This is a genomic window from Fodinicola acaciae, assembly GCF_010993745.1.
GTDB classification, from domain to species: domain Bacteria; phylum Actinomycetota; class Actinomycetes; order Mycobacteriales; family HKI-0501; genus Fodinicola; species Fodinicola acaciae.
Map to the genome: position 1 here is coordinate 1,376,778 of NZ_WOTN01000003.1, position 110,360 is coordinate 1,487,137.

The following is a 110,360-nucleotide window of genomic DNA, read 5'->3' on the forward strand; positions in this document are numbered from 1 at the left end:
ATCCGCTGTAGACAACGCCGTTTTGCACGGCGACCGTCGTGGTCGCGCCGAGACACGTGTCTTTCCACAGCAGATTGCCGGTGTTCGTGTCGACCGCCAGCCGGCCGTCGAAGACACCGCCGCCTTCGCCATACGCTCCGGCGTACACGGTCGGCCCGGAGACCGCCAGGCTGGTGACACCGGAATAGCGCGTGCCGACGCGCGCCGGAATCGGCCGGCTGTTCCACTGCGTCAGCGCTCCGTTTCCGGTCGCGCTCACCGCGCCGATGGCGTTTTCGGTGCTGCCGTTGAGATGATCGAAGTCGCCGCCGACGATGACGCGAGTGCCGTCGGAGCTGAGCGCCAACGAGCGTACGGGACCGCCGCGGAAATCGGCTCCAGCGCGCCTGTCGACAGATTCACACCGGCGAACCTGCTCCGCGACTGGCCGTCCACCGCGGTGAAATCGCCACCGAAATAGACGACGTTGCCGTCAGGCGACGCACCGACACCGAAAACCGCCTCACAGAGCCAGCGGTTGGTGCCGACCGACTCGCATTCCGCACCTGGATTGGAGGTCGAGGTGTACGTCGTACCCGTGACGGTGTGGTGGAAGGACGTCGGCGCGCCGGTCGCGATGTTCAGCGCGGCGAGATTTTTGTGCGCCTGCTGGCCAGAGCCACCCGGTGCGGCGCCCGGCGGTCGCAGGTTGTTGAAGTTTCCACCGGCCACGATGGTGTCGCCGGCACGCGCGAGAGACCACACGATGCCGTCGGCCTGCCAGGTGGACAGCGGATCGGCGGTGACCGTCGCCGGCTGGCCGGCCGGTGGCGCGGTGTCGGCGACGGCCGGCGCGGCGACCGCGATCCCCGCCAAAAGCACCGAAACAGCGACAAGGCGACCCAGCGTACGCGACATTCGTGGCTTTCTGCCTGGAAAAGTTCGCCGACCGCGTCACGCTAACCGGCGCGCCGATCTGGACGAATAGGCTGTTCGTCCAGATCGGCCTCGACCCCGCGGCCGGTCATCGGCATATCGCGTAGAATGCGGCGGATGACGACGAGGACGGCGCGGGCCAGGAGCTGGGCTCTTGCCGTGCTGCTCGCCGTCGTCGCCTCCTTCGCCGTTGGCGGCTTCCAGGCTTCACGTACGGTGCCGGCGGCGGTGTCCGTGGCGGCGAGCCACGCGACATACGAGGCGACCGCGCCGCAACGCGCGATCGGGCCGGTGCACACACCGCCGGCGCACGAGATTTTGCCGTACGCCATCGCGAGCACACCGGCGACCGTCGATCCACCGTCATGGCAGCAGACCCGGCTCACCATTGTGGAGCCACCGAAAACCGCCGAGCGGCTTCCCGGCACCGGCGTACGCGCACCACCTTTCCGGTAGCAGACCGCATCTTTCCTCACCTGGCCCCGGCCAGGACTTCTGCCGTGAAGGAAACCCTTTCCATGCCGCGTACATCCGCGCGGCGAGACCTGATCTGGCGTGCTCTGCTGTCGCTGATCGTGCTCGCCGCCTCTGCCTATCTGCTGTTGACCACGGTGCCTCGCCTCGGCCTCGACCTGCGCGGCGGCACCCAGATCGTGTTGGACGCACACGATTCTCCGACCGCCAAAGCCGACGCGGCCGCCACCGACCGCACGATCGAGGTGCTGCGCCGGCGGATCGACGCGCTCGGTGTGAGCGAGCCGACCTTGGCTCGCAGCGGCGAAAAACGCATCGTCGTCGAGCTGCCCGGCGTGCAGGATCCGGCCGAGGCCGTCCGGGTCATCGGCCGTACGGCCAAGCTCAGCTTCCATTCCGTCGCCGGTGTCGCCGGCCAGACGCGTGACGAGTCCGGTCAGCCGCTGCAACTCGGACCGGCCGCGCTGAGCGGCGACGGCGTCGAGTCGGCACAGGCCGGCTCCGATCCGCAGGTCGGTCCCGGCTGGTTCGTGAACGTCGAGTTCAAGGCACATGCCGGCCAGTCGTGGGAAAAGCTCACCGCTCAGGCCGCCTGTGCCGAGTCCGGCGATCCGCGGCGACGCGTCGCGATCGTGCTTGACGGCAAGGTGATCTCGTCGCCGCAGGTCGACGAGAAAGTCGGCTGCGGCACCGGGATGATCGGCGGGAAAACCACGATCACCGGCCGGTTCACCGCGGAAGAAGCACAAAACCTCGCGCTGCTGATCAATGCGGGAGCACTGCCGTTGCCGGTGCAGATCGTCGAGCAGCGTACGATCGGACCGACGCTCGGCGCCGAAGCGATCGATGCCAGCGCACAGGCCGCGGTGATCGGCCTGGCGTTGACGGCGATATTCCTGATCGTCGTCTACTGGGCCGCCGGTGCGATCGCGGTCGTCTCACTTCTGGGATATGCGGCCGTTTCGTACGCCGCGTTGCTCGCGATCGGCGCGACACTCACGTTGCCGGGCCTGGCCGGATTCGTGCTGGCGATCGGAATGGCGGTCGACGCGACCGTACTTGTCTTTGAGAGAGCCAGAGAAGAACGACTGTTGCGCGGCGTCGCATTGCACGCCGCGATCGACCGTGGTTTCCGCGGTGCGATGTCGGCGATCATCGACTCCAACGTCACCACTCTGCTCGCCGCCGGCCTGCTGTTCTGGCTCGCGTCCGGACCGGTACGCGGTTTCGGTGTCACGCTGACCATCGGCGTGCTCGCGTCGCTGTTCACCTCGCTGGTGCTGACCAGGCTGCTGCTCCGGATCGCCCTGCGGGGACCGGAAAAACTGAGCGGCCTGAGTCATGAGGGCGGCGTGCGGCGGTGGGTCAATCGGCGCAACCCGAATTTCCTGGCGCATCCACGCAAATGGCTGATCGGCGCCGGCGTCGCGCTCTGCCTGGCGCTGACCGGGCTGGTCGTGCAGGGACCCAACTTCGGCGTCGAGTTCACCGGCGGCCGGGTGCTGGAATATCAGACGGCGACCAAGACCGAGGTCGAGCGCGTCCGTACGGCCGTATCGTCGGCCGGTTTTCCGCGCGCTGTGGTGCAAACCTCCGGCGACGACAAGATCTCGGTGCGGACCGAGCCGGTCGACCAGCAGCAGGCGACGCGGATCCGCGCTGCCATCGAGAAAGTCGCCGGCAAGGCGACCCAGGTCAGGGACGACAAGATCGGCCCGAGCCTCGGTGAGGAGTTGCGTACGAGTGCCGTGATCGCACTCTGCCTCGCCGTCGCCGCGCAGCTGGTGTATTTGGCCGTACGCTTCGACTGGCGGCTCGGCCTGGCCAGTGTGATCGCGATGACGCAGGACGCGCTGCTCGTCATCGGCGTTTTCGCCTGGCTCGGCAAAAGTTTCGACGGCGTGTTCCTGGCCGCGCTGCTCACCGTGATCGGCTATTCGGTGAACGACACGGTCGTCGTCTTCGACCGCGTACGCGAGATCCGGCAACGAAAACGCCGCCAGCCGTTCGCCGAGACGGTCGGCAGCGCGGTGCTGCAGACCCTGCCGCGTACGGTCAACACCGGCATCGGTGTCATCTTCGTGCTCGGTGCGTTGTTGGTCCTTGGCGACGGATCGCTGTCGGACTTCGCGTTGGCATTGTTGCTGGGGTTGATCGTGGGGACCGCCTCGACGGTCGTGACGGCCGGTCCGATCGCGATCGTCCTGGATCGTCACCGCAAACCGTCGGCCGTACGCACCAAACCCCAGCCTCGGCGGCGAGGCGCCGTCGTCTGAGCCGGACAACCGTCACCCCGCGACGACACCTGCGGGATGTCCGTTGCCACAAGATCAACATACGACCAACGCACCAGAAGAGGCCGCAATACGAGATGACTGTTCACATTCTGGGACGACATCTGGTCAGACACATGTCGCGGTTGTCTGTGTTGCTGATGTGACCCATGTGGTGGCGATCCGGCTGCCTGAGGCCTGTATAGGTTCCTCGCTATGTCCGATTGCGACGCTGTTGCTCTTCTGTACCGCTACACAAGCCAACAAAGCCGCAATCGGACATAGCTGAGGACCGACGCATCCGATTATCGGACAGAAAGGCCGAGAAGCAGCCTCTGGAGTCACACCAACCTCACCCACACCCACGAAATGCGTGAAACCAGAACCAATCCCACATCATGACACAGCGGCCCGCCCCCACATCGGGCCAAAAGCCCGAGCGGAGCTCGGCTCCTGAGGCCTAGTGAGCGGCGGACCAGTGTGAGGCGACCTGGGCCGGGGTGAGCGCGGTCGGATAGGTGGCGAAATCGTCGATGCCGCCATGGAACCAGTTGCCTGCCGGTTTTCCCGGCCAGCCATTGAGGTTGTCACCGCCGAGGCGCCAGACGCCGTTGTACGCCGGCGCCGTCGTCGTCGGATTGGTGCCGACCAGCTGACCGTCGACGTACAACGCCATTCCGGACGCGCCTTGGGTCGCGACGACGTGATGCCAGCCGCCACTGGTGTACGACGCGGGTGACACGATCGTCTGCGGACCGCCGCTCCACACACCGAAGACGATTTTCCCCGCATTGTTGACATAAACATGGCGGTCGAAGGTCCCACTGGTGCCGGTGGCGGCATTCCCGAAGCCGGCGATCTTGCCACCGGTGGTGTAGCTGGTGCCAAACCAGAACTCGATCGAGTAGGTGGCCGGTGCGGCGATCGCGGCGGCGTTGCTGACGATGCCGGTCGCGGTGCCATTGGTGCGGATCCCGATGCTCGGCAACACGTTTGGCGCGCCGGACTGGCCGATCGTCACGCCGGCGCCAAACTTTCCATAGCGGGAGCCGAGAGCGTCGCCGGCCACGATGCCGCTCTTCTCGTTGAGCCGCCAATACTGGTTGGAGCCGGCGGCCGCGACGGCTGCGCCGTAGGTCCCAAGTGGACTGTTGGCCGCGGTCACCGGCGCGGATGCCGGAGAACTGCGCGAATTGTCGAACGCGTCGCGTACGCGCACCTGATAGGTGTGCGAGCTGCCGGCGGCCAGGCCGTTGTCGACGTAGCTGAGCGTCGGCAGCGTCCAGAAGGTGGATTTCGCTGTCGTCGTGTAGATCGGCTGCGTGCCGCCGTCGCGATAGACCGAGTACGTCAGGGTGGCATTGTCGCGATCCCAGGTCGTCTGCCAGCTCACGCCGAGCGACGTGCTGCTGCGCGAGGTGACCACCGGCGCGGCGAACGGCACCTCCGGCGGGTTCACATCCCTGGCCGTCGCCTTGTAGACATATCGCGTCAATCCCTGCTGTGCCTGGCCGTTGGTCGTGGTGAACTCGCCGCCGACCCAGAGATTGGTGTCGTCGTTGGCCATCGCCCACGGGCCCTGGAAATAGTACGAGTCGGACGGGCCGGCGTTGACCAGCGGAAACCAGTGCAGCAGCGTCGGTTTGGCCGCACCGTTGGAATTCGCGGTCTCGGCCAGCAGCCGCTGATAGCGTCTCGGTGTCACCTCGGGAAAAGCGCCGAGGTCACTGCAGTCGTGCGCGTGCGATGCGCTGTAGAGGACGCCTTTCATCAGCGAAATCGCCGATGTGGCGCCCAGGCAGCTGTCCTTCCAGATCAGGTTGCCGGTGGTCACGTCGGCGGCGAACCGGCCGTCGAAAACGCCGGGACCATGGCCGTTGGCGCCGGCGTAGACGGTGTTGCCGCTGACGACCAGGTCCCAGACGGTCGAGTACGAGTCGCCGTTGCGCGGCGGCACCGGCCGGCTGCTCCACGGCATCGACGCACCGGTGCCGGCGTTGACCGTGGCGATGCCGTTGATGGTGTTTCCGTTGATGTGGTCGAAAACTCCACCGACGATGACGCGCGAGCCGTCCGAGCTCATGGCCATCGTGTAGACCGTGCGGTCGGCGGTCGGAGCCCACGGCAGCAGCGCGCCGGTGGCCCGGCTGAAGGCGGCGAGTCGCGAGCGCGGCTGGCCGTTGACGCTGGTGAAGTCGCCGCCAATGTAGACGGTCGTGGCCGACACGGCGATCGCGCGGACCCGGCTGTTGATGCTGGCGGCCATGTTGGCCACCAGCGCGCCGTCGCGCAGGGTGTACGCGGCGAACTTCTGCCGCGTCTGACCCTGCGCCCTGTCGAAATCGCCACCGAGATAAACCGTGCCGCCGTCTGGCGAGACCTTGACCCGCAGCACTGCCTTGCAGACGTACTGACCGGTGCCGGCCGCGTCGCACTCACCTGGCGACGGATTGCTCGGCGCGGAGAAGGTGCTGCCGGCGATCACCGGCCGGAACGGCGTCGGCTCACCGGTCGACGAGTCGAAGGACGCGACGCCGTTTCTGGTCTGCTGCCGCGAATCCCCCGGCGCGGCCCCCGGTGGCCGGATGGCGGTGAAATCGCCACCGGCGATGATCGTCGAGCCGACGCGGTCGAGTGCCCAGACGATACGGTCGGTCTGCCAGGTCGGCTGCGGATCGGCGGTCGCCGTCTCCAGCGTGCCGGCCGGCGGGTCCGTGTCGGCCGCCACCGGAGCCGCCGCGACCAGGCCGCTCGCCACCAGTGCCAGGACGAGAATCGCGCTGCGTGCTGCTTTCACCGCTTCGACGCCTCCGTCAGCAGATCCACGATCGCCCGCCGATAGCCGGCCGGCGAGAACATTGCGATGGCTCTTTCCTTGCCACGCTGGGCAAACTGGACCGCCCGCGGCCAGTCTTTCAACAGCCGCACCACGGCGTCGGCCAGCGCGGCCGCATTTCCGGCCGGCACGGCCACACCGGTCTCGCCGGCCGCCACCGCCTCGACCAGGCCTTCGGCGTCCGAGCTCAGCACCGGCCGGCCAGCCAGTTGCGCCTCGACCGCCACCAGGCCGAAGGGCTCCAGCCGCGACGGTACGAGCACGATGTCGGCACGCTCGTACGCCGACCAGACATCGTTGCTGAAACCGCCGAAAGTCACGTCCAGGTCGCGCGCGCGAGCGCGCAGCTCGGCCTCAAACGCCTCGTTTCCCGGAAAAACGCTGCCGATGATGTCCAGCCGTGCCGGAATTCCGCGCTCCGCCAACAAGGCGACCGCGTCGATCGCAACATCGGTGCCTTTACGATGTGACAGCCGGCCGACGTAGCCGAGGCGCACCGGATCCGGCGCGGTCGTGGAGATCTCCGCGATCGGCCGCGGCGGCTCGGCCACACCGTTGTAGACCAGCCGCGACCGGCAACCAGAACGTGCGAGGAATTCCTTTGTGGCGGCGCTGTTGGCGATGACGTGGCGCGCCAGCAGCAGCGGTTTGACCAGTCCGGCGCGTACGATCCGGCCGGCGCTCGCCTCCAGCTCGTGGACGTGCGCGACCACCGGCCGGCGCGCCAGCCGGGCGGCGATGATCCACGACGGAATGGTCACGGTGTTGACGTAGACGACATCCGAGCGGCGCGCCAACCGTACGCACGACGGCAACGCCACCAAGGTTTCCCAGAGAATACGGAGAATGCCGGTCGCCGACAGACAGCCTCGGCGCAGCACCGGCACCGGACGCACCACGACCGGCACGCCAAGCTCTGCCAGCTTTTCCCGCAGCGGGCCGGCAACCGGCGTGGTGACGACCACGTCGACGCCGTTTTCCCGAAGCGCCGCAACGGTTTCCAGCGCCATCCGGTCGGCGCCGTAGAGATCCGTGGACGGATTCGCGACGAGTACGGTCATCGCGGCCTCACCGGAGTCGCCACCGCGACCCGCTCCGGTGCGGCCACCGGCTCGCTCCGCGCTCGCAGGATCTCGGCCCATGCGACGATGACGAAAAGCCAGGTGCTGGCCACGTTGGCGGCGGCACCGAGGCTTTCCACGAACATCCCGTCGACGAGCAGGAATGTGACCAGCCCCAACAACATCGCGCGATCGGGCACGACCGACGCACGTATGCGATAAAGCGTGACGACGAGCGTCACGATCAGCGCGATCCAGCTGCCGGCGGCGACCAGGCCGCCGTCGACCAGCAGGTTGACCAGCGCGTTGTGACCGCCGCCAAGCCCGATGGTGTCGAGGAAAAGCCCGCGCGTGGACTCCAGACCCCAGCCGTAGAGCGGCTTCTGCAGGAAAAACTGCCACGCCTGGGCCCACAGATCGGTGCGAGAGTTCAGCGTGGCCAGCTTGCTGGCCGTCTCGCCGCGTTCGAAGAACGCGAGAACCGCCGGCGTCGCGGCCACCGCCAGCAGCCCGGCGAACACCGCGCCGACCAGGGTGATCTCGATTTTTCGCCGGCCGCGCCAATGCGACCAGCCGAGTACGGTCAGGCCGACGACCGCGCCGAGCACCGCGCCGCGGGTCTGCGTCGCGACCAGGCCGCCGCCGACGATCGCCAGCAAAACCAGGTAAACCACCGGATGCCAGCGCGGACCCGGCCGCTCGGCGCGGTGGCCGAGCAGATAGCCGACCACGATCGTGGTGGCGATGCCGAGGAAAACCCCGGCCATCACCGGATGGACGAACAGCCAGCTGAACCGGCCCTGGTCGGCCTGCGCGTGTGGCAATGGAAAGGCCACCCCGAAAACCACCGAACCCGCCACCAGCACGGCGAACGCGTGCGCGAACCAGTGCAGCTGGTCTCGGCCGGCGTGCTTGGCGATGCATCTGGTCAGCACCACCACGACGACGAGCTGAGCCGCGCGTACGACCGCCAGCTGCGGATAAGGCGCGTACGTCGCGGACAACACCAGCACCGCCACGAAGGCGTACGCGAAGAAGACCAACGCGGTGCTCCTCGTCGGCCGCGGCGCACGGCCGTAGCGCAAAACGCAAAAAGCCCCAACTGTGAGGTATATGGCGATTTCTGCCAGTACGAACGGATCGGCGTTGCCGCCGACCGTCTCGTTCGGCGGCCGCAGTCGGAACTTGTAATCACTGGCAACAATGATTGCCAGCAAACACAATGGGACCCACCAATCCCACCGGCGGCCGGCTGGATCGGACAGCCGGTCAATTCCGAGCCGGCGGCCGATGACGGCTGCGCGACCGGCCACCCGGTGGCGCGTATCCTCCGTCATGAAGAACCTCCCGGCCGCAGAGTAACGATCAGCCGGATGGGCGATAAGGAAAAGCCAGAAATTCGATCCGTTCGGATGGCGCGGTGGATACCGTCAGTTGGGATTGTTGTCCAGGGCCTAACGGCAGCATTTTCGGTGAACAGGAGATCGATGCGCGTCGCCTTGGTCGGCACCCGGGGCGTCCCGGCCCGCTACGGCGGATTCGAGACGTGCGTCGAGGAGGTCGGTGCGCGGCTCGCCGATCGCGGCCATGACGTGCTGGTTTACGCGCGTTCCAGCGATTTTCAAGATCACCGGGAAACGCATCGCGGCATGACGGTCAAACACCTTCCGGCCGTACGCCACAAGGCGTTGGAGACCCTCAGCCACACCGCGTTGTCGGTCGCGCATCTGCTCACCCGGCGCGTCGACGTGGCGATTGTTTTCAATGCAGCCAACGCATTGTTTCTGCCGCTGATCCGCATGCGGCGAATTCCGGTCGCGACGCACGTCGACGGCCTGGAGTGGAAGCGTGCGAAGTGGGGTGGCGCCGGCCGGCGTTACTACCGGATGGCCGAGGCGATGGCGGTCCGCTGGTCGGACGACCTGATCGCCGACGCGGCCGGCATCGCCGAGTACTACCGCGACGAGTTCGGCGCCGCGTCGACCAATATCGCTTACGGCGCGCCACTGCTGGACGGCATCGGCACCGACAGGCTGACCGAGCGCGGCCTGCGGCCGGGCGGATATCACCTGGTCGTCGCGCGGTTCGAGCCGGAAAACCACGTGCACGTCGCGGTCGACGCATACGTACGCTCGGCGGCCAAACATCCGCTGGTGGTCGTCGGATCGGCGCCGTACAGCGACGAATACACCGCACGGATACGCGATTTGGCATCCAGCAGCCGGAATGTCCGGTTTCTTGGCGCTGTCTGGGATCAGATCCTGCTCGACCAGCTCTACGCCGGCGCGTTCACGTATGTGCACGGCCATTCCGTCGGTGGCACCAATCCATCCCTGCTGCGCGCGATGGGTGCGAGTGCGCCGACGATCGCTTTCGACGTACGGTTCAACCGCGAGGTCCTCGGTGACGCCGGTCACTTTTTCACCGACGCGGCCGAGCTTTCCGCGTTGCTCGAGAAGGCAGAGGCCGATCCGGCCGCGACCGCTTCGCGTGGCAGCGCGTCCCGGGCGGCCGCCGCTCGTTATGACTGGGACGACGTGGCCGAGAAATACGAGCGGCTGTGCGTGCGGCTGGCCGGCGGAGCGCGCCAGCCGAGGGTGTCCGGACGGCGGAAGGGAGCGACCGATGCGAACAGGCTTCGTGTTCGGACTTTTTGATCTCTTCCACGTCGGGGATCTCGACCTGCTGCGGCAGGCCGCGCAGCGGTGCGACCGGCTGATCGCCGGGGCGTACGCGGACGAGCTGGCCGCCCGGCTGTGGTCGACTCCGTACGTGCCGCTGGCCGAGCGCCTCGACATCCTGGTCAACATCCGTTATGTGGCCGGTGCGATCGCGTTGTCGTCACTGGATATCGCCGCCGCGGCAAGGAAAGTGGACGCGGACGTGGTGTTCGTCGGCCCCGGCCGGCCGGGCGAGCCGACCGCGGCAGAGCTTCGCGCGGTTGCGCAAGACACGGAAATTGTCACGCTGGTGCCAAAAATCGCGACCGGCAGCTCCGTCCTGCGGCGCGTCCTGGAACCGACGCGGACCGCGGTGGCATGAGCCGCTTCGCCGACGCGTTGCGCGGACTGCCGGCCGCGCAGAAGTCCGCGAAAGGCGCACCGGCATACTCGCGCTTCGTCAACCGCGGGCTCGGCCGTTTCCTGGCCGCCGGCGCGTACGCGCTCAAGCTGTCCCCCAACCAGGTCACCATCATCAGCGCGCTCTGCAGTTTTGCCGGCATCGCGGTGATCGCCGTGGTCGCGCCGTCCGTTCCGATGGCCGTCGCGGTCTGCCTGCTGCTGGTGATCGGCTATGCGCTGGACTCCGCCGACGGACAGCTGGCCCGGCTGACCGGTCGCGGCTCGACCGCCGGAGAATGGTTGGACCACCTGGTGGACAGCGGCAAGCTCGTCTCCCTGCACGCCGCGGTGCTGGTCTCCTTCTATCGGTTTTTCCAGCTGCCACCGGCATTCCTGTTGGTGCCGCTGGTTTTCGCCTGTGTGGCCACGGTGTTGTTCTTCGGCATGATCCTCAAGGACGTGTTGCGCTCCGCGCCACCCGCGGCCACCGGCCGGCCGTCGGTCGTACGGTCATTGGTCGTCGTCCCGACCGACTATGGCCTGCTGTGCCTGGTGTTCTTGCTCTACGGACTCCGTCCGGTTTTCCTTGTGATCTACACGCTTCTGCTGGTCGCCAACGCACTTTTCCTGTGCGCCGCGGTCGTGAAGTGGTTTCGTGAGCTGGCGGCACGGCCATGACCGTCGTCGGCTATGTCCCCGGTGCGTACGACCTCTTCCACGTCGGCCACCTCAACATCCTGCGGCGGGCGCGGCCCGACTGCGACGTGCTGATCGCCGGGGTGGTGACCGACGAGACCGTCCTGCGCGCGAAAGGAAAACCGCCGGTCGTGCCGCTGGTGGAGCGGCTGCAGATCGTCGCGAGCATCGGCTTCGTCGACCAGGCCGTCGTCGACACCTCCACCGACAAGCGGGTCATGTGGGAACGGCTGCATTTCGACGTACTGTTCAAGGGCGACGACTGGAAAGGCACCGAGAAGGGTGCCCTGCTGGAGTCGTCGATGGCCTCGGTCGGCGTACGCGTCGTCTATTTTCCTTACACGGCACACACATCCAGCACGTCCCTGCGTGCTCTGCTGGCCCGTCAGTTGACGTAGTCCTCCAGGCGCGCCACCGAATAACCCGGTGAGGCCGCGATCGCGTTGAGCAGCACGTGCATGTCGCGCTCGAAGTCCGGCGTGAAGTGCATCAGCAGCACCATGCCGGGATAGACCGGGTTGTTGACCGGATGGAACGGATGTTGCGCGATGTAGAGGACGCCGCCGATCACCGACCCCTCCCACATCATCATCGCGACCAGGCCGCCGCAGCTCTGCGCCACTTTCAGCGTCGTCAGGTCGTAGACACCGTACGGTGGCCGGAAGAGCGTCGGCCGCCGCCCGGCCACGCCTTCCAGTTTGTCGACCGAGCCGCAGATCTCGAACCGCTGCGTCTGCTCCGGCAGGCCCTTGAGCTGCTTGTGCGACTGCGTGTGTGCCTGGATCGTGGCGCGCTCTGCCTGCAGCTGGCGGAAGAAGTCGGGGTGTTGGGTCGCCGGCGAGGAAATCAGGAACAGCGAGGTCGGGATGTTGGCTTCCCGCAACACCCGCCCGGCCTCCGGCGGCTGGTATCCGCCGTCGTCGATGGTGATGAAGACGACCTTCTGGTCGACCGGTATGCGCAGCACGGTCTGGATGTATTCGCCGGACGACTTGAGACGTACGCGCTGCGGTTTCGGTGCCGGCGGCAGCTTCGGCCACGGACCGAGGTCGGCCAACCGCGGACCGGCGCCGGCCGGACCTGGACGTTCGTCGCCGTATGGCACCGGAGGACTCGCCACCGCGGGTGTCGTGCCGGCCAGCATGGCCGCGGCCAGCAGCGCGGCCGCGAGTGTTTTCCCCGTCATAATGTCTCAGTATGCCCCAGCACTTCTGATTACCGCGGTGATCGTCCGGAGCAGGACGACCAGGTCCAGGGTCAGCGACCAGTTTTCGACATATCGCAGGTCGAGCCGCATCGAGTCCTCCCACGACAGGTCGGCGCGGCCGCTCACCTGCCACAGGCCGGTGACTCCGGGTTTGACCACCAGGCGGCGCATCAGGTCGTCCGGATAGGCCGCCACCTCCGACGGCAGCGGCGGACGCGGGCCGACCAGGCTCATCTGCCCGGCGACGACGTTGAACAACTGCGGCAGCTCGTCGACGGAAAACCGGCGCAGCCAGCGGCCGAGCGGCGTCACCCGCGGATCGTGGCGGATCTTGAAAAGCAGGCCGTCGTGCTCGTTGTGCGGGGCCAGCTCGTCGAGACGGCGTTCGGCGTCGGCGTACATGGTGCGCAGCTTCAGGATCGTGAACGTCTCACCGTCCTTGCCGACCCTGGTCTGCCGGAAGAACGCCGGCCCCGGCGAGCCGTGCCGGATCGCCACCGCGAGTGCGGCGAGCAGCGGCATGGCGAAAAGCAGCAGCAGCGACGCGAAAAACACGTCGAACAGCCGCTTGACGACCCAGCGGCTGCCGGTCAGCTCGGCGTGGTCGAGGTGCAGCATCGGCAGGCCGTCGATTGGCCGCAGGGACGTACGCGGTCCGGCGACGTCGAGCAACGCGCCGGCGACGATCACGTCGGTGCCGGTGTTTTCCAGCGACCACAGCAATCTGCGCAGCATGGCCGAGGTGAGCTCCGGCGACGGCAGGATGGCGACGGTGTCCGCGCGATGGTCGGCGACCGCGGCGACGATCGTGTCGAACGTACCAACGACGTCGATGCCGGCGAGGCTGTCGCGGCCGGCACGTTTGGGTGGTACGCACACGCCGATCACCTGCATGCCGTGATAGCGGTGGCGCGCGAGCAGCTGGTGCAGCTCGCTGACCGCCGGGCCGTCGCCGACCACGATCACCCGGCGCATGCAGCGGCCGCGTTCGCGTTGGCTCACCAGGTGGCGGCGGAGAAAATAGCGGGCGAGCAAAGTCGCGACCGTGACGACCGGGAAAACGACGACGACGTAGCCGCGTGCCAGCTCGATGCTGAAGACGTACGAGACGAAGGCGGTCGCCGCGGTCAGGAAGATGCCGGCGTTGAGCACGCGGCGGTATTCCTCGTTGCCGACGAACAGATAGCGCGACTCGTACGCTCTGGCCATCATCAGCACGAGCACCCAGATCGCCGGGAAGAAGGCCGAGCCCACCACGTACGCGACCGCGTGATGCGGGATCGCGCCAAACCTGACCCAGAAGCCCAGGGCCGCCGCGACTATCGCCGCCGACCCGTCGACGATCGCCAGCTGCCGCGGATAACGGCGTTCCCAACCTGGGGTTTCCGGCGCGACGTCGAGCCGGGGTCTGCGCACCCGGTCCTGCAGATCGGCCATGACACCCCGCGTTCCCGTACGCCGGCCTGCACCGACAGTAAATGTCGCGGTGGCCGGACGGAACCTACGTACGCAGGCGAAAAGGTGGCTGATCGGATGAGCTAGCTGACACCGCCGAAGAGGCTGGTCACCGAACCGTCCGAGAACACCTCGCTGATGGCGCGGGCGATCAGCGGCGCGATCGAGAGCAGCGTGAGCTTGTCGAGGTTTTTCTCCGGCGGCACCGGCAACGTGTTGGTGAGCACGACCTCGCTGATCCGGCTGTTCTTCAGCCGCTCGGTCGCCGGGTCGGACAGCACGCCATGGGTCGCGGCCACGATCACGTCACCTGCGTCGGCGGCGAACAGCGCCTCGGACGCCTTGGCGATCGTGCCGCCGGTGTCGATCATGTCGTCGACCAGGATGCACGTGCGGCCCTCGACGTCGCCGACGACGCGGTTGGCGACCACCTCGTTGGGCACCAGCGGGTCGCGGGTCTTGTGGATGAAGGCCAGCGGACAGCCGCCGAGCTCGTCGGTCCACCGCTCCGCCACGCGTACGCGGCCGGAGTCGGGCGCGACCACGGTGAACTTGCGGCCCTCGTACTGCTTCTTCACGTAGTCGGCCAGGATCGACAGCGCGAACAGGTGGTCGACCGGGCCGTCGAAGAAGCCGGAGATCTGCGCGGTGTGCAGGTCGACGGTGAGGATGCGGTCGGCGCCGGCGGTCTTGAACATGTCGGCGACCAGCCGCGCCGAGATCGGCTCACGGCCGCGGTGCTTCTTGTCCTGGCGAGCGTACGGGAAGAACGGCACGACGACGGTGATCCGCTTGGCCGAGCCGCGCTTGAGCGCGTCGACCATGATCAGCGCCTCGACCAGCCACTTGTTGATCGGCTCGGTCATCGACTGCACCACGAAGGCGTCGGAGCCGCGGACCGACTCCTCGAAGCGTACGAAGATCTCGCCGTTGGCGAAGTCGTACGCGGCCGTCGGCGTCGGCTGCAGGCCCAGGTGCGCGCCGATCTCGTCGGCGAGCTCCGGGTAGGCCCGGCCGGAGAAGAGCATCAGGCTCTTGCGGTTTTCCGCCTGCAAACTGTTCACTGCCTACTCCCCCTCGACGCCGCCGGCCTCCTTGGCGGCGCGCGCCGCCGCCTCAGCCGCCGGGGTGCCGGGCCGCTTGCGCTCGACCCAGCCCTCGATGACCCGCTGCTTCGCTCCCGGCACGGCCAGCGCCCCTGCTGGCACGTCGTCGAGCAGCACCGTACCGGCGCCGGAGTAAGCCCCGTCGCCGATGTGCACCGGCGCCACGTACATGTTGTCCGAACCCATGCGGCAGTGGCTACCCACGACCGTGCGGTGTTTGTTGACCCCGTCGTAGTTGACGAACACGCTCGCCGCGCCGATGTTGCTGTGCTCTCCGATGGTGGCGTCGCCGACGTAGGACAGGTGCGGCACCTTGCTGCCCTCGCCGACCTGCGACCCCTTGACCTCGACGAAGGTGCCGATCTTGGCGGCGGTGTGCAGGACCGTGCCGGGCCGCAGATATGCGTACGGACCGACGCTGACGCGCTCACCGACGCGCGCGCCGACGCAGTGTGAGCGGATCACCTTGGCGTCGGCGCCGACCAGGCAGTCGGTGAGCGTGGTGTCCGGCCCGATCTCGGCGCCGCCGGCCACGCTCGTCTCGCCATGCAGCTGGACGCCGGGGTGCAGCACCGCGTCCTGCGCGAGCTCGACGCTCACGTCGACCCAGGTGGTCGCCGGGTCGATCACCGTGACGCCGGCGGCCATCCAGCGGCGCAGCGTCGCGTCGCGCAGCAACGCGCCCAGACGCGCCAGCTCGATGCGGTCGTTGCAGCCGAGCGCCTCCTCCGGCGCGCCGGCGTAGGTGCCGACGCCGCGGCCTTCGCGTACCAGCATCGCGACCGCGTCGGTCAGGTATTCCTCGCCCTGCGCGTTGGCGGTGGACAGCCGGGACAGCGCGTCGCGCACGGCGGCGGCGTCGAAGACGTAGATGCCGGCGTTGATCTCGTGGATGGTGCGCTGCAGGTCGTCGCAGTCGCGCTCCTCGACGATCTCGGCCAGGTCGCCGGCGTTGTCCCTGACGATCCGGCCGAGACCGGTCGGGTCGTCGACGCGCGCGGTCAGCACGGTGGCGGCGCGGCCGGCGTTGGCGTGCTCGGAGACCATGCCGGCCAGCGTGTCCTGGCGCAGCAGCGGCACGTCGGCGTTGAGGACGACGACCGTACCCGCATTGGCGTCGAGGGCCTCCAGCGCGACCCTGACGGCGTGGCCGGTGCCGCGCTGCTCGGCCTGCACGACCGCCTCGGCGGCCGGCGCGATCTGGCCGAGGTGCGCCTTCACCTCGTCGCGGCCGTGGCCGACGACCACGACCGTACGCTCGGCGCCCAGCGGCGCGGCGGCGGCGAGCACGTGGCCCAGCAGCGACCGGCCGCCGATCTCGTGCAACGCCTTGGGAGTCGTCGACCGCATCCGCTTGCCGTGGCCGGCCGCGAGGACCACCACGGCCGCCGGACGGACAGTCCTCACCCGGATTTCCCCCTCCAGCATTTGCGACACGTCACATGCTAACGACGGCACGGCCTCGTCCGTGCCCTGCCCTCATCCGTACCCGACCGTACGCGCTCCCATGACGGCGTCGCGAGCCCGGTTAGCGCTGCTCACCAACCCACCATGCGCGACGAAACTGTCGTACGGGGTGGTTATGTTTGCCCCCACCCAGATCGGGTGGGGGGTGGGTTGAGAGGCCGCGAGCGCGCGCAAAAATTTATCGCCAAGTGCCGTTTTAGCGATACATGTCCTCTTTGTGCGCCTGTGTTTGGGTCGCATGGACGCCATGCGTGCGTCTGACGCACGCATGGGGTCCATGCGACCACAACCCGCGTACGCAAAGCGGACATTTGCCGCCACAGGCACTGCGTATGCAACAAAGGTGACCGCGACACGCCAGCAAGGCGGTTACGTTCGTGACATAGACGCCGCCGACGCCGCGACCAAGATCGACTTTTCGAACTTATCTAAGTAGCCACGCGAACCCACCCCCCGCCCGATCTGGGTGGGGGTCCAGATTGGCACCTGGGTACGACAGTTTCGCGCTGTAGCGGGTAAAGGCTTAGCGGTGAGGAATCAGTGCGCGGCGCGGAGGGGGCCGATCTGGGGGTCGGCATACCAGACCTTCCGCAGGATGCCGCGGTTGCGATATCGCAGCACGACCAGGACCGGGGGCGCCTCGACGTGGCTGAGTTCGACGACGACGGCGTCGATCGACTCCTCCTTGAGTCGCGAGTCGTACGCGACGGCGACCGCGCGGCACTCCGGCGACAGGCGTGAGGAGACCTGGTCACGGTAGGTGTCGAAGTCGACGTCGGTGACCTGGGTCGGTTCGGAGCCGGTGAGCTCGAAGACATACCAGTAGAACCTGCCCGACCACCGGATCCGTCGGTCGGTGACCCGCAGCACCGCGGTCAGCAGCCGCTGGAGATCGGCGCGCGCGGTGGCCGGCAGCCAGTCGGGCAACTCCACATCCGCTCCCGGGGTAGGAATCGAACCTACGTCGCTAGTCCAGATTCAAAGTCTGGCGGCCCCTGCCAACAGAGCAACCCGGGAATGACGCGCTCATACCGTACCGTCTCCGCGCCAAGGCGTCTTAATGTCGGTCCCACCTGGCACCATGGGCCCGGTGAGCGAACAGCGCAAGACCGTGCCGCGGGTACGGATGACCGGCAAGCAGCGGCGCGAGCAGCTGCTGGACATCGGCCGCAGCCTGTTCGCCGAGCGGGGGTACGAGGCGACCTCGATCGAGGAGGTCGCGGCCCGCGCCGGCGTCAGCAAACCGGTCGTCTACGAGCATTTCGGCGGCAAGGAAGGGCTCTACGCGGTCGTCGTCGACCGGGAGATGCGCCATCTGCTCGACTCGGTGACCGGAGCGCTGACCGCCGGGCACCCGCGGTTGCTGCTGGAGCAGGCGGCGATGGCCCTGCTGACCTACATCGAGACCCAGACCGACGGTTTCCGCATCCTGGTACGCGACTCGCCGGTGACCTCGGCGACCGGCAACTTCTCCAGCCTGATCGGCGACATCGCCAGCCAGGTCGAGTACATCCTGGCCGGCAAGTTCAAGGCCCGGTCGTACGACCCGAAACTGGCCAGCCTCTACTCGCACGCGCTGGTCGGCATGGTCGCGCTCACCGGCCAGTGGTGGCTGGAGGCACGCAAGCCGCGTAAGGAGGAGGTGGCCGCCCATCTGGTCAACCTCGCCTGGAACGGACTGTCCCATCTGGAGAAGAAGCCGCGCCTACGCGCACGTCGCTAGTGCTGTCAAGTTGCTGACCGTAACCGGTCGCGCGAAAATTTCCCCATCAATACATACGTCGGGTATGTGGAGATGAGGGGGCAACATGCTGCAAGCGTTGATCGACGGCCTTGGCGCCGCGTGGACGTCCATCGCGACATTCGTACCGAAACTCGTCGGTTTCCTGGTCATCCTGCTGATCGGCTGGCTGATCGCCAAAGGCATCTCGAAGGCGGTCGAGATGCTGCTGACCCGCACCGGCTTCCCGCGGCTGATCGAGCGGTCCGGGCTCGGTGGCGTGATGTCGCGGGCCAATTTCGACGCGACGACGCTGATCGTCAAGCTGGTCTACTACTTCATCCTGCTGATGGCGCTGCAGCTGGCCCTCACGCCGTTCGGCAGCAGCAACCCGGTGAGCCAGCTGCTGAACCAGGTCGTCGCCTTCCTGCCGCGGATCGCGGTGGCGATCGTGCTGGTCGTGGTGGCCGCGGCGGTCGGCAAGGTGGTCAGTGACCTGATCCGTACGGCGCTCGGCAACCGCGCGTACGCCGGCCTGCTCGGCACGGTGGCGCAGGTCTTCCTGGTCGCGCTCGGCATCATCGCGGCGCTGAACCAGATGGACATCGCCACCACCGTCACCACCCCGGTGCTGATCTTCATCCTGGCCACCGTCGGCGGCATCCTGGTCGTCGGCATCGGCGGCGGCATGGTCAAGCCGATGCAGCAGCGCACCGACGGCTGGCTGAGCCGGATGGAGAGCGAACTGAAGTCGCGTCCGGCCGCCTCCGCGACACCACCGATGCCGGCCGGCCCGCAGAACGGCATGCCGGAGAACGGCACGTACGCCTACGCCGGCGGCGAACAGCGCACCGAACGGCTGCCCGGCAACGACCAGGGCGGTTCCGTACGCTGACCCGCCGCGAAGGCCCCCTTCTGCGTGGTGGAAGGGGGCCTTCGCGCGTTCGTTAGCCTGACCAACGACCGACCCAAGCGGCGCGAAACTGTCGTACCCCTCGACCAAAGTTGCCCCCACCCAGTGGTCGGGTGGGGGGTGGGTCGAGAGGCTCACCATGACGCAAATTTTCGTCAAGGCGAAAGGCCTCTCACCCACCCCCCACCCGATCTGGGTGGGGGCCAAAACTGCCACCTGGGTACGACAGTTTCGCGCCGTAGCAGGTAGATCGGGGGCAGGGACTAGTCTCGGTGCGTGGAGACGAGGACGGCGCCCGCTCGGTTAAAGTCGACGCCGAGTTGGTTGCTCAACCAGGCCGGCGGATACGCGGCGCGGCTGGTCGGTGAGGGGCTCGGCGCGGTGGGCGCCAGGCGTTATCACTACTCGCTGCTGGCCGCGCTGGCCGAGTTCGGGCCGGACAGCCAGGCGGCGTTGGGGCGGCGCTGCGGCATCGATCCGAGCGACATGGTGGCCACCGTCAACGACCTCGAGGAGCGCGACCTGGTGCGCCGTACGACCGATCCGAGCGATCGGCGGCGCAACGCCATCACCATCACCGCCGCCGGCAAACGTCACCTGCGAAAGCTCGACGACGTACTCGCCGGCGCGCAGGACCGGCTGCTCGACGCGCTGTCGGCCACCGAGCGCGGCGAGCTGGTCAGGCTGCTGACGAAGGTCATCGAGTCAGCCGGCTAGCGGCGCGCAGGCAGTCCTCCGCCTCCGCGACCAGGCGATGCAGGATGTCGGCGACCGGCTCCTCGGCGCGTACGAAGGCAGACGCCGGACCGGCATAGACGACGGCCTGCGAATAGTCGCCGGCGCGGGTGGCGTCCTTGAGCGCCTCGCCGGCCGCCGGGTCGGCGGCCAGGTCCGGCTCGTTACCGTGCCAGCGGTCGGAGAAGTCGTTGCGCAGAGCACGTCCCGGATAGCGCTCCGGCCAGGCGATGCCGGCGCCGATGTCGAAGACACGGGTGAGCACGGTGTCGCTCTCCTCCGCCTCCAACACGCGTTTGCGCGCGCCAGCCGTGCCGGCCGACTCGGTGGCGCCGAGCAGCCGCGTGCCGATCCAGGCCGCCTGCGCGCCGGCCGCCAACACGGCCGCCAGGCCGCGACCGGAGCCGATCCCGCCGGCCGCGACCACCGGCGCGGCGTCGCCCACCGCGGCCAACACCGACTGCAGCAGCGGCAACGTACCGATCGTCGCGCCGCTGTGACCGCCGGCGTCACCGCCTTGGGCGACCACGACATCGACACCGGCGTCGACCGCGTGCCTGGCCTCGGCGACGGTGTTGACCTGCGTGGCGACCAGCATGCCGGCCTCGTGCAGCGGCCGCACGTACGGGCCGGGGTCACCGAAGGACACCGACACCAGTGTCGCGCCGGATTCCAGCACTGCCTCGAAAACACCCGGCTGCCGGTCCAGCGACCACAGCTGCACACCGATGCCGAACGGCACCTCCGCGGCGACCGCGGCCTCACGGCGTACGAAGTCGGCGTCGGAGCGGTTGGACACGCCGATCATTCCGAGGCCGCCGGCGGCGCCGACCGCCTTGGTCAGCTCACCCCACGAGGCGCCGCCCATCGGAGCGCCGATGATCGGCAACCGCAGGCCCAGCCGGCGGGTAAGTTCGGTGGAGATCATGCGACTTTTCTATCGCTTACACGGCAAGGAGGCCAGATGCTCCCCTGGTCAACCGACGAGTTCGCCGGCCGGCTGGACAAACAGGTGTTCAGCAGCGACCTGCTCCGCGACAACCCGCTCGGCGATCCCGCCGACCGTCCACTGTGGATATACACGCCGCCGGGATACGACGACGAGCCCGACCGGCGCTATCCGAGCGTGTACGTCATCCAGGGATACACCGGCCACCTCGGCATGTGGGACAACCGCACGCCGTACGCGCTGACTTTTCCCGAACTGGCCGACAAAGTCTTCGCCTCCGGGGAGGCGCCGCCGGCGATCGTCGTGTATGTCGACGCGTGGACGGCCTACGGCGGCAGCCAGTTCGTCGACTCACCCGGCACCGGCAAATACCACTCGTATCTGTGCGACGAGATCGTGCCGTACGTCGACGCCGGCTTCCGCACCATCGACGCGCCGGAAAACCGTGGTATCACCGGAAAATCCTCCGGCGGTTTCGGTGCGATGATCACGCCGATGCTGCGGCCGGACCTGTTCGGCGGCCTGGCGACGCACGCCGGCGACAGCCTGTACGAGCTGTCCTACATCCCCGAGTTCATCAGGGCCGTCCGCTTTCTGCGCGACTACGACGGCGACATTTTCACGTGGTGGAACGAGTTCCAGAGCCGTCCGGCGCTGAGCAAGCCGGCCGACGTACCACTGCTGGTGACGCTCGGCTGCGCGGCGGCGTTCTCGGCGAGCGACGATGGCAAGCCGCTGCTGCCGTTCAAACCGCACAGCGGCGAGCTCATCCCCGAACTGTGGCAGCGCTGGCTGGACTGGGACCCGGTGCGGATGGCGCCGAAGTACGCCGACGCGTTGCTCAGCCTGCGGGCGATCTGGATCGACGCCGGCAAGAGCGACGAGTTTCAGCTGGACCTCGGCGCGGAGGCGTTCCGTGACGCACTGCTGGACGTCGGCGTGCCCGAGGACGTGATCCACTTCGAGTTGTTCGAGGGTACGCACGCCGGCATCGGCTATCGCTATCCGATGTCGCTCGCGTGGCTGGCGACCCGCCTCACGCCGTAAGCGCGCGGGACTCCCACGTGCGCACGTAGGGAGTCCCGTGGCGTGGTCAGGGCTGCGACGGCTCCGGCGCCGGCTCGTCCGTACGCTGCGCGTTGCGTGACTTGCCGGAGACCCGGCCGTAGAAGCCGAAGGTCAGCAACATCAGGCCGACCACGAAGCTGAAGATCACGTTTTGCATCTTGAAGCCGAAGTAGTTCAGCTCGGTCCGCAGCAGGCAGATGTTGACCAGGCCGCTGACCAGGAACAGAATGCCGAACGTCACGTTGGTGTGCGCCGCGAGGTTGCGGCCGATCAGGGCGGCGACCAGCAGCAACGCGCCGACCACCACGGAGACGATCGAGAGCAGCCCGTTGGAGGAGAGCCCCAACACGGACTGGCCGTCGACCGCGAAGTACGGCAGCTTGTCGACCAGCCCGATCACACCGAAGATGACCAGCGCCAAGCCGACCAGCCCGCCACCGACCCGATACACCGTGCCAAGCCGGTGATCGACCGGAAACTCGGACTCGTGCTCGGACATCGACTCATCACTCCCTTACCGCCATGCTGCCGACCTTCTACCGACCGTCGACATTCCGGCATCACGGTATCCGCTGTCGCGCCGGCGCGCCGCACCGGGACACCCATCCGCGCCAACGTCACACCTCCGCCCGCGCGCGCGTACGAGCAGCCGGCGCGAAACTGTCGTACCGGCGTGGAAACGTTGAAACCGGGGGTCCCCCAAGCGCCGGAGCCGTGGTCGCCGAAACTGTCGTACCCATGTGGAAACGTTGAAGTCGGGGGTCCCCCAAGCGCCGGAGCGGTCCTCGCCAAAAATGTCGTACCCGCGTGGAAACGTAGAAAACGGGGGGTCCCCCATCACGCGCGCGTACGGGGGACCCCCGGCATCAATTCTTCCAGGTGCCTGTGACAGTTTCGGCGACCGCTGGCTCAGCCTTCGATCTGCTCGCCGAGCAGCAGCCAGCGCTCCTCCGTCGCCTCGACGCGTAACCGTACGTCCCGCAGCCGCGCGTCCAGCTCGATGACCCGCTCGTGATCGGCGGCGTGCTCGGCGAGGTCGGCCAGCAGCCGCTGCTCGGTCTCGGCCAGCTTGGCCAGCTCACGCTCCAAGCGAGACAGCTCCTTGCGCGCCTGCCGCTGCTCACCAGCCGACATGCCGACCGGCGCGGCCGGCGCGACCTTCGCCGCGGTGGCCGGCTGCTCGACCTTCTCCCGCCGCTCCAGATACTCGGCCACACCGCCAGGCAGCATCGTCAGCCTGCCGTCGCCGAGCAGCGCGTAGACGGTGTCACAGACCCGCTCGATCAGGTAACGGTCGTGGCTGACCACCACCAGCGTCCCCGGCCAGGAGTCGAGCAGGTCCTCGAGCGCGGCCAGCGTGTCGGTGTCCAGGTCGTTGGTCGGCTCGTCGAGCAGCAGCACGTTCGGCTCACCCATCAGCAGGCGCAACAGCTGCAGGCGGCGCCGCTGGCCGCCGGACAGGTCGGCGACCGGCGTCCACTGCGACGACGTGCCGAAACCGAACATCTCGGCCAGCTGTCCCGCGGTCAGCTCGCGCTTGCCCACATGCAGGCGGCCGGCGACCTCCTGCACCGCCTCCAGTACGCGCAGGCCGCCGGGCAGCTCGACGGCGTCCTGCGACAGGTACGCGACCTTCACCGTCCTGCCGACCTCGACCGACCCGTCGTCCGGCGCGCGCTGGCCGGCGAGCGTACGCAGCAGCGTCGTCTTGCCGGAGCCGTTCGGCCCCATCAGCGCGACCCGGTCACCGGGACCGATCCGCCAGGTCGTCGTGCCGAGCAGCTCACGGCCGTCCGGTGTCCGCAGCTGGATGTCCTCCGCGTCGTACACGCTGCGGCCGAGCCGAGCGGTCGCGAACCGCCGCAACTCCACGTTGTCGCGCACCGGCGGCTCGTCGGCGATCAGCGCGTTGGCCGCGTCGATGCGGAACTTCGGCTTGCTGGTCCGCGCCGGCGGCCCGCGGCGCAGCCACGCCAGTTCCTTGCGCAGCAGGTTTTGCCGTCGCGCCTCCGACGCGGCCGCCTGCCGGGCGCGCTCGGCGCGCGCAAGGACCCACGACGAATAGCCGCCGTCATAGCTCTGCACCGACGCGTCGACGACCTCCCAGGTCGTCTGGCACACCTCGTCCAGGAACCAGCGGTCATGCGTGACGACGAGTACGGCGATCTTGTTGCGCGCGTTCAGATGCCGCGCCAACCAGCCGACACCCTCGACGTCGAGGTGGTTGGTCGGCTCGTCGAGCACGAGCAGGTCGAGGTCGCGGACGAGCAGGCCGGCCAGCCCGACGCGGCGCTTCTCGCCGCCGGACAGCGGGTCCACGACCGTGTCCAGGCCGATCCGGCCGAGCCCGAGGCCGTCCAGGATCTCGCGCACCCGCGCGTCGGAGGCCCACTCGTGCTCGGCACCGAGGTCGTCGGACAGCCAGGCCGAACCGAGCACCACGTCGCGTACGGTCGCGCCGGCCGGCAGCGTGAGCTGCTGGTCGAGGCTGCCGAGCCGGAGGCCGCCGCGGCGCGCGACCCGGCCGGAGTCCGGCTGCTCGGCGCCGGTCACCATCCGCAGCAGCGTCGACTTGCCGGCGCCGTTCAGGCCGACGACGCCGACCCGCTGCGCGGCCGCGATGCCGAGCGACACGCCGTCCAGCGGCACGGTGGTCCCGTACGTCTTGCCGACGCGCTCCAGGTTGACGAGGTTGGCCACCCCTCCATCCTGCCTCACGCTTACGCGTGCGCCATTAGTTACCACTTGCTTAGAACTAGGTGGTCGCATGGCCACCATGCTTGCGTTCAATGCACGCATGGTGGCCATGCGGCCGCTGAGGTTAGTAAGATGTTGCTTATGGATGCGGAGACGGTGCGGCTGGTAAGGCGAGGGGCGGCCAGGCTGGCCAAGCGGCTGCGCCGCGAACGGCCGGAAGGCTCGGTGAGCGCGTCGAAGATCAGCGTCCTCGGCCAGCTGGCCAACGCCGGCGCACTGACCGTCGGCGAGCTGGCCAGGCGCGAGCGGCTGCAGCCGCAGGCCCTGACCCGCACGCTCGCCGCGCTCGAGGAGGACGAGCTGATCAGCCGGGTGACCGCCGCCGACGACCGGCGCAGAACTGTCGTACGCCTCACCGAAGCTGGATGCGAGGTGCTGACGAAGGACACCGCACAGCGAGAGGCGTGGTTGGCGATGGCGATGGCTCAGGAGCTCAACGACACCGAGATCGGCCTGCTGCGGCTCGCCGGCCCGCTGCTGGAGCGGCTGGCCGAGTGCGAGACGGCGGCCTCGGTCCGGCGGGCGTCATGACGGTCAGCCTCAAGAAGGAGGACACCAAGGTCCCGGTGCGCCGGATCGTCGCGCTCTTCCGGCCGTACGTGCCGCAGATGGTCCTGCTGGTGCTGGTGGTGATCGTCCAGGCGCTGGCCGGCATCTCGTCGCCGTTCCTGTTGCGCGAGATCCTGGACCGTGCGCTGCCGGCCCGCGACCTCGCACTGGTCAGCCTGTTCGCCGGCGGCATGATCGCGGCCGCGGTGCTCAGCGGCGCGCTCGGCGTGGCGACGACCCGGCTGTCCAACACGGTCGGCCAGCAGGTCATGCACGACGTGCGGGTGTCGGTGTACGAGCACCTGCAGCGGCTCTCGTTCGCGTTCTTCACGCGTACGCGCACCGGCGAGATCCAGTCACGGATCGCCAACGACATCGGCGGCATCAACAACGTCATCACCAACACCGCCACCTCGGCGGTGCAGAGCGCGACGACGGCGATCGCGGTGGCGGTCGCGCTGTTCGTACTCGACTGGCGGCTGGCTCTGCTCGCGCTGCTGGTCGTGCCGGTGTTCCTGCTGTTCACCTTCCGGCTCGGCCGGCAGCGGCGGCAGCTCACCCACGGCCGCGCGCAGCGATTCGCCGCGATGACCTCGCTGATCTCCGAGTCGATCTCGGTTTCCGGCGTCCTGCTGGCCAAGACGATGGGCCAGCGGCAGACGCTCGCGGACCGGTTCGCCGCCGAGTCGCGGCAGATCTCCGACCTGGAGGTGCAGGCCACCATGGCCGGCCGCTGGCGGATGGCCACCCGCGGCATGAGCCTGACCATCATCCCGGCGATCGTCTACTGGCTGGCCGGCATCGAGTTCGCCCACGGAGTCTCACCGGTCACGCTCGGCACGGTCGTCGCGTTCACCAGCATGACCAACCGGTTCGTCCAGCCAGCCACCTCGCTGCAGTCGGTGGGTCTCAACGTGTCCACGTCCATGGCGTTGTTTGGCCGGGTCTTCGAGGTGCTCGACCTGCCGGTCGAGATCGCCGACCGGCCGGGCGCCACCCCGCTGCGGATCAAACGCGCGGACGTGGAGCTGCGCGAGGTCTCGTTTCGGTACGAGCAGGACGGTCCGTGGACACTGCGGGGCATCTGCGCGCGGATCCCGGCCGGCACCACCACGGCGATCGTCGGCGCCACCGGATCCGGCAAGACGACGCTGGCCTATCTGGTCGCGCGGCTGTACGAGCCGGAGCACGGTGCCGTGCTCCTCGACGGCACCGACATCCGCGACATCACCCTCGACTCGCTCGCCGACTCGGTCGGTCTGGTGGCGCAGGAGACGATGCTCCTGCACGCCTCCATCAAGGAAAACCTGGCGTTCGCCAAGCCCGACGCCACCGACGACGAGATCATGCGGGCCACCAAGGCGGCGCACATCCACGACCTGATCGCGTCGCTGCCAGACGGCTACGACACGATCGTCGGCGAGCGCGGTTATCGCTTCTCCGGCGGCGAACGCCAGCGCATCGCCATCGCGCGCGTACTGTTGCGCAATCCGCCGGTGCTCATCCTGGACGAGGCGACCAGCGCGCTCGACAACAAGACCGAGCGGCTGGTGCAGCAGGCGCTGGACGAGCTTTCCCGTGGCCGCACGACGATCGCCATCGCACACCGACTGTCCACTGTGGAGAGTGCCGACCAGATCCTGGTGCTCGACCACGGAGAAATCGCCGAGCGCGGCACGCACGCCGAACTGATGGCTCTCGGCGGCCGTTACGCGCACCTGGCGGCCAGTCAGCTCACCGCCTGACCGGGACCGCGGCTGTGACGGTCGGCCTGACTGTCACAGCCGCGAAAAACGACAACTACGGACACTTGGCGGTCGTCTGGCAGGCCGGATAGCAGCTCACGTCCCTGCTGTGGCAGGTGCCCTGCTGCGTCGGCTCCGGATAGTCGGCGATGATCGTCCGGTGGTCGTCGACGCGGATGTCCAGGTCGAACTCGTCAGCGGTCATCTTTCTCCTCCTGTTGGTTGAGCCGGTTTTCCCGTCAAACCGGCGAGAACTCCGGCCGGCCGTCGATCCGCGCGCGGACCTGCGCCGACCCGAAGTGATAGTCGATCCGGCGGACCGCGGCGGCCCAGTCACGGATCGTGCGTACGCTGGAAAACGCCTCCAGTACGAATGGATCGCGTGCCCGCGCGAGCGCTTTCTGCCAGAGCACGTCGCCTGGCTCGGCCAGGATGTTGCCGACGATCCCCTCGTAGTAAGGGAAAGACCGCACACCGCCGTCCGGCTCGATCTCCATGAACGCCGGCACCGGCGTCTGGGGGCTGAGATAGGGATGCGCGGACCGGTGGTCGGCGGTGGCCACGTGTACGGTCGGCGGCGCGATCGACCGGAGCCGGTCGCGCAGCTCGTCGCCGACCAGGATCTCGGCCTGCTCGTCGGTCAGCAGCTCGTGGGCGGCGAAACTGTCCCGGCTCGCCAGCCCGATTGGCAGCGCCGCACCAAAACTGATGAAGCCCAGCCGGGGAAACCGCGGCGCCACCTCAGCGCAAAACCGCTCCAGCTGGTCGAAGTTGCTTCTGGTGACGACACAGTCGAATCCGAAATGGACCGGCCGGTGCCGCGCGGCCCCGTCCAGCATCGCCAGCGCGGCCATCACCTTGTCGTACGACCCCTTGCGTGCACGAATGCGGTCGTGCACCTCGGCCGTCGCGCCGTCGAGGCTGACATGGACACGCGTAAAGGAACCGACCAGCTCGTCGACCATCGCCTGGTGAAACGTCCAGCCACTGGTCCAGACGGCCGCGCTGATCCCGGCGGCGGTGATTTTCCGTGCGAGGTCGTAAATCCCTTTGACCAGCAGCGGCTCGCCACCGGCGATGGCGATTTCCGGCGGTCGCATGGAAATCAGCGCGTCGGTGACCCGCAGCATGTCCGCGGGACCGAGCTGGCGCGCCGGCCGCCGGCCGGACTCGGTGTAGCAGTGCACGCACCGCAGCGGACAGGCAAACGTGACGGCCCACGTTATCCCCGGCAGATCGACGCCCATCGCACCTACTTTCCCCGTGTACGCCGGAAAACCTCCGGCCCTGCTCCAGACTGCGTCTTAAACGGTCCCGATCACCGGGACCGAGCGGCGGGAAAAGGCGGGAAAAGGTCCCGGGGTCAGCAGAGCGCGGCGGCGACCGCGTCGCGTACGTCGGCGTCGGAGGGCACCGGCCGGCCCTGCTCGGCGGCCAGCTCGGCCAGCGAGACCATTGTGACGTCGTGCAACCGGCAGGCGGCGAACTGGTGAAAAGCGGTCATGTCCGGGTCGACGTTGATCGCGAAGCCGTGGCTGGTCACGCCGTGCCGGATCCGCATGCCGATCGAGGCCAGCTTGCGGTGGTCCGGTGTCCACACGCCGACCAGGCTGTCGGCGCCTTTCGGGGTGTCCCGCCGTACGGTCGGGAAACCGAGGTCGGCCAGCGCGTCGATCAACCCGCACTCCAGCCACCGCACGATGTCGACCGGTCCGCGCTCGCGCAGGTGGATCACCAGATAGCCGACCAGCTGGCCGGGGCCGTGATAGGTGGCATAGCCACCGCGGTCGACCTCGACGGCCGGCAGTCCGGACACCGCGGCCGGCAGCTCCTCCGGGGACGTACGCGGACCGTAGGTGACGATCGGCGGATGGCTGAGGAAGAACAGCCGGTCCGGCGCCAGCCCCGCCCGCCGCTGCTCGACCCAGCCACGCATGTCGCGCGCGGCCTGCTCGTACTCGACACTGCCGAGGTCAACGCGCTCAATCGGCCATCCCACAGCGCCAACCCTAGAACGCGCGCCAGACAACCGAAAACTCAGACGTGGTCGCGCCAGGAATGCCGTGGTTCGAAACCGAGCACGGCGCGAGCCAGGTCGATCGACAGCAGCGTCTCGTGCTCGTCGACCTCGCGGGTCAGCGGCGTCTGCGGATAGACCTCTTTGAGCAGCTGCGCCGAAGACTGCCGCATCACCGTGTCGGCGGCCGCGATGATGTAGCTGGTGCTGCCGCTGACGTCGGCCTCCAGCGCGAGCCGGCAGGACACCGCGGCGTCACGCTCGTCGACGTAACCCCACAGGTTCCACTTACGCAGCGCCGGGTCGTCGGAAAAAGCCGGAAAGTCCGGATAGTTGGCCGGACTCAGGATGTTGGAGAAGCGCAGCGCCACGAACGGAATGCCGGACCACCGCGCGAAATGTCCGGCCGCGGTCTCACTGACCACTTTGGACAGTGCGTACGTCGAGGTCGGATGCGGATAGTGCGCCTCGTCGACCGGCGCGTACGCCGGCGGCGTGTCGAACGGCAGGCCGAGCGTCGTCTCACTGGAGGCCCACACCACCTTGGTCAAGCCGACTTTGGTGGCGGCGTTGAAAATGTTGGCGTTCATCGTCACGTTCGCGTTGAACGTGGTCGCACTGGTGTGGATCTCCGGCGCCGGAATGTTGGCCAGGTGGACGACGGCGTCGGTGCCGTGCAGCACCTCGACCGCCTCGCCGAAATCGGTCAGGTCGGCCCGGATGACACGTACGCCGAGGTCGTCGGCCGGCGCCACCGCGTCGGTCGCCACCACCTCGTAACCGTGTGCCAGCAGCTCTCGTACGGTCACGCGGCCGGCCTTGCCGCTCGCGCCGGTCACGCACACTCGGGTCATGTCGTAGATCCTATCCGATCGCGAATCCGGACTTTCTGGACGGATTTCCGGTCGTCATCCGCTGTTCACGGCTTTGTCCGTGCACGATCCGATTTTCTCCGGCATTGTCGATCGGTCTGCCTCTCGAAAGGAGTCCGCCATGCTCCGCAGGATCCTGTTCCTGACGGCTCTCGCGTGCCTCGCCCTACCGGCGATCCACCCGGTCGCCGCGGCGACCCCGAAACGGATTCTGTTCGACAACAGCAAGGCCGAGACCGCCGGCAACGCCGACTGGATCATCGGCACCAGCCAGCCGGATCCGACCGGACAGAATCCCAGTCCCAGCACCGAAACCGACTGGACCGGCGCGCTGTCGGCCTGGGGTGTGGCGCTGCAGCGGACCGGTCAGTACAGCCTGAGGACGCTGCCGGCCGGCAACACGATCAGCTATGGAAACACGGCGAACGCGTTGGATCTCAGCAATTTCGACGCTTTCGTGCTGCCGGAGCCGAACATCGTCCTGAGCGCCGCGGAGAAGACGGCAGTCCTGCGGTTCGTGCAGAACGGCGGCGGGCTTTTCCTGGTCTCCGACCACACCGGCAGCGACCGCAACAACGACGGCTGGGACTCGCCGGAGATCATCAACGACCTGATGACCTCCAACGGCGTGGACAACACCGATCCGTTCGGGTTTTCCGTCGACCTGAAGAACATCGGCTCGGATCATCCGGTCGCCATCGCCGACAGCGGCAACGCCGTGCTGAACGGACCGTTCGGCACCGTACGCCACAGCCTCATCGCCAACGGCACGACGTTTACGTTGAAGCCGGCGGACAATCCGGCCGTCAAGGGGTTGCTCTATCTGAGCACGTCGAGCCCCGGCAACGCCAACGCCTTCTTCGCCACCAGCACGTTCGGCTCCGGACGCGTGGCGGTCTGGGGCGACAGCTCGCCGATCGACGACGGCACCGGCCAGCCGGGCAACACGCTCTACGACGGCTGGAGCGACCCGTCCGCCGACAACGCCGCGCTGGCGCTGAACGCGACCGCGTGGCTGGCCGGCGGCGGTGGTGGCGGCACGACCAGCTGCGCGAGCGCGGGGCAGAAACTTCTCAACCCCGGCTTCGAATCCGGCACGACCGCGTGGACCGGCACCACCGGTGTGATCGGCCAGTACGGCACCGACGAACCGGCGCACGCCGGCACGTGGAGCGCCTGGCTCGACGGCTATGGCTCGGCGCGTACGGACACGCTCTCGCAGTCGGTCACGCTGCCGGCCAACTGCCGGTCGACGTTGGCGTTCTGGCTGCACATCGACACCGCGGAGACCGGCACGACCGCGTACGACACGCTGAAAGTGCAGCTGCTGAACGGATCCGGCGCGGTGCTGTCCACCTTGGCCACCTACAGCAACGTGAACGCGGCCGGCGGCTATGTGCAGCGTACGTTCGACGTGTCGGCGTACGCTGGACAGACGGTGACGCTGCGGTTCACCGGCACAGAGGGCAGCATCAAGCAGACGTCCTTCGTCATCGACGACACGGCTCTCACCGCCTCGTAACTGTCGGTGCATGATGAGGCCATGAGCGACTACGACGTGGTGGTTGTCGGCGCCGGCCCGACCGGCGAGAACGTGGCCGACCGGGCGGTCAGGGCCGGCCTGAGCGCGGTGATCGTGGAGAGCGAGCTGGTCGGCGGCGAGTGCTCGTACTGGGCCTGCATGCCGAGCAAGGCGCTGCTGCGGCCGGCCGCCGCGCTGGCCGACGCCAGGGCGGTGGCCGGCGCGCGCGAGGCGGTCACCGGTGGGCTCGACGCGCAGGCCGTGCTGAGCCGGCGCGACGAGTTCACCTCGCACTGGCGCGACGACGGCCAGGTCGGCTGGCTCGACGGTGCCGGCATCACGCTGGTGCGCGGCCACGGCCGGCTGGCCGGCGAGAAGCAGGTGCGGGTCGGCGACCAGACGCTGACCGCACGGCTCGCGGTCGTACTCGCCACTGGGTCCGACGCCGCGGTGCCGCGGATCGACGGCATCGACACCATCGGCGTGTGGACCAGCCGCGAGGCGACCTCGGCGAAGGCCGTGCCGGCGCGGCTCGCGGTGATCGGCGGCGGCGTGGTGGCCTGCGAGATGGCCGCGGCCTGGTCGGCGCTCGGCTCGCGGGTCACCATGCTCGTACGCTCCGGCCTGCTCGGCGGCATGGAGCCGTTCGCCGGTGAGGCGGTCGCGGCCGGCCTGCGCGAGGCCGGCGTGGACGTACGCGTAGGCGTCAACGCGACGAAGGTCGCGCGCGACGGCGCCGTCACGGTCACGCTCGACAACGGTGAGACGCTGGAGTGCGACGAGTTGCTGGTGGCGGCCGGCCGGCGGCCGAAGACCGCCGACCTGGGACTGGAGACGGTCGGCCTCACGCCGGGCTCGTGGCTCGAGGTCGACGACAATTGCCTGGTCGATGGCTTCGACTGGCTCTACGCGGCCGGCGATGTCAATCACCGCGCGCTGCTGACGCACATGGGGAAATACCAGGCGCGCGCGTGTGCTGCCGCGATCGTCGCGGGCGACAGGGCGACGACCGAGCCGTACGCGAAGTGGTCGGCCACCGCTGACCGGACCGCGGTGCCGCAGATCGTCTTCACGCATCCGGAGGTCGCCGCGGTCGGCCTGACCGAGCGACAGGCGCGGGACAACGGTTTGGACGTACGCGCGGTGGAATACGAGATCGGCAACGTCTCCGGCGCGTCGCTTTACGCCGACGGCTACACAGGCACCGCGAAGATGGTGGTGGACGAGCGGCGGAAGGTGGTCGTCGGCGTCACGATGACCGGGCCCAACGTCGGCGAGCTGATCCACGCCGGCACGGTCGCGGTGGTCGGCGAGGTGCCGCTGGAGCGCCTCTGGCACGCCGTACCGTCCTATCCGGCGGTCAGCGAGATCTGGCTCCGCCTCCTGGAGACGTACGGTCTCTAGTGTCACCGACAAACGGACGATGCCGGCACGAGCAGGACCGGCGCGGGCGGCGCCGGCGTGGGTAGGGTGACGAGCATGGCACTGATAACGCCGGGGTTTCGGGGGCGGCGGCGGGATGGTGGCGTCGAGCTGCCACCCGGCCAATATCCGACCGAGGACTTTCCGGTGCTCTCGGCCGGACCGACGCCGCGCGTCCCGGTCGACCGGTGGGAATTCGCGATCCTCACCGAGACCGGCGAGAAACACACGTGGTCGTGGCCGGAGTTGCTGGCACTGCCGAGCCAGACGCCGACCGTCGACATCCACTGCGTCACGAAATGGTCGAAGCTGCGCACCAACTGGCAGGGCGTCTCGCTCGACCTGCTGATGGAAAACGTCGAATCCGCCGCCGACTACGCGGTGATCCACTCGTACGGCGGCTACACGACCAACCTGCCGGTGGAGGATCTGCTCGACGGCCAGGCGTGGATCGCATACCGGTTCGACGGCGACGACCTCGCGCCGGAGCACGGCGGTCCGGCGCGGCTGCTGGTGCCACACCTGTATTTCTGGAAGTCCGCCAAATGGGTCCGCGGCATCGAGCTGACGCTGGCCGACGAGCCGGGTTTCTGGGAGACCGCCGGTTATCACAATTACGGCGATCCGTGGCTTGAGCAGCGTTATCGGGGTGACTGAATGAAATGGCGCGTCGCGACGGTGGTCGAGAGCCGCGCGGAAACGGCCACCGCGCGTACGCTCGTGCTCGACGTGCCGGACTGGCCGGGACATCTCGGCGGCCAGCACGTCGATCTGCGGCTGACCGCCGATGACGGCTATTCGGTGCAGCGCAGCTATTCGCTGGCTTCTCCCGACCGGGTGGAAATCGCCGTGCAGCGCGTCGACGACGGCGAGGTTTCCCCTTATCTGACCGACGTTTTCGCGGTCGGCGACGCGATCGAGCTGCGCGGCCCGGTCGGCGGCTGGTTCGTCTGGCGGCCGGCCGCGACCGAGCCGGTGCTGTTGGTCGCCGGCGGATCCGGCATCGTGCCGCTGATGGCGATGATCCGCGCTCGCCGCGCGGCTGGCAGCAAAGTGCCGTTCCGGCTGATCTATTCGGTGCGTACGCCGGAGGAGATCTTCTACGCCGACGAGTTGCGCCGTCCTGATCCCGGCGTCGACGTGTCGTACGTTTTCAGCAGGAAAGCGCCGGAAGGAGCGCGGCGGCCGGTGAAACGGATCGGATTGGCCGATGTCACAACGCATGGCTGGCCGCCGGATTTCCAGCCGAGCTGTTTTGTCTGCGGTCCAACGGGTTTCGTCGAGACGGTGGCCGACCTGCTGGTGGCGGTCGGCCACGACCCGAGCCGGGTGAAGACGGAGAGGTTCGGCTGATGTACCAGGACGGCAACGCGCTCGCCGGTCCACTGACCGAGATTTTCGCGGTGGACATGACCTCCGCGGAAAGCGTCTGCGCCGGCTGCGGCCGCGCCGGCGCGGTGGCGAGCCTTCGCGTCTACTGGCACGCCGGCGACGCTGTCGTCCGGTGTCCTGGCTGCGAGCAGGTGGTGTTTCGGTTGGTACGCCTGGAAAACCGGCTCTGCCTGGAGGTCACCGGCCTGCGCCGGCTCACGTTTTCCTGACATACTCGGCGACATACATCGACGTGTGCGGTGTGAAGGCGCCAGGCTGCCAACCAGGTGTCAGTGCGACGCGGCGCAGGCCAGCCAGCTCCGCCATCAGATCCAGCTCGCTCGGCCAGAGAAACCGGTGCCACACCGGCTGCACGCGTACGCCGTCGGGCGTGAACATGGTGATCTCACTGGACATCACCTGCGACACCGGGTCGAGCCGCGCGGTCTCGATCATCGGTCCGGTCGCGCCGGCGCCGATGTGGCGCACCCGCCGGCCGTCGGCGTCGAACGACGCGAGCCGTGGCATCTGCACCTCCAGCACCAGCCGGCCGTCGTCGCCCAACACCGAGGCGGCCGCGGCCACACACCGCTTCTGCGCGTCGGCATCCGGCAGCGCGGAGATCGTTGTGAAGACACAGAAAACAAGGTCGTATGGGCCATCGCCGAAGGTGGTGGCATCGGTCATGTCCCCGACCGCGCAGGTCAGGTTTTCCGGCACGCCCTTGGAGCGCAGCACGTCCAGCATCGCCGGCTCCAGGTCGATGCCGTGCACGCGGATCCCCCGCTCGGCCAGCGGAATCGCGATCCGGCCGGTGCCGGTCCCCAGCTCCAGCGCACGCGGCCGCTCGGCGCCACTTTTCCACGCGTACGCGACAAGAGCGGCCACCGTCTCGTCCACGCCTGGCCCGTCCGGAAAAATGCGGTCGTACTGTTGGGCCCAGTCGCCGCCGTAGGTCTCGACGTTCATGGTCATGATCAGCACACTACGTAAAGTGTCCTTTGAGTGGACAACTGTTACGGCGCGCGTGTCCTGAGCTGGCCGGATTTCCCCGCCACCGCACCGCTCTGTTAACTGAACGGAACGTTCACCCAACCAGTGGCATCGGCCCCGATACGGCATAGGTTGCGCGCCGTCCAGACGCGTCAACCTGCCGTTGGAGGATGCGCATGTCCAGATCCCTGTCCAGGGTGGGGGTGGCCGCGGTCGCGGCCTGCCTCGCCGCCGCCTCGCTGTCGGTGTGCTCCGCGCCGGCGGCCGCGGACGCCCGCGTGCCTCTCGGCACGCATGGCCCGGCTTTACCGCGCGGCGCAACGAAAAACGCCGCGCTAGCCGCGGATCGTACGGTCGATGTCGCGGTCGCGTTGCGGCCGCACGACCAAGCCGGCCTCGACCGGTTCGTCGCCGCGGTGACCGACCCGAAGTCGCCGTCCTATCGGCATTATCTGACCGCCGCGCAGTACAACGACCTGTTCGCGCCACGACAGTCCGATGTGGACAAGGTCAGCACTTTCCTGTCCGGCAACGGGTTCCGGGTCACCGGCGTCTCGGCCAACCGGCAGGTGGTGGACGCGCGCGGCACCGCCAGCCAGGTCAGGGCGGCCTTCGGCACGACCTTGCGCGACTACACCGGCACCGACGGAAAGCGTTTCTACGCCAACGATTCCGCGCCGTCGGTGCCGGCGTCGCTGGCCGGCGTCGTACGCGCGGTGGCCGGCCTGACCGACCTGCCGGCGGCGCATCGTGCCAGCGCTCCGGCCGGTCCGGCGGGTCCGGCCGGCGGCTACACACCGGCGCAGTTTCGCACCGCCTACAGCATGAAGTCGCTGTCGTCCTCGTACGACGGCTCCGGGCAGACGGTCGGCCTGATCGAGTTCGACGCCTTCAAGCAGTCCGACATCGACGCCTGGACCAGCTATTTCAAGCAACCCTCGGTCACGCCGACGGTCGTCGCCGTGGACGGTGGGAAACCCTCGCCCGGCAGCGACCAGCTGGAGGTCACGCTCGACGTCGAGGCGGTCGCCGCGACCGCGCCGAAAGCCAGGCAGATCGTCTACGAGGCGCCTAACAGCGACCGCGCGTGGGTCGACGAGATGGCCAGGATCGCCAGCGACAACGCCATCACGGTCCTGTCCGGCTCGTGGCTGAACGGCGAGGTCTGCGAGTCGGACCCGATCCAGGCCTCGCACGACTCCTACACGCAGATGGCCGCGCAGGGCATCACCATGCTGTCGGCCTCCGGTGACTGGGGTGCCTACGGTTGCGGCTACCAGGGCGACAACTCGACCGTACAGGCCGATTTTCCGCCGAGCGACCCGCTTTTCACCGGTGTCGGCGGCACTCAGCTGCGCACCAGCGACAGCGCCGGGACCTACCAGTCGGAGTCGTGCTGGAACCAGGGCTCGACCGGAAACACGCGTTCTGGCGGCGGTTACTCGAAGATCTACGACCGGCCGAGCTGGCAGCCGGGCAGCGACGCGCACCGATCCGTACCGGACGTGGCGCTCGACGCCGACTACGGCGCCGGCGCGCTTTCGGTGTACATGAACGGCGGCTGGCAGGATGTCGGTGGTACGAGCCTGTCGTCGCCGCTGTGGGCCGGTTATGTCGCGATGGTCAACCAGAAAGCCAAGGCCGCCGGCAAGGCCAACGTCGGCGCGATGAACCCGACGATCTACGCGGTCGCGCAGTCTTCGCAGTATTCCTCGACTTTCCGCGACGTGACCAGTGGCAACAACGGCACGTACAACGCCGGCACCGGCTATGACCTGTGCACCGGTTGGGGTTCGCCGCAGGGCGACAACCTCGCCGACCCGCTGATCAACGGCGGTGGCCCGGCGCCGGCCAACGACTTCTCCATCGCCGCCGACCCGTCCTCGGTCAGCGTCGATCCCGGAAAATCCGTTACCAGTACGATCAAAACCGCCGTCACCAAGGGCGACGCGCAGACCGTGTCGCTGACCGCCAGCGGCCTGCCGTCCGGTGTCACCGCGAGCTTCAACCCCACCTCGGTGACCGCGGGGCAGTCCTCGACGCTGACCCTGTCGGCCGCCGCGTCGGCCTCGCCGGGCAACGCTTCGGTGAAGGTGAACGGAAAAACCACCGACGCGAGCCATGACGCGACGGTCGCGCTGACCGTCAACGGCACCGGTCCTGGCGACTTCTCCCTGAGCGTCGACCCGGCGTCGGCGACCGTGACCGCCGGCCAGTCCACCGGCACCACGGTGAAGGCCACCGCTGTCTCCGGTGCACGGCCGAGCGTCGTCGGCGGCGACCCGACCACGGTCGAGCAATATCCGTTCATCATTTCCATGCGCCGCGAGGGAAGCGCGTTCCCGGGCCAGCAGTCGTGCACGATGACGCTGATGGGGCCGCACACCGTGCTCGGCGCGGCGCACTGCCTGCTGGAAAAGCCTGGGGAAAAATGGTTCATCTACGGTGCGACCAATCTCAACGACGAGGGTTTCCGTGCCAACATCAAGGAAAGCTGGACCGACCCCGACTACACCTCCTGGCAGACCGGCCACGACGTCGCGGTGATCACGCTCGACCGTGACGTGCCGGTGCCGGCCGGCATCAGTTATCCGACCGTGGCGACCGACACCAGCCTGAACAACCCCGGCACCATGGGCCGGGCCATCGGCTGGGGAAAGACCGACGCCAACACCTACTCGGATGTGTTGCGTACGGCCGAAATGCCGGTCGCCGCCGACTCCGGCTGCGCCAACCAGATCGACCTGCGCCAGTACTACCGCACGGACGGGTCGATGCTGTGCGTCGGCTACAGCGACGGCCACAAGGGCGTCTGCGTCGGCGACAGCGGCAGTCCCTTCCTGGTCGGCAACCAGATCATCGGACTGTTCTCATGGATGTCCAACGCCTGCAACACCTACGGTGTCTACGCCAGGGTCACCACCTATGCCAACGAAATCAAGGCACACCTGCCTGGCGGCGGCAATCCCGGCGGCAACATCGCGTTGACGGCCAGCGGCCTGCCATCCGGCGCGACGGCGAGTTTCGACCCGTCGTCGGTCAACGCCGGTGGTGCGTCGAAACTGACGATCGCCACCTCGTCGTCGACACCGGCCGGCACGTACGACGTGACCGTCACTGGAAAAAGCGGTGACTTCACGCACACGACGAAGTTCACGCTGACCGTGCAGGGTGGCTCGCCGACGCCGATTTCGGTGACAAACCCTGGTTTCCAGTTCACGCAGCACGGAAAAAGCGTCAGCCTGGCGATGCGGGCCAGCGGCGGTTCGGGTGCGTACACGTGGTCGGCGACCGGTCTGCCGCCGGGACTGTCGATCAACAGCGGCACCGGCGTGATCAGCGGAACGCCAACGACGACAGGAAACTACCAGCCGACGGTCACCGCGACCGACAGCGGCGGCGGAAAGGGGTCCACGAGTTTCGGTTGGTTCGTCTACTAAGGCCTGTCTCCATATTCCGGGGGGATGAGAGTCGAGATCCAAACGTCGTCTGCCGGTGCGGCGGGACCGCCAGGCGTGGCAGCGCCACGTCGGCGGTTTCGCCGTGCCGGCAGGCGGCGTTTGGGCCCGGCTATCGCCCCCGGAATATGGAGACAGGCCCTAATCAGTCCCAGTCCCAGGTGAGTCCGATGATGCCGGGTCCGGCGTCGGTGACCACCAGATGAGCGGTGTTGGACGCTCCGATCCAGAGCCGGCCACCGGTGCGGCGCGGAGCGTCCAACGCCGTCTGCCGGTATGGCACGCAGGACGCCGGCGCGGCGCCGGCGAACCCGACCTGCAGCAGAAACTGGCGGACCGGCCGGGTGAACCTGCGGTGGTAGTAGGTCAGCTCGTCGTCGCCCGGCGAATACGCCGTGACGTACTCGACGACCGCGCACTCGCCGGCCGACAGCCGCTGGTCGAAGAGCAGCTCGCTGACCGTCGCGCCGGCCGCGGTGTTGGTGCGTACGCGGCCGAGCCGGCAATAGCGTACGTCGGTGATCACCGGCAACACCGGCTCCTCGTTCCAGTGATAGACAACGCAGCGGTCGACGCGGTCGGCCAGTGCCTGCAGCACCAGCCGGGTACGCACCTCGGCGAGCTGCCGTTTTTCGTTGAGCTGCACGTGTTCGTGGATGTCGAGCTGGCGCAGCTGGCTGTCCGGCGGCGCGTCCAGCTCGGCCAGCAACCGGCTGTGCGCCGGCCACAACCGGCGCCGGTCGACGGTCCCCGGCTCGGCGTGGGCACCGCGCGACCGCGGCGGTCCGAGCCGCGACATCAGCGACGCGGCCGGCAGCTCGAGCACGTTTTCCAGCAGCCGTACGGCACGCAGCGACTCGGCGCGCTCAGGCCGGCTGCGACCGTGCCGCCAGTAGCTCAGCGCCGCGCGGCTGACCGTCACCCCGTGCGCCGCGAGGTGCCGCTGGACCCGCTCCAGGCTGAGCCCGCGTACGTTCAGCGCGTGGTCGAGGACCTGCGCGAACGTGCCGGTCCGGAGCAGCTGGCGCAGCTCGCGGTCGGCGACGAGAGTCTGGTCACCCCTCATCCGCGACACTATCTCCGACGATACGAGCACATGTCCAGACTCTTTGCCGCGATACGCTGAGGCGGTGAGCAATCTGGAGGCGGCTCCAGCGGCGACCAGGTGCGAGCCGGCGAGCGGACCAGGTCCGGTCGCCGAGCGGCATGACAGCCGAGAGGTGCCACTCGGTGGCGTCCGCGGCATGTCGGTCAGCCGTACGCTTCCGCTGCGCGGCCGGCCGACCGTCGGCGCGTGGTGTTTCCTCGACCAGTTCGGGCCGCAGCACACCGACATGCGCGTCCTCCCCCATCCGCACATCGGCCTGCAGACGGTGACCTGGCCGCTCGGCGGCCTGATCCGGCACCGCGACAGCCTCGGCAGCGATGTCGTGCTGCGGCCCGGCCAGCTCAACCTGATGACCAGCGGCCGCGGTGTCGTACACTCCGAGTTTTCGTTGGAAGGTGCCGATCTCCTGCACGCGCTGCAGCTGTGGGTCGCGTTGCCGGTCGACCGCGCCGCCGGCGAGGCCGCCTTCGAGCGGCACACCGAGCTGCCGTCGTACGAGGCGACCGGCCTGCGCGCGACCGTGATCATCGGAGAGATCGCCGACGCGAAGTCGCCGGCGACCGCGTACACACCGTTGCTCGGCGCGGAAATCCGGGTGGAGCCGGGCCGGCGCGCGACCATCCCGGCGCGCCGCGACTTCGAGCACGCTGCGCTGGTCATCGCCGGCGAGGCCACGATCGGCGGCGAGCGGCTCGACGCCGGTCCGCTGCTCTATCTCGGTACGGGCCGCGACGAGTTGGAGATCGCCAGCGCCGCCGGCGCGACGCTCGTGTTGCTCGGCGGCGAGCCGTTCGCCGACGAGTTGGTCATGTGGTGGAACTTCGTCGGCCGCAGCCATGAGGAGATCGCCGCAGCGCGCGACGACTGGGAACGTGCCGATCGCGGCCGGTTTGGCCTGGTTGCCGGCCATGTTGTCGGCCATGTTGCCGGCCATGGCGCCGACCGCATTCCGGCGCCGCCGCTGCCGGCCGTACGGTTGACGGCACGTAAACGCGGCTGACGCGGACTTGCCCGCCGCGCTCTAAAGGACGAAGATTCGTGCGATAGAAGCAACGGCAGGAGGAAGGTAGCGCAATGCCATCGGACAACTTCGTGATCGTCGGTGGCGGCCTGGCCGCCGCGAAGGCCGCGGAAGCCCTGCGAGAGCAGCAATTCGGCGGACCGATCGTGCTGATCGGCGACGAGCGCCACCGGCCGTACGAGCGGCCGCCGCTGTCCAAGGACCTCCTGCTGGGCAAGGCCGAGGCCGACAGCGTGTACGTACACGACGAAAGCTGGTATGGCGAGCACGAGGTCGACCTGCGGCTCGGCACCGCCGTCACGGCCGTCGACCGCGACGCGCACGAGGTGCGGCTCGACGACGGAAGCACCGTGGCATACCGAAAACTGCTGCTGGCCACCGGCGCCAGCCCACGCCGGCTGCCGGTGCCCGGCGCCGACGCGCAGGGCGTCCATCACCTGCGCAAGGTGGAGGATTCGCAACGTATCAAGGAAATGCTCGGGTCGGTGTCCCGGCTGGTCGTCATCGGCGCCGGCTGGATCGGCTTGGAGGTCACCGCGGCTGCGCGCGAGGCGAACGTCGCGGTCACCGTCGTCGAGCTCGAGGAGCTGCCGCTGCTGGCCGCGCTCGGCCGTGAGCTGGCCGAGGTGTTCACCAAGCTGCACCGCGAGCACGACGTCGACTTCCGGTTCGGACAGCAGGCCACCGAGATCAGCGTGACCGACGGCAGGGCCTCCGGGGTCGTGCTGGCCGACGGTACGCGCATGGAGGCCGACGCCGTACTGGTGTCGATCGGTGCCGCGCCGAACACGGATCTGGCCGCACAGGCCGGTTTGACGGTCGACAACGGCATCGTCGTCGACGCGGCGCTGCAGAGCAGCGACCCGGACATCGTCGCCGCCGGTGACGTGGCCAACGCCTTCCATCCGGTGCTCAAGCGACAGATTCGCGTGGAACACTGGCAAAACGCGATCAGCCAGCCGGTCGTCGCGGCCACCACGATGCTCGGCAAGCCGGCCAGCTATGACGAGTTGCCGTACTTCTACACCGACCAGTACGACCTCGGCATGGAATACCTCGGCGACCCGACCGGCTATGACAGGGTCGTCTTCCGCGGCGATGTCGACGGCCGCGAGTTCATCGCCTTCTGGACCAAGGAAAACCGCGTGCTCGCCGGCATGAACGTCAACGTCTGGGATGTCGGCGACCCGATCAAGGCCCTTATCCTGAGCGGGAAAGCCGTCGACCCGGCGGCGCTCGCCGATCCTGACAAGGCACTGGAGTCACTGGTCTAGCGCGCGGCTCGTCCCGCGGCACCTGCCGACGGTGCGTCGAGTGTGGGCAAATCCCGGTAAAATCGGTCTTGCGATGCGAGATATTCCCACACTCGATGTGCCGAGGTGCGGAGCTACGCGCTAGCGGCCGGCGTACGCGCGCCAGGCTTCGGCCAGGCGGGGGATCGCGGCCCGCAGGCGATCCGGCGGATGTGCGTAGCAGAGCCGGACCCGGTCCGCGTACGTGTTGTTCGGCGACGACAGCCAGCCCGGCGCGACCGGTACGCCGAACCGCCTGGCCACCGCGGCGAAACCGGCCCCGTCGCCGGTCGGCAGCGTGATCCACAGCAGATAGCCGCCGTCCGGCCGCCGCCACCGCCACTCCGGCAGGTGTGCGCGCAGCAGCGTCTCGACGCAGTCCAGTGACTCCAGCAGCCGCGCGCGCCGCCGCAGCTTGGCCGCGGGCAGGCCGTCGATGAGCCGCAGCGCGATGAGCTGCGACACCACCGACGTGCCGAGATCGGCCGCCTTCTTCGTCATCTCCACCGCCGGCAGCGAGCCGCGGATCCAGCCGATCCGCAGGCCCGGCCAGGCGAGCTTGCTCACCGATCCGATCGTCAGGATCGGCGCGTCCACGGCGAAACTCGCGAGCACCGGCGGCTCGTCCTCGAAAGCCAGACCGGCAAGCGTCGTGTCGTCGATCAGCGGCACCCCGTACGCACCGGCGACCTCGGCCACAGACTCACGCACCGCGACCGGCAGCACCGAGCCGGTCGGGCTGTGGCAGGTCGGGATCAGATACGCCAGCCGCAGCCGCTGTTTTCTCAGCGCGTACGCCAAAATCTCGCCGTCGATGGCGGGACCGGCGGCCAACGGTACGGACATCAGACCCGCGGCGGCAAACGCGTCCAACGCACCGGGATAGGTTGGATTTTGCACGCCGGCAAGGCCTCCTGGCTCGGCCACCGCCGCGGCGACGATGTGAAGCGCCTGCTGCGCACCGCCGGTGACGACGATCTGCTCGGCGGTCGTCGGCAGGCCTTGATCGCGGTACGTCGAGGCGATCGCGTCACGCAGGTCGGCCAGGCCAAGCGGCTCGTATCCGCGCGTCGCCGTCGCCGCGCGCAGGTCCGGCAGCCAGTCGCCGTCGCCGATCAGCTCGGCCGCCTCCGGATCGGCGCAGCCGGCGCCGGACTCGAAGTCGCACAGCGCCTGCGGACTGCCGGCCGGCTCGCGCTGGTACGGCGGCCCCGGCGGATCCGGCCGTGCGACCGGCACCGACTCGGCGACCCAGGTGCCGGCGCCCTGCCGGCTGGCGATCACACCCTCCTGCCGCAGCTCCGCGTACGCGTTGACCACGGTCGTCCGGCTGACGCCGAGCGCGGTGGCCAGCGCCCGCTCGGTCGGCAGCTTGCTTCCGGCGGCCAGCCGGCCCGCGTGCACCTGCGTCGCGAGCGACCGCGCCAGCCGGAGATACGCCGGGCCGCGACCGCTCTGCCAGCCGGCAAGCAGCGCGATCGCGGTGTCCACATCGCGGTTCATTGGCTATGGATCCCTCGGCCATCGCTCGATATTGGTATTCACAGGACAGTCCAAAGGAGAATCTATCGTGGAGATCCGCCCAGCCACCACCGCGGACGCCGGCGCGCTCGGCGAGCTGGTGATCCTGATGTACGAGTCGATGGGCTTCGACGTGACCGACCCGGCTGCCGACTGGATGGTGGCACTGCCGCGCTGGTACGAGCGGCGGCTGGCCGACGGCTCGATCGCCGCGTTCGTCGCCGAGCAGGACGGCCGAGTCATCGGCGGCTGCACCGTGTGGATCCTCGCCAGCCTGCCGCGCGAAGGCAGCCCGGACGGCCGGCGCGGCTATGTGGCCGGCATGTCCGTACGACCGGAGTGGCGTTCGCGCGGCATCGCGCGCCGACTGCTCACCGCCGGCCTCGACTGGCTGCGCGCTGCCGGCGCCGACTTCGCCGAGCTGCACGCCACCAAGCTCGGGCAGCCGTTGTACGAGTCGGTCGGCTTCGAAGAGACGCCAGCCTTCCGTCTGCGTCTTTAGGGTCTGTTTCGAAGTCCCCAACAGTCTCTAAGGCTCGCGAAGGCCCAGGGCCGCGACGAACGCGACCACCGGCATGACGAACAGTGTCGACAGCGCCAGCTCCAGTCCGCCGGCGTCGGCGATCACGCCGACCACCGGCACGGCCAGGCCGCCGATGCTGACCGCCAGGCCGAGCGTCACGCCGCTGGCGGTGCCGTGCCGGCCCGGCAGATAGTCCTGGCCGAGCGTGACGTGCAGTGAGAACGGCAGATAGATCGCCAACGCGGTCAGCGCGATGAAGCCATACATCAACGGACCGCCGACCAGCACCATGCCGACCAGGCTCGGGATGGTGACCGCGTAGCCGATCCGGACCGTACGCACCCGTCCCCACCGGCCGGAGACCCAGCCGCCGAGCAACGTGCCGCACGCGCCGAAACCGTAGAAGACGGCGAGCGCGACATCGCCGCCGACCGCGCCGACGCCGAGCCGCTTTTGCACGTACAAAGCCAAAAACGTGCCGAGGCCGAAGGTCACGACCGAGCGGGCGACGATCGCGAGCGTCAGCTTGCCAAAGCTCCACCAGTCGTCCGCCCCGGCCGCGACTCTGGCGCCGCTGACGGTCGCCGTGCCGAGCCGGCGGATCAGGATCCACGTGACGAAGGCGAAAACCAGCGCTGGTACGAGCAGCGGCAACGTACCGGTGACACCCAGGGTTTCCAACAGTGGCGCCACCGCCACCGGCGCCAACGCGAAACCGACGTTGCCGCCAAGGGAAAACCACCCCATGCCGGTGTGATGGCTGTCCCGGCTGGCGACCCTGGCCAGCCGCGCGGCGCCCGGATGGTACGCGGCGACGCCGAGGCCGGACAGCGCGATCGCCAGCCAGGTGACCCAGTATTGCGAGCTGAGGCCGGACAGTCCGATGCCGACTCCGGCGACACTCATGCCGACCGGCACCAGCCAGGCCATCGGCCACCGGTCGACCAGCGCGCCGAAAAGCGGCTGCGCGACCGACGACAGCAGCGTCGCGGCCAGGGTGATGCCACTGGCCGCCGCATAGTTCCAGTGGTGCGCCGCGACGAAAAACGGAATGAGGGCCGGCACCGCGCCCTGGTAGAAGTCGTCGACCGCGTGACCGATCGCGAGCAGCGCGACGGCCGGGCCGTGCGCTTTCTGTTTCTGGATCGCCGGAGCCACTGTCACACCATCAGTCTTGGCGACAGCGGGCCGGACGCTTAGCGGTTGTCGGCCGTCCCATACCGATTGTCCGCCAACGGTCACTTTTAGCGTTCCAATAGAATTGCGTACGCAGTTTTCGACTTCCGAAACGGAGAGCGTCTTTTGAAGCGCATACTTGTCGCGGCCGTGTCGGCCGCGCTGCTGGCACTGGCCGTGAACGCGCCAGCACCGGCCGCCGCGAACACCGCGAGATCGAAGGTGACCATTCCCGCCGACATGCAGGCCAGCTATCTGCTGTTCGACCGCCGCACCGACCGTACGGTCGTCAGCCACGACGCCGACAAACAATATCGGTCGGCGTCGGTGGTGAAGATCCTGCTCGCGCTGGACTACCTGTATCTCAAGGGATCGCTGGAAAACGTCCCGGCCGGCGACCTGGCGCGGCTGCGGTCGATGCTGCGCTCCAGCGACGACGCGGCGGCGAAGTACTTCTATCGCGGCGACGGCTACGAGGCGACCATCAACCGGATGGTCGCCAAGCTCGGCCTGCGGCACACCGAGCCGCCGCCGCTGCCGGAATGGCGCAACTACTGGGGCTACACCGCGCTCAGCGCGTCGGACATCCTGCGTACGTACCAGTATCTGCTCAACGACACGTCCGATCCGTTCGGCGCCTTCATCCTCGACAACCTCGGCCAGTCGACCCGCTGCGCCAAGGACGGCAGCGACCAGTATTTCGGCATCCCCAGCGCCGTACCAGCGCCGTTCCGGATCAAGCAGGGCTGGTCGGCTTTCGGTGACGTGATCCCGACGCCAGCCTGTCCCGGCACGCCACCGCAGACGCGCAAGGCGCAGATCGACTCCGGTGAGGAGGCGCCCAACCCGGCCGCGGCGCCGAGCAGCGTCGACCTGACCAGCCACCTGCTGCACACCACCGGCCTGGTCGACCACGACAGCAGGATCCTGATCGTGCTGAGCCTCTATCCGACCACGATCGACTGGGACCACGCGGCCGCCAAGATCACCGACGTGACGCGCCAGGTGTACGCCGCCGGCTGCTGATCAGGACGCCAGCGCGGGCCGGCCGGGCAGCACGATGCGATGGCCGGCCTGCTCGACTTTCGCCTGCAGATAACGGATGTTGGCGTTGCTGGCGAAGACGCCGGTGGGGATCCGCTCACGCACGCCGATGCCGTAGGCGAGCAGCTGCTCGGCCTTGTCCGGGTTGTTGGACAGCAGATCGACCGTCTCGACCTCCAGCGCCGCCAGCATCTCGGCCGCCGGCCGGTAGTCGCGGCCGTCCTCCGGCAGGCCGAGCGCGGTGTTGGCGGCGTACGTGTCCAGGCCGCCGTCCTGCAGCGCGTACGCGTCGAGCTTGTTGTAGAGGCCGATGCCGCGGCCCTCCTGGCGCAGGTAGAGCAGATAGCCGCCGGCCGCCGCGATCCGCTCGACCGCCTCGCGCAGCTGCGGACCGCAGTCGCACCGCGCCGACCCGAAAACGTCGCCGGTGAGGCACTCGGAATGCAACCGTACGAGCGGCACCTCGGCCGGCTCGCCGAGCCGCAGCGCGAGATGCTCCAGACCGTCGGTCAGGCCGTGGAAGGTGACGGCCTCGGCCTCGACGGCGTACCCGTCGGCGAACCGGAGCGGGATGCGCACCTTCGCGCGGACACTCGTCGTCATCTGTTCGGCCGCCTCTCGCGTCAAGATCAGATCCCCAACCTACGTCGGTCGTCTGACACTTGAAGGCCGCGCGACGCGCCGGGCATTTCCGAGGTGGCCGTGATCACTGCGCGTCATATGCAAGGTTGACAACTCTTGCGTACGAACAGCCAGGTCACGACCCTGTGGACGACGGATGAGGCATACTTGTGGATGAATTCTGCGGCGTATGCGGCAAAATTGACAGACTGTCCGGGTCCGTGAAGGAGCTGAAAGCCATGGCATGGCCCGCTCACCACCCCGGGCAGCGGATGACTCTCGAGGAGTATTTCGCGCTCGATGGCGAGGAGTTCCGTCGCACCGAGTTGCAGGAAGGCACCCTCGTGATGTCGCCGAGTCCGGCCGACCCTCACCAGCATGCGAGCTACCAGCTCACCGAACAGCTGAGCAACCAGGCTCCGGCCGAATGGAAAACGCGCCAGGCGCTCGACGTGATCATCGACGCCGGCATGCTGGCGACCGTCCGCCAGCCGGATATCGTCGTCAGGCGTCGCGGCACTCCGAAGCGCGTCAAGGCCGCGGACGTCGTACTGGCCGTCGAGATCATCTCGCCGGGGTCGCGGAAGATCGATCTCGGCCGCAAGGTCGAGGAGTACGCCGATGCCGGCATCCCGCACTACTGGGTCGTCGACCTCGACCCGCCGGCGCCGTCGATCACCGTCTTCCACCTCGGCACCGACGGCTACGTCGAAGGCCCCGCGCCGACCGGTCAGCTCATCACGTCGGTGCCGTTCGACCTGGTGATCGACATCAATGCCCTCCTCGACGAGGACGACTAGCAGGCTAGGGCAGGACGCCGACGTTGAGCAGGCTGATGTCGCTGTACTGCGAGTGCAGCCGCGCGCCGGTCACCTTCGAGCCGACCAGATAGACGGCTTTGGCATAGCGCAACGGGATCGTGGCGGCCAGCCCCTGCACCTGCTCGTCGATCTTGGCCCAGGCGGCCTGCGCGGCGGCCGGATCCCTGATCTTGGCGGCAGCGGCGATCGCGTCGTTGACGGACTTGTCGTTGAGCTGGGCCAGGTTCTGGTTGCCGGAGGGTACGATCTGGCCGCCGTCGAACAGCGGCGGGATCACCGTCGACGCCGACGGCCAGTCCGGCGACCAACTCGCGTAGACGAGCTCGTTTTCCACGGTCGGCTTGCCGACGGTCGCGTAATACTGGTTGCGGGCGATCGGGTTGGGCTTCACATTGACGCCGACAGCGGAAAAACTCTCCTTCACCGCCGCGGCCGTACGGTCGCCGGACGGCGTTTTGATGTAGTCGAACGTAATGCTCTTCGGACAGGTCGGCGACTGCGCGATCAGCTGCTTCGCTTTCGCCGCGTCACCCTGCGGTTTGGTCAGCGAGCCGTACGGGTCGATCCTGCGATAGGCGGCCAGCGCGGGCGTGACCATCGTGGTCGCGTACGCACCGAACCGCGTGCCGCCGAGCCCGGTGAGATAAGTCTGTTTGTTCATCGCGTATTCGTACGCCTGCCGGCATTTGAGGTCCTTGACCTTGGCGGTGTTGATCGCGATGTAGTAGACGAAACCGTCGTAGCCGCTGACGACCCGCTTTTTCAGGTCGTCGCTGCCGAAAACCTGCGGCGCCTGCTGCACGGTCAGCTGCGTGTTGCCGAACGGGATCGCGCGCTGGTCGTCGTCGCGGTCGGCGATCAGCCGGTCGACGATCACCGACGCGTCCAGGCCGAGCTCGAAGTCGATCCGGTCCGGCAGGTTTTTCCTTATCCTGTCCTGGCTCTGGTCCCAGAACTGGTTGCGCACCAGCACCACACGCTTGTCGGCGACGTGCTGCTGGAACTTGTACGGACCATACGAGAACGGCATCTGGTCGTATTGCTGCTTGGTGTCCTTGTCCTTGCGTACGGCCGCGAAAATGCCGAGCGTCACCGCGTAGTTGAACTCCGGCACCGGCTGGCGCAACTTGTAGGTGATCGTGTCGCCGGCGCAGCTCACCGACGGCAGGCCGGCCGGCTGCTGGTATGCGCCTTTGTAGGTGTCACCGCCCTGCAGATACTGCTTCTGGTAGAGCGGCCCGTCGGTCAGCTCGGCGGCGAACGAGCGTTCCACGCCATACTTGAAATCCGCGCAGGTGACCGGCCGGCCATCCTGCCATGTCAGGTTTTTCCGTACGGTGAAGCTCCACTGGGTGAAATCGGCGTTCGGACGGCCGGTGTCGGTGGCCGCGTCCGCACCGATCTTCGTGCCGTCGACGCCGGCGGCGTTCACGTACGAGGTGAGCGTCGGAGCGTAGAGGACAGCCAGATGTTCTTCCGGCGTCACGTAGATCCGGGCCGGGTCGTAGTGCTCGAAATCGGCCTGGCCGAGCAGGTGCAGTGTGCCGCCGCGCTGTCCCGGCAGCGCGATCGAGCTGCTGGTGCCGCCAGCCGTACACGCGGCGGCCATCGAGGTGGCGACAAGTCCGGCGGCGAGAATACGCGCCGTTTTCTGCCAGCTCACGATGCCTGCCCCTTGTCGTCCGGTTTCCCCCGACCGTAGCGGTCCCGGTCGCCGGCGTGGTCCGCATTCGCGGAATCGTGATCTTCACCGCGACCGGTCAACGGCCAGCTCGCGAGCACGGTGTAGTGCGACGAACCCCGGTCGCCGGCGCCGAGTTCGCTGGAGAAAAGCTGGAGCTCGTCGACCGTCCACGATGGACCGCGATAGCCGCGTAGGAGATCCAGCGCCGGCCGTGCGTCGCGTACGTCCCGGGCGAGCGTGAGGTGGCCGTTGTAGGGCCTGGTGTCCGGCTCGACGCCGAGCGCGTCGCCGGTGGCCTGCCGGACGGCCGTCGCGAGGCTGGTGAGCCGGTCGGTCTGGCCGGCCAGACCGGCCCACACGATCTTGCGCGGCCCGCTGCCGAAGGTGCCAGCGCCGGCGATCCGCAGCCGCGCCGGAGCCGCGCGCTCGGCGACCGCGGCGAGGCACGCGCGTACGACCGGCTGGCGCTGGTCGTCGACCTGGCCGAGGAACTCCAGCGTCACGTGCCAGCCGTCGACCGGCGTCGGCCGTCCGGACCGCAGCCGCCGCCGAGCGATGTCCCAGCGCGCCGCCAACCCGTCGAGCGCCGCCGTCGCCGGCGTCACCGCCACGAACATCCGCGTCATGAAACTCGATGGTCGCATGGCCACCATGCGTGCGTTGGACGCACGCATGGTGGCCATGCGACCGAAGACGTCAGCAGGGGTGGTGGCGGGGGGTGGGGAGGGCGAGCACCAGGCCGGCGCGCTCCAGCTCGGCCTCCACCCGGATGCGCTCGACCGAGTGCGCGAAGCCGTGCACGGCGCACAGCTCCTCGTCGATGCCGAGCGTCGCGCAGGCGTCCGAGAGCGTCCGGTCGTACGCCAGCTGGATGCCGTGATAACGCGCGGCGGACAGGTGCCGTGGATCCTCAAGCATCCCCCGCAACCGGCGCAGAGTCGCAGCCGTGCACTCCAGCGGTGGCGAGACCGGCTGCGGGCCGTGCCGCCACAGCCGCCAGTGCTCACCGAACCAGGCGCCGACCTGGCCGATGTCGAGGAACATGCGTACCAACAACGCGGGCACCGTACACGTCACGAGAAGCAGGACAAGGTCGGCCGCTACCAGGAGGCCGTTCATGCTCTCCAACGGTATTCCTGTCCGCCGACCGGAACAAGGCAATATACGGCTCAGGAATCCTTGGTCTGACCTGCGGATACGGAGTCAGGCTCCGGTTGCTTGGAGCGCGCGATCACCCGCGAGTGCGAGCCGGGCGCCGGCGCCGGTTTGACACCGGGCACCGCCTCCAGCGGGCCCTCGGCGCGGCTGGCCGTCTCCAGGTCGTCGGCGCTGCGTCCAGGAGCGATGCTGCGCGAGCCGTCGGTCACCAGCCGGACCCGTGGCAGCCGGCCGGATTCCCACTGCACGCGGGTGCCGTGCCGGTAAGCGCGCATCGCGGCGAGTACGCCGGCGGCAAGCAACACCGACACGCCACCGACGACGAAGCCGGCGCGTACGCCCCACCACTGACAGATGGCGCCGATGACGATCGCGCCCAGCGGCGTGCCACCGAAGAACAGCACCATGTAGAGCGCCATCACGCGGCCGCGCAGATGCGGTGCCGCGCCGAGCTGGACACGCGCGTTTGCGGCGGTGTTGCAGGCGATCAGGAATCCACCGGTCGGTACGAGCACGAGGCCGGCGATCCAGAACCACGGCGCCGCGGCGACGGTGATCTCCAGAATTCCGAATATCGCGGCGAAGGCCAGCAGCGCCGAGGCTGGTGGACGTACGCGCCGGCGGCTGCCGACCAACGCGCCGCACAGCGCACCGGCGGCGAAACAGGTCGACAGCAGGCCGAAACTCGCCGCGCCGACGCCGAAATCGGCGCGCGCCAGCAGCGGAATGGTGAAGTTGAAGTTCATCCCGAGCGTGCCGACCACGGCCATCAGCGCGAACACCATCAGCAGGTCGGGCCGCGAGCGCACGTATCCGAACGCCTCGCGCAGCTGGCCGCCGGCGCGCGACAACCGCTTGGTGCGGTGCAACTTCGCTGGATCCATCCGGAAAAGCGAGGCGAGCACGGCGATGTAGGTCAGCGAGTTGAGCAGGAACGCCGGACCGACGCCGACCGCGGCGATCACCAGGCCGCCGACCGCCGGACCGAGAATGCGCGCGGTGTTGAAGGTGGCCGAATTCAGCGAGACCGCGTTGGGCAGCAGGTCGTTGCCGACCAGCTCGGTCACGAACGCCTGCCGGCCGGGATTGTCGAAGGCCTGCGCGGTCCCCAGCGCGGCCGCGAAGACGAACACGTGCCACACCTGCGCGTGGCCGCTGACCACCAGAACTCCCATACCCAGAGCCAAAAACCCGATGACGGTCTGGGTGACCATGAGCATCTTGCGCTTGTCGAAGCGGTCGGCGATCAGCCCGCCGTAGAGCATCAGCAACATCATCGGCGCGAACTGCAGCGCGGTGACCAGGCCGATCGCGGTGGCCGAATTGTGGGTCAGCTGCAGCACCAGCCAGTCCTGCGCGGTGGTCTGCATCCACGAGCCGGTGAGCGAGACGATCTGGCCCGACACGAACAATCTGTAGTTGCGTACCCGTAACGAACGGGTCATGTCCCCGAGTGCGTGTAATCGTCCCTTGCTATTCACGATGTCTCGGAGGAAGTCGGCATGATAATTAGCCTAGCTCAACAATCGGCCGAGTGACTTTTCCGACACACGTGAGCTAGGACACGGTGGCCATTGCGGGCCAGAAACCTAGGAAAACTCAGCCAATTCCGAGAAGCTTCTCGATCGGCGTGATGGCGAAATAGACCACGAACAGCGCCGCGACGACCCACATGAGCGGATGCACCTCGCGAGCGCGGCCCTGCGCGGCGCGGATCACCGCGTACGAGATCAGGCCGGCGCCGATGCCGACGGTGATGCTGTAGGTGAACGGCATCAGCACCACGGTAAGGAAAGCCGGGATGGCGACGCCGTAATCCGACCAGTTGATGTCGCGGATCTGAGTCATCATCAGAAAACCGACGACGACCAGCGCCGGCGTCGCCGCCTCGAACGGCACGATCGCCACCAGCGGCGTGAGAAACATGGCCACCAGGAACAACAATCCGGTGACCACGTTGGCGAACCCGGTGCGCGCGCCCTCGCCGACACCGGCGGCCGACTCGACGTAGACGGTCGTGCTGGAGACGCTGCCGACACCGCCGGCGGCGGCCGCCGCGGCGTCGACCAGCAGTACGCGGTCGAAGCCGGGCAGGTCGCCCTTGGCGTCGAGCAGGTTTCCCTCCTTGCTGATGCCGACGATCGTCCCCATCGAGTCGAAGAAATCGCTGAGCGCCAAGGTGAAAACGAACAGCAGCGCGGTGACCACGCCGACCCGCGACCAGGAGCCGAGCAGGTTGAACTGGCCGACCAGCGACAGGTTGGGGATCTGCAGGAGGCGGTCCGGCAGCTCCGGTACGACCAGCTGCCAGCCGGTCGGGTTGGTGACCTTGCCGGCCGTACTCGCCGGACCGACCTTGGCGACCGCCTCGACGACGATCGCCAGCACCGTGCTCACCGCGATGCCGATCAGGATTCCGCCCTTGACCTTGCGCGCGACCAGGACGGCGGTCAGGATCAGGCCGACCACGAAAACCAGCGTCGGCCAGCCGTTGAGATGGCCGCCGGCGCCGAGCTCGATCGGCGTACCGCCGGCCGACTTGCGCACGAAACCGGCATCGACGAATCCGATCAGTGCGATGAAAAGTCCGATGCCGACAGCGATCGCGGTCTTCAGATCAGCTGGCAACGCGTTGAAAATGGCGCGCCGCAGACCGACCAGCACCATGACGACGATGATCAGGCCTTCGATGACCACCAGCCCCATGGCGTCGGCCCAGGTCATCTCCGCCGCGATCCCGAAGGCCACGAAGGCGTTGAGGCCCAGACCGGTGGCGACCGCGAACGGGTATTTTCCGATCACTCCCATGGCGAGCGTGACGATGCCGGCGACCAGCGCGGTCGCGGCGGCGACCAACGGGATCGCGTCGGCCGGTGAGGCGACGCCGCCGATGAACTTCTTGTCGGCGTCGGTGACCGTACCGATGATCAACGGGTTGAGCACGACAATGTAGGACATGGTGAAAAACGTGACGATTCCGCCGCGTATTTCCTGCAGCCAGCTGGATCCACGCGCGGTGACGGCGAAATAACGGTCCAGCGGCGCGAGAAATCCGCGTCCGGCCTTACCTGTCCTGGCTGTCATGCCGGCTCCTCGAGATCGGTGGCCTGAAGCAGCCTGCCAGATCCGCGCCGCGCCGCGACGACGACGCCGGCCGGACACGCCGTGCTCCGCGACTCGCCGGTCTTGATCGAACCGGAGGGTGCCTCAAGTGGCGGAGACACGCTGTCACAAATAGCCTGCGGCCTACCGACACCAATCGGAGGGGGTACGACATGTCGTACAACGACGAACGTGATGGTGAACAGGGAGGGTACGGCGGCAACGGCGGCGGCTCCGGAGCGGACTCCGGCGGCTACGGCGGTGGCTCCGACCGTGACTCCGGCGGGGGCTACGGCGGCGGAGACGACCGCGGCGGTGACTCCGGTGGCTTCGGAGGCGGTGACGATCGCGGCGGCTCCGGTGGTTTCGGCGGCGGCGACGATCGCGGCGACTCCGGCGGCGGCTACGGCGGCGGAGACAACGATCGCGGCGGTGACCGTGGCGGCGACGGCGGAGGCTTCGGCGGAGGCGACTCCGGCGGAGGTTACGGCGGCGACAATGATCGCGGCGGTGACTCCGGCGGCGGCTATGGCGGTGGCAACGACTCGGGTGGCGGCTATGGCGGCGACTCCGACCGTGACTCCGGCGGCTCCGGCGGCGGCTATGGCGGCGGTGGCGAGTACGGCGGCGACAACCGCTAACCACCGGTAGACCACACCGAGGGTGACGTTTTGACGGCGTACGATCGCGTACCGGCCGGCAAAACGTCACCCTCGTCGTGGTTGTTAGGGTCTGCCGCATGGTGGTGGCGGAGGCCGACAGCGTGGCCGAGGTGTCCGAGGAACCAGCGGCCGAGCGCCTTCTCGCGCGCCTGCACCGGTGGCTGAACCTCGCGTACTGGATCGTCGCGGCCGTCGCCATCGCGCTTGTGACGGCACAGGCGTATTCCTCTGTCCTCTACAACGCTTCGCTGCGATACGACGAGATCAACGTCGTCGTCAGCATCATCGAGCGGTCGTACGCGCAACTGCATCCGCCGCTGGACTATCTGCAGTCGGCGCCGATCGGCTGGCTGTGGCTGGAAAAACTCGGCGTCGACCTGTTTGGCAACACCGAGATCGTGCTGCGTTTCCCGTCGGTGATCGCGACGGCCGGCGCGCTCACCCTGACCGCCTTCCTGGCACGGCGGATGCTGCCGCCGCTCGGCGCGCTGCTCACGATCCTGTTCGTGGCGACCAACTACTACGTCGCCTACTACGCGTACGACGCGAAGCCGTACGCGCTGGACATGGTGTGCTCGGTGGCGCTGGTGCTCTCGGCGCTGGCCGCGCGGCGACGTGCGATGACCTTCTGGATCGTCGCCACCGTCACCTCTTTTTTCAGCTATCCGGCGGTTTTCTGCGCCGCGGCGCTCGCGCTCGTGCTCGGTGTCGAGCGGTTGCTGCGAGCCGGTGGCTGGCGCCCGGCGATCCGCGCCGGCCTGCTTTTCAGCGCCGGCGCCATTCCGTGGCTGGCGATGGTCGCGTTCGTCTACGTCTTCTCGCTGCGGTCGACCGCCGGCAACGACTTTCTTTACGCGTACTTCGCGCGTTCTTTCCCCGGTGCTGGCATCGGTGGCCGGCTGGGGTGGCTGGCGACCGCGCTGTTCACCTTCGGCGGCACGGCGTTGACGCCCGGCGCGGCCTGGCTCGCGTCGCTGGTCCTGGTCGGCGCGGTCGTACTCGTCATCCGGCGGCGGTGGGACGCGGCGTTGCTGATCGCGCCGGTCGCGATCGGCTTCGTACTCGCCGGCCTGCGGATCTATCCGATGGCCGACCGGCTGTCGATGTATGCCGTGCCGGTGGCCGCGGTGCTGCTCTTCGGCTTTACCGACGTGCCGCGCGCGGCGGTCGCCCGGCTGCTGCGCCGCCAGTGGTCGCCGTGGCCGGTCGTCGCCTGCCTGCTCGCGCTCGTACTGGCCGCGCCGGCGGTGTGGCGGGTCGAGGGTCAGGTGGCCGGCTACTATCGCGAGCAGAGCGCCGACTCGTTGCGTACGTGGACGCAGACCCGGCAGCTGTTCGTCTACCTCAAGCAGCAACTGCGGCCCGGCGACGTGCTGCTGGCCAGTCCGACCGACGAGGTCGCCTTCCGTTATTACGGCAAGCGCGTCGGCCTGCCGGCGCCGACCAGCTATGTGTTGCTGCAGGAGCCGGGGCCGGCCTGCGGCGGCGCGGAGATCCGGCCGCTGGTCGCGGCGGCGTCGCGGATCTGGATGATCACCAGCTTCGGCAACAACGTCACGCCGTACGCACGGCTGGAGAAGGTGCTCGGCGCCTTCGGGCCGGTCGCCGCGTCACTGCACCTCGCGCACGGCCGGCTGGACGCTTACCGGGTCGTCAACCGGCAGGGGCCGGACGTACGCGACCCGGCGCTGGCGGCGGCGACGCGGGGGCTGACCTGCCTCAAGCCGATGCGGCCGCCGTTCCCGTTCCCTCCGCCCCGCTGAGGGTCTCCCGCACGCTGGCGGCGGCGGGCGAATGCACGCAGGGTGGCACTGCGGCCAATCCGGCCGCACGCAAGGACTCCCTACGCGCACTGGCCGCGGCCGCGCCGCGGCCAAGATCAATTTCGAACTTGGGTAAGTAGCCACGCGAACCCACCCCCCGCCCGATCTGGGTGGGGGCCCAGATTGGCAGGTGGGTATGACAGTTTCTCGCCGTAGCGGGTAGTTCGTGGCTCAGTGGAAGGTCTCGGCGGATACGCGGTAGAGCCTGGACTTGTCCGGGCCAGTGCCGGCCGGCGCGCCGAGGGCGGCTGGCGGCGGGCCGTCGACAGTCCCCCACAGGACCCACTTCACGTGGTATTTCGCGATCACCGCCGACCGCTGCGCGGCTGAGGCCGACGCGGAGAAGAAGCGCGCGACGGCGGCCCGGCGTACGGCGTCGTCAGGAGTGAACGCGTCGGGGTATGGCGACACGACGAGGATGGCGCCGTTCGCCAGCGCTGGTACGGCGATCCGCCACTGGCTGGCGAGCACCACGTCGCCTTCGCCGAAAGCGCGGTCCAGATAGCCAAACTGCGACACGTCCGGTACGCGCTGCGCGCCCTGCCGGACGAAGCCGGGCAGTTTGCCGCGCGACACGGCCTGCACGAGTCCGTCGCCGGAGCCGGCGAAGCCGATGCAGCAGCCGAACGTCAGCACCGCCATGGCGACCCCGGCGACCGGCACCGGCAGCAGCCGGCCAGGCAACGGAAAACCCGACACGGCGAGCCAGTCGGCGATCTCCAGCGCCGCGCCGACATGAGCACACACGGCGACCAGCGTGATGATCCGGCCAAACGCGAACTGTCCGGTGAGCCCGCCAGCCAGGTAGATCGCCACCGCCACCAGGAAACCCAGCGCGAAAGGGTCAAGCCGGTCACGCCACCAGCGCCGCGCCAGCAGCGGCGCGCACAGCAGGATCAGCCAGCCGCGGCTCACCGTCGCCACGTACAACTGCTGGTGCACCAGCGAGTACGCCGGCCCGGCGTTGCTGAGCTTCAAAACCGAATAATACGGCCAAAGCAGCGTGAGCACACCGGCGACCACAACGCCACCGGCCAACAGACCGGCGACCTTCCAGTCGAGCTTTTTCCGATGCTGCAACAGGATCAGCAGCAAGCCGATCGCGTCGCAGGCGGCACTGAACGCGTGCACCGTGGCGATCATGACGGTGATGACGACGAGCAGACCGAGCAGCCACCAGCTCCGCTTACGCAGGAAATGCAGGAACACGGCCCAGTGCAACAAAAGCAGCGCGAGGCCGGTCGTACTTGGATAGGGCAGCACGAAACCGAGCGAGTTCATCGCCAGCACGCCACTGAAAATCCAGGTGCGCGACCCCCACAGCAGCATCGTGAAGATCAGCGCGAGCGGCGCGGCCAGCGGCTGCCTGGTGATCGCGCGGCACAGCAACACGAACCCGGCCACCAGCAGCACGGTGTTGAGCACGGCCCACATCGTCAGACCGTCATAGCCGCTGCCACCGACCAGCCGCACCAGCCAGCCGATCACCAGGCTGACCGGCGTGATGTACGGGCTTTCCTGCGGGCCGCCGATGATCGGCTCGTGCGGATGCAGCGGGTTGGCGGCGATGTCGCGTATCACCGCCGCGTGCAGGAACGCGTCGCCGGCCCACCGCCGCTGCAGCGTCTGGACGACCGCCGGCAGGAACAGCACGCCGGCCGCGACCCACGCGGCGATCGCCAGCCAACGCAGGCTCGCGGCCCGGGGCCGGCGCGTCTGCTCCGGCGGCTCGGACGATGCCGTCCTGACCGAACCGGCGACCATTGCCTGGCTACCTCACTTTCAGCCCTGCTTCCAGCGACAACGACAGATGTACGGCCGGCGACCAGGTGCCGGCCCGTGGCGGCCACCCGGCTAACATCGGCGGCCATGACCGCGACTGCGTCCGTGATGCTACCGAGAGCGCGGCGCCACTCCTTCCTTCGCACCGCCGTCACGCGTTCGCGGGCCGCCACCGAGCTGACCGTCGTCGGCATCGTGGCGACCGTCGTCAGCATCGCCTGGACGTGGCCGCTGGTGTTGTTCCTCGGCAGCCGGCTGCCGGCCCACCCCAACGACCCGACGCTGCTGTCCTGGTCGATGGCCTGGACCGCGCACGGCGTCTTCACCGGCAACGTCTTCGACGCCAACCAGTTCTATCCGTTCCCCGACACGCTCGCGCTCAGCGACTCGCTGCTCGGCTATCTGCCGCTCTCGTTGATCGGCAGCGGACCGGTGGCGGCGGTCGTACGGCACAACGTGCTCTACATCCTGGTGCCGGCGCTGTGCGCGGTCGGCGGGTACGCACTGGCGCGCCAGCTCGGTGCGCGGCTGCCGGCCGCCGCTTTCGTCGCCGTCGTCGTCACCTGGGCTCCGTGGCGCGTCGCGCAGGGCTCGCACCTGCACGTACTGTCCATCGAGGCGGCGCTGTTCGCGGTCGCCGCGCTGGTCCGCGGTCACGGTTTCAGCTTCACCAAGGGTTACCAGCCGGCCCTCGTACGGCCGAAGTGGATCGTGATCGGCTGGCTGATGGCCGCCTGGCAGACCACGATCGGCTGGACGATCGCGATGCCGATGGCCTGGATCCTGGCCATCCTGTGCGTGCTGACGGTGGTCTTCTGGCTGGTCGCCGGGCGCCCGGCGGTGCCGCGCCGGCTGGTGGTGGCCAACCTGGCCGGCGGCGCCGCCTTCGCGGTCGTCGCGGCGCTGATGGCCTGGCCGTACCTGCAGGCCACCAAGCTCTATCCGGACGGCCTCGCGACCCGGTTGCGCGAGCTGACCATCTACTCGCCGACCGTGCAGTCGTTCTTGGCCGCTCCGCCCAACTCCACGCTCTGGGCCCGGCCGACCGCACACTTCCGCGACCAGGTCTACGGCTCCGAGGAGATGTGGCTGTTTCCGGGCGTGATGATCGTGATCCTGGCGGCGATCGGCCTGGTCGTCAGCCGCTGGTCCGTACGCGCCCGGATCATGCTGGCGGCGGCGCTGATCGTCACCGTGGTCTTCACCATGGGTACGCGGATCGCCGACGGCAGGTTCACGTACATGGTGCTGGTCGACTATGTGCCTGGCGGCAACTACTCGCGGACGCCCGGACGGCTGATCATCTTCGCCGCGATCATCGCCGCGGTGCTGGCGGCCGGCGCGCTGAGCCGGCTGATGGACCTGGCGCAGGCCGGGCTCGGCGAGCGGCGGCGGCCGTGGGTCGTCGTGGCGGCGGCGCTGGTGTGCCTGGTCGCGCTGGCGGAGGGCCGATCGCACACGGTCACGACGCCGGTGACGTACGCGCCGCCGGCGTACGCGGCCGCGCAGGGTCCGACGCTGGTGTTGCCGAGCGGGTCGCAGACCGACACCACCGCGCTGCTCTGGTCGACCGATCGTTTTCTGCCGATGCGCAACGGTTACGGCGGCCAGACGCCGCAGGCGGTGAACGTCACGCGCGCGCTGATGCAGAAGTTTCCGGACGCGGCGTCCGTACGCGACCTGCAGTCGGCCGGCATCCGGTCGGTCGTCGTCGACCTGCGGCGGCTGGCCGGCACGCCGTACGCGGGTGTGCCGGGCCGGCCGGTGGCCGGGTTGCCGGTGACCAAACGGGTGATGGGTCCGTCGATCCTTTACCAGATCGCGCCGAGGTAGCCTTCAGGTTATGCCGCGCGAGCCCGCCGAGCGGGCCACCTATCCGGCTCGGCCCACCCCCGAGCCGCTCGCCGTGGACGCGGTGAAGGTGGTCGCCATCGGCATCGGCGGCTGGGTCGTCGCGTCGGCGGCGGTGGTCGTCTTCCTGCCGTGGCTGACCGCCAACGGTCACGGCGCGTGGCTGTGGACGTGCCTGTGGGGCCTCGGGATCGGCCTGGTCGGGTTGGCGCTGTGCTGGCGGCGGCGCAAGCGGCTCGGCGTACGCGCCGCCGCCCGCGACACCGCCGCGGCGCGGGAGGACGGCGAGGCCGACCGGGAACTGCAGCGCTGACCGGCTCGTGGCAGCATCAGGGCCCATGAGGATCCTCGCCAAGATCGTCGTCACCGCCATCGCGCTGTGGGCGACCACGATCCTGCCCGGCATCGAGCTGAGCGGGAGCAACATCTGGGCCAACATCGGCACGCTGCTGGTGGTGGCGATCATCTTCGGCGTCGTGAACGCCGTCATCAAGCCGGTGATCAAGACGCTCGGCTGCGCCTTCTATGTGCTGACGTTAGGCCTGATCGCGCTGGTCGTGAACGCGCTGCTGTTCCTGCTGGTCGGCTGGCTGGCCGGCCTGCTGCACCTGCCGTTCACCGTGACCGGCTTCTGGACCGCCCTGCTCGGCGCCGTCATCGTGGCGGTCGTCAGCTGGGTCCTGCACCTGGTCATCCCGGACAGCATCGACAAGGGCGACACGCACTAGGACCAGGGCCGGTGCGGCTGGGTCGCCTCGCGGCGATAGGCGCAACGCGGCTCCAGCCGAACGGTATTCCGCGAAGGCAGTTGTTCATTGCGGCCCGGGGACACCGAACCGCACCGGCTGCCTCATACAACGAGACCCCCACCCCGGAGATTCCCTCCCCGACCGCCGAATTTGTTAGCCACCCCACGTAGTCGCCGGTCCGACCCGAAACTGTCGTACCCAGCTGCCAATCTGGGCCCCCACCCAAATTGGGCGGGGGGTGGGTTAGAGGCCTTGCTTTCCATTTTTGTCGCGTAAGGCCTCTCGACCCACCCCCCGCCCGTCCTGGGTGGGGGCAATTTTTCGGGTTGGGTACGACAGTTTCGCGTCGTAGCAGGTATTCGGCGCGTACGCCCGAGCCGGCGCTGGTCGCATGGCCACCATGCGTGCGTCCAGCGCCAGGGACTTGGTGGTTGGCGTCACGATGCTCCACGTCGCTGCTCGGCGTCGCTGCTGCATCGCCAGTCGCATCAGTCACCTCCGTCACGGGCGGCGTGCGAAGTGATGCTGGCAGGGACGCCATACGTGCGTCAGACGTGAGTTTTAGCCTCTCGGTTGATGAGTGGTTCCGGGCCACTGGACGCCCGACGGCTGGCCTCCCCTGCTCCCAGAGCTGCCCATTCGGGTCATCGTCCGGCAGCGCAGCGACCGGGTGGTGTCCTTCCGGCCATCGGCTGCGCGGACCGGCTCGGAAGGTGTCATGGCGTCCCGGTACGTGGCGAAAGGATCCACTCAATGGGATCCACAGGCTCGTGTAACGCTAAATGTCCGCCTTGTGAGGTTTACCGGAGGCGTGAATGTCGAGTTACTGGCGCTAGATGCAAGAAACACGGCTTTCACGCCGACGTGACCACCAGCCCATGCGGTAGGTGTGACTGCTGAGGCCAGTATTGCCGTTGTGACTACTCGCCGAGCCGGGCTCAATGTCCGCGTGTGCCAATTGCCCGGGTTTGTTGCCTTGTTAACCACGTATTACCGGTCAGGCCGTCTCGCCTGCACGGTTGACCACAACAGTCACACCAGCACCGCCCCAGCCGCCACTGGACGCTCACAGACACTCCTGATCACCCCAGCACCCGACGCGCCCCACCCAAGAACCGCAAAACAGACACAGCCCCCAAAACGCCAGAGCCAAGAGCGGCAGAGGATTCCCGCGGCTCAGAGCTCGGACGCGAGCGTCACGTCCAGCAGCTCCGCGACCGTCTCCGGATCGGCGCCCCCGAGGATCGGATGGCGACCCTCCAGCGGATGCCACGGCTCGTCCAGCACCACCACGCGGTCGGCGGCGGCGACGGCGTCCGGCGCGACGCGTACGTGGTCGGGCGGGTCCACCTCGACGCCGCTCAGCGCCTCGGCCAACCGCGCGTAGAGCAGCGGCAACACGGCCGGATGCACCGACCGCGCCGGGTCCGCCAGCCGGCCGAGCAGGTCGACGGCCGACTCCGGGTCCTCCAGCACGTCCAGCAGGCCGGTACGGCAGCCGAGCGCGGCCAGGAACTCGTCGTCGAGCACGCCGGCGACCGCCTCGTCCACGTCGAACAGGCTCGGCGGACCGTCGTCGGCCGGCAGCTGCGGCACCTCGTCATACAGGCCGACCAGCTCGGCGGCGTCGGACAGCCGCAGATCCGCCGGCCGGTGGCCGCCCAGCAGCGGTCGCCGCGCGAACCACCAGCGCAGATACGGCTGCACCGGCACGATGCTGCCGTCGCGCAACTCCGCCGTGCAGCCGGCCGAGATCGCCGCGCGCGCGGCTCCGGCCGCCAGCAGCCGCAGCGCCTGCGGCCAGGCGTCGTCGCGTACCAGCTCCAGGTCGCGTACGGCGGTGAACCGCAGCAGCCGCACCGGCTCCTCGCCGAGCGCGTCGACCACCTCGTCGGCCCACTCCGAGACGCCGTCCAGCGCGAGCTCGTCCACCTCGGTCAGGTCGAGGTCGGCGTGGTCGATCACCGCGAAGGTCGCGAGCGTGCCGACGGCGGCCAGTACGTCGGCGCCGTAGTCCTCGACCAGCTGCCGGTCAGCGGTGCCAAACGGTACGTCGGCGCCGATCAGCCAGGCCAGCGGCGCGCCAGGCAGCAGCAGCTCGCCGGCCGGCCGCCAGTCGCCGTCCGCGTCCGGCAGGGCCAGCTCGGCCAGCCACGGCAGCTCACCGGGTTCGAGGTCGGTGGCCGCCACCAGGGCGAGCACGGCCTCGGCGACCGGCGCCGGGTCGTCGGAGTCGTACGAGTGCTCCACCGCCGCGCGTACGCGGTCGTCGGCCAACACGGACGCCGGCGACGCGTCTCTGGCGCCGAGCCGCAGCAGCAACGGATGCGCGGCCTCCGGATGGACGACACGCAGTCCGAGCGCGCCGACCAGGCCGGCCGGCAGGTCGTCGGACGGCAGCAGCGTGTCACGCGCGCCGGTGACCGTGCGCCCGTCGGCCAGCGGCACTCGCAGCGCGGCGACCGAGTCCAGCTCGGTGCGCGGATCGTCACGCAACACCGCATCGATCGCGTCGTAGAGCTCGTGCCACCAGGACGGCTCGCCGTCCGCGCCGGCCAGCGCGTCGACGACTTCGGCGACACCGAGTTTCCGTACGCCCAGAGACCTCAGCGCCGGTGCGGTCGCGGATGTCCACCAGCCGGCCGGAAGTACGCCGTCGAGCACCTCGGCCGCGATCGACACCAGCGGAGCGTCGACGGCGACGGCACGCGCCGGCGGCAGCCACTGGCCGTGCGTGTCCGGCAGCCAGACCGCGGCACGCAGCTGCCGGTCGAGCTCGTCGCGCAGCAGCGAGTCCACAGTGGACAGTGGTAGCTCGGCGCCGGGCAGCAACGCGAGCACGGCAGGATCGCCGCTGCAGCCGGAAACCAGGTCGGTGATCGCCTCAGCGGCCTGCTCGACCAGGTGCCGGGTGACCGCGGTGTCGGGTACGCGGCGCCGGTCCGGCGAGGTGGGGAACGTGCCGATCAGCCGGATCGGCACGCCGATCCGCTCGTCGGTCGGCGTCGGTGCGTACAAGAGCTGCGGCCTGGCCAGCGGCAGCGGACCGTCGCCGACCGGTATGGCCGCGGTGACCTGCCACGCCTGGCGCAGCCGCTCCTCGACCGGCCGGCCTTTCAGGAGCTCCACTGGCAAATCGCCGGTCGCCACCACGCATCGCCAGCGGGTCGTCGTGCCGTTGTCGGTGAGCGCGACCGTCTGCTCGTCGACCTCCGACCGCTCGATGACCCGGCCGTCGACGTCCACAGTGGACAGTCCAGGCAACGCGAGCAGCAGGCTTGGGTCGAAGTCGCGCAGCGTACGCTCGACCGCCGCGACGGCTTCGTCGTCGCGCAGCGGCAGCCGGATTTCGGTGTCAAAGCCGGCGATCGGCGCGTCGTCGACCGGCCAGGCGAGCCGCAGGACCGGCGCCCGGCCGTCGCGGCGGTCCAGCTCGCGGGCCGGTTCGCCGCCGAGCTCGCGTACGGCCTTGTCCGTGTCGGCAAGGGAAAACCGCAGGCCGCCGGCGGTGGACCGGATCTCCGGCTGGTCGCTGACCGCGAGCGTCGCGGCGAACCCGACACCGAACCGGCCGGTGCTGCGCTGTTCGTCGCGTTTTCCGGACGCGCGCAGCGATGTCAGGCTGTCGACTCCGGCGGCGTCCAGTGGCGCGCCGGTGTTGGCGGCGGACAGCGTACGGTTTTCCAGCGTGAGCCGGAGCTTTCCGGACTGTCCGGCGCGTACGGCCGCGTCACTGGCGTTTTGCGCGAGCTCGACCAGCAGTCGGTCGGCGTATCCACCGAGGACCAGATCCTCCTCGGCGTTGGCGTCCTCGCGGAAGCGGGTCGCCGACGACCCCCAGGCCGCCAGCACGGCGTCGCGCCGGCCGGCGGTGTCGAACGGGTCGCTCACCCGTGTCCGAACTCTTCGGTCTCGTCGCTGACCGAGCCGTCGGAGGTCGGGGCCTTCACCAGGTCGACGATGCTGTCGTCGAACGCGATCGGCGGCGCGCTCGTCGGTGTGGTGGCCTGCACCAGCGCCTCGGAGTGCGCGCCGCAGCCGTGGTCGACCGACACCGCGCGGCCGTCGTCCGGTGCGAACATGTTGCCGCAGACGCCGAACATCGACCGCAGCGAGCCGGCCAGCGGCAGGAAGAAGCCGCAGGTGCCGCAGTTGGCCGGCGCGTGCTCGGCGATCGGTGCGTGCGGGCCCGGCTCGGCGCTGTGCCAGCGCTCGGCGGCCTCCTCGCGGCCGAGCCGGCTCATCACCCGGACCCGGCCGACGCCGAGCTCGAACGCGTTGGGCTCGTCGGCGAAGTCGTCGGCCTCGGACTCGTATGAGGCATACGACGGCACCAGCCGGTCGTCGTCGGGGTCGGTCGGCACGATGTCGCCGACACCGAGGTCACCGGGCCGGATCCGCTCGCTCCACGGCAGCCACTCCGGCGCCAGGACCGACCTGTCGCCGGGCATCAGGACGACCTCGCACACCGTCGCCACCCTGGCTCGTGGCGCACGTGCCACGGTCACCGACCACTCCCAGCCGACGTAGCCGCGCTCCAGCGCGGCGAACCGGTGGGTCACCAACCGCTCGCCGTCGGGACGGACGCCGAGGTGGTCGCCGACCTCACCTCGCGCGGCGTCGACGGCGGCCGCTCGGGCCGCGTCGACCGCGTCGGCGCAGACCTTGTCGAGCTTCTTCGGAGCGAGGCGCACGGTAGCCATTGTCCGTCCATTGAACACCATCGGGTGGCACAGTTTTGGCCGCAGGGCCTCCCTATCGCCGGCCTCGGTGCGCCGGTCGGTAGCGTGACGCTCGTGCGTACGTTCCGGGTGGTGGCGGTCCTGCTGGTGCTGGCCGCCGGTCTGTCCGCGTGCCAGAAGCCGCTGCCGTACGCGCGACTGGTCAACGGGACCGCTTTCGCGAGCGTGCCGGCGAACGCTTACTGCTTCGACATCCAGACCACCAGGACGGCTTGCCGCACGACCGACGCGCTGCCGGGCCGGCTGACCGTACGCGCCGGCACCCCGGTCGGCATCGAGGTCCCCGCCGAGCTGCGCAACGTGCCGTGGGTCGTACGCCTGGTCGCGACCACGGCCGCCGGCAAGACGCAGGCGCAGACGACCCCGCCGCAGCTCGGCGCGTCGTACCTGTCGCTGACCCCGAGCTTCGGCGACAACCGCGCGCTGCTGCTCGACGTGGTCGCCCTCTCCGCCGCAGGCACCCAGACCGTCGTCGTCGGCCGCTGGTCCTTCCTCCTGCTCCGCGCCTGAACTACCCGCTACAGCGCGAAACTGTCGTACCCCCCTGCCAATCTTGGCCCCCACCCAGATCGGGTGGGGGGTGGGTCTGAGAGGTTTTTTAGACAAGAGAAAAACGACAAAAGCCTCATTTAGCGCATTCTGTCAGGTGTTCGATGCGGGGCGAGCGGTCGCAGGGAACCCTTACGTGCACAGACCTACCCATGCGCCGTCAGCGCGACGGCCTGGCTGTCGATCTTGTTTTTCTTGTCTACCCAAACCGGACATCGCGGCGAAATGTCGGTTTTGGGTAGACAAGAAAAACAAGATCAAACTCCGCCTGCATCATCCGGCACTCACTGCGCTCCGGTGCCGTGGCCAGCGGCGACAAAACCCCGGCGTTCACCGAGCGCCGCCACAAACGCGACAGGAAACGTCGACCGTCGCCCAAAAAGCGGCGCTGGCCGAGCGCCGCCCTTTCGGCGGCGGTCACCGCCGCACGCTCCTTGGCCGCGCGGTGCGAGCGGCGCGTCACGGTGTCCATGATCAACACCGCCGCGCCCGTCGACCGTGCGGGCCGACCAAGATCAACTTGCTACTTATCTAAGTTTCCACGCGAACCCACCCCCCACCCGATCTGGGTGGGGGCAATTTTTCGGGGTGGGTATGACAGTTTTGGCGACCTCTCGGCGTGTCGCGGGACGGCGGTCAGATCTCCAGTTCGCGCGCGACCGCGTGTACGACCTCGGCGATCGTCTTGGAGGTCTTCTTGTCCGGATAGCGGCCGCGCCGCAGGTCCGGCTGGACCTTGGCCTCCAGCAGCTTGATCATGTCCTCGACCATGCCGTGCAGCTCGTCGGCCGGCCGGCGGTTGGCGGCGGCCAGCGACGGCGCCTGCGCCAGGATGCGCACCGACAGCGCCTGCTCGCCGCGGCGGCCCTCGGCCACCCCGAACTCGACCCGCGTGCCGGGTTTCAGCTCCGTCGTCCCCGCCGGCAACGCACCTTTGTGCACGAAGACGTCGCCGCCGTCGTCGCGGGAGAGGAAGCCGAATCCCTTCTCCGCGTCAAACCACTTCACCCTGCCGGTGGGCACCGCTACCTCGCTGACCTCGGGTCGCCTTGGACCCCGAAACTGCCGATGGACACACAATGGACACACAATGGGCACCCGGATGGGCACCCGGCCTACCAGGCTAGCGGTGCGAGCCGGCAGAGCAAGCAAGTAACCACCGTCCAACCGTGCAGTAATCTCCGGCGCCCGACCGGTTTTGCGGCGAAAAGCCCGCTATCCGACAGATGCCGTCACGACACGCACCGGCGGATGCAGCTGCCACCGCAGCCTCGACCGCCGTACGCTTCGCGCACCTGAGCGGCGGAGCACGTCGGCGTAATGCGCGGTGCCGCGGAAGTCCATGATCACCACGCGGCCGCCGGGTTTGAGCACGCGGACGATCTCGGCGACGGCCCGCGCCTGGTCGCCGGCCGGCAGGTTGTGGATGGCGAAACTGGCGACCACGACGTCGAACTCGCCGTCCTCGCACGGAAGGGCGCGCATGTCCCCGTCGCGTACGTCGATGCGGTCTTCGACACCGGCGATCCGCGCGTTGCTCAGCAGCGCCTCGGGACCGTTGCCCGACTGGTCCTGCTGCCGCCAGATGTCCACGCCGACGGCCCGGCCGCGCGGCAGCCGCTTGGCGACCTGTACGAGTACGGCGCCACGGCCCGGACCGACCTCCAGGACCCGCTCGTCACCGCGCAACCCCAGCCGGTCCAGCTCGCGAGCCCAGAACCGCCGCTTGCCGGCCAGACTGCTGTGCAGCATCCAGCCGAGCTGCACCCAGCAGTCCACCATGTAGATCCCCAGCAACGTGACCACGACCACGCGCAGCCAACCGTCCAGCAGCGCGTACGCCACCACGACCAAAACCGTCACAGCCGCGCCGAGCAGCGCGAACGCGCGCACCACGCCAGGTGCGTCGATGCCATATCTCTCTCGCATTTTTACACTGTAAAGCTAGTGGCTTTACGCTGTAAAGCCCGTTCGCGTACGCTGGCGCCATGCGCGGCGAGCTCAGCCAGGAGGCGATCGTCAAGGCAGCTCTCGAGCTGGTCGACAAGGACGGCCTGGCGGCGCTGTCGATGCGACGGCTCGGCGCGGCGCTCGGCGTACAGGGGATGGCGATCTATCACCATTTCGCCAGCAAGGAGGCGGTGCTGGATGCGACCGCGGCGAGTGTCTCGCCGGCGCCGCCGGCGCCCACCGGCGACTGGCGGGTGGACCTGCGCGCGCTGAGCCACCAGTTCCGCGACGCGCTCAACGCGCATCCGGCGCTGCTGCCGCATCTGCTCACCCGGCCGGTGCACGCCTACCAGATGGCCGCGCTGCGCGAGGCACAGTACGCGGCGCTGCGGCGGGCCGGCCTGGACGGATCGGTGCTGCTGGACGCGCACCGCACCTGGGGGTCATACCTGCTCGGCTACCTGGTGGTCGAGCAGCTGGGCCGCAGCGGCGGGTTCAGCGACGCCGACTGGCGGCCGCCGATCCGCGGCGAGTTTCCGATCAGCGCCGAGGTCGACGCGTACCAGGCCGTCCGCGACTGGGACGAGCAGTTCGACATCGGCCTGGAGATGATCTTCGACGGCATCGCCGGCCTGAAGCCCTGACGTCGCCGCAACGACTCGTTGCCGGCACCTGGCGCCGGTGACGAGTCGTTGCGGCGTTTTCGCGCTCAGGCGTGCTTGGCGGCGGCCGCGGACTCCAGGCCGAGCTCCTTGATCGACACCTCGCGCATCTCGACCTTGCGGACCTTGCCGCTGACCGTCATCGGGAAGTCGTCGACCAGTCGTACGTACCGCGGGATCTTGTAGTGCGCGAGCTTGCCGGTGCAGTACGCGCGCAGGCTCTCGGCGGTCAGCGTCTCGGCGCCGGACCGCAGCTTGACCCAGGCCATCAGCTCCTCGCCGTACTTCTCGTCCGGCACGCCGATCACCTGCACGTCGACCACGTCCGGGTGGCCGTAGAGGAACTCCTCGATCTCGCGCGGATAGATGTTCTCGCCACCGCGGATCACCATGTCCTTCGACCGGCCGACGATGTTGAGATAGCCGTTGGCGTCCATGGTCGCGAGGTCACCGGTGTGCATCCAGCGCGCCCTGTCGATCGCCTCGGCGGTCTTCTCCGGCTCGTTCCAGTAGCCGAGCATCACCGAGTATCCGCGCGTACACAGCTCACCGGTCTGGCCGCGCGGCACCGTCAGGCCGCTCTCCGGGTCGACGACCTTGACCTCGACGTGGGGATGTACGGCGCCGACGGTCGACACCCGCCGCTCGATGTCGTCGTTGGCACCGGTCTGCGTGGACACTGGCGAGGTCTCGGTCATGCCATAGCAGATCGTCACCTCGTTCATCCCCATGTCGCTGATGACCCGCTTCATCACCTCGACCGGGCACGGCGAGCCGGCCATGATTCCGGTACGCAGGCTGGAAAGGTCGTACGAGGCGAAATCCGGCAACCCCAGCTCGGCGATGAACATCGTTGGTACGCCGTACAAAGACGTGCACTTCTCGTCCTGCACGGCCTTCAGCGTGGCGGCCGGGTCGAAGCCGGGCGCCGGCAGCACCATGCACGCGCCATGGCTGGTGGCGGCGAGATTTCCCATTGTCATGCCGAAGCAGTGATAGTACGGGACCGGGATGCAGATCCGGTCCTGCTCGGTGTAGCGGCAGCCCTCACCGACGAAATAGCCGTTGTTGAGAATGTTGTGGTGGGAAAGCGTGGCACCCTTGGGAAAACCGGTGGTGCCGGAGGTGTACTGGATGTTGATCGGGTCGTCGCACGACAGGCTCGCCTGCGCCGCGGCGAGCCGCTCCTGGTCCGGCTCGCTCGGCAGCGCGTTCCACTCGGTGGAGCCGAGGAGCACGACCTGGCGCAGGTCCGGACAGTTGTCGCGGACCTCCTCGATCATGCCGGCGTAGTCGCTGGTCTTGAACTTCGGCGCGGCGACCAGCATCGTGATGCCGGCCTGCTTCAGCACGTACGCGAGCTCGTACGTCCGGTAGGCCGGGTTGATGTTGACCATGATCGCGCCGATCTTCGCCGTCGCGTACTGCACGAACGCCCACTCGGCGCAGTTCGGCGCCCAGATGCCGACCCGGTCGCCCTTGCCGATGCCGGCGTCCAGCAAGCCGATCGCGAGCCGGTCGACGGTGTCGACGAACTGCGCGTACGTCCATCTCTGCCCCGCCGCGCAGTCGACCAGTGCCTCGCGGTCGGGGAACCGCTCGGCGGTGCGGTCGAGGTTGTCGCCGATGGTGTCGCCGAGCAGCGGGATCGTCGAGATCCCGGACGAGTACGACGGTTGGCTTGGCACTGAGCCACCCCCAGGGTCGGGTGCATGCGATGCCAGCATCATGACGCGCCGGCCGCCGCCGCGAAACCCGACAACCGAGCAGGTCCAGCCCGTTCCAACCGCCGCCGGTCGGTGGCCGGGGAGCGGCGCTGAGGCTCAGCGGCGCGGGCTCAGCAGCGCGGGGCCGATGCGCGCATGGCCACCATGCTTGCGCTCGACGCACGCATGGTGGCCATGCGTGCGCCAAGCAGGTGGGGGCTGGCGCGACCCGGGCGGCGCGACCAAGATCGACTTTCTATGTATGTAAGTAGCCACGCGAACCCACCCCCCGCCCGATCTGGGTGGGGGCCCAGATTGGCACCTGGGTACGACAGTTTCGCGCCGTAGCGGGTATTCGGCCTATGGCACCGGGTCGGCGGTGCCGCGAGGCACGTCCCGGTTGCAGCGCCGCAGGCGAGCGGCGGCCAGCTGCGACCCGGCCTTCAGGCCGTACTTGGACACCGCGCCGGCCGCGTATGCGCTGCACGACGGCACATAGCGGCAACGCGCCGGCAGGTGCGCGCTGACGCCGGTCTGGTAGCCGCGGATCGCCGCCAGCCCCATCCGCGCCGGCATCGTCGGCCGGGACCGTTCGCGCAGGACCGCCGGCATTCCGAGCAGTGGGATCCAGGCGATCAGGCAGGAGCCGCAGTCGCAGCCGCCTACGTCACAGCCGTCCGGGACGAAGTCGCAGCCGCAGTCGTCCGGTACGCACGAGTCGAGGTTGTCCTTGATCCGGTCGCGCCAGGTCTGGCGCGGCTCCCCCGTCACGCGTCCGGCAGCGAGGCGTGCTCGTATTCGACCTGGTCAAGCGGCAATGGAAAGCGCATGTCCTCACCGAACGGCGACGGCGGTCCCTGCCGTACGAACAGCAGCTCGGTCATCGGCAGGTGTCCCGGCTTGGGCGCCTTGCGAGTGGCGACCTCTTTCTTCGCCGCCTTGCTCTCGTCCAGGGTCATCACGGGATTCAGCCTCCGCAGTGCTCGTTTCCACCTACGAGCAGGCTAGCGTTGATCCAATGCGCGACGAAAGCCAGCACCCGAGCCGCCAACGCGGTCTCGCCGACCACCTGCGCGCGCTCGACGACCGCGCGCTGGTCGAGTTGCTGCGTGCGCGTCCCGACCTGGCCACCCCGCTGCCGCCTGACCTGTCCGTGCTGGCCAGCCGCGTACACGCACGCATGTCGGTGGCCAGGGCGATGGAGCAGGTCGACCGTTTCAGCCTGGAGATCCTGGACGCGATCCGGCTGTGCGACGCGCCGGCCACCGTCGCCAAGGTCCACGAGCTGGTCGGCGCCGCGGCCAAACCGGAGCGGATCGACGAGGCGATCGGCCGGCTGCGTACGACCGCGCTCGTCTGGGGACCCGACGAGGCACTGAAGGTCGTCGCCGGTGTGACCGACGTCGCCGGCCCCTACCCCGCCGGTCTCGGCCGGCCGGCGGCGGAGCTGACTGACGGCGGCAAGGAGCGCAGCCGCGCCGAGCTCGCGGCGCAGATCACCGCCGCTCCGATCGCCGCCACCGACGTGTTGCGCCGGCTCGCCGACGGCCCGCCGGTCGGTACGGTACGCGGCGCGCGCCGGCCGGCCGTCGCGGGCGACGAGTCTCCGGTGCGCTGGCTGCTCGCCCACGGCCTGCTGATCCCGATCGGCGAGGACACCGTCGAGCTGCCACGCGAGATCGCGCTGATCCTGCGCGGCTCGTCTCCGCTCGGCGAGCTGCATCCCGACCCGCCGGTGCCACAGTCGAGGCATTTCAACATCGACGCGGTCGACGACTCCGGCGCCGGTCAGGCGGCCGAGGCGGTACGCCTGGTCGAGGCCGTCCTGGAGGCGTGTACGACAGAGCCGCCAGCGGTCCTGCGCAGCGGCGGCATCGGCATACGCGAGCTGCGGCGGATCGCCAAGGCCATCGGTGCCACCGACGAGACGACCGGCGTGCTGCTGGAGATCTGCCACACCGCCGGCCTGCTCGACGCGACCACCGACGCCGACCAGGTGTGGCTGCCGACCGCCGAGTACGACGGCTGGCTGACCAGGTCGATGGCGCAGCGCTGGCAGCGGGTCGCCGCCGCCTGGCTGACGATGAACCGGCTGCCGATGCTGATCGGCCTCCGGGACGACCGCGACCGCCTGATCAACGCGCTCTCGACCGAGGTCGTACGCTCCACGGCCCCGATCGCGCGGATGGACGCACTGCGCGCGGTCGCCGCGCAGCCGGCCGGCGACGCGCCCGATCCGCAAGGCATCGCCGACTACGTCGCCTGGACGCATCCTCGGCGCGGCGGCAGCGGCCGCGACGACGCGATCCTGGCCGCGCTGGAGGAGGCCGCGCTGCTCGGCATCACCGGCCGCGGCGCGCTCACCCGGTTCGGCCGTGCGCTGCTGGCCGACCAGCCGGTGACCGACCTGCTTGGCGACCTGCTGCCGACGCCGCTGGACCACGTGCTCGTCCAGCCAGACCTCACCGTCGTCGCGCCAGGACCGCTCGAGCCGGACCTCTCCGCGACCATGGGCCTGGTCGCCGATGTCGAGTCGGCCGGCGCGGCGACCGTCTACCGGGTCACCGCCGGCAGCCTGCGGCGAGCGCTGGACGCCGGCTGGTCGGCCGACCGGCTGCACCGGCTCTTCGCGGAGCGGTCGCGTACGCCGGTGCCGCAGTCGCTCACCTACCTGATCGACGACACCGCACGCCGCCACGGCGGCCTGCGCGCCGGCACGGCCGGTTGCTATCTGCGCAGCGACGACGCCGCGCTGTTGGCCGGCATCCTGGCCGACCGCGGCAACACGCCACTGCGGCTGCGCCGGATCGCGCCGACCGTGCTGATCAGCCCGCTCTCGCGCGAGCGCGTGCTGGACGGCCTGCGCGCCGGCGGGTACGTGCCGGTGCCGGAAGACACCGAAGGCGCCGTCGTCATCAGCAAACCGCAGTCACGCCGGTCGACGCTGCGGACGCGCTCGATCCGGCCAGGCGCGGATCTGCCGGTGATGGACGACGAACGGCTGGCCGGCATCGTACGCGCGTTGCGCGCGGCCGACGCCGACGCGCGCCGCAACCGCCGCGCGACGACCATCGACATCACCGAAATGCCGGGCATGACCACGGCCGCGACGCTCGCTGTCCTGCAACGTGCGGCGCGCCAACGCGGCCGCGTACAACTCGGCTACGTCGACGCGCACGGCGGCGGCGTCCAGCGGATCGTGCGCCCTGTGTCGATCGGCGCCGGCTATCTGCGCGCCGAGGACGACCGTACGGACGTGCTGCACACCTTCGCCCTGCACCGCATCACCGCAGCCACTCCGCTCGAGCCCGAAGCGGACTGAAAATCAGACCGTCCCAGCCGACAGGCGCGAACGGATCCGGCAACGATCGGTGAGCCAGAACAGCGGCTCGTCCGCGCCATTCCGTGCGCCACGAGGAAATCGCTCTGTTTCGGCAGCGCGAACCTGGCGCCAGCGATTGTCTGACCGTCACGCCGGTCGAGTGGAATCGTCCGTGACTCTGCCGACTACGCCAAGCCGGAGCGACAGGGTGTCCGCGAGCGACCACGGCTATGGCTGGGATTTTCTGGCGATCGTCACGCAGCAGCGGCCGGGGCCGGCGTCGAGGCGGGTTTCCAGCTCGTCATGCCCGAGTGCGTCGACCAGCGCCGACACGTACGCCTTGTTCATGCCGCAGATCAGCTCGGTGTGCGCCGCCGCGAGCGCGTGGAACGGACAGTTCAGCAACACGATCCGGTCGCCGTCGCGCCGCGGTTCGAAGCCGTTTTCGCTCAGCGCCTCGAAAGCCGAACCGATCGCACCGCGCCGGCCGGTCTTCGCGTCAGCACCGGCCTGCGCACCATGTGTGGCCGCGGCGTCGTGCAGCGATTCCAGGATCGGCCGGCCGGTCGCGGCGGAGTCGGCGATCGCGTCGGCCATCAGCAGGCCGGCCTGCTCGTACGACCGGCTCGGCAGCGACACCGCGATCTCGCGGCCGGACCGCCGGTAGAGCTTGGCCGGCCGGCCGGCGCCGGGGCCGCTGCGGCCACCCATCCGCGCGTAGTCGGACTCCAGCAAACCCTCGGCCTCCAGCCGGTCGAGGTGGAACTTGGCCTGATGCCGTGCGATTCCGACGGCGTCGGCCGCCTGGTCGCGGCTGACCGCGGCCGGTTGCGCGCAGACATACAGATAGAGCTCGCGGCGCATCGGCTCGGCCAAGGTGCCGATGCCGGCCACGTTCCGCTCGAACTCGCCCATCGTGACCCTTCTTACCGACGGACTCCTTGACGATACGCACAGGCCGTATCTAACGTACAGAATAACATCCGTTAGAACGGGAGTGGCGATGCGACCGACCGGCGACGCGCGATGATCGAGACCGTCGACGATCTTGACCTGCAAGTCAGCACGCGGCCGGACCTCGCGGCGGCGACCCGCGCGGCCCGCGATTTCCTCGCCGCACTCGGAGTTTCCTGCGACAACCCGGGCATGCGCAAGAGCCCGCAGCGGATGGCCGAGGCGTACGCGGCGATGATCACCGCGCGGCCTTTCGAAATGACGACATTTCCCAACGACGAACGGTATGACGAGCTCGTCGTGGTGAAATCCATTCCGGTGCAGTCGGTCTGCGAGCACCATCTGTTGCCTTTTGTGGGTCTCGCGCATGTCGGTTATCTGCCCGCCGACCGCATCCTCGGCCTGTCGAAATTCGCCCGCGTGGTGGAGATGTTCGCGCACCGGCCGCAGGTGCAGGAACGCCTGACACAGCAGATCGCCCGCTGGCTCGATGACCAGCTGGCACCCAAAGGCGTCGGAGTGGTCATCGAGGCCGAGCACATGTGCATGACCCTTCGCGGCGTACGCGCACCGGGCACGGTCACCCGCACGTCGGCGGTTTTCGGTGTCATCCGCGACATTCCCGAATCCAGAGCGGAATTCTTCAGCGCGGTGGCGAAGTAGACTCGCGGCGCGTCAACGCGACCACCGGAATCGTACGGGTCACTTTCGCCTGATAATCGGCCCAACCGGCATTGCCGGCCACCGCTCGGGCGAACACCCGGTCGCGTTCGTCGCCGTCGAGGACGACGGCTTCCGCCTCATAGCTGGAAGATCCGTCCTCGACGCGTACGCGCGGATGTGCGACCAGGTTGTGAAACCAGGCCGGATGCCGCGGCGAGCCACCGGCCGAGCCGATCACCAGGATCCGCTCGCCGTCCGGGAGAAACGCGAGCGGAACGGTGTGCTCCCGACCGGTACGCGCGCCGCGTGTGGTGAGCAGGACCAGCCGCGCACCTTCGAAATATCCACCGACCTTTCCCGAATTGGCACGAAACTCGTCGACAACCTGTTGGTTGAAACTTGTGGACACACTTCTCCTCGATGTCGTTTTTGCCGATCTGTCAGGAGAAGTGGAGGCGGCGGCCCGCGCGACCGCCTGGCGCTCACGCCGTGACCGGGAACCTCACTCGTGCGTGGCCAGTGGCCGACCCGGTAGTCACGATGATCATCCTAACCGACGAACGCGTCAGAACGTGGCGATCGGGTTGACCGGGCTGCCGGACGTGCCGGCGAAGCGGACCGGCGCGACCGACAGATGGAAGTCCCACTGGCCGAGCTCGGCGGCGGTCGCCACGCACGCCTCCAGGTCACAGTTGTCCAGCAGCCACAACCCCATCGCGACGAGACCGACCGCGTGGACCGGCATCAGCACGTCGTCGAAGCCGGACGGCTGTACGTCCTGCGGGGTGTCGGCGCCGATCAGCGCGACCTCGCGTTCGCGCAACCACGGCAGGCAGGACGCGTGCCAGCCGGCCTGGGTGACGCTGAAGCCCGGTGTCCCGCCGGCCTCGTGCCGCACCCGGCCGTAGCCGGTCCGGATGAACACCGCGTCGCCGGATCGTACGCGCACACCCTGGCGACGCTCGGCCTCCTCGAGATCCTCGGGATGGACGCCCTGTCCCGGTTCCAACCAGGGCACGCCGCGGACCTGCGCGATGTCCAGCACGACGCCACGCGTGACGATGCCGTTCGCCGCGGCCGTGACTGCTCCCCACGCCGACCCTGTTTCCGCGTCGACCAGGGAATGCGGCCGGCCGTTGTACATCCGGCCGTCCCAGAAGATGTGGCACGGCGAGTCGATGTGGGTGATCGTGTTGCCGTGGAACAGGATGCCGAGCCGTTCGTTCGAAAAGCCCCAGTGCCGGTCGTTGCGGAACGTCGGCACCGGCATGCTCTCGGCGCCCGGCATGTCGGCGGCACACGGACACGTCGTCGTCGACCGCTCCATCTCATCCGGCACGGCGATCTCCCACCCGCACGACACGCTCCTGCCGTGGCGTACCGCCCGCGCGGCCGCCAGCCGTACGTCGTCGGTGATGTGGTTCAGGGTGCCGAGCTCGTCGTCGTCACCCCACCGTCCCCAGTTCGACAGCGTTTCGAAATACCCGAGCACATCGTCCTGCGTCGTCATCCGTTTATCGACTCCTTCTGGCGAGCGGTTTGAGATCCGACCCTATGTTGGGTCGCTCGGTCCGTACGTCCCGGCTCGGACAGTCGCAGGCCGGGGCCGAGTGCCACGGTGACGGCGATCGACGCCACCGCCAGCGCCGACAACAGCGGAGAGTCGGTGCGGTCGTCGACCAATGTGGCCAATGCGATGCCGGTCAGTGTGGTCGCTGCGACCTGCGCCGACGACCCGCCGAACAGTGCGAGGAACTCCGGCGAGCGGCACAGCTCTCGATACGTACGCATGGCCGGAAGTGTCGGCAGCGCGGCCGGCCGGCGGGTAATGTTTCGTGTGGAGGCGAAACACGGGGGCTCTGGCTGGTCAGCGCGGACCTGCTGGCTGGCAGCCGGTTCCGGGTGTCGCGGCTGGCCGAGACCATCGCGACCCTGAACGTGCCGCTTGGCCTCAAGGTGCTCCTCGACGCCCAGGTCGTACGTCGCCGCCGCGCCGGCCGGTCTGTGCTCTATTACCGCACACCAGACGGCGACCGCCTGATCGCCGCCACAACCACACCACCGTAACGACCGCGTATTTGGCCGTTTGCCACAGCAGCCTCGATCACGCCCGCGTTTGCCGGCTGTCCATCCGCGATCCAGTGGCGGCCGGCCGGCGGTTGCGCCAGGTCGCGATAGTGGCGATGAGGCCGGCGACACAGGGCACCAGTGTCAGCGCGCCATAGCCGTAGGGGACGACGATGTCGTACGCCCCTCCCTTGAGGCTGAAGTCGATCAGGGGGAACAGCAGGCCCGCGACCAGGCCGGCGGTGGCGGCGATCGGTGCCCACCGTTTCCCTTTCCGGACGGCGTGGATGGCCATCAGCCAGACCGGTACGCCCAGGGCGTTGCTGGCCACGAGATAGATCGCGATCGCATTGCGGTCGATCGCCACCAGATGGGGCGCCCACTGCGGATAGGCGTCGCGGACGTGACTGGTCAGGGTGTCGACGGTGGCGAGGTCCAGCAGCGGCGCGACCGTGGCCAGCACGGTCAGCGCCAGCCCCACGTACATCGCGATCGGACGCGCGGCACCACCCGCATGTGTCTGGCCGGACTCACCACCCTGGCCGGTCGTACGGCTGGACGTGGTCGAACTGGTCGCGAAAGCCATCACCGAGATCCTCTCCGACTAAACCTACACTGTAGAATAGCGCTGCCGTCAGCTTAGCCCTACGGTGTAGGTTTGGCAAAGGAGGACACCGCGTGGCGCACCGCACACCCGGCACATCGGCCGGCCTGGACCGGCGACGGATCCTCACCGTCGCCGTCGAACTGGTCGACCGCGACGGGCTGGAAAAGTTTGGGATCCGGCGCTTGGCACAAGCGCTCAACGTCGATCCGATGTCCATCTACCACCACGTCAAAGGCAAGGCGGCACTGCTGGACGCGATCTGCGAAACGATGCTCGCCGAGATCAGGGTCGAGACCCCTGCGCAGACCACAGACCCGACAACAGACTGGCGACCGCTCGCCCGGGCGACCGCGCACGCCTACCGCACGATGGCCTACCGGCACCCCCGGGTGTTCCCGTTGCTCGTCACTCGCCCGCAGACCTCACCGGCGGCACTGACCGCCCTCGAAGGGCTGGCCACAGCCATGCGCACCGCCGGGCTCCCCGACCGCGTCATCGCCGACGCCCTAACGACGCTCTTCGGCTTTCTCAACGGCTATCTACTCGCCGTACTCAGCGAGGACTCCGGCAGGCCCCTGCCGGACATCGACGCCACCCACTACCCGACCATGGCCGCGCTGGCGCCACTGACCGCTGACTACGGGACTCTCGCCGAGTTCGACCGCATCCTGGACACCGTACTCACCGGCATCGGTGCCGGAAGGGGGTAGGGCTAGCCCCACCCCCTTCGGACGTCCAAGCCCATGCCGCCGCGTCCGCTGCTTTTCTAGCGTTGTGGGTATGAAAACAACCGCCACTGCTGTCAAACCCGCCGCGCCATTCACAACCGCCGAATGCGAGGAAACGTTTGACAAGATACGGAAATCGATCGCGCTCTACGGTGTCGTCAGCGCGATCGTCCTGGGTACGGTCGCCGCACTGACCCTGGCCACCAACCTGCACGGCACGCCGTTCATGTGGATCCGCGGCGGCATTCTCCTCGCCCTCACCCCGTTGTTGCTCCGCTGGGCCAGCAGGGCCGCACGCGGCGACCGTGGCGCCCTCAAACGCCTGACCGTCATCACCACCACCCTGCCGGTGGCCGTCATCGGCATCGACCTGATCCCCGGAATGTGCCCCACCTGGTATGCCGTGATGCAGGGCATCAGCGTCCTGCCGCTGATCGCGGTCACCATCCTCGCTCGCGGCACACACCTGCGCCGAGGTTAGATGATTCCGGTGGCTACGAGAACTATCACGATCCAACCGATCAGCAGGGCGGCCACCAGCGGCCCGCCGATGAGCCAGTAAAGCGCTCTTGGGTGGTTGAGAAACCAATTAGCGACATTGGCGTTCGACAGGCCGATGAGATAACGCTCGTCCCGTACGCTCGCGATTGGCGTCCGCTCGCTGGTCCCGGTCAGCCGAACCAGCTCCGGATCCCAGGCGTCCGGGGGCCGCGACCGGGTCATCCGGCGGCCGGCTGAGCTCGGGTACGCCGAAACCGTAGATTTCCTGGCCGGGCCGGATGATCCATTCCTGGAGCAGCGTGATCCTCCTGCCCTTTCCGCCGCGTTGGAGGCGGTTGCGAGTGACCCGCGTCGGCGACCACGATGGCATCGTCGGGAGCGAACTCGACTCGCCCGGTCTCGTCGACGATCAGAAATGGCGCGGTCGAGTCATCGATCCGCTGGACGTCCCGCTTCCATGCGGACATCCGCGTCGGTGGCGAGTAGGTGGTCGGAACGTACGCGGGAACCTTTGCCACGTACGTACCGGTGACCCTGGCTGATTCTGGTCGGGTCCTTGAACGGCGACGTGACCGCCCGATACCAGACGCAGCTTTCGCCGGAGATCGCCGGCCGGCAAGTCGCCCCATTGGCTTATAGCGGTCGTTCACGAGAAGTCGGCTATTCGTGAGATTACGTCAGCAAGAACAGTCCGACGCTGCTGAAGAGATTGAAACCGCAGTGCAGGATGACGCCGGGCCAGATCGAGTCGCTGCGGCGGCGCAGCTCGGCGGTGAGCAGGCCGACGATGAACGCGATGGGCAACAGGCTGCTGAAGCCGTGCAGCACGGCGAAAATCACCGAGCTGCCGACAACGCCGATGATCGCGCCATAACGTAGCAGCGCGGTCGCGACCACGCCGCGAAAGAGCAATTCCTCGCAGATGGGCGTGGCGATGCCGAGAAACAGAAATCCGGCGATCAGCGTCCAGACACCGCCGTTGACGGCCGACCAGCTCTCCTGCGCCGCGACGTGGTCGCCGGTCAAAGCCGTGTATCCGGCGACCGCCGGAATTTTCAGAAGCGTCGCGACAACGGCTCCGGCAAGACCGATCAGCAGCCAACGCCACGTCGTTCTGCGTACGCCGAACGCGCTCCAGGAGCGGATCCGTACGAGCGCGGCCGCGCCAAACCCACCGCCGGCGACAATCGCCGACAACGAGGTCATGAAGACCGCGAGTGCCACCGGAGATGGTTTGGTGGCCAGAAACAGGCGATAGCAGCCGACTTCCAGCACCAGCAACGCGACGATGCCGACGATGAGCTCGGTCCAGCCCGGCCGCGGCGCTGCTGGCTCGGCTGACGGCGTCGCGGTTTGGTCGTGTGATGCGGCGTGCATCGCGAATCCCCTTCCCATCCGGTCAGCCGTCGGCATCGGCCGGCGGCAGAAGCTGCGAGACGCGTACGAGAACGTCGAGCTGTGCGCGGTTGTAGATCTCCGCGAGGGCCTTGCCCAGATCGGGTCCTGTGATCGGTGACCCGCCGTACTTGTCCCTGATCCGCTGGCTCTGCGGCAACATGCGCGCGGCCAGGTCGGCGCGAGTACGTTCGTCGGCATCGGCTGGCAGCTCGATGAACTCGCGGTCGGCGTCCGTCGGCTCCGCGGACGCGATCCAGTCCTGGAAGTTGTCCCACTGCCGGGGGCCGAGCAGCCGCGACAGGACCAGGATCACCGAGTTGTCGGCGTCGGACAGCTCGGTCCTCACCATCGCGGTGCTGAAGCCCGGCGGCAGGTCGGCGGAGGTCTCCTCGCGCAGCATCCGCGCGATCTCGCCGCGGGTGGCCTGCAGTCGTTCGATGGTCGCCGCCAGTTCGGCGTCGAGCGCCCGCAACGCTTCGGTGGCGGTGTCCCCCGAGAGGTCCTCGTCGGCGTCCATCTCGGCGATCCGCGACAGCGAGAAGCCCAGGTCGACGTATCGTTTGATGCGCAGCAGCCGCACCAGGTGTTCCACGCCGTACGACTTGTAGCCGTTGGCGCGACGCTCCGGCAGGGGCAGCAGTCCAACGTCGTGATAGTGGCGCACCGCGCGCAGGCTCGTACCAGCGAGTTTCGCCAGCTCACGCGTGCTCCAGGCCATGATTCCCCGCTCCTTTGGTGCCAGCTGCGCCATCCAGTTGACACTGTGCCGTAACGGCACGGTCAAGAGGCGTTGTCGGAACGTACGGTTCGGGCTCGCGTCCATCGGTTTCCCGGTGGCAGTGGAAAGAACCCGCTCGTAGGCCGGTCCAGTGCCGTGAACCGGGAGGCGTAAAGCTGCCCGAGAGGGGTGGTAGAGCAGCGAGGGAAGGAGTCGCTGTGCCTCTCGTACGGCCTCACTCTTACTGGCTCGACACCGCACCGGCACCTGACCGCGGCGACCGTCCGCTGCCAGCGCAAGCCGATGCTGTCGTCGTCGGCGGTGGAATCGCTGGCATCACGGTCGCGTATCTGCTCGCCCGCGCCGGCCGCGTGGTGGTGCTGTTGGAGGCCGGCCGGCTGGGCGGTGGTGTCAGCGGACATATGACAGCCAAGGTGTCGGCGCAACACGCGCTCATCTACGACGAACTGACGCGTAGTAAGGGAAAGATGCGGGCGGCCGAGTACGGTGCCAGCCAGCTCGCGGCGATCGGCCGGATCGAGCGGGTAAGCCAGGCGCTGGGAATCGACTGCGAGTTCGGCCGCCGCGACAGTCTCGTCTACGCCAGCGATCCGCGGCGCCGGGACGCGATGGCAGCCGAGGCGGCCGGTGCCGAGCAGGCCGGTCTGCCGGCCAGTTTCGTGGAAAATCCGGGGTATCCAGCCGAGGCCGGCTGGGGCGTACGGTTCGAGCGCCAGGCGCAGTTTCATCCGCGGAAGTGGTTGCTCGGGCTCGCCGACCGGATCGAGGCTGCCGGCGGGACGGTCGTGGAGCGTACCCGGGTCACCGGCGTGCGAGAGGGCGATCCGTGTGCTGTCGTCACCGAACGAGGCGACATACGCGCGCGGGACGTTGTCATCGCCACGCACTATCCGATTCTGGATCGCGGCCTGTATTGCGCCCGCCTGGAGCCGATCCGTGACCTGGTCGTCGCCGGACCGGTCGATGCGGCGCAAGCGCCGCCGGGGATGTATCTGGAGGCGGACACACATCGGTCACTGCGGTCGGCGCCGTTGCCCGATGACCGCCAGTTGTTGATCGCCGGGGCGAGCACTATCGTCTCGGCGATCAGGTGGATGTCGAGGCACGCTACCGAAAACTCGCCGACTGGGCGCGCGACACGCGAGGACTGACCGACGTGACCCACCGGTGGACGGCGCACGACCTGTCCACGACCGACCGGGTGCCCTACGTCGGGCGTTATCACCCGGGCGCCCGGCGGCTGTGGGTGGCGACCGGTTTCGGGCAGTGGGCATGTCCGGCGGCACCGCCGCGGGGCTGTTGCTGCACGATCTGGTGCTGGGGCGGGAAAATCCGGACGCCGAGCCTTCAACAACGCGGAAGAGCTGGGACTGTCCCTGCCACGGCTCCCGTTTCGGGACCGACGGATCGGTGATTCAGGGGGCTGCGACCGAACCGCTACGCCGGCTTCGGACCGCCCGCCCACCGACCGACAGCCGAGCGGTGTCAGACAGCCGGAACGCAGCCCTACCGTGGGGACACGGCCTACGGGTGCGGCGAGCGGCCCGGAGAAACGGACCGGGTGGTTGACATCCGCTTCGCGGCGACAGCGGACGCGCTCAGCGCCACCGCGAACAGGAGGTAGGAGGCCAGCAGTCCTCCGGTGTTGTCGGCCGAACTCAGGGTCCCCCCGATCGCGCGGCCCAGGAGTTGTCCGGTGGCTTCCGCCGTGATGACCGCGGTCGCCAGCTCCGCGGCGGTGAACCCGCTGGTGCCTGCGGTGGTGGCCGCGAGGTAGACGCCAGGGTAGGCCGCGCCGACGCCGACGCCGGCGACGGTCCAGGCGGCGAGAATCCCGGCGAGCGACCCGCCAACAACCAACTGGACGGCCAGCGCGGACACGCCGAGGGCTGTCAGGCTCAACCCGGCCGTCGGAAAGCGTCGGGTCGAGGTGAGGCGGGTAATGACGATGCTTGTCATGGCCCAGGCCAATGGGGCGGCGGTCAAGACGGTCGCGGCCTGTCCCAGGCTCCTCTGAAAACCGGTCGTCAACAGTACGGTGATCAGGCTGTCCGCACCGAAATAGCCGACCGCGAACAGCACCATCGCACCGAGCGCGGCAGGAGTGCCTGGCCGCAGGCGCGCGGTCCCCGCTGGCAGGACCGTCATCATCCCGGCCAGGGTGATCATCGTTCCGCCGATGACCAGTGGCCACCATCCACCGCTCAGCACGACACATGCCGCCCCAAGTGGAATCAGGAACGTTCGCCCCAACGGCCGTTGCCGCGCGGACTGGTCGGGCGGATCGTCGCGGACGGCGCGTACCACCAGCACTCTCCCGAACAGGACCAGGGGCAGCGGTGCGAGCAACGTCCAGCGCCATCCCAGCAGATGCTGCAGGCCAATGGTCGCCGCGGGACCGATCAGGGCGGGCACGATCCACATCGCCGACGAGGCCGCGATCACCCGGATGCGCAGCCTGTCGTCCAGCTGCCGGACCGCGGAACTGACCCCGAAGACCGCCAGGACACCGCCGGCCAGGCCGCTGAGAAACTGGCCGGTCGCGAACATCCATGCGTCCTGGGCGATGGCGGCCAGCGACAGTCCGCCGACGTACGCGAACGTTCCAGCGGCCAGAGTGCCATGTGCGCCCAACCGGCCCAGGACGCGGTTGGCCAGCGGTAACGCAACGAAGAAACCCAGGGTGCCGCCGGCCAGCAGCAGTCCGAGCCTGCCCCGGGCATCCAGGTCACCAGCGACGATCGGCAGAAGCGTGGAACCAACGAAGCTGCCGACGGCGGCCGCGAACTCCAGCGCGACGATCCCCATCGCGAGGAGCAGCGATCCGGTTCTCCGGACCCGTTGATCTTGGGTCACGTGTAGAGCTGTCTGTCGTACGTATTGAGCTGCACCCACACACCATCGGGATCCTGAACGCGCAGCGACTCGCCGAAACCCTCGTCGATCACCGGTCCCGGCTCGAATCCGGCCTCTCGCAGCCGCGTTGCGACGTCCTCCAGCGACTCACTCACTTCGAAGGCCAGCTCGCATCGGCCCACCTCCTCACCGGAGGAACGGTGGATCGCCAGCATGCCGCCATCCGCGGACAACTCGATCCACCCGCCAGGACGTGACACCGCCCCCATCCGCAGGCCGAGCACCCGATAGAACCGGGTCATGGCCGAGACATCCGAGGTGTAGCGGATCGGCACCACTCTCATCGCGATCGTTCCTCACTCGTAGCGCCGCTTCGTCGCAAGTGGTCCTCGAGCACCCGCTCGACGAACGACGACAGCGACTCGTCGGCGTCGACAGAGGCGTGCTTCACCCGCCTGATGAGCTCGGTCGGCAGGTAGACGCTGAACTGCCGCTTGGGACTTTCCGGCATGCCAAGATGCTAGCAAATGAACATGCCCGCCTAAAGGTATGGCCCGCCTCCAACAGACTCGGCCACCGCCTGTGGCCTGGAAGGGCGGCGCCGCCGCGGGAGGCGGGAACCATTCGTCAGGGCGGCAAGTGCCGGAGCGCACGCGACTCTCGCCGCCGCCCGCCTCAGATCCGGCGAAGCACTAGGGCGTGTTTCCAAACCCTCGGCGCTGTTTTCGGGCATGCTGGGGTGATGGTGTTTAGGCAGGAGATTTCGGACGAGTCGTGGGCTTTGTTGGAGCCGTTTTTTCCGAAGTGGAAGGGGAATGGTCGGCCGATCTCGGATATGCGGCGGGTGGTGGAGGGGATCGCGTGGCGGTTTCGGACCGGGGCGCCGTGGCGGGATATGCCGGAGCGTTTCGGGCACTGGAACACGATTTATGGCTGGTTCTGGGACTGGTCGAAAGACGGTACCTGGGATCGAGTGCTGCAGGAGGTGCGGAAACAGGCCGCCAGCGCTGGTGACCTGGAGTGGGTGGTGTCGGTGGACGGGTCGATCGTGCGTGTCCATCAGCACGGCGCAACCCTCGCGCGCGACACGAGTGACGCAGGTGACCACACAGGGGGCTCTACAGGGGGCTCTACAGGGGGCTCTACAGGGGGCTCTGTCGAATTACAAGAAAACCCGCGACCCCGGACCAGGTGAACCGGCCGGTCACGGAATCGGTAAGTCCAGGGGTGGCCTGACGACGAAGTTCCACGTCGCGGCCGACCTCAAGCAGCGACCGTTGGGGCTGGTGGTCACCGGCGGACACGCCGCGGACTCCACGTTCATGCACGTGGTACTGGAGACCATCAGCATCTCCAATGGCCGGCCCGGCCGGCCGCGGACCAGGCCGGACCGGGTGATCGCCGACAAGGCGTACACCGGCAAGCCGTGCCGCGACTACCTGGCCCGGCGCGGCATCAAAGCCACCATCCCCGAACGTGGGGACCAAAAACGTGGTCGCGCCAACCGCGGGTCCGCCGGCGGCCGACCTCGCACTTTCGATCCAGAAATCTACAAAGGCCGCAACGTCGTGGAACGCTGCAACAACAAACTCAAACAATGGCGCGGCATCGCCATGAGAACAGACAAAACCGCACGCAGCTACCTCGCCGGACTCACCCTCGCCGCCACGCTCATCTGGACCAAATCACTAGTTTAGAAACACGGCCTAGGTCACCGGTCTGTCGTAGGCGCGGCGGACTCTGGAGTCGGGGACCAAAGTCCGGCGGCCTCACAGCCGTACGCCCAGACCGTCCCGTTCCGCGCGCGCCGGATCGTGCAACACGGCCGCGAGGATCGCGGCGCCGTCGACCACCCGCGGCCCCGGCCGGTTGAAGTACGCCGGCCCGTCCAGCACCCACACCGCCGGCAGCTCGCAGAAACCCGGCAGCCGCGTCAGCGACGACAGCTCGGTGAGCGTACGACGCGGCGGAAACCCGCACGGCATCAGCAAAACCACGTCCGGCCGCGCCTCGACTACGGCCGCCCGTTCGATCGCCGACGTGTGCTCACCAGCCGCGGCCAGCAACGGCTCGCCACCGGCGTACCGGATCTGCTCCGGCACCCAGTGCCCGGCTGGCCACACCGGATCCAGCCACTCGATCGCCACCACCCGCGGCCGCGACAACCCCGCGACCCGCACCGCCGCGGAAACGCGCTCGTACGAGAGCGCACACACATCGCAAAGATCCTGCGTAAGTACGACATCAGGCCGAAGCGCGGCCAGCAACGAGGCATCCAACTGATGGATCGACGACCCTTGATGAGCGGCCGCCGCGGAGATCTCCCGGCTCGCCATCCGGTCCTGGTCGATCAAGCTCGACGTCACGATCGGTACGGACGCGACCGCGGCCCGCCAGTCGCACTCGTGCGTACGCCCGACCAACTCCGGCAAGCGCTCCAGTACGGCCACGAAGTCGGTCGCCGCAGGCAGCAGAGAGACAATACGCACGACTAATTTGTAACCCACTCTTCGCGTGCGTTCGTCTCCCTATTGCCGAAAAGACGTGGGGAGTCCGGTGATCGACAGGCTGGAGGAGCTGTTCCGGGTGGGCCATCAGCGCCTGGTACTCATCAACGTCGCCATCGTCAAGGCACGGCTGCAGCGTGCCGCAGCACCTGCGCCGGATGAGCACGAATCCGGTCAGTAAATTGCCGATACTGCCGCGGCGTAACGCACATTTCAATTCCCGTATGAACGAACACGCGTCATCGGACCACAGCGGCGGCAGTAGCCTGGAAAACAGTTTCCTGCTCTCCCCAACCGAGCTGTCCGCCGCCACTATCCCTGGGTGGGCCGCGATTGGCATCGTCTTCGCCTGGATCGTCGCTGGCGACCTGGTCGGGCGCTGGCAGGGTATTCTCGCGAGTTCAGCGTATCCGTGTCTGTCTCTCGCGTGTGCGCCTCGCTATGTCCTACACGGCTGGTCGACACCACCGCCGACGCAGATCACCGGAGCTGACGTTCGGGCCTCACAGTATCGTTGAACGCCGCCACGACTGGTCGCCGGTTTGGCATAGACGCCGGTGATTTCGGCACCCGCGATCGCCAAACCGGAAACTCCGCTCTCTCGTACGAGCGTCGCCATCCCCTGCGCGTCGGTGACGGAAGATCCGATGATTCGACCTTCGGGTACGCCTTGTCCTCTCGCTTCAACGAAAAACGTCACTTCATTTCCGGGCAGCGCAGTGCCTCCGTCAGAGACCTTGGCGAGGAGAGTGACCGGCGCATGGATATTAACGACGCGCACGGTCGGTACAGAAACCGTGAGCGTTGTGCACCTGGAACAGCCGGCGACCGCAACAGCTCCCGCGACGGTCACGGTCGCCGCGGTGAAGACGGCTCCGCAGAGGACGAACATCCGACGACAACTGGCAATGAGAGACACCGCAGCGCGCGCGAGAGGCATACGTATGCGACCAGGCATCACGAACAACAGGCATCCTTTCGCTGTCGTGGAAACGATAGAATCGCCATGCGGTCGCCGCAATACGCACAAGTACGCAACCCTGCACTGGCACTCCCACCGAGTTGGCACTCGAGCCAGTCACAGGCGCGTCGAGACGACGGATACTCCGCGACGTGATATATGCTGCCGGAGCCCGTGTGGCACGTTGGGGTCAACCGGTCGTCGGCGGTTTTCCTTCCAGGTCGAGGGTTCCTCGGGCCATGATGGTGGTGTGACCGCCGACGCTGGTACGGATGAGTTGCCCGTTTTCCTTCTCCGCGGTGCATTCGATGAAGCTCGAGCGGCCCATTCGGACACCTTGGTTGATCTGGACGCGGTAACTGCCGGTCGGTTCGGGTGCGTGGACGGCCAGGTGCGCGACGAGTCCGGCGGCGGCCGATCCGGTGGCCGGGTCCTCCGCGATGCCGAATGCCGGAACGAACGCGCGGGCATAAATGGACGCGCCGTCGCGAAGCTCGCCGGCGAAGAAGTAGAGATTCGGCGACCAGCGGTTGGCCAACTCGGCGTTCCAAGTCGCCTGGTCGAGAAAAGCGGCGTCGACGGAGTCGATGCTGTCGAGGTGGACGTAGCAGAACGGCAGCCCGACGCTGCCGTACCAACATCCCCGGAGCTGTTTTTCGTCCAGGGAAAGCGAGGCGGCGATGGCTTGACGCGGTGGCTGTTCGTACGGCGCCTCGAATGCTGTCGTGGCGATCAGGCGGCTGAAGGTGCCAGCGGTCTCGACGGTGACCGGTCCGACTCCTTCTTCGAGTACGAATGATTGTCCGGGTTCCACCGGGACGTGGCCGTCGGCGGCCAGCACCGAGGCCGTTCCCACCGTCGGATGGCCGGCGAAGGGAAGTTCCTGGGTCGGCGTGAAAATGCGTACCTGGCGGGTGTGGCACGGGTCCCGTGGAGGCAGGACGAACGTGGTCTCGGAGAAGCCGAACTCATTGGCCAGGCTCTGCATCAACCGCTCGGACAGCCCGCGTGCGTCCGGAATGACGGCGAGCTGATTGCCCCCGAACGCCTCCTGCGCGAAGACGTCGGCGATGACGAACTCGTATCTCATCGTGTACGCCTTCCTTATCCAACGATCGCGTCGATCTCGACCGCCGCACCCAACGGCAGCGCCGCGACGGCGATCGCCGTACGGGCCGGACAGGGGCTGGTGAAGTGGCGTTCGTACACCTCGTTCACGGCCCGGAAATCGGCCATGTCGGTCAGGTACACCCCGACGCGTACGACGTCGTCGAGGCTCTTTCCCGCGGCCTCCAACACAGCCGTCAGATTGCGGAATATTTGTTCGGCCTGGCCGGCCGTGTCCGTGTCGATCAGTGCTCCGGAGGCGGGATCCTGCGCGATCTGGCCGCTCAGAAAGGTGAATCCGTTGGATTGCACCGCCGCCGAGAACGGACCCGCCGGCGCGGCGATCTTCCCAGTTGTCACGACCTGTCGTGTCATCATTTTGCTCCCGTGGCCGAAGATGCGAGTTTTTCCGATTCCCGGAGCAGCGCGCGCAACCGCTCCAGCAGGTCCTCCGTGTCATCGATCCCCAGCGCGTTGCGCAGCCGGTCCTGCGCGGTCTGCCACGACGTACGCGCATCGATCAGGCGGCGTTTGCCGACCGATGACAGCTTCACCATTCGCCGGCGCCGGTCGGTGCCGGCTTCGGTCGCCAACAGTCCGGCCGTCACCAACGCGTCGACCTCCCGTGAGCAGGTCGTACGCTCCATTGCCAGGCGCGCGGCGAGGTCGCTGATGGTAAACGGCCCCTCCGCGTCGACACGGGACAGGATCGAATAGCCGACCTGCCGCAAACCCGAGCCGCCAAGCGCACGGTCGTAGAGGCGTGCGACCGACCTGGTGGCCATCCGCAAAGTCGTACAGACGCAGGGTGTCTCCACAGGTTCCATTCAATGAGTGTATATACACTCATTGGCCTGTCAAGCCGTCGACCGACAGTGATCCGTCCCTCGCCGAGCAGCGCTCGTGGCCGATGGGCGTCCGAACACGTTCGGCTCGTTCGAAGAACGTACGGCCAGAAGATCCCACCCTCGAAGCCGACGATGTCCTCGAGCGAATCGCCGTCCACGGTGAACTGATGACTGGAGCGGTGCGCTTTCGCAACATCTGTACATGGGTACGAGAAAGCGGCCTGATAAGAATACCCCGGCTCCGGACAATCGACCGGTGATCGTTTGCGATTGATGGCAGCAGGAAGACGAGGTACGTGACCTGCTCGGCGATCCCCATCTATCGGATGTGCGACGAGAAGACAAGACGCGTATTCATCGACGCGGCATTCACCAAGCTGTGGATCGACATCGACCCAGAACACAAGATGTCGACCGTAGCCGAGGACGAACTCGCCGCGCCATTCGCGCCACTGATCAACGAGACGCGCCGCATCACACATCCACGCGGCCGACCCAGCCCTAGGTAGTCCGGAGCCAGACCCAAACCGGACCTGGCTCCACGCCACCTTGGCGCATCACCCAACTCAGGGTCCCGAGTTTGAGTAACACACGCATGGAGGACCTGATGCGCGCCTATTCGCACCCGGACGCCAGGAAACAAACCGCCGCAAACGCGCTCGACGCAACCACAGCTGGGGGTCCGGGGGCTTGCCCCGGCCGGGGTCTGGGGGCTGGGCCCCCAGGACGATGGCGGAACAAGAACGGCTCGCGCTCTCCGCGAGCACGAGCCTCCTACTTGTGGACCTGATGGCCGCTTATTCGCACCCGGACCTTCTGGTGGATATGCGGAAGATACGGCTGACGGTGCAGCAGGGTGACGAGCTTCCGGAAGCGCAAGTGCTCGATGGGCAAGTCGGTGAGGAGGCACGTCACCGGCTGGCTGACCGCTTGAGTGAGGCCGAGGTGCGGCAGCTGGTCGCGCGGTTTGAGGCTGGCGAGACGCGGGCGGCGCTGGGTCAGGCGTACGGCGTGAGTGTCAGCAGCGTCGGGCGGCTACTTCGACGACAGCGAGACGGCAACCTCCTCAAGGTCCGCTAACGGCCCTGACGTGCGCGAACGGCTTAATTACAAGCGTGTGCTACAGTGCTGCTGTAATTGACTGCAGTGAAGGTGATCATGGTGGCCATCTCAGGTGACTTCATGGAGTTCATCGCGCTGGAGTCTGGTGAGCCTGAGTTGGTGACCAAGTCCGAACTAATCGCCAAGGTCAGGGCAGCCGGGTACTCCGTCAGCGACCGACAGCTGACGTTCTATGTCACCGAGGGCATCTTGCCTCGCTCGATCCGCGTTGGGTCGCGGGCCGGCGCGTACCCGTCGGTCGTCGTGGAGCTGCTTACCTGGATTCTCCGCGCTCGGGACAGCGGCGTGCCGATCGAAACCCTCAAGGAGCTGCTGCCGGTTTGGAAGTTCCTGGTCCGTTCGCGGAAAGCCGAGGAGCTCAACCTCGCCGAGCTGGAGTATGTGGCACGGCAGCACGTCACCTCAATCGAAGGGGCGCTTACTGTCCCGCGGGTTGTCATGGACGTGCTCTTGCACCTCTGCGAGCAGTGCAGGGGGCAGGTACAAATCGTCGGCAAGGACGGTCAGCAAGTCCCAATGACCGGCTCCAATGTCACCGTGGGCTTTGCGATTGCCCGTATGCCGGATGACGACGTCGACGCCCCATCCAAGCCGCAATGGTTTGCATCGACACACATCAGCCTCGCCGGGACGTACGACTACGCGGCAGATCCCCGGACTGTGATCTTGGGCCTCAAGCCCAACGCCGAGCTTCCTCCTCCTCCTGTCGCTACATACAAGCACCAGGAGGATGAACCCGATATGCGTCGAGAGGAGCCCTCAAGGTAGAGGCGAAGATGAAACGTCGTGGCGGGCATTGGCGTGCCCGCCACAACTGAGGGTCGCCTAAGCAAACCCCATCGAACAAGGTGCAGCTTACGACCCTCACCAGAAGTCAACAAGTTGGCCAAGCGTGAGGAGAAGAAAGCTCATGGCCATCCGCATCACTGCCATTCGGCTGTCCGGTGGCACCACACATCAGCACATCGTCCGTCTGTGGTGGGTCAACCCGTCCACCAGCGAGACCAGCAACAACTCGCGCGCCGAGATCGTCGCCTGGATCGAACAGAAGCATGGGAAGGCGTACGTCGAAGACGCGTACAGCAAGCGTGCTGATGTCGGCGTCGTGACGCCGACACGCGGCGAGAAGTACCTCCGGACGCATGCCGACGGCATATGGACGGACAATCTGCTGGCACTGCCGCAGCGGTAGGAACTGGCGGGCGGCCACACAGCGGGCCGCCCGCGCTTCCGAAGTGTAAAGCGACTTGTGCAAACGCTGTTAGGCAGAAATCGTCGGGCGACCCAGACCTCCAGCGTGACCTAAATAAGAAGCCTCAGCCGGCGCGGGGTGGGAACCTGGACCCATGAGCGACGAGTACGGCATCCCTGACAACATGTTCGGCTACGTTCCGCCCGAGGTGTACGACATCGTCGGACGTATCACGATGCTGGCCGCCGTCCTCGACATGAAGCTCCAGCACCTCACGGAGGCGCTGCACACGCTGGCGTTCGCCGTGGGTGGCGCCGATGACGCGGTCTTCGCGCGAGCTGGCGACTCGCGTACGGCGCTCATCAAATGCTGCCGGAAGACGGTTGAGCACCTGGCGGCCGCTGGCGATTCGGGCAGTCTGCGCGCGGAGGTTTGCGCCTTCCTCGACGGTGCCGAAGCGGCGCTCAATGAGCGCAACGACGTTGTGCACAGCGTGTGGTCGAATCCGCGGACTGACCCGCTTTACGGCTGGCGGTACGCACGGCCTAAGCAGCGCGATGAGGGAGGACCTCCGGTGAGGTCGTACTTGCCGAGCGTTCAGCAGCTCAAGGACCTCATCGGGACCTTTGTGGCCCTGATTAACCATGTCCAGCAGCTCTTGCCGATTGTCAGTGGATTTACGCCGTTGCCTACGGACGCCCAATGGGGACAAGCCCACCGCAAAGGCAAAAGTCCGCACCTGACGATTGGCCGTCCTGGCGCGGCGCCGTCTTGACCGAATGAGCTCACCTTGCGCTGCCGGTAGGGCTTAGGGCGTTACGAAGTAGGCGGCTCGTCTGCTTCAGCGAACTGCACAGTACCGCGGAATCCGCGTAGCCTGCCGACAGCATTCCACCAGGGACTAAACAGATACTCCTGGACCGGCTTAGTGTCCTGCACTAGCAACTCGGCTTTTTGTGCTGGAGTGCGGTCGGAGACCATGACCATGCGGGCTCGTAGGGCGTAGCTGACGGCTACGCGGCGCGGCCGGCCTATGTAGGTGCCGGCAGTCAGCATGTCGTCGTAGACAGCCTTGACCGTGTCGTCGAGGCGCTGGTAGCTCCGGTCAATTTCGGCTTGGTAGGCCCGCCGGTTGTCGTCTCGAACGTCGGCTGGCAGTTCCGGCCAGAGGACCTTTGTGGCTTCCATTGCCACGATGACGAGGCGTTCGCCGAGTTCGTAGCGGCGGCGGGCACTCTGGAGGAGGCGTTCCTTGCGGATCTCAAGCCATGGCTTCGCCAGCCACTCGATGCCAAGTGCGACAACCAGCGAGACCACGGCCGAGACGATGACGTTCGTTGTCATGGCAGCAGTATCCGCGCTGTGAGCGAACGTCGGATCATCCGCTCAGGCCTTGGTCGTCTGCCGAGTGCATCGAACGTCCATGGCTATGAATTGTCGTTGACTGCGTTGTAAATTCCACTTTTTCTATTTGGAACAATTAGTGCATACTGAATATTGGTAAGGATTGAAAGGAGGTCGATCAATGCCGCATCCTGAACAAAGACAGCGAAAAACTCCGGTTAGTTTGCCCGAGTACCTCAGGAGCGGTCGAGAACACAAGGGGCTGACGTCAAGCGAGCTTGCGAGACGCTTGCACACTCGCGCTGCGTACGTCTCGCGGGTGGAGGCTGGGAAGTTCCGTCCGTCGCCTGAGCGACTATACCGCTGGGCCGCAGAGCTAGGGTTGAGTTACAACGATGCTTTCGGCTATGCCGGCTACCCGAGCCCCGATGACCTACCAAGTTTTCCACCCTATCTGCGCGCCAAGTACGACATGAGCGATGCAGTAGCTCGGAAAATTTGTACGTACTTTGACAAGCTCAAAGCCGAACACGGCTTTGTCGAACGGCACACGCCAGAACCAGCCGACCCGCGCCACGACTTGACGTGGTCGGAGCTGCTGGAGCTGGATGAGCTGCCGCCCGAACTGTACAACTGAAGGCACGGACCACCTGTTGCAACCGAATCGTAACGAAAAGGGGTGGGCATAACGACATAAGGAGCTACATGGAAGAACTGCCAACTAATACTATTCATCGCCTGCGCGACCAGATGCCCTCGATGCTGGACATCCTGCCGCGGGGCCTTACGACGGCCGAAGCGCGGCTAGTGGCTGAGCGCCAAGCCAGCCTGCTGCTGCGGCTGCTCGATGTGCGCCAGCCGTGCGCCGACATCGAACGGCTGCTGGAGCTGCCAGAGCTGGAGGTCGAGTTCCTGCCGGGCATCCCCGAGTCGGGCACGTCGGCGTGGCGCCGAGACCACTGGCATATCCGCCTGAACTCGGACGACGACCTGTGGCGCTCGCGCGTGACGCTGGCGCACGAGTTCAAGCACATCCTCGACGACCCGTTCCGGGAGCAGCTGTATCCGGGCTGGACGTACGACAGCGACGGCAAGGCCCCGCGGCAAGCCGAGGAGATCTCGGACTACTTCGCGGGCTGTGTGCTGGTACCGAAGCGCTGGCTGGTGAATGTCTGGTACGCCGGCGTACATGACGTGCCGACGCTAGCGGCTACTTTCGACGTGTCCGAAAGTCTAATTTTGACGCGGCTGGAGCAAACCGGCATCGAGGAAAAGGCACAGCCGGAGCACGAGCGGCATCCGCGACGGCCGTATACGCGCGCTGCTCTTCCTCGACTGGGTAGGCGCCTGGAGAGCCAACCAGCGCGACGACACGCTCTTGAACTGACTGGAGAGCGCGGATGAGCGATACCTTTGCGTCTCAACCCGAGCGCTACCTTATCGACCCGGCGGACGAGCCGGTCCTGCTAACCATTCCCGAAGCCATGGCCATCCTGGCAGTAAACCGCTGGGGGCTGCAGCGGCTCATATGGGATCGGCAACTGGCCACGGTGAAGATTGGCGGCCGGCGACTGGTCCCCGAGGAAGCAGTTAGCGCTGTGTTAGAACGACGACTGGTCGACATCGGGCCGGTGGATGACGTAGCACCGGAGCCGGCGAACAGCGCAACGTAAACGGAGAAGTCATGTATGGAATCCAGCAAACAGAATAATCATTTAGAACCTGTTCTCAAGCTCAGAAGGATCGCCTCCTCTCGGCTGCGCGTGGACCGGATGCTGCTGACTGTCGCTGAGACAGCGGAACTTTTACGAGTCAGCAAGGCGACGGTCTTTGTCACTATTCGGTCGGGACGGCTCAAGAGCGTCAAGATTGGCGCACGACGACTCGTGCCGTTGGACGCTGTCCGCGCGTTCCTCGACGAGCTGAGCCAGGAGGAAAACCTCTGATGGCTCGGCGTGCTCGTGGCGAAGGTACGGTCTACCAGCGCAAGGACGGTCATGGTCGGTTTGAGGCGGCCTTCTACGTCCCAACTCTCAACGGAAAACGCAAGCGGCAGCGTGTCTATGGGAAAACACGCCAAGAGGCGCAAGAGAAGCGTATTGAAATGCTGGCGAAGGTCGGGAAGGGTATCCAGCTACCCGATAAGGATTGGAAACTGTCGGCGTTTCTGGACCATTGGCTGGAGTATGCCGTCAAGCCCAAATGGCGTCCAGCCACATACGTGCGCCACGAGTCGATAGTCCGCGTGCATTTGAAGCCTGGTCTTGGCACATATCGCTTGTCACGGCTGTCCGTGCTCGCGGTGCAGGACTACCTCGATCGACAATTGGCATCCGGACAGTCAAAGGCATCAGTTCATCAAATGCGCAAGGTTCTTGGTGCCGCGCTCACGTGGGCGCAGCGGAAGGAGTTCCTGTTCCGTAATGTGGCGCGTCTCGCGGAGCCGCCGGGCTATCAGGCCGCTGAAGCGAAGTACTGGACGCTTGACGAGGCGCGGCGCTTCCTTGCGGCAATACCCGGACATCGCCTGTACGCTGCCTTTCTGCTGATCGTCCTGTACGGCCTGCGTGAAGGCGAAACGCTCGGCCTGCGATGGGTGGACGTAGACTTTTCGGAAGGCGTACTGCACATCCGTCAACAGTTGCAGCAGATTAACAACGAACTGGTGCAGTGCGAGCTGAAAACCAAGGCGTCAAGACGTGACGAGGCGCTAGTTGGGCTGGCGGCCGATGCGCTCGCCGCTCGCCGCGCAGCCATGATTGCAAACGGAGAGTCAATCGAGGGGCTGGTCTTTACTGGCGCGACTGGCAAGCCGCTTTGGCCGCGGAACTTCATGCGTTGCTTCCGGCGAATCTGCGCCAACGAAGGTCTACGACCAATCAAGATTCACGAGCTGCGCCATACGAACGCGACGCTCTTGAAGAAGCTGGGCGTGCCTGATCGTGACATCCAAGCAATTCTTGGTCATTCAGACCCGGCGACGACCAGGCGTCTGTATCAGCATGTCGATGAGACCGATAAAAATGCGGCCCTGGCGAAGCTTGAGGAGCTGTTCATCCCAGCTCCGGCCCCTGTAGCTTGCCGTCAAGAACTGCCGTCAAAATGGCAATCTGTTGTAGGATTTACGAAAAATACTTTGGTGGCTCCTCCCAGACTCGAACTGGGGACACAAGGCTCTTCAGGCGTCGGCCGAACTGCTGCGCTAAGACGCCACGATTTCAGGAACCAGTCTGATTTTACTAAATCTTATCTGTTAAATCAATGTGCTCCGAAGTTTGGGGAGCGAGTGCGCGAAGTGAGTTGGCACACGAACTTGGCTAGAACGCAGTGGTTGTTAGGGGTTGTTGCCGTCATCAACTGCCGTCAGGAGCCGGTCAGAGAACTGGTTGAGTGTCCATGCTGCGGGCGAGATATCGCCACTCATCCAGCCAAGCTCCGAACAACTTCACCAGCGAAATACGTCTGCTCGCCTAACAAGATGGACAGCGCCGCATGACTACGTCACGGGGCCGTACGACAAGCCGACCGCGTTTGCGGCGCACTCAGTACATGCCGCGCGATGGTCCAATCAAGCATTGTGTCCGAGCTGCGTTGGTGTTCCTACGTCGTCTGCTGTTCGAGACGAGTCAGGCGTTGGTCGTGATCCGCCAGCTGCTCGGCATGAGCGTCGGCAATGGTCGCCAGTTTGGTGTCGATCTCGTCCAGCCGATTGCTGACTTCGTTGAACCTCACATCTACCTTGGCGAACTTCGCGTCTATCGCAGCAAATTTGGCATCTAGCTCATCCCTCGTCGGCAGGTCAGCAGTCGCCTGCGTAACTGCTGCGGTAATGAACTGCTTCAAATCGTTGAGTGTGTCTTCATCCATAAGTGCTATCTATTCTGAAGCAAACCCAGTAGAAACGCAATGACGGCTCCGTGTCGCGTGATGCTATGCCGGCTGTGCGTTGACAATACAACTAAACAAGGAAACATCACATGGAACAACTCCCTACTCCCTACGAGGAGGAGGAACCCTCCCGTAACCCCTTCACCGGCTACGACCCGCACCTCGAACCGCCGTCCTTTGATGACCCCTACGACAGCCACATCCGCGAAGGCGTCATGTCCGCGGAAGCCGAACGCCGCCTCATCGACGACACCACAGCCGCCGTTATCGCCTTCAGTTACCACGGCGGCGTGGACTCGGCCTTCCTCCAGCTGGCCCGTACGGGCGAGCTCGACCCCGAGCGCCTGACCGCCGAAATCGCTGCCGCCAATGCCGAAGACATCGACTACGAAGGCGCCATGGACGCCTTAGCGGCATACTGCGCCGACCGCGCTTCCCGAGGTGCCATCGCTGCCATTCCCGACTGGGCCGACCGCGCCAGCCAAGAGCTCACCCGCCGCCACGCCGTCTGGGATGCCGCCGAAGTTGAGCGCCACCGCGACTGGCTCATCTCAGATGGCCTCTCCGCTGCCGAGGCCGAAGGCCGCGACATCGACCACCTCACGGCCCGCGAGATTGCCCGCCGCCTCCGTCCCTCTGGTATGGGGCCATTGGCGGAACTAGCCGGCTCTGGCGCCATCGAGGCGCATGGCGTCGTGGCGGAATTAGATGACATGGTCAACGCCGACAGCGGCTACGACCAGGAAATCCTGGCGCTCGGTTCGTACGTCAACAGTCGGCAGGAAGCCGGCGAGACCGCCGACATTCCCGGCTGGAACGAGCTAGGCGAGGACCACACCCACCGGCGTCGTGGCGTACATGCCGCTGGTTCTTCTGCGGATGCTGCGGCCGTGCGGACTCCCGAAGCTCCCACCGCGGAGCTTGACACCTTCTCGTGGGCTGACGCGGCTACCTGGCACGTCGACGACGAGCAGACCAGCGACCTGGACGAAGCAGCAGCCTACGCCGCGCGGTTGCGAGCCCTGTTCGAGCTTGCTAGCCAGGCGGACGCCGAACTCAGCAATCGCGCAGAGACAAACAAAATCTGGGTGGGCCGCTGCCCGTACGGCAACGATCGGCCCGGCGGCATGGTCATGCTGCGCACACCCTACGGGGATGTCCGGATCTTTGAGACCGACTCCAGCGAGCGGCTGGCAGAGGAGTGGGAGCAGCTGGAACGGGAGCATGCGGCGTACGAGTCGGCCACGGCCGGGGCGACGGGTCGCGGGTCTGGGAGCGCTCGGCTGGACCCAGAGATATGGGTCGGTGGGCTGGCGGACTACAACGCGGGTCGGCTGCATGGTGCCTGGATGGATGCCACGCTCAGCGCGGAAGACTTGACTGACGCGGCGCGGTTCATGTTGCGCGGCAGTCACCAGCTGGGCGCCGAGGAAGCCGCGGTCTTCGACTACAGCGACTTTGGCGAACTGGGCCTGGCGGATGACCTGGGCGAGCATCCCAGCTTCGCCACGATTTCCAAGCTGGCTAGCGGCCTACGCGAGCACGGCGAGGCGTATGCGGCGTACGTGGCCGTCGTCGGCCTGCACAACCTCAACGACCTGGACACCTTCCGCGACGCTTACGAAGGCGCGTACGACACTGCGGAGGCTTGGGCCGAGGCCCACGTCGCTGCCATGGACGACAGCAACTTCCAGCAGCACGTTCCGGACTGGCTGGCGGAGCATGTGCACATTGACTACGAGGGGCTAGCGGATGACCTGAGCAGCACCTACGAAACGGTTGCCCGGCCGGGAGGAGGCATCTATGTCTTCCGCACGGATGTCTAATCCCGCCGGCCGCGTCGACGAGCTGCCACGCCACACAGTGCTGGTTGGCGACGCACGGGCCGAGCTGTTCCGGTTGCCGGATGCCTCCGTGGACATAGTCTTGACCAGTCCGCCGTATTTTCGGCTGCGGGACTACCAAATTGAAGGACAGTTCGGGCTGGAGCCGGATGTCGGGACGTGGGTTGGCATGCTGCGGAAGGTCATGGCGGAAGTGGCGCGGGTGCTGGTGCCGACGGGCACGCTCTGGCTGAATCTCGGTGACAGCTACAGCTTGCATGACAAGCAAGGCGCGCCACCGAAGAGTCTGCTGCTGGCGCCGGAACGGTTGGCCGCGGCGTTGGTGGCAGATGGCTGGACGCTGCGCAACAAGGTCATCTGGAGCAAGACGAATCCCATGCCGAGCCCGGTACGCGACCGACTGAGTACGACGCACGAGTTTGTGTACGTGTTTGCGCGGCAAAAGCGGTATTTCTTTGACCTGGACGCCATCCGGCAGCCGCATGTCAGTGTGGTACGGCCACCGCGGTCGACGGCCCAGCCGGGTGTCGACAGCGTGCCGGCGAGTTGGCGCGGGCCGAACAGCGACGGCGGTTCCGGGCTGGCCAAGCTCCAGGCCGCCGGCGTGGTCGGGCATCCGCTAGGTAAGAACCCCGGCGACGTGTGGCGGTTGCCCACGGTGGGCTTCAAGGGACAGCACTTTGCCACGTTCTCGCCGAAGCTCGTGGAGCGAGCCATCCTGGCGGGGTGTCCGGAAGCGCGGTGCGTACGGTGCAGGTTGCCGTGGCGGCGGTTGGCGATTCGGCAAGCTGGCCAGCCGGCGCGGCGCGGGAAGCTGCTGCCGACGTGCGGGTGCGGTGCCGGCGTGGGAAGCGAGCTGGGCCTGGTGCTTGACCCATTCCTGGGCAGTGGCACCACCGGCGTCGTGGCGGAACGGCTGAAGCGGGACTGGCTCGGTGTCGAGCTGCATCCGGCATACGCGGAGATCGCTGAGGAGCGGATCGCAGCAGCACGCGGACAACCAAGGGGTGGTATGGCCGCGGCGGCGTAAGCCGTCAGACCTCTTGGCTCTCGTCCTCGGGAGCCTGCGGTCACCCGAACGCCGGGTTGTCGCAACCAGTGAAGGTGTCTGGTCACAGGACTGGACGCTGTGGTTGCGGGCCGCACCACCCCGAGGAGGTATCGGTCATGACCGATCCTGCCCGTTCCGGCGTGAAAACGCTGGGAGTAAAGCTGTCAGACGAACTGCATGCGCAGTTTGCGCTGGTGGCGCAACTCGATGACATGTCGCTCGCCGACGCGGTGAAACGCGCGGTTGAGCACTACGTCGAGTACAAGCGTTCCGAGTCAGGCTTTGCGGCCAAGGCCAAGGCGGCGTTGGAGGAGATCCAGCGCGAGGCCATGGCGCAGCAGTCGGCGATTCAGTCGTTGTTTGGGGCGGAGGCGCCGACAGCGAAGACGGACGACACTGTCGTCCGGCCGCTGAGCAAGCCGAGTTCGGGACGGAAGACTGCTAAGCCGGAGGGCTCGCCGGGCAACGGCTAGACACATCCGTTGCTCGGGCTGAGTAGCCGGGAGGTGGTCGAATGACGGGCTGGGGGCTTTCGCTCTTTGAGCGGATGCTCCCAGCCTGAACCACTTGGAAAGTTCGGCATCGAAGATGGCTGAGAATGACTTTCGGATCCCCGCAGAGTAATGTGCCTCGGCAGCCGACCTACGTCGAACGGAGCAGCCGACTCTTCACATTTGATCTTGAAGTCAAAGTGTGTTATTACTGACCAGTAGGTTAGGAGGCGTCAAAATGGGCACACCAGAAAAATATCAAGGTTTACCTAGATCCACCGACTCGGCCAAAGAGTACTTGGCCGCTGAGATAGATGACTTCATCAACAGCGAGTTCATCTGTTGCGCTCCGAGAGCATCTTCAATGTCGCATCCCGATGAGCATTCTGGCGTTACTCCCGCGCCAAGCCCTGTCGAACTCGCTCGGGCGATATGTGAACGTCTTATACAGAGTAATGACGAACGATGTCAGGTTCGTTCTATCGATATTCTTGGCCGATTGGCAATTTCCGACCCTTCCGCAGGTTTGGCTGTTTGGCGCGATCTTCTTGCGGTAGGCAACAATGCCGTGCGTCGGGCGGCTACTACAGTGCTTGATCACACGCTAGACGACCTGTCCCCATCAATGGCGTCATCATTCAAACGAGTGTGGTGGCAGACCGAGCGGCGCTGCTGCCAGGCTGCCTGGTGCGATCACGCCAGATGGTACTAGAAGGTTCGTCTTACTGTGTCAAGGAGTCCAAAATAATAGGCAGCATTTTCGCCGGCTGGCGCCATGCCCTTAGCGGTCTCGGACAATCCTCTCTGTATCAACTCGCGAATCTCATCGAGGTCGAATCTGTAGGTTCCGAACAACGCAATAAATTCCTCCTCAATCAACGAAACAAATATTCCCGGGTCGTCGGTATTCACCGTGCAGTGCAGTCCCTCATCGAGGAACTTCTTGAGTGGGTGCTCCCAGAAACTACCGTATCCGCCCAGGGCTAGATTTGAAGATGGGCATGACTCAACAATGATTGGGCGCCCATCATCGCCCCCGGCAATTAGGTCTCGCACCACGTGAGGGCGAAGTTGTTCGTATAGTTCGTCCGAGAGACGGTCGATCTCTGAAGCGCCGAAGTTCATCTCCTCTCGATCCGCATATGAGATCTGGTGGACCCGTCCACCTTCCCGCCACGTATAGCTGCACTCGAATGTTGCCGCGGCAAGCAGGGTGTCGCTTAGCGTCGAGTGGTCCAAAGGAATCTGTCGCTCGATGGCGGGATGCCATCGGATAGGGTAATCAAGGCTAGGTGCTTGCAGGCTGTTTACGCCGACTCTAGCGAGTGCCCCCATTGAGAACCGGCTGTCGTACCAGTCGACCAAGATTGTCTGTGGAACTGCCATTCCGAACACAAATTCGCTAGCCTGACCGAGCCAATGACGAAGACTTGTCGAGGCGCTCTTCGTGAGCATGATTTGTTTTCTTGACGCGAAACTTGCCGCCCAACAAAGGTCGTTCAGTACGTCACCGCCTCGATAAGAATATCTCTCGCCACCGCTGTGTTTACGACTCCGGTCAAGTGCTAAGCAGTGGCCGATTCGAGTTACAGGAACGCCGAAGGTCGTCGCCTCCGATATCCGCCGCAAACCTTGTAGCTGGCTGCCAAAGTATTCGCCTGCATGAACGGCATAGCTAAGAGGCGCCAGGTTCGGCAGATGCCCTCTTACCAGAGTATCTAAGTATTGGTAGGCGATTGCGAAGACCCAGTTAGGCGTCTCCTGCTCCGGCCCGGTCACGTCGACGCTTCCTATGAATCGACGCAGCGTCGGCTCCCGTCGCAGAACTTGAGCGATACCCTGCGAAAGCGCTAGCGCGCTCAATAGTTGAGTCTTATGTCGAACGCCCTGCGAGGTTGTAGCAGGTTCGTTCACTGTCGGTTGCGTTCGGTCATAGCCAATCGGCATCTGTACCGAAACAGTGGGAGTGTTCCCCTCTTCGCGCATGTACGCAGAGATGCCCCGTAGGTGCTCTGTAACGTCGTCAATGATTTCAGCTTCAGCGGGACGTGTAGGGCTCGGGGTCGGCATCTTGATCGTCTTTCGCAACTCTACGGCTGTAAGAAGCGTATTAGTACTAAGGTGATCAAGCGCTTTGGCTACCCTCAAGACGCCCGGCAGCTCCCAGTCACTCGACGGTCTGTTGCTTGATAGATGAATTTTTCGAAAGTCGCGTTGTAGCTTGAAGCGCGATGAAAATGTAGCCAGATTACTTGAAAGCGGGGAAGTCATCGAGCTGTGTAAAATACAGATGGCTGTCGCCACACCTCTGAGTAGGGTTGTGGTCGCCTGATCCGATACTTTACCGGGATCCTCAATTGCTTTCCGGAGTGCAAGTTTTAAATTAGCAAAATGGGGTTCGAAGTCTGCGATTTGCAGCCTGCTAAGCCCCTCCCAGTACGGCCGCAGCCTCCCGACCGTAATCATCTCGGGATTGCGTACGAGTTGCGCCGTCTTTACCCAGAGCTTCCCTTGTATCGCCCAGTTCCCAGGCGGGCCGCCGTAACGTCGTGCGTTCTCACGCCAGTCGATGGCATAGCGACTCAACAGCGCTGCGACCCAGCTCAACGCTAAGACGAGTGGATAGAGGTGGCGAGTTGTCCACTCAGCAGCGTCGTGACCGCCGAGGTCGGGAATCCGGAGTGTTGTATCAGATTTATCTGACTCGCGGGGAGTTGTTGCGTTTCCCAATGCGGCTGGTATGTGCCCTGCAATGTTTGCAAATACGAGGTCGAGCATGGTGCACAGCGGTGTAGCACCGCCGGAATGAACGTGTGCATCGGCAACGCCGGACGTAAACACCTGCTTGACCTCCTCCCGCGCGAAGCTCCTAAGGAGGTCTGCGCGAGATTGGCGCGTCACAAGCTCGATTATTTCATAAGGCATAATTCTGCGAAGGCTCCGTAAAGGATCCAAGCTGCTGCGGGCCTTGTCATTGGGATCGATGTAGTCACGAACGCTCAGAACAGCGAACTTCAGCAGCTGTATCCATGCAGGCCCGGGACGCATCTCGCCCGCCAACGTCGTAAGTCTCTCAGTGACAGTTGCAGCGTTGACGCCATGTGCACCTGCGAGGGCATCGGCAAGTTCGGCGAACCAGTCAGCTTGTAGGTCGCCGACGATGTTTAGTGATTCGGTAATACAGAACGCATGCTTGGTAACATTTAAGACGAAGTCAACCTGTGCGCCGTTGCTGAAGCCAGTTGTGGTCATGGCTTTGGCTCTGCCTTCGCGTCAGCTTCCAGTTCACGTAACGCCACAATTGCCGCCGAGTGTAGGGCGTCCTGGTCAGGTGACATATCCGTTGCTGTACTTACCGAGCTCTCGCCAATGCGTACGGCCAGGGCGCGTTGACGCTCGGCCTGTGCCGCTCGGTGCAGGCGCTCTATGTCATAAGCAACTGATTCGTCGAAGAACTTCGTCAACTCAATAAACGGAACGATCCAGGATGCCTGGGTCGACTTTCGCAGCCGTTCGGACATGCGCGCAGCAAGGCGCGAATTGGCGATAGGTCCTCGTCCGAATTGGTCGACCATCCTCTGCCGAGACTTCAGTAGCTTCTCAGTAAACCAGCGTGGGCAGATAGCGGGATGACAAATGAAGAGAAGGTACACTTCCACCCAGAAGACGAAGTCCCTGGCGCGCTCTTCGTTCCGTTCTAGCTCGTTCCTGTACAGATGCTCGATACTCCGCCACACGGATTCGAAGTTTGCTTCAAGTGCACCTGCGTTCGCGCAGCTACGCACGATGTCGCCGAGAGATGACGGTAATGTCCGCTCGCGTTGGATGTGCGCATGTATTCTCCACCACTCCAGTGTCGCGGCGGCAATTATACTCTTATGGTCTGTTGCCGAAGTCCGGGCTATTCGAACCGCCTGATGTACTTCTGCCCATGCCTTTGATACGAGAAAGTAGTCGTAATGGCCCTCCCATGCCGGATGCAAAAGCAGGAGGTTGTCGACTCGCTCCATGCCGAGACTCACACGGACAGCGTTAGAGCCGTTCATCCCGCCCTTGCTAGGAAGGCCACCAATACTTTCTTCGTCCACGAGTCGTTGGGAATAGCTGAACTCGCGAGCGAGGAGGAGCGAGTTCGTAGCTGCGACGTCGATGCGCGCGGACATGCGCTCTCCGCCACGTCTCTCACTGAGCGTTCCGACGGTTTCGCTAAGTAATCCGAGTGCAATCTCGGAACCAGAGGGTAGGCTGCGGGTAGGTAGGGTAAGAGTCTCGGAAGGGCGATGCAGGGCAAGTCCAATCTTTTCAAAGTCGATACGTAAGGTATTGGTGCCGAAAGAAGGATCAAAGGTCATCAAATCCGATGCTCGTATAGATACCGGCGAATTGCGGAGACCAAATTGGAGCCCATGCTCCAGTATGGCACGCACTGCAAGCCGCGCGCCTAGGTCTGCTCTCTCCGCCCTGGCCTTCTGAAGCTGAAAATGCAGACTTTCTAAGTCTCTCGGATTAGACGAGAGGCAGCGTGCGTATGGGGACGGTTGGTCCTTGTCGCCGAGTGTAAATAGCTCTGCTAGTGTTGTTGCAGGTGCGCCTCCGGCTGGCAGTGAAAACCTGGCCAGCAAGTCCAGGAGCGGTTCACTGGACGGCGTGTTTAGAGGGAAGTATGCGAGCCGTTCTCGCAAGGAGAGCTCGCGGATGGTGATCCGGCGCTGTGGCGGTATCGCTTTGGCCAGCTGGCTTTCGATTATTCCATTCAACCGTTGCTGAAGTTCCATTTGGTACGCGGCATCGCTGCCCAGGTGTGGATAGGCTCGAAGATAGTGTTCACCCAAGGCGAATCTAGCCTCATCTATATCAATACATACGAGGCAGATAACGCCAGGGGCGGAGGTAAGTATCCGCAAGTCAACGAGTATTCTCGGTAGAAGTTCTGGCGTTAAGTCGGCATCGTCGATTGGTACAATCAAGATGCCTTGTCCATCGCCAATTTCTCTGAATACACGGCCAGCGAGTTCCGACCATTGATCGATGAACGCAGCGCCTGCTGACGCAGAGCGGACGAAGTCGTCCGCAATATTGTCTAGCGACTGCGCAAGAGGACGGTCGTATCCTAACTCCCGTGCCCCAACAATACTGGCTCTGCGGAAAAGTCTGTAAAGTGCCGTTGATATTGTTGTGTCATCGTCGATGGCGTGTGTAAGTAAGCCTTCGTATTTCTGGCCGAGTGTTCGCTCAAGGCTAGCGAGGGCCATGCCTAAGACTGAGTCGTTCGCCGAGAAGAACTCCGGTCGTATAACCGAGAGAACGATGTCCTTCCTGGTCTGGAGTTGGGAACAGATGCTGTGCAGAACGGTGGTCTTTCCGGCGCCTCGCCGCCCAGTGATGGCGATGACCGACTCACTTCTCCTATCAAGCATCGTTGTGGAGAAGTCACGACGATTGTGCCACGCCGCCAGTTCTTTTCGTGATCGGGCAATGGTGGCAAGAACCTGCGCGACGTGTCCTGCGTGCGGTTCCGGCAGTGGCATCATCTGATGGGGATTGGACATCTTGAGCGTCACTTCCTACTGGTTTTGCTAGATTCACTAGGAGGGCCGTCGTGGTCGGCAATTATCGCCGGTATACGTTGTTGCATGTATTTCTTCATATGTTGAAACTCTTGAGACACGATTATTTCGTGTTCTGGCACTACGCCAGCGAGCCAGGTAGCTCCTTCTTCTTGGTTGTTATTCGGTGAGGCGTCCTCCTCGTCGAGATGCGTAATAGCAGAAAACTCGTGGACCTGGTCGTCGCTCATTAGTCGGTAGATTCGACTGCCAACTCGTAGTTCGAGCACGTCGTTGAAACGCTCCAGTACTTCCCGTTTCTGGCGTGCTTCCAAGCGTGAGAGACCGAGTTCAATCAAGAGATTGTTGTCAAGCGTAATTTTCATACTCGACCCCCTTTTGTCACGTTTCGATCTAACGTCGCCGCGCGGTGTCGGCTATCGAACCTGAGTCGTCCCCAGGGCCGTTGTGATGTCGATACCTCAATGGCCGGCTTTCTCAGATCGTCCTCGTGCGTCGGTGGGGTCATGTGCCTTTTGCCTAAAGATTCGAGGAATCGGGACCGATTGGATGATGAAGGCACCGAGAAGTTACGGTGATCATGTATGCACTGAAGGTTAACGACGCGCGGCGGTGTCTCGAAATGCCGGCGGCTTGACGCCGCTGAAGTTAACTGCCATAAATATCAGCCGAACGCGTGGGCGGCTCGGGGCCTTTAGCCTCTATCGCGTCCCGCATCCGGTCCCCAAAGCTCGGCGTCGAGCAAACTTCCTATCGAACGCTGCCGGCGGAACGCGCAGCCATGTAACCCGATTCCTGGTGACTGCGGCTAGCCACACCGAAGGCACCAATCCGAGGCCTGTACACCGCCGACATATTGTCACGCACGCTACGCCAAAATACGCTGCGCCCGCGCGGTGACTTGCTCTTCTCCAACCAATACCGCAGCTTCGTACACTGCCTCGCCAGCAGCTTCCGCCGCGTCGCTCAACAGCGCCAAGTACGCCGTCTCGTATCCGCGTGCCTGCCGCCATTGCCGGTCGGCCTCGGCCTCGTTGTTGTCCAGCTCCTTGGCTTCCCAGCTGGCCGCCTCCGCGGCGTCGCGCATGCCTTTGAGCCAGGTGCGCAACTCCGTCTCGCCGTAGGCACCCAAGCTGAAGGCGTGCTCGATCTGCGCTCGCCCATTCGTAACTGGCGCAGCATCCATCGCCATGGTGGTTACGGCGTACGCCACCTGCCGCTGCGTTGCGGCATCGGCGGCTTGCAGCTGCTGCCACAGCTCGGCGGCCAGCATGCGCAACCGGCTAGCGACCATGTTTCGGACCTCCTGACGGGCGTGGTGGTGGATCATACGGGCCGAGACCGCCGGGCCGTTTGCGCTGGCTCCGTAGAGCGTCGGCCTGTCGTTTCGTGATGGTGGCCGGCTTGATGCCCTCGGCTCGGATGAGGTCGTCGCATGGGTTGCACACCTCAAACCCGGCGCCAATGGCCTGCAGCTGCTTGCCGCTGCGCTTCACGAACGACACCCCGCGTACCTCGGCGTGGATCCATTCGTCGTCGAGTGGCACCTGCTCGAACTGGTAGTGCTCGATGATCTCGCGCAGTTCAGCCGGCGGCCGGCCGCGCTTGCCGCTGGCCGTGATGAGCCGCTGTTCGTTGCTACCGTCCAGGTCAGTCATAACGAGGGCGGCCATGCATGTGGTTTGTACCCACTTCTGCTCACGTTGCGACCAGACCCACGGGACGTACTTCTGGAGATCGCTGGCCGTCCGGTTGCACCAGTCGTTGCGCTCCTGGCCGAGCAGCATGCCGCGGTAGCGGTTCTGGATGCTTTGGAGCTTGGCGAAGGATTGCTCCAAGCTCTCGTCTGGCATACCGGACATGGTGCCTGACGGCCGAGCAGCCTGTAACTAGAACGGCACAGCTGGCAAGTGTCAGGCGGCCATCCGTACACGGCTGCACTCTCGGCAGCGGTGCACGCTCGGAATGTCGAACCAGTCGAGCTGTGGCGTCACGACCTGAAGTACGGCACCGCACAAGGCCAGCTGTGTATCGGCAACCGTGCGGTGAGCAATCGCGCAGCCCCGGCGTAGGTTGACGCGCTCGGGCAGCTGGAGGCGGTCCCAGCCCACAAGATTCGTGTAGCTGTCCATGACCGCCACCATCCTCGGAGGCCAGCGCCTGAACAAGTGGTCAAAGGTGTGGTCGGCCACGCCGAATGACGGCTGACCGCAACTCAACAGGCAGACTGTGTACGGCCATTAGACCCGCTGGTCGTAGCCTGTCGCAGTCGGCGGCCGGTGACGACATGGGGCCGGATGCTGATGAAGGTCTGCCGCTGGTACGTCGTCCAGGGCTTGAGCGGCAAGCTGCGGATGGCGGCCAGTTCAGCCGGTTTGGTGACTTCCTCGGACGGCCCGATGATGACCACGCTCCAGCCGCGCTCGACGGCTTGGTCGTACTCGTCGACCTCGAAGGCAACGATCGCGCCGCGGGTGGCCTTGGCCAGGCGGCTGCTGGCGTTGGTTTTGATGACGATGCCGCCGTTGTGCACAGCAAACGTGACTGGCAGGACGGCCGGCATGGCGCGAAGGGTATAGACGATCCGGCCCACTGGCTGCGTAGCCAGCAGATCGAGGCATTGGTCATGGTCAAGCAGTTCAAGGCCATTGCTGTCATGCATGGCACGTTCCCAACGTTGGAAAGCAGGTTGGGACAGTCTGTGTATGAACGGGTATGCAGCGGCAGGGGCGATCGTCCTGTGACTGGCGGGATTGACCGAGTGATGCGGCTACAGTCATCGAGCAAACAACGGCGCCCCAGCCAAACGGCTGAGGCGCAGTGCGTCGATGATTGCTCAGGCCCGGAAGCCACCTTGGCTGGTCTGCAAGCCGTCGATGAACGCTCGCCAGTCCGCCGCACTGAAGTGCAGAACGGGCGAGGCTACGCCGAGCTTGCTGTCGCGTACGAGTGTTTGTTCGTGCAGGTAATCGCTGACCTCGACACAGTTGCCGCCGGCGCCGTTGCTGCGGGTGCTTTTGCGCCAGGTTGCGCCACTCAGGTCATTCACGGGAGTGCCCTTCTATCGCTTCTCTGATGAGTGTGGCCGATGCCTGTTGGTCGAGCGCGCAGGCCTCCAGGTTCTGCCAGATGTGCTGGTATTGCTCGACTTCGTCGGGGTCATTGAAGAACAGCGACCCAGTCAGAGTCTCCACGTAGGCCGTGCGCGGTTCGATTGGTTTTCGTGTCCGGTGGTCGATCGGAAAGTTGAGGATGCTGAACGGACAGCCGGCCGCGCCGCCGTGTGCGCCGACGCTGAACGGCACGATGCGCACCGAGATCGAGGTACGTTGCATCATGTCCAGGAGGTGCTGGAGCTGCTCGGCCATGACTGCCGCGCCACCAATCGGGCGCCGGACGACGGCTTCGTTGAGTACGACCGATAGGTGTGGTGCCCGCGGCCGGGTCAGCAGCGACTGTCGTTCCAGGCGTACCTTGACCAGCTTCTCAATCTCGTCGTCATCGGGGTGAAGCGAGACGATGCGGAACAGCGTCTCGGCATAGGCACCGGTCTGCAGCAGACCGGGCACCACCTCGGCTTCGTAGTTGGAGATGGTCTCGGCGGAGTCTTCCAGCGCGACGTACAGCTTGAACCAGCTCGGTAAGGCCGTCGAGTTGTAGGCCTGCCACCAGCTGGTCTTCTTGCTGTTGCGCGTCTCGGCCGTGAGTGCCACCAGTAGTTCGGTCTCTTCCGGCGAGGCACCGAGGACCTTGAGCATGGCGCGTACGTCGACCTCGCGGAAGCGGACGCTCTCCTCGCCTTCCTCGATGCGCTGAATCGTGGTGCGCCCCTTGTCGACGGCCTTGGCCAGCTGTTCCAGCGTCAGGCCGGCCTGGCGGCGCAGTGCCTCAAAACGCCGGGCGATCTCCCGGCGCAGGACTGTCGCGCCAACCACGCTTTCCGACATACCGCCTCCTTCTTTATGGGCGCGTGCCGCGCCCAATTAGACATGCCCACCGTTCGGGAAGGCAAATGACCAAGGGTTCAATGGGCATGGTATCTCAGGTATCAATTTTTTGGGCATGTCTCACTTGGGTATTGCCATGACGGTGCGTGGCGCGGTTCAATCAGGGCGTGTTGGTCGTCACAAACCCGGAGGACGCCGTGTATCGCCCGCATACCCACGTTCCCGGCGAATCGGCCGGCGCCATCTGCCGGCCGCACGAGACGTTGGCCTTGGTGCGCTGCGTGCGCTGTGGCCGCATGCTCTGCAAGCCCGATGGTGATCCCACCGCGGCCTGGGAAACGGTCACCGAGTACATCTGCCGGAAGTTCCCGGCCTCACCAAACTCCCTGATCTGACATGCACAGCTGTGCCAGCCGGGAGCACCGGCCCATGGGCTTCTACCTGCCCGGTCTTGGACTTGAGGTCT

116 protein-coding genes and 1 tRNA gene (2 of these 117 cut by a window edge) are annotated in these 110,360 nt (G+C 66.8%); 54 read left to right on the forward strand and 63 right to left on the reverse strand.

The genetic code is table 11. From position 1 onward, the window contains the following. A protein-coding gene (locus tag GNX95_RS32620) for a hypothetical protein (protein ID WP_163511500.1) crosses the window boundary here: on the reverse strand, positions 1–346 show its start. Its footprint begins 596 nt before the window's first position; 346 of the gene's 942 nt are visible here — the first part of the coding sequence; it begins with the start codon at positions 344–346; its stop codon lies off the left edge, out of view. Then, entirely contained in the window at positions 256–897 is a 642-nt protein-coding gene (locus tag GNX95_RS32625; RefSeq protein WP_163511501.1) for a hypothetical protein, read from the reverse strand. Before GNX95_RS32625 ends, GNX95_RS32620 begins: the two co-directional genes overlap by 91 nt. A 135-nt stretch (positions 898–1,032) precedes the next feature. On the opposite strand from GNX95_RS32625, the gene GNX95_RS32630 reads away from it, so the two are divergent. Next, positions 1,033–1,371 carry a hypothetical protein gene (locus GNX95_RS32630; protein WP_163511502.1) on the forward strand — a complete coding sequence of 113 codons (339 nt, stop codon included), beginning with the start codon at positions 1,033–1,035 and terminating at the stop codon, positions 1,369–1,371. Positions 1,372–1,433: 62 nt separating this feature from the next. After that, positions 1,434–3,665, forward strand: a complete 2,232-nt coding sequence (secD, locus tag GNX95_RS32635; protein ID WP_163511503.1) for a protein translocase subunit SecD — start codon at positions 1,434–1,436, stop codon at positions 3,663–3,665. A 457-nt stretch (positions 3,666–4,122) separates the two neighbouring features. On the opposite strand, the gene GNX95_RS32640 is transcribed toward secD, so the two are convergent. The 3 genes from GNX95_RS32640 to GNX95_RS32650 are packed head-to-tail and all read right to left on the reverse strand — an operon-like array spanning position 4,123 to position 8,896. Next, the gene (locus GNX95_RS32640; protein ID WP_163511504.1) at positions 4,123–6,459 is read right to left on the reverse strand and encodes a LamG-like jellyroll fold domain-containing protein; all 2,337 of its coding nucleotides are present in this window, start codon (positions 6,457–6,459) and stop codon (positions 4,123–4,125) included. Beyond that, positions 6,456–7,559: a glycosyltransferase family 4 protein gene (locus tag GNX95_RS32645; protein WP_163511505.1), complete on the reverse strand. Its 1,104-nt coding sequence runs from the start codon at positions 7,557–7,559 to the stop codon at positions 6,456–6,458. The genes GNX95_RS32640 and GNX95_RS32645 overlap by 4 nt, the downstream gene beginning before the upstream one ends. Next, a complete protein-coding gene (locus GNX95_RS32650; protein ID WP_222854092.1) occupies positions 7,556–8,896 on the reverse strand; it encodes an O-antigen ligase family protein in 1,341 nt (446 codons plus the stop codon). Before GNX95_RS32650 ends, GNX95_RS32645 begins: the two co-directional genes overlap by 4 nt. A gap of 150 nt (positions 8,897–9,046) precedes the next feature. Between GNX95_RS32650 and GNX95_RS32655 the strand changes: the two genes are divergently transcribed. From GNX95_RS32655 to GNX95_RS32670, 4 genes are read left to right on the forward strand one after another with little or no spacing between them, the layout of a single operon-like run. Beyond that, positions 9,047–10,216: a DUF1972 domain-containing protein gene (locus tag GNX95_RS32655; RefSeq protein WP_163511506.1), complete on the forward strand. Its 1,170-nt coding sequence runs from the start codon at positions 9,047–9,049 to the stop codon at positions 10,214–10,216. Then, a complete protein-coding gene (locus GNX95_RS32660; RefSeq protein WP_163511507.1) occupies positions 10,185–10,601 on the forward strand; it encodes an adenylyltransferase/cytidyltransferase family protein in 417 nt (138 codons plus the stop codon). Before GNX95_RS32655 ends, GNX95_RS32660 begins: the two co-directional genes overlap by 32 nt. After that, a complete protein-coding gene (locus GNX95_RS32665) occupies positions 10,598–11,299 on the forward strand; it encodes a CDP-alcohol phosphatidyltransferase family protein (protein WP_163511508.1) in 702 nt (233 codons plus the stop codon). The genes GNX95_RS32660 and GNX95_RS32665 overlap by 4 nt, the downstream gene beginning before the upstream one ends. Continuing rightward, positions 11,296–11,715: an FAD synthase family protein gene (locus tag GNX95_RS32670; RefSeq protein ID WP_163511509.1), complete on the forward strand. Its 420-nt coding sequence runs from the start codon at positions 11,296–11,298 to the stop codon at positions 11,713–11,715. The genes GNX95_RS32665 and GNX95_RS32670 overlap by 4 nt, the downstream gene beginning before the upstream one ends. Here the strand turns inward: GNX95_RS32670 and GNX95_RS32675 are convergent. From GNX95_RS32675 to GNX95_RS32700, 6 genes are all read right to left on the reverse strand, one after another. Beyond that, complete coding sequence (locus GNX95_RS32675) at positions 11,703–12,503, reverse strand: polysaccharide deacetylase family protein (protein ID WP_163511510.1); 801 nt, start codon at positions 12,501–12,503, stop codon at positions 11,703–11,705. The genes GNX95_RS32670 and GNX95_RS32675 overlap by 13 nt on opposite strands. 6 nt (positions 12,504–12,509) lie before the next feature. Further along, positions 12,510–13,961 carry a sugar transferase gene (locus GNX95_RS32680; protein ID WP_163511511.1) on the reverse strand — a complete coding sequence of 484 codons (1,452 nt, stop codon included), beginning with the start codon at positions 13,959–13,961 and terminating at the stop codon, positions 12,510–12,512. Between the two features lie 101 nt (positions 13,962–14,062). Continuing rightward, a complete protein-coding gene (locus GNX95_RS32685) occupies positions 14,063–15,043 on the reverse strand; it encodes a ribose-phosphate diphosphokinase (RefSeq protein ID WP_163511512.1) in 981 nt (326 codons plus the stop codon). Between the two features lie 3 nt (positions 15,044–15,046). Further along, positions 15,047–16,492, reverse strand: a complete 1,446-nt coding sequence (glmU, locus tag GNX95_RS32690; protein ID WP_281356979.1) for a bifunctional UDP-N-acetylglucosamine diphosphorylase/glucosamine-1-phosphate N-acetyltransferase GlmU — start codon at positions 16,490–16,492, stop codon at positions 15,047–15,049. Between the two features lie 597 nt (positions 16,493–17,089). Continuing rightward, positions 17,090–17,485: a hypothetical protein gene (locus GNX95_RS32695; RefSeq protein ID WP_163511514.1), complete on the reverse strand. Its 396-nt coding sequence runs from the start codon at positions 17,483–17,485 to the stop codon at positions 17,090–17,092. A 5-nt stretch (positions 17,486–17,490) separates the two neighbouring features. Continuing rightward, a tRNA-Gln gene (locus GNX95_RS32700) sits at positions 17,491–17,569 on the reverse strand. A 64-nt stretch (positions 17,570–17,633) separates the two neighbouring features. On the opposite strand from GNX95_RS32700, the gene GNX95_RS32705 reads away from it, so the two are divergent. The 3 genes from GNX95_RS32705 (at position 17,634) to GNX95_RS32715 (ending at position 19,902) form a co-directional block, all read left to right on the forward strand. Next, positions 17,634–18,275, forward strand: coding sequence for a TetR/AcrR family transcriptional regulator (locus tag GNX95_RS32705; protein WP_246281880.1), 642 nt, complete (start codon positions 17,634–17,636; stop codon positions 18,273–18,275). An 85-nt stretch (positions 18,276–18,360) separates the two neighbouring features. Further along, positions 18,361–19,167, forward strand: coding sequence for a mechanosensitive ion channel family protein (locus tag GNX95_RS32710; RefSeq protein WP_163511516.1), 807 nt, complete (start codon positions 18,361–18,363; stop codon positions 19,165–19,167). Between the two features lie 294 nt (positions 19,168–19,461). Continuing rightward, positions 19,462–19,902 carry a MarR family winged helix-turn-helix transcriptional regulator gene (locus tag GNX95_RS32715; protein WP_163511517.1) on the forward strand — a complete coding sequence of 147 codons (441 nt, stop codon included), beginning with the start codon at positions 19,462–19,464 and terminating at the stop codon, positions 19,900–19,902. Here the strand turns inward: GNX95_RS32715 and GNX95_RS32720 are convergent. Continuing rightward, positions 19,883–20,848: an NAD(P)H-dependent flavin oxidoreductase gene (locus GNX95_RS32720; protein WP_163511518.1), complete on the reverse strand. Its 966-nt coding sequence runs from the start codon at positions 20,846–20,848 to the stop codon at positions 19,883–19,885. The two genes, GNX95_RS32715 and GNX95_RS32720, sit on opposite strands and share 20 nt — an antisense overlap. A 36-nt stretch (positions 20,849–20,884) precedes the next feature. On the opposite strand from GNX95_RS32720, the gene GNX95_RS32725 reads away from it, so the two are divergent. Continuing rightward, complete coding sequence (locus GNX95_RS32725; protein ID WP_163511519.1) at positions 20,885–21,916, forward strand: alpha/beta hydrolase; 1,032 nt, start codon at positions 20,885–20,887, stop codon at positions 21,914–21,916. A gap of 46 nt (positions 21,917–21,962) precedes the next feature. Here the strand turns inward: GNX95_RS32725 and GNX95_RS32730 are convergent, their stop codons facing one another. Both GNX95_RS32730 and GNX95_RS32735 read right to left on the reverse strand, forming a co-directional pair. Next, on the reverse strand, positions 21,963–22,436 hold the full coding sequence (locus GNX95_RS32730) for a DUF4383 domain-containing protein (RefSeq protein WP_163511520.1): 474 nt from the start codon (positions 22,434–22,436) through the stop codon (positions 21,963–21,965). Between the two features lie 410 nt (positions 22,437–22,846). Beyond that, positions 22,847–24,637, reverse strand: coding sequence for an ABC-F family ATP-binding cassette domain-containing protein (locus tag GNX95_RS32735; RefSeq protein WP_163511521.1), 1,791 nt, complete (start codon positions 24,635–24,637; stop codon positions 22,847–22,849). 138 nt (positions 24,638–24,775) lie between these two features. Here GNX95_RS32735 and GNX95_RS32740 point away from each other — a divergent pair, with 138 nt between their 5' ends. Together GNX95_RS32740 and GNX95_RS32745 are read left to right on the forward strand one after the other, a co-directional pair. Beyond that, positions 24,776–25,225, forward strand: a complete 450-nt coding sequence (locus GNX95_RS32740) for a MarR family winged helix-turn-helix transcriptional regulator (protein WP_163511522.1) — start codon at positions 24,776–24,778, stop codon at positions 25,223–25,225. Then, positions 25,222–26,988, forward strand: coding sequence for an ABC transporter ATP-binding protein (locus tag GNX95_RS32745; RefSeq protein WP_163511523.1), 1,767 nt, complete (start codon positions 25,222–25,224; stop codon positions 26,986–26,988). The genes GNX95_RS32740 and GNX95_RS32745 overlap by 4 nt, the downstream gene beginning before the upstream one ends. A gap of 55 nt (positions 26,989–27,043) precedes the next feature. Here the strand turns inward: GNX95_RS32745 and GNX95_RS32750 are convergent, their stop codons facing one another. The 4 genes from GNX95_RS32750 to GNX95_RS32765 all read right to left on the reverse strand — a co-directional run bounded on the left by GNX95_RS32750 (position 27,044) and on the right by GNX95_RS32765 (position 29,859). After that, the gene (locus GNX95_RS32750; protein WP_163511524.1) at positions 27,044–27,193 is read right to left on the reverse strand and encodes a hypothetical protein; all 150 of its coding nucleotides are present in this window, start codon (positions 27,191–27,193) and stop codon (positions 27,044–27,046) included. Between the two features lie 34 nt (positions 27,194–27,227). Next, positions 27,228–28,235 (reverse strand): radical SAM protein, encoded by a 1,008-nt coding sequence (locus GNX95_RS32755; RefSeq protein ID WP_163511525.1) that lies wholly within the window; start codon positions 28,233–28,235, stop codon positions 27,228–27,230. Between the two features lie 116 nt (positions 28,236–28,351). Beyond that, positions 28,352–28,987 carry a lipoyl(octanoyl) transferase LipB gene (gene lipB / locus GNX95_RS32760; RefSeq protein WP_246281835.1) on the reverse strand — a complete coding sequence of 212 codons (636 nt, stop codon included), beginning with the start codon at positions 28,985–28,987 and terminating at the stop codon, positions 28,352–28,354. 38 nt (positions 28,988–29,025) lie between these two features. After that, a complete protein-coding gene (locus GNX95_RS32765) occupies positions 29,026–29,859 on the reverse strand; it encodes an NAD-dependent epimerase/dehydratase family protein (protein ID WP_163511526.1) in 834 nt (277 codons plus the stop codon). Between the two features lie 139 nt (positions 29,860–29,998). On the opposite strand from GNX95_RS32765, the gene GNX95_RS32770 reads away from it, so the two are divergent. The 5 genes from GNX95_RS32770 (at position 29,999) to GNX95_RS32790 (ending at position 34,422) form a co-directional block, all read left to right on the forward strand. Further along, on the forward strand, positions 29,999–31,399 hold the full coding sequence (locus tag GNX95_RS32770; RefSeq protein ID WP_163511527.1) for a hydrolase: 1,401 nt from the start codon (positions 29,999–30,001) through the stop codon (positions 31,397–31,399). Positions 31,400–31,420: 21 nt separating this feature from the next. Then, on the forward strand, positions 31,421–32,803 hold the full coding sequence (locus GNX95_RS32775; protein WP_163511528.1) for a dihydrolipoyl dehydrogenase family protein: 1,383 nt from the start codon (positions 31,421–31,423) through the stop codon (positions 32,801–32,803). Between the two features lie 75 nt (positions 32,804–32,878). Beyond that, the gene (locus GNX95_RS32780; protein WP_163511529.1) at positions 32,879–33,478 is read left to right on the forward strand and encodes a sulfite oxidase-like oxidoreductase; all 600 of its coding nucleotides are present in this window, start codon (positions 32,879–32,881) and stop codon (positions 33,476–33,478) included. After that, the gene (locus tag GNX95_RS32785) at positions 33,479–34,174 is read left to right on the forward strand and encodes a ferredoxin reductase (protein ID WP_163511530.1); all 696 of its coding nucleotides are present in this window, start codon (positions 33,479–33,481) and stop codon (positions 34,172–34,174) included. Then, the gene (locus tag GNX95_RS32790; protein ID WP_163511531.1) at positions 34,174–34,422 is read left to right on the forward strand and encodes a DUF6510 family protein; all 249 of its coding nucleotides are present in this window, start codon (positions 34,174–34,176) and stop codon (positions 34,420–34,422) included. The genes GNX95_RS32785 and GNX95_RS32790 overlap by 1 nt, the downstream gene beginning before the upstream one ends. Here the strand turns inward: GNX95_RS32790 and GNX95_RS32795 are convergent. After that, positions 34,409–35,167 carry a class I SAM-dependent methyltransferase gene (locus GNX95_RS32795; RefSeq protein WP_163511532.1) on the reverse strand — a complete coding sequence of 253 codons (759 nt, stop codon included), beginning with the start codon at positions 35,165–35,167 and terminating at the stop codon, positions 34,409–34,411. The genes GNX95_RS32790 and GNX95_RS32795 overlap by 14 nt on opposite strands. A gap of 194 nt (positions 35,168–35,361) precedes the next feature. Here GNX95_RS32795 and GNX95_RS32800 point away from each other — a divergent pair, with 194 nt between their 5' ends. Beyond that, positions 35,362–38,625, forward strand: coding sequence for a trypsin-like serine protease (locus tag GNX95_RS32800; protein WP_163511533.1), 3,264 nt, complete (start codon positions 35,362–35,364; stop codon positions 38,623–38,625). Positions 38,626–38,788: 163 nt separating this feature from the next. Here GNX95_RS32800 and GNX95_RS32805 read toward each other — a convergent pair whose 3' ends face one another. Beyond that, on the reverse strand, positions 38,789–39,709 hold the full coding sequence (locus tag GNX95_RS32805; RefSeq protein ID WP_163511534.1) for an XRE family transcriptional regulator: 921 nt from the start codon (positions 39,707–39,709) through the stop codon (positions 38,789–38,791). Positions 39,710–39,773: 64 nt separating this feature from the next. On the opposite strand from GNX95_RS32805, the gene GNX95_RS32810 reads away from it, so the two are divergent. Beyond that, positions 39,774–40,751: a pirin family protein gene (locus GNX95_RS32810; RefSeq protein ID WP_163511535.1), complete on the forward strand. Its 978-nt coding sequence runs from the start codon at positions 39,774–39,776 to the stop codon at positions 40,749–40,751. Positions 40,752–40,825: 74 nt separating this feature from the next. Next, positions 40,826–42,046, forward strand: a complete 1,221-nt coding sequence (locus tag GNX95_RS32815; protein WP_163511536.1) for an NAD(P)/FAD-dependent oxidoreductase — start codon at positions 40,826–40,828, stop codon at positions 42,044–42,046. Positions 42,047–42,166: 120 nt separating this feature from the next. Here the strand turns inward: GNX95_RS32815 and GNX95_RS32820 are convergent, their stop codons facing one another. Next, the gene (locus GNX95_RS32820) at positions 42,167–43,567 is read right to left on the reverse strand and encodes an aminotransferase-like domain-containing protein (protein ID WP_163511537.1); all 1,401 of its coding nucleotides are present in this window, start codon (positions 43,565–43,567) and stop codon (positions 42,167–42,169) included. Between the two features lie 67 nt (positions 43,568–43,634). Here GNX95_RS32820 and GNX95_RS32825 point away from each other — a divergent pair, with 67 nt between their 5' ends. After that, positions 43,635–44,087: a GNAT family N-acetyltransferase gene (locus GNX95_RS32825; protein WP_163511538.1), complete on the forward strand. Its 453-nt coding sequence runs from the start codon at positions 43,635–43,637 to the stop codon at positions 44,085–44,087. A gap of 27 nt (positions 44,088–44,114) precedes the next feature. On the opposite strand, the gene GNX95_RS32830 is transcribed toward GNX95_RS32825, so the two are convergent. After that, complete coding sequence (locus tag GNX95_RS32830) at positions 44,115–45,272, reverse strand: MFS transporter (protein ID WP_246281836.1); 1,158 nt, start codon at positions 45,270–45,272, stop codon at positions 44,115–44,117. A gap of 138 nt (positions 45,273–45,410) precedes the next feature. On the opposite strand from GNX95_RS32830, the gene GNX95_RS32835 reads away from it, so the two are divergent. Further along, positions 45,411–46,310 (forward strand): serine hydrolase, encoded by a 900-nt coding sequence (locus GNX95_RS32835; RefSeq protein WP_163511539.1) that lies wholly within the window; start codon positions 45,411–45,413, stop codon positions 46,308–46,310. Here GNX95_RS32835 and GNX95_RS32840 read toward each other — a convergent pair whose 3' ends face one another. Beyond that, positions 46,311–46,931, reverse strand: coding sequence for a GTP cyclohydrolase II (locus tag GNX95_RS32840; protein ID WP_163511540.1), 621 nt, complete (start codon positions 46,929–46,931; stop codon positions 46,311–46,313). Between the two features lie 257 nt (positions 46,932–47,188). Between GNX95_RS32840 and GNX95_RS32845 the strand changes: the two genes are divergently transcribed. Then, entirely contained in the window at positions 47,189–47,749 is a 561-nt protein-coding gene (locus GNX95_RS32845; protein WP_163511541.1) for a Uma2 family endonuclease, read from the forward strand. A gap of 4 nt (positions 47,750–47,753) precedes the next feature. Here GNX95_RS32845 and GNX95_RS32850 read toward each other — a convergent pair whose 3' ends face one another. The 5 genes from GNX95_RS32850 to GNX95_RS32870 all read right to left on the reverse strand — a co-directional run bounded on the left by GNX95_RS32850 (position 47,754) and on the right by GNX95_RS32870 (position 53,696). Next, entirely contained in the window at positions 47,754–49,433 is a 1,680-nt protein-coding gene (locus GNX95_RS32850) for an ABC transporter substrate-binding protein (protein ID WP_163511542.1), read from the reverse strand. Beyond that, complete coding sequence (thpR, locus tag GNX95_RS32855) at positions 49,430–50,080, reverse strand: RNA 2',3'-cyclic phosphodiesterase (protein WP_163511543.1); 651 nt, start codon at positions 50,078–50,080, stop codon at positions 49,430–49,432. The genes GNX95_RS32850 and thpR overlap by 4 nt, the downstream gene beginning before the upstream one ends. Positions 50,081–50,150: 70 nt before the next feature. Continuing rightward, the gene (locus GNX95_RS32860; RefSeq protein WP_163511544.1) at positions 50,151–50,573 is read right to left on the reverse strand and encodes a hypothetical protein; all 423 of its coding nucleotides are present in this window, start codon (positions 50,571–50,573) and stop codon (positions 50,151–50,153) included. Between the two features lie 50 nt (positions 50,574–50,623). Continuing rightward, entirely contained in the window at positions 50,624–52,057 is a 1,434-nt protein-coding gene (locus GNX95_RS32865) for an MFS transporter (RefSeq protein WP_163511545.1), read from the reverse strand. A gap of 154 nt (positions 52,058–52,211) precedes the next feature. Beyond that, entirely contained in the window at positions 52,212–53,696 is a 1,485-nt protein-coding gene (locus GNX95_RS32870; RefSeq protein ID WP_163511546.1) for an NCS2 family permease, read from the reverse strand. Positions 53,697–53,887: 191 nt separating this feature from the next. On the opposite strand from GNX95_RS32870, the gene GNX95_RS43920 reads away from it, so the two are divergent. Next, entirely contained in the window at positions 53,888–54,355 is a 468-nt protein-coding gene (locus GNX95_RS43920; protein ID WP_163511547.1) for a hypothetical protein, read from the forward strand. A 98-nt stretch (positions 54,356–54,453) separates the two neighbouring features. Continuing rightward, complete coding sequence (locus GNX95_RS32880) at positions 54,454–56,139, forward strand: ArnT family glycosyltransferase (protein ID WP_163511548.1); 1,686 nt, start codon at positions 54,454–54,456, stop codon at positions 56,137–56,139. A 231-nt stretch (positions 56,140–56,370) separates the two neighbouring features. Here the strand turns inward: GNX95_RS32880 and GNX95_RS32885 are convergent, their stop codons facing one another. Continuing rightward, positions 56,371–57,963 (reverse strand): glycosyltransferase family protein, encoded by a 1,593-nt coding sequence (locus tag GNX95_RS32885; RefSeq protein ID WP_163511549.1) that lies wholly within the window; start codon positions 57,961–57,963, stop codon positions 56,371–56,373. A gap of 105 nt (positions 57,964–58,068) precedes the next feature. On the opposite strand from GNX95_RS32885, the gene GNX95_RS32890 reads away from it, so the two are divergent. The 3 genes from GNX95_RS32890 to GNX95_RS32900 are packed head-to-tail and all read left to right on the forward strand — an operon-like array spanning position 58,069 to position 60,560. Continuing rightward, positions 58,069–59,814, forward strand: coding sequence for a hypothetical protein (locus GNX95_RS32890; RefSeq protein ID WP_163511550.1), 1,746 nt, complete (start codon positions 58,069–58,071; stop codon positions 59,812–59,814). Positions 59,815–59,824: 10 nt separating this feature from the next. Then, complete coding sequence (locus tag GNX95_RS32895; RefSeq protein ID WP_163511551.1) at positions 59,825–60,145, forward strand: DUF2530 domain-containing protein; 321 nt, start codon at positions 59,825–59,827, stop codon at positions 60,143–60,145. Positions 60,146–60,170: 25 nt separating this feature from the next. After that, positions 60,171–60,560 (forward strand): phage holin family protein, encoded by a 390-nt coding sequence (locus GNX95_RS32900; protein ID WP_163511552.1) that lies wholly within the window; start codon positions 60,171–60,173, stop codon positions 60,558–60,560. Positions 60,561–61,757: 1,197 nt separating this feature from the next. On the opposite strand, the gene GNX95_RS32905 is transcribed toward GNX95_RS32900, so the two are convergent. Together GNX95_RS32905 and GNX95_RS32910 are read right to left on the reverse strand one after the other, a co-directional pair. Then, entirely contained in the window at positions 61,758–64,472 is a 2,715-nt protein-coding gene (locus GNX95_RS32905; protein WP_163511553.1) for a sacsin N-terminal ATP-binding-like domain-containing protein, read from the reverse strand. Then, a complete protein-coding gene (locus tag GNX95_RS32910; protein ID WP_222854093.1) occupies positions 64,469–65,284 on the reverse strand; it encodes a DUF3027 domain-containing protein in 816 nt (271 codons plus the stop codon). Before GNX95_RS32910 ends, GNX95_RS32905 begins: the two co-directional genes overlap by 4 nt. Positions 65,285–65,377: 93 nt before the next feature. On the opposite strand from GNX95_RS32910, the gene GNX95_RS32915 reads away from it, so the two are divergent. Then, the gene (locus GNX95_RS32915; RefSeq protein ID WP_163511555.1) at positions 65,378–65,833 is read left to right on the forward strand and encodes a hypothetical protein; all 456 of its coding nucleotides are present in this window, start codon (positions 65,378–65,380) and stop codon (positions 65,831–65,833) included. Between the two features lie 238 nt (positions 65,834–66,071). Here GNX95_RS32915 and GNX95_RS32920 read toward each other — a convergent pair whose 3' ends face one another. The 3 genes from GNX95_RS32920 to GNX95_RS32930 form a co-directional block, all read right to left on the reverse strand. Further along, positions 66,072–66,344: a hypothetical protein gene (locus GNX95_RS32920; protein ID WP_163511556.1), complete on the reverse strand. Its 273-nt coding sequence runs from the start codon at positions 66,342–66,344 to the stop codon at positions 66,072–66,074. A gap of 164 nt (positions 66,345–66,508) precedes the next feature. Further along, positions 66,509–66,895, reverse strand: coding sequence for a cold-shock protein (locus GNX95_RS32925; protein WP_163511557.1), 387 nt, complete (start codon positions 66,893–66,895; stop codon positions 66,509–66,511). Positions 66,896–67,087: 192 nt separating this feature from the next. Then, a complete protein-coding gene (locus GNX95_RS32930) occupies positions 67,088–67,801 on the reverse strand; it encodes a class I SAM-dependent methyltransferase (RefSeq protein WP_163511558.1) in 714 nt (237 codons plus the stop codon). Positions 67,802–67,860: 59 nt separating this feature from the next. Here GNX95_RS32930 and GNX95_RS32935 point away from each other — a divergent pair, with 59 nt between their 5' ends. Next, positions 67,861–68,466, forward strand: coding sequence for a TetR/AcrR family transcriptional regulator (locus GNX95_RS32935; RefSeq protein ID WP_163511559.1), 606 nt, complete (start codon positions 67,861–67,863; stop codon positions 68,464–68,466). 65 nt (positions 68,467–68,531) lie between these two features. Here the strand turns inward: GNX95_RS32935 and GNX95_RS32940 are convergent, their stop codons facing one another. The 3 genes from GNX95_RS32940 to GNX95_RS32950 all read right to left on the reverse strand — a co-directional run bounded on the left by GNX95_RS32940 (position 68,532) and on the right by GNX95_RS32950 (position 71,149). Next, a complete protein-coding gene (locus tag GNX95_RS32940) occupies positions 68,532–70,211 on the reverse strand; it encodes an AMP-binding protein (RefSeq protein ID WP_163512076.1) in 1,680 nt (559 codons plus the stop codon). A 339-nt stretch (positions 70,212–70,550) separates the two neighbouring features. Beyond that, a complete protein-coding gene (yidD, locus tag GNX95_RS43560; RefSeq protein WP_246281838.1) occupies positions 70,551–70,961 on the reverse strand; it encodes a membrane protein insertion efficiency factor YidD in 411 nt (136 codons plus the stop codon). Continuing rightward, a complete protein-coding gene (locus GNX95_RS32950) occupies positions 70,958–71,149 on the reverse strand; it encodes a hypothetical protein (RefSeq protein WP_163511560.1) in 192 nt (63 codons plus the stop codon). The genes yidD and GNX95_RS32950 overlap by 4 nt, the downstream gene beginning before the upstream one ends. Before the next feature lie 59 nt (positions 71,150–71,208). Here GNX95_RS32950 and GNX95_RS32955 point away from each other — a divergent pair, with 59 nt between their 5' ends. Continuing rightward, complete coding sequence (locus GNX95_RS32955; RefSeq protein ID WP_163511561.1) at positions 71,209–73,512, forward strand: helicase C-terminal domain-containing protein; 2,304 nt, start codon at positions 71,209–71,211, stop codon at positions 73,510–73,512. Positions 73,513–73,740: 228 nt separating this feature from the next. Here GNX95_RS32955 and GNX95_RS32960 read toward each other — a convergent pair whose 3' ends face one another. Next, positions 73,741–74,427: a helix-turn-helix transcriptional regulator gene (locus GNX95_RS32960; protein WP_163511562.1), complete on the reverse strand. Its 687-nt coding sequence runs from the start codon at positions 74,425–74,427 to the stop codon at positions 73,741–73,743. Positions 74,428–74,538: 111 nt separating this feature from the next. Here GNX95_RS32960 and folE point away from each other — a divergent pair, with 111 nt between their 5' ends. Further along, positions 74,539–75,129, forward strand: coding sequence for a GTP cyclohydrolase I FolE (folE, locus tag GNX95_RS32965; protein WP_163511563.1), 591 nt, complete (start codon positions 74,539–74,541; stop codon positions 75,127–75,129). Here folE and GNX95_RS32970 read toward each other — a convergent pair. The 3 genes from GNX95_RS32970 to GNX95_RS32980 form a co-directional block, all read right to left on the reverse strand. After that, positions 75,110–75,538 carry a nitroreductase family deazaflavin-dependent oxidoreductase gene (locus GNX95_RS32970; RefSeq protein ID WP_163511564.1) on the reverse strand — a complete coding sequence of 143 codons (429 nt, stop codon included), beginning with the start codon at positions 75,536–75,538 and terminating at the stop codon, positions 75,110–75,112. The two genes, folE and GNX95_RS32970, sit on opposite strands and share 20 nt — an antisense overlap. A gap of 156 nt (positions 75,539–75,694) precedes the next feature. Further along, entirely contained in the window at positions 75,695–76,639 is a 945-nt protein-coding gene (locus GNX95_RS32975; protein WP_163511565.1) for a cyclase family protein, read from the reverse strand. Beyond that, the gene (locus tag GNX95_RS32980; protein WP_163511566.1) at positions 76,636–76,920 is read right to left on the reverse strand and encodes a hypothetical protein; all 285 of its coding nucleotides are present in this window, start codon (positions 76,918–76,920) and stop codon (positions 76,636–76,638) included. The genes GNX95_RS32975 and GNX95_RS32980 overlap by 4 nt, the downstream gene beginning before the upstream one ends. A 111-nt stretch (positions 76,921–77,031) precedes the next feature. On the opposite strand from GNX95_RS32980, the gene GNX95_RS32985 reads away from it, so the two are divergent. Next, positions 77,032–77,196, forward strand: a complete 165-nt coding sequence (locus GNX95_RS32985; protein WP_222854094.1) for a helix-turn-helix domain-containing protein — start codon at positions 77,032–77,034, stop codon at positions 77,194–77,196. Positions 77,197–77,233: 37 nt separating this feature from the next. On the opposite strand, the gene GNX95_RS32990 is transcribed toward GNX95_RS32985, so the two are convergent. Then, positions 77,234–77,782, reverse strand: a complete 549-nt coding sequence (locus GNX95_RS32990; protein ID WP_163511567.1) for a hypothetical protein — start codon at positions 77,780–77,782, stop codon at positions 77,234–77,236. Between the two features lie 92 nt (positions 77,783–77,874). On the opposite strand from GNX95_RS32990, the gene GNX95_RS32995 reads away from it, so the two are divergent. Beyond that, on the forward strand, positions 77,875–78,513 hold the full coding sequence (locus GNX95_RS32995) for a TetR/AcrR family transcriptional regulator (protein WP_163511568.1): 639 nt from the start codon (positions 77,875–77,877) through the stop codon (positions 78,511–78,513). A 70-nt stretch (positions 78,514–78,583) separates the two neighbouring features. Beyond that, positions 78,584–79,012, forward strand: coding sequence for a hypothetical protein (locus tag GNX95_RS33000; protein WP_163511569.1), 429 nt, complete (start codon positions 78,584–78,586; stop codon positions 79,010–79,012). Here the strand turns inward: GNX95_RS33000 and GNX95_RS33005 are convergent. The 3 genes from GNX95_RS33005 to GNX95_RS33015 form a co-directional block, all read right to left on the reverse strand. After that, positions 79,009–79,254: a hypothetical protein gene (locus tag GNX95_RS33005; protein WP_163511570.1), complete on the reverse strand. Its 246-nt coding sequence runs from the start codon at positions 79,252–79,254 to the stop codon at positions 79,009–79,011. The two genes, GNX95_RS33000 and GNX95_RS33005, sit on opposite strands and share 4 nt — an antisense overlap. Before the next feature lie 450 nt (positions 79,255–79,704). Continuing rightward, on the reverse strand, positions 79,705–80,409 hold the full coding sequence (locus GNX95_RS33010; protein WP_163511571.1) for a CPBP family intramembrane glutamic endopeptidase: 705 nt from the start codon (positions 80,407–80,409) through the stop codon (positions 79,705–79,707). A gap of 22 nt (positions 80,410–80,431) precedes the next feature. After that, on the reverse strand, positions 80,432–81,148 hold the full coding sequence (locus GNX95_RS33015; RefSeq protein WP_163511572.1) for a MerR family transcriptional regulator: 717 nt from the start codon (positions 81,146–81,148) through the stop codon (positions 80,432–80,434). A gap of 218 nt (positions 81,149–81,366) precedes the next feature. Between GNX95_RS33015 and GNX95_RS33020 the strand changes: the two genes are divergently transcribed. Beyond that, a complete protein-coding gene (locus GNX95_RS33020; protein ID WP_222854095.1) occupies positions 81,367–82,320 on the forward strand; it encodes an NAD(P)/FAD-dependent oxidoreductase in 954 nt (317 codons plus the stop codon). A 373-nt stretch (positions 82,321–82,693) separates the two neighbouring features. On the opposite strand, the gene GNX95_RS33025 is transcribed toward GNX95_RS33020, so the two are convergent. Genes GNX95_RS33025 through GNX95_RS33035 form a run of 3 tightly spaced genes read right to left on the reverse strand, consistent with a single transcriptional unit; the run spans position 82,694 to position 84,536 of the window. Next, positions 82,694–84,025, reverse strand: a complete 1,332-nt coding sequence (locus GNX95_RS33025; protein ID WP_222854097.1) for an MFS transporter — start codon at positions 84,023–84,025, stop codon at positions 82,694–82,696. Continuing rightward, positions 84,022–84,369, reverse strand: coding sequence for a VOC family protein (locus tag GNX95_RS33030; protein ID WP_163511573.1), 348 nt, complete (start codon positions 84,367–84,369; stop codon positions 84,022–84,024). Before GNX95_RS33030 ends, GNX95_RS33025 begins: the two co-directional genes overlap by 4 nt. Then, on the reverse strand, positions 84,366–84,536 hold the full coding sequence (locus GNX95_RS33035) for a CopG family transcriptional regulator (protein WP_163511574.1): 171 nt from the start codon (positions 84,534–84,536) through the stop codon (positions 84,366–84,368). The genes GNX95_RS33030 and GNX95_RS33035 overlap by 4 nt, the downstream gene beginning before the upstream one ends. 231 nt (positions 84,537–84,767) lie before the next feature. Between GNX95_RS33035 and GNX95_RS44515 the strand changes: the two genes are divergently transcribed. Then, positions 84,768–85,220 carry an IS5 family transposase gene (locus GNX95_RS44515; RefSeq protein ID WP_222854098.1) on the forward strand — a complete coding sequence of 151 codons (453 nt, stop codon included), beginning with the start codon at positions 84,768–84,770 and terminating at the stop codon, positions 85,218–85,220. Continuing rightward, positions 85,117–85,722: an IS5 family transposase gene (locus tag GNX95_RS43925; RefSeq protein ID WP_222854099.1), complete on the forward strand. Its 606-nt coding sequence runs from the start codon at positions 85,117–85,119 to the stop codon at positions 85,720–85,722. The genes GNX95_RS44515 and GNX95_RS43925 overlap by 104 nt, the downstream gene beginning before the upstream one ends. Before the next feature lie 72 nt (positions 85,723–85,794). On the opposite strand, the gene GNX95_RS33045 is transcribed toward GNX95_RS43925, so the two are convergent. Beyond that, positions 85,795–86,514: a TroA family protein gene (locus GNX95_RS33045; RefSeq protein WP_163511575.1), complete on the reverse strand. Its 720-nt coding sequence runs from the start codon at positions 86,512–86,514 to the stop codon at positions 85,795–85,797. Positions 86,515–86,581: 67 nt separating this feature from the next. Between GNX95_RS33045 and GNX95_RS43930 the strand changes: the two genes are divergently transcribed. Beyond that, positions 86,582–86,713, forward strand: a complete 132-nt coding sequence (locus GNX95_RS43930) for a hypothetical protein (protein WP_281356980.1) — start codon at positions 86,582–86,584, stop codon at positions 86,711–86,713. A gap of 970 nt (positions 86,714–87,683) precedes the next feature. Here the strand turns inward: GNX95_RS43930 and GNX95_RS33050 are convergent. The 3 genes from GNX95_RS33050 to GNX95_RS33060 are packed head-to-tail and all read right to left on the reverse strand — an operon-like array spanning position 87,684 to position 89,427. Next, entirely contained in the window at positions 87,684–88,583 is a 900-nt protein-coding gene (locus GNX95_RS33050; RefSeq protein WP_163511576.1) for a PhzF family phenazine biosynthesis protein, read from the reverse strand. A gap of 14 nt (positions 88,584–88,597) precedes the next feature. Beyond that, positions 88,598–88,978: a Rid family detoxifying hydrolase gene (locus GNX95_RS33055; RefSeq protein ID WP_246281839.1), complete on the reverse strand. Its 381-nt coding sequence runs from the start codon at positions 88,976–88,978 to the stop codon at positions 88,598–88,600. After that, positions 88,975–89,427: a MarR family winged helix-turn-helix transcriptional regulator gene (locus GNX95_RS33060; protein WP_163511577.1), complete on the reverse strand. Its 453-nt coding sequence runs from the start codon at positions 89,425–89,427 to the stop codon at positions 88,975–88,977. The genes GNX95_RS33055 and GNX95_RS33060 overlap by 4 nt, the downstream gene beginning before the upstream one ends. A 317-nt stretch (positions 89,428–89,744) precedes the next feature. Here GNX95_RS33060 and GNX95_RS33065 point away from each other — a divergent pair, with 317 nt between their 5' ends. From GNX95_RS33065 to GNX95_RS33085, 5 genes are all read left to right on the forward strand, one after another. Next, on the forward strand, positions 89,745–89,957 hold the full coding sequence (locus tag GNX95_RS33065) for a hypothetical protein (protein ID WP_163511578.1): 213 nt from the start codon (positions 89,745–89,747) through the stop codon (positions 89,955–89,957). Between the two features lie 271 nt (positions 89,958–90,228). Then, positions 90,229–90,528 (forward strand): helix-turn-helix domain-containing protein, encoded by a 300-nt coding sequence (locus GNX95_RS33070; protein WP_163511579.1) that lies wholly within the window; start codon positions 90,229–90,231, stop codon positions 90,526–90,528. A 66-nt stretch (positions 90,529–90,594) separates the two neighbouring features. Continuing rightward, positions 90,595–91,338, forward strand: coding sequence for a MerR family transcriptional regulator (locus GNX95_RS33075; RefSeq protein WP_187369733.1), 744 nt, complete (start codon positions 90,595–90,597; stop codon positions 91,336–91,338). Positions 91,339–91,480: 142 nt separating this feature from the next. Beyond that, positions 91,481–91,762 (forward strand): DUF3892 domain-containing protein, encoded by a 282-nt coding sequence (locus GNX95_RS33080; RefSeq protein ID WP_163511580.1) that lies wholly within the window; start codon positions 91,481–91,483, stop codon positions 91,760–91,762. Positions 91,763–91,916: 154 nt separating this feature from the next. Further along, the gene (locus tag GNX95_RS33085; protein WP_163511581.1) at positions 91,917–92,537 is read left to right on the forward strand and encodes a hypothetical protein; all 621 of its coding nucleotides are present in this window, start codon (positions 91,917–91,919) and stop codon (positions 92,535–92,537) included. 41 nt (positions 92,538–92,578) lie between these two features. Here the strand turns inward: GNX95_RS33085 and GNX95_RS33090 are convergent, their stop codons facing one another. Further along, positions 92,579–93,106, reverse strand: a complete 528-nt coding sequence (locus tag GNX95_RS33090; RefSeq protein ID WP_163511582.1) for a hypothetical protein — start codon at positions 93,104–93,106, stop codon at positions 92,579–92,581. A gap of 181 nt (positions 93,107–93,287) precedes the next feature. Here GNX95_RS33090 and GNX95_RS44090 point away from each other — a divergent pair, with 181 nt between their 5' ends. From GNX95_RS44090 to GNX95_RS33115, 5 genes are all read left to right on the forward strand, one after another. Then, positions 93,288–93,743, forward strand: a complete 456-nt coding sequence (locus GNX95_RS44090) for a helix-turn-helix domain-containing protein (RefSeq protein ID WP_163511583.1) — start codon at positions 93,288–93,290, stop codon at positions 93,741–93,743. A gap of 68 nt (positions 93,744–93,811) precedes the next feature. Then, entirely contained in the window at positions 93,812–94,510 is a 699-nt protein-coding gene (locus GNX95_RS33100) for an ImmA/IrrE family metallo-endopeptidase (RefSeq protein WP_163511584.1), read from the forward strand. Further along, positions 94,507–94,779 (forward strand): helix-turn-helix domain-containing protein, encoded by a 273-nt coding sequence (locus GNX95_RS33105; protein WP_163511585.1) that lies wholly within the window; start codon positions 94,507–94,509, stop codon positions 94,777–94,779. The genes GNX95_RS33100 and GNX95_RS33105 overlap by 4 nt, the downstream gene beginning before the upstream one ends. Before the next feature lie 15 nt (positions 94,780–94,794). Continuing rightward, the gene (locus GNX95_RS33110; RefSeq protein WP_163511586.1) at positions 94,795–95,052 is read left to right on the forward strand and encodes a helix-turn-helix domain-containing protein; all 258 of its coding nucleotides are present in this window, start codon (positions 94,795–94,797) and stop codon (positions 95,050–95,052) included. Beyond that, a complete protein-coding gene (locus GNX95_RS33115) occupies positions 95,052–96,602 on the forward strand; it encodes a tyrosine-type recombinase/integrase (protein WP_163511587.1) in 1,551 nt (516 codons plus the stop codon). The genes GNX95_RS33110 and GNX95_RS33115 overlap by 1 nt, the downstream gene beginning before the upstream one ends. A gap of 104 nt (positions 96,603–96,706) precedes the next feature. Here the strand turns inward: GNX95_RS33115 and GNX95_RS33120 are convergent, their stop codons facing one another. Continuing rightward, positions 96,707–96,973, reverse strand: a complete 267-nt coding sequence (locus tag GNX95_RS33120) for an uL10 family ribosomal protein (protein WP_163511588.1) — start codon at positions 96,971–96,973, stop codon at positions 96,707–96,709. Positions 96,974–97,083: 110 nt separating this feature from the next. Between GNX95_RS33120 and GNX95_RS33125 the strand changes: the two genes are divergently transcribed. From GNX95_RS33125 to GNX95_RS33135, 3 genes are all read left to right on the forward strand, one after another. Then, entirely contained in the window at positions 97,084–98,820 is a 1,737-nt protein-coding gene (locus GNX95_RS33125) for an antirestriction protein ArdA (protein ID WP_163511589.1), read from the forward strand. A 37-nt stretch (positions 98,821–98,857) separates the two neighbouring features. After that, positions 98,858–99,868: a DNA-methyltransferase gene (locus GNX95_RS33130; protein ID WP_343035052.1), complete on the forward strand. Its 1,011-nt coding sequence runs from the start codon at positions 98,858–98,860 to the stop codon at positions 99,866–99,868. A gap of 137 nt (positions 99,869–100,005) precedes the next feature. Then, a complete protein-coding gene (locus GNX95_RS33135) occupies positions 100,006–100,362 on the forward strand; it encodes a hypothetical protein (RefSeq protein ID WP_222854100.1) in 357 nt (118 codons plus the stop codon). A 726-nt stretch (positions 100,363–101,088) separates the two neighbouring features. Here the strand turns inward: GNX95_RS33135 and GNX95_RS33140 are convergent. The 9 genes from GNX95_RS33140 to GNX95_RS33180 all read right to left on the reverse strand — a co-directional run bounded on the left by GNX95_RS33140 (position 101,089) and on the right by GNX95_RS33180 (position 109,894). Further along, positions 101,089–103,632, reverse strand: coding sequence for an amidohydrolase family protein (locus GNX95_RS33140; protein ID WP_163511590.1), 2,544 nt, complete (start codon positions 103,630–103,632; stop codon positions 101,089–101,091). Next, positions 103,629–105,929 (reverse strand): P-loop NTPase fold protein, encoded by a 2,301-nt coding sequence (locus GNX95_RS33145; protein ID WP_163511591.1) that lies wholly within the window; start codon positions 105,927–105,929, stop codon positions 103,629–103,631. The genes GNX95_RS33140 and GNX95_RS33145 overlap by 4 nt, the downstream gene beginning before the upstream one ends. A gap of 8 nt (positions 105,930–105,937) precedes the next feature. Beyond that, a complete protein-coding gene (locus GNX95_RS33150; RefSeq protein WP_163511592.1) occupies positions 105,938–106,312 on the reverse strand; it encodes a DUF5663 domain-containing protein in 375 nt (124 codons plus the stop codon). A 503-nt stretch (positions 106,313–106,815) separates the two neighbouring features. Continuing rightward, positions 106,816–107,220, reverse strand: coding sequence for a hypothetical protein (locus tag GNX95_RS33155; protein ID WP_163511593.1), 405 nt, complete (start codon positions 107,218–107,220; stop codon positions 106,816–106,818). Between the two features lie 10 nt (positions 107,221–107,230). Continuing rightward, positions 107,231–107,800: a hypothetical protein gene (locus tag GNX95_RS33160; RefSeq protein WP_163511594.1), complete on the reverse strand. Its 570-nt coding sequence runs from the start codon at positions 107,798–107,800 to the stop codon at positions 107,231–107,233. A 60-nt stretch (positions 107,801–107,860) separates the two neighbouring features. Further along, positions 107,861–108,079 carry a hypothetical protein gene (locus tag GNX95_RS33165; RefSeq protein WP_163511595.1) on the reverse strand — a complete coding sequence of 73 codons (219 nt, stop codon included), beginning with the start codon at positions 108,077–108,079 and terminating at the stop codon, positions 107,861–107,863. A gap of 83 nt (positions 108,080–108,162) precedes the next feature. Further along, positions 108,163–108,609 carry a pyridoxamine 5'-phosphate oxidase family protein gene (locus GNX95_RS33170; protein WP_163511596.1) on the reverse strand — a complete coding sequence of 149 codons (447 nt, stop codon included), beginning with the start codon at positions 108,607–108,609 and terminating at the stop codon, positions 108,163–108,165. 174 nt (positions 108,610–108,783) lie between these two features. After that, a complete protein-coding gene (locus GNX95_RS33175) occupies positions 108,784–108,996 on the reverse strand; it encodes a DUF397 domain-containing protein (protein WP_163511597.1) in 213 nt (70 codons plus the stop codon). Next, positions 108,989–109,894 carry a helix-turn-helix domain-containing protein gene (locus tag GNX95_RS33180; protein ID WP_222854101.1) on the reverse strand — a complete coding sequence of 302 codons (906 nt, stop codon included), beginning with the start codon at positions 109,892–109,894 and terminating at the stop codon, positions 108,989–108,991. The genes GNX95_RS33175 and GNX95_RS33180 overlap by 8 nt, the downstream gene beginning before the upstream one ends. Before the next feature lie 146 nt (positions 109,895–110,040). Here GNX95_RS33180 and GNX95_RS33185 point away from each other — a divergent pair, with 146 nt between their 5' ends. Together GNX95_RS33185 and GNX95_RS33190 are read left to right on the forward strand one after the other, a co-directional pair. Then, on the forward strand, positions 110,041–110,289 hold the full coding sequence (locus GNX95_RS33185; RefSeq protein ID WP_163511598.1) for a hypothetical protein: 249 nt from the start codon (positions 110,041–110,043) through the stop codon (positions 110,287–110,289). Between the two features lie 34 nt (positions 110,290–110,323). Next, positions 110,324–110,360: the 5' end (the start) of a hypothetical protein gene (locus GNX95_RS33190; RefSeq protein ID WP_163511599.1), read on the forward strand. It continues 152 nt past the right edge of the window; the window shows 37 of its 189 coding nt (coding positions 1–37); its start codon is at positions 110,324–110,326; its stop codon lies off the right edge, out of view.

Bases quoted from the DNA above. Each gene is read 5' to 3' on its own strand.
- GNX95_RS32845 (WP_163511541.1), top strand. From the start codon at position 47,189: ATGGCATGGCCCGCTCACCACCCCGGGCAGCGGATGACTCTCGAGGAG.
- GNX95_RS32990 (WP_163511567.1), bottom strand. From the start codon at position 77,782: ATGGCTTTCGCGACCAGTTCGACCACGTCCAGCCGTACGACCGGCCAG.
- GNX95_RS32900 (WP_163511552.1), top strand. From the start codon at position 60,171: ATGAGGATCCTCGCCAAGATCGTCGTCACCGCCATCGCGCTGTGGGCG.
- GNX95_RS32840 (WP_163511540.1), bottom strand. From the start codon at position 46,931: ATGACGACGAGTGTCCGCGCGAAGGTGCGCATCCCGCTCCGGTTCGCC.
- GNX95_RS33120 (WP_163511588.1), bottom strand. From the start codon at position 96,973: ATGGATGAAGACACACTCAACGATTTGAAGCAGTTCATTACCGCAGCA.
- GNX95_RS33135 (WP_222854100.1), top strand. From the start codon at position 100,006: ATGACCGATCCTGCCCGTTCCGGCGTGAAAACGCTGGGAGTAAAGCTG.
- GNX95_RS33080 (WP_163511580.1), top strand. From the start codon at position 91,481: ATGGCCATCCGCATCACTGCCATTCGGCTGTCCGGTGGCACCACACAT.
- GNX95_RS32655 (WP_163511506.1), top strand. From the start codon at position 9,047: ATGCGCGTCGCCTTGGTCGGCACCCGGGGCGTCCCGGCCCGCTACGGC.
- GNX95_RS44515 (WP_222854098.1), top strand. From the start codon at position 84,768: ATGGTGTTTAGGCAGGAGATTTCGGACGAGTCGTGGGCTTTGTTGGAG.
- GNX95_RS32820 (WP_163511537.1), bottom strand. From the start codon at position 43,567: ATGAACCGCGATGTGGACACCGCGATCGCGCTGCTTGCCGGCTGGCAG.
- GNX95_RS32755 (WP_163511525.1), bottom strand. From the start codon at position 28,235: ATGGGCGTCGATCTGCCGGGGATAACGTGGGCCGTCACGTTTGCCTGT.
- GNX95_RS33125 (WP_163511589.1), top strand. From the start codon at position 97,084: ATGGAACAACTCCCTACTCCCTACGAGGAGGAGGAACCCTCCCGTAAC.
- GNX95_RS33055 (WP_246281839.1), bottom strand. From the start codon at position 88,978: ATGATGACACGACAGGTCGTGACAACTGGGAAGATCGCCGCGCCGGCG.
- thpR (WP_163511543.1), bottom strand. From the start codon at position 50,080: ATGACGCGGATGTTCGTGGCGGTGACGCCGGCGACGGCGGCGCTCGAC.
- GNX95_RS32890 (WP_163511550.1), top strand. From the start codon at position 58,069: ATGACCGCGACTGCGTCCGTGATGCTACCGAGAGCGCGGCGCCACTCC.
- GNX95_RS32975 (WP_163511565.1), bottom strand. From the start codon at position 76,639: ATGACGACGCAGGACGATGTGCTCGGGTATTTCGAAACGCTGTCGAAC.
- GNX95_RS33085 (WP_163511581.1), top strand. From the start codon at position 91,917: ATGAGCGACGAGTACGGCATCCCTGACAACATGTTCGGCTACGTTCCG.
- GNX95_RS33110 (WP_163511586.1), top strand. From the start codon at position 94,795: ATGGAATCCAGCAAACAGAATAATCATTTAGAACCTGTTCTCAAGCTC.
- GNX95_RS44090 (WP_163511583.1), top strand. From the start codon at position 93,288: ATGCCGCATCCTGAACAAAGACAGCGAAAAACTCCGGTTAGTTTGCCC.
- GNX95_RS32680 (WP_163511511.1), bottom strand. From the start codon at position 13,961: ATGGCCGATCTGCAGGACCGGGTGCGCAGACCCCGGCTCGACGTCGCG.
- GNX95_RS32960 (WP_163511562.1), bottom strand. From the start codon at position 74,427: ATGGGCGAGTTCGAGCGGAACGTGGCCGGCATCGGCACCTTGGCCGAG.
- GNX95_RS32785 (WP_163511530.1), top strand. From the start codon at position 33,479: ATGAAATGGCGCGTCGCGACGGTGGTCGAGAGCCGCGCGGAAACGGCC.
- GNX95_RS32645 (WP_163511505.1), bottom strand. From the start codon at position 7,559: ATGACCGTACTCGTCGCGAATCCGTCCACGGATCTCTACGGCGCCGAC.
- GNX95_RS32790 (WP_163511531.1), top strand. From the start codon at position 34,174: ATGTACCAGGACGGCAACGCGCTCGCCGGTCCACTGACCGAGATTTTC.
- GNX95_RS32860 (WP_163511544.1), bottom strand. From the start codon at position 50,573: ATGAACGGCCTCCTGGTAGCGGCCGACCTTGTCCTGCTTCTCGTGACG.
- GNX95_RS33115 (WP_163511587.1), top strand. From the start codon at position 95,052: ATGGCTCGGCGTGCTCGTGGCGAAGGTACGGTCTACCAGCGCAAGGAC.
- secD (WP_163511503.1), top strand. From the start codon at position 1,434: ATGCCGCGTACATCCGCGCGGCGAGACCTGATCTGGCGTGCTCTGCTG.
- GNX95_RS33035 (WP_163511574.1), bottom strand. From the start codon at position 84,536: ATGCCGGAAAGTCCCAAGCGGCAGTTCAGCGTCTACCTGCCGACCGAG.
- GNX95_RS32660 (WP_163511507.1), top strand. From the start codon at position 10,185: ATGCGAACAGGCTTCGTGTTCGGACTTTTTGATCTCTTCCACGTCGGG.
- GNX95_RS32870 (WP_163511546.1), bottom strand. From the start codon at position 53,696: ATGACAGCCAGGACAGGTAAGGCCGGACGCGGATTTCTCGCGCCGCTG.
- GNX95_RS32705 (WP_246281880.1), top strand. From the start codon at position 17,634: ATGGGCCCGGTGAGCGAACAGCGCAAGACCGTGCCGCGGGTACGGATG.
- GNX95_RS33005 (WP_163511570.1), bottom strand. From the start codon at position 79,254: ATGACCCGGTCGCGGCCCCCGGACGCCTGGGATCCGGAGCTGGTTCGG.
- GNX95_RS32725 (WP_163511519.1), top strand. From the start codon at position 20,885: ATGCTCCCCTGGTCAACCGACGAGTTCGCCGGCCGGCTGGACAAACAG.
- GNX95_RS32765 (WP_163511526.1), bottom strand. From the start codon at position 29,859: ATGACCCGAGTGTGCGTGACCGGCGCGAGCGGCAAGGCCGGCCGCGTG.
- GNX95_RS32930 (WP_163511558.1), bottom strand. From the start codon at position 67,801: ATGCGAGAGAGATATGGCATCGACGCACCTGGCGTGGTGCGCGCGTTC.
- GNX95_RS32910 (WP_222854093.1), bottom strand. From the start codon at position 65,284: ATGGCTACCGTGCGCCTCGCTCCGAAGAAGCTCGACAAGGTCTGCGCC.
- GNX95_RS32880 (WP_163511548.1), top strand. From the start codon at position 54,454: ATGGTGGTGGCGGAGGCCGACAGCGTGGCCGAGGTGTCCGAGGAACCA.
- GNX95_RS32950 (WP_163511560.1), bottom strand. From the start codon at position 71,149: ATGACCCTGGACGAGAGCAAGGCGGCGAAGAAAGAGGTCGCCACTCGC.
- GNX95_RS32710 (WP_163511516.1), top strand. From the start codon at position 18,361: ATGCTGCAAGCGTTGATCGACGGCCTTGGCGCCGCGTGGACGTCCATC.
- GNX95_RS32980 (WP_163511566.1), bottom strand. From the start codon at position 76,920: ATGCGTACGTATCGAGAGCTGTGCCGCTCGCCGGAGTTCCTCGCACTG.
- GNX95_RS32885 (WP_163511549.1), bottom strand. From the start codon at position 57,963: ATGGTCGCCGGTTCGGTCAGGACGGCATCGTCCGAGCCGCCGGAGCAG.
- GNX95_RS32720 (WP_163511518.1), bottom strand. From the start codon at position 20,848: ATGATCTCCACCGAACTTACCCGCCGGCTGGGCCTGCGGTTGCCGATC.
- GNX95_RS33160 (WP_163511594.1), bottom strand. From the start codon at position 107,800: ATGCCAGACGAGAGCTTGGAGCAATCCTTCGCCAAGCTCCAAAGCATC.
- GNX95_RS32675 (WP_163511510.1), bottom strand. From the start codon at position 12,503: ATGACGGGGAAAACACTCGCGGCCGCGCTGCTGGCCGCGGCCATGCTG.
- GNX95_RS33170 (WP_163511596.1), bottom strand. From the start codon at position 108,609: ATGCATGACAGCAATGGCCTTGAACTGCTTGACCATGACCAATGCCTC.
- GNX95_RS33155 (WP_163511593.1), bottom strand. From the start codon at position 107,220: ATGCTGGCCGCCGAGCTGTGGCAGCAGCTGCAAGCCGCCGATGCCGCA.
- GNX95_RS32935 (WP_163511559.1), top strand. From the start codon at position 67,861: ATGCGCGGCGAGCTCAGCCAGGAGGCGATCGTCAAGGCAGCTCTCGAG.
- GNX95_RS32795 (WP_163511532.1), bottom strand. From the start codon at position 35,167: ATGACCATGAACGTCGAGACCTACGGCGGCGACTGGGCCCAACAGTAC.
- GNX95_RS33030 (WP_163511573.1), bottom strand. From the start codon at position 84,369: ATGAGAGTGGTGCCGATCCGCTACACCTCGGATGTCTCGGCCATGACC.
- GNX95_RS43920 (WP_163511547.1), top strand. From the start codon at position 53,888: ATGTCGTACAACGACGAACGTGATGGTGAACAGGGAGGGTACGGCGGC.
- GNX95_RS32750 (WP_163511524.1), bottom strand. From the start codon at position 27,193: ATGACCGCTGACGAGTTCGACCTGGACATCCGCGTCGACGACCACCGG.
- GNX95_RS32800 (WP_163511533.1), top strand. From the start codon at position 35,362: ATGTCCAGATCCCTGTCCAGGGTGGGGGTGGCCGCGGTCGCGGCCTGC.
- GNX95_RS32665 (WP_163511508.1), top strand. From the start codon at position 10,598: ATGAGCCGCTTCGCCGACGCGTTGCGCGGACTGCCGGCCGCGCAGAAG.
- GNX95_RS32770 (WP_163511527.1), top strand. From the start codon at position 29,999: ATGCTCCGCAGGATCCTGTTCCTGACGGCTCTCGCGTGCCTCGCCCTA.
- GNX95_RS32955 (WP_163511561.1), top strand. From the start codon at position 71,209: ATGCGCGACGAAAGCCAGCACCCGAGCCGCCAACGCGGTCTCGCCGAC.
- GNX95_RS33180 (WP_222854101.1), bottom strand. From the start codon at position 109,894: ATGTCGGAAAGCGTGGTTGGCGCGACAGTCCTGCGCCGGGAGATCGCC.
- GNX95_RS32865 (WP_163511545.1), bottom strand. From the start codon at position 52,057: ATGACCCGTTCGTTACGGGTACGCAACTACAGATTGTTCGTGTCGGGC.
- GNX95_RS33165 (WP_163511595.1), bottom strand. From the start codon at position 108,079: ATGGACAGCTACACGAATCTTGTGGGCTGGGACCGCCTCCAGCTGCCC.
- GNX95_RS33010 (WP_163511571.1), bottom strand. From the start codon at position 80,409: ATGCACGCCGCATCACACGACCAAACCGCGACGCCGTCAGCCGAGCCA.
- GNX95_RS33105 (WP_163511585.1), top strand. From the start codon at position 94,507: ATGAGCGATACCTTTGCGTCTCAACCCGAGCGCTACCTTATCGACCCG.
- GNX95_RS32630 (WP_163511502.1), top strand. From the start codon at position 1,033: ATGACGACGAGGACGGCGCGGGCCAGGAGCTGGGCTCTTGCCGTGCTG.
- GNX95_RS32920 (WP_163511556.1), bottom strand. From the start codon at position 66,344: ATGGACACCGTGACGCGCCGCTCGCACCGCGCGGCCAAGGAGCGTGCG.
- GNX95_RS32670 (WP_163511509.1), top strand. From the start codon at position 11,296: ATGACCGTCGTCGGCTATGTCCCCGGTGCGTACGACCTCTTCCACGTC.
- GNX95_RS32805 (WP_163511534.1), bottom strand. From the start codon at position 39,709: ATGAGGGGTGACCAGACTCTCGTCGCCGACCGCGAGCTGCGCCAGCTG.
- GNX95_RS32940 (WP_163512076.1), bottom strand. From the start codon at position 70,211: ATGCTGGCATCGCATGCACCCGACCCTGGGGGTGGCTCAGTGCCAAGC.
- GNX95_RS32745 (WP_163511523.1), top strand. From the start codon at position 25,222: ATGACGGTCAGCCTCAAGAAGGAGGACACCAAGGTCCCGGTGCGCCGG.
- GNX95_RS33100 (WP_163511584.1), top strand. From the start codon at position 93,812: ATGGAAGAACTGCCAACTAATACTATTCATCGCCTGCGCGACCAGATG.
- GNX95_RS32780 (WP_163511529.1), top strand. From the start codon at position 32,879: ATGGCACTGATAACGCCGGGGTTTCGGGGGCGGCGGCGGGATGGTGGC.
- GNX95_RS33140 (WP_163511590.1), bottom strand. From the start codon at position 103,632: ATGACCACAACTGGCTTCAGCAACGGCGCACAGGTTGACTTCGTCTTA.
- GNX95_RS32740 (WP_163511522.1), top strand. From the start codon at position 24,776: ATGGATGCGGAGACGGTGCGGCTGGTAAGGCGAGGGGCGGCCAGGCTG.
- GNX95_RS33150 (WP_163511592.1), bottom strand. From the start codon at position 106,312: ATGAAAATTACGCTTGACAACAATCTCTTGATTGAACTCGGTCTCTCA.
- GNX95_RS32650 (WP_222854092.1), bottom strand. From the start codon at position 8,896: ATGACGGAGGATACGCGCCACCGGGTGGCCGGTCGCGCAGCCGTCATC.
- GNX95_RS32730 (WP_163511520.1), bottom strand. From the start codon at position 22,436: ATGTCCGAGCACGAGTCCGAGTTTCCGGTCGATCACCGGCTTGGCACG.
- GNX95_RS33090 (WP_163511582.1), bottom strand. From the start codon at position 93,106: ATGACAACGAACGTCATCGTCTCGGCCGTGGTCTCGCTGGTTGTCGCA.
- GNX95_RS33050 (WP_163511576.1), bottom strand. From the start codon at position 88,583: ATGAGATACGAGTTCGTCATCGCCGACGTCTTCGCGCAGGAGGCGTTC.
- GNX95_RS32625 (WP_163511501.1), bottom strand. From the start codon at position 897: ATGTCGCGTACGCTGGGTCGCCTTGTCGCTGTTTCGGTGCTTTTGGCG.
- GNX95_RS33000 (WP_163511569.1), top strand. From the start codon at position 78,584: ATGAAAACAACCGCCACTGCTGTCAAACCCGCCGCGCCATTCACAACC.
- folE (WP_163511563.1), top strand. From the start codon at position 74,539: ATGATCGAGACCGTCGACGATCTTGACCTGCAAGTCAGCACGCGGCCG.
- GNX95_RS32895 (WP_163511551.1), top strand. From the start codon at position 59,825: ATGCCGCGCGAGCCCGCCGAGCGGGCCACCTATCCGGCTCGGCCCACC.
- GNX95_RS32775 (WP_163511528.1), top strand. From the start codon at position 31,421: ATGAGCGACTACGACGTGGTGGTTGTCGGCGCCGGCCCGACCGGCGAG.
- GNX95_RS33060 (WP_163511577.1), bottom strand. From the start codon at position 89,427: ATGGAACCTGTGGAGACACCCTGCGTCTGTACGACTTTGCGGATGGCC.
- GNX95_RS33145 (WP_163511591.1), bottom strand. From the start codon at position 105,929: ATGTCCAATCCCCATCAGATGATGCCACTGCCGGAACCGCACGCAGGA.
- GNX95_RS33015 (WP_163511572.1), bottom strand. From the start codon at position 81,148: ATGGCCTGGAGCACGCGTGAGCTGGCGAAACTCGCTGGTACGAGCCTG.
- GNX95_RS32815 (WP_163511536.1), top strand. From the start codon at position 40,826: ATGCCATCGGACAACTTCGTGATCGTCGGTGGCGGCCTGGCCGCCGCG.